We start from the raw sequence: 107,783 nt of genomic DNA on the forward strand, positions 1-107,783 counted from the left end.
GCGCTCGCACGATGATGTCGACGATCTCGGACGGCGCCCCTTCGGGCTTGCCGACGACGTGGTCGGGGAGAAAGGCGGGGCGCTCGCCCTCGACCCAGGCGTACGCCTTCCCCTCCCAGGTCGCGGAGTACCAGGACTCGTTGATGCCGCGCCCGGCGCGCAGGTCCTCGAGCAGCTCCGCGAGCTCCGTGCCGATCAGGGAGGCTCGCGCCATCCAGTAGTGCCGCTCCAGCGCAGGGATCATGCGCGTGAGTCGGTTCACGAGTCCCTGCAGGAAGCTGCGCGGGCCGTCGTGGACACCGCTGATGGCGGCAGGCAGGGAGCGGATGTCGTCGCCATCCTGGTGGAAGCCCTTGGCGGCGTTGGCGGCGCCGATCTGCTTCTGCAGGGCGCGGATGGTGTCGATGGTGCCCAGGGTGAGGGTCATGCGGAGGCCTCGTTTCTGCTGATGGTGAGGACGGAGACGGTGATGGTGCGATGGTCGATGAACTCCCGGTCGGACGCGAAGCTGGTGTGCTCGATCCGGTCCGTGGTGGTCTCGACTTCGAGGGTGTCCCAGATGGCGAGGCGGTCGTGGTCGACCACCTTGTTCTCCAGGGCGGTGACGGCGTCCGCGACCGCCGTGGCGATGGATCCGGCGGTGACCCCCTCGGAGAGGGCGACCGATCGGTCCATACTGATGCGGCGGCTCACCGCTGGGCCTCCCGCGGGAGGTTGCCGCGCTTCGTGCCGCGGTTGGCGATGAAGCGGGCGATCCGGTTCGCCGAACGCGCGCTGGGGAAGCCGTAGACCCGCGCGAAGGGGCCCCGGCTGACGGTGTCCTGCGGGAACAGGTCGCCCTTCGTGCGGACGACGGGCTGCTGCACGAACGCGCGGAGGATGACCGGGGTGGGCTCCTTCGGCTTCTTCTTCGGGGTAAGTTCGCGGGCGAGCTGGGCGTACTTGGGGTTGCCGGTCAGCTCGGTTGCCTGTCGGAGCGCGCGCTGGTTCTTCTTGCGGGCCTTGCGGACGGTGTTGGACATGAGGTTCCTCTCTCAGTCGTCGGTGGGAAGGAGCTCGGCCTGGTAGCGCGAGCCGGGGCGGGTGGGGGCGATGAACGGCTCGCCGTCGACCTCGAACTTGACGGAGGGGGCGCCGCCGAAGCCAGAGATGAGCGCGACGACTTCGACCTCCAGGCCGAGCATCGTGCCGGTCTGGTCGGGGCGGATCATGCTGGCCCAGCCGGAGCCGGTGAGGGCGACGGTGTCGCCGACGGCGATCGGGGTGACGCTCACGGGAGAGCCACCTTGGAGATCGCCGCGAAGGTCCACAGTGCGCCGAGCGTGAGCACGATCGCCAGGGCGAAGCGGGAGGCGATGATGAGGCTGGGGAGGCGGGGGTCGTCGTCGGGGCGGAGGGCGCTCACAGCGTGTTCACCTCGGCCGCGATCGTGTCGACCTTGGCGTAGAGCTGGTCCAGGGTGCTGTCGTTCTCGAGGACGAAGTCGAAGTCCTCGACCGTCACACTGTTCTCGCTGGCGTGCGCGGCGGTGCCGGTCGTCGGGGCCTCGATGCCGGGCCGCTCGACCCAGATCGTGATGGCGCCGAGACCGTAACGCTCGTCGATCACGGCGATCTCGTTCGGGAAGCGGAGCCCGGTCAGCACGACCGGGATGCCCTTCTCCTCGAGCTCGTCGATGCGTCGGCGGACGATGTTCGTCCAGGTGTCCTCGCCGATCATCTTCCGGCCGACCTCGGTGCCGAGCTGCTGGAGCAGGCGGCGGACCTCGGGGATCTTCTTGGCCTCGGTGTAGCCGAGATCCTCGATCGCGTCGGAGTAGCGCACGAGGAGGATGCGGTCGGGGTAGTCGGCCGAGGCGGCGTTGATGATCGGGTCGAGCGCGAGCATCGCTTCGTGGAGCGCGTCGCTCATGCCGATCTTGACGTAGCCGTGCCTCTCGACGAGGCGGTCGGCCACCGCGTCTTTGCCGGCGCGCAGCTTGCCGCCGAGTCCGATGACGGTCATGCGTTGACCTCGCGCTCCACGTTGCCGACGCCGAGGAGGCGTCGGTGCGAGAGCTCCCAGTCGCCGCTTGCCAGGGCTGCGACGATCTCCTCGGACCCCTCCTTCACGCGGCCATCCAGATCCCAGCCTCCGCCGATCGTGTTGACCGTGGTGCGGATGAGTCCCGGCCCAGCGGAGTTGTAGCGGTAGTCGATGGACGCCAGGATGGTGTACTCGACGGTGCCCTTGGCCTTCGGCTCAAAGGGCGCCGGACGAACGGCGACGATGTGATCGTCATCGCGAGCAGTGACGTCCCACCAGACACGCTCACGGCCTCCGGGCTCGATGCGAATGCGATCACCGACCTGGATCTCGCTGAGTATGCGGGTCATGCGAGGTTCTCCTTGAGGGTGTCGAGCGCTCCCCAGCCGGTGAGGATGCGCTTGCCGGTGACGTGGCGGTTGTAGGGCTGGTCGAAGATGATGTGCTCCCACTCGGGGACGACGGCGCCGGTGACTTCCGGCTTGTCGTCGATGAGCACGGCGCCGCGCACGAGGGTCTTGTCGTGGGTGAGGATGAGGTCCTTCACCCACGCGGTTCCGACGTGGTTGGCGACCCAGTCGACCTTGTCCGACGCGCACGTCGGGTTGGTGGCATCCGGGGTGGAACAGAGCTTCACCGTGGCGCCGAGGTCGCGCAGGAGGTACAGCCCTTCGATCGCGCCGTCGATGGGCGCGAGTCCGGCGTAGAAGCCGGGGGTGGCTTGCACCGAACGCTGCAGTTGCCGGACGGCTCCGGTGGTGCCGAGGTCCCAGCGGTTCAGATCGAAGTCGGCGATGTCACCGCCGGCTTCCTGGTAGGCGTCGGCCATGCCGCCGAACCAGTCGGCGAGCACGCCGTCCATGTCGACGAGGACGACCGATCCGGGCGAGACGGTCACAGGTCGCGTCCGCTCGAGTCGATGATCGTCTCGCCGGCGCCCGCCCACTCGTCCTCCGGGGAGGGCGTGGGGTGCGTGATCGCGGCGATGCGCTGTTCGGCGGCCTCGTCGGCTTCTGCCTCGGCGTCCTCGGCGCGCACGCGGAGTGCGATGTTGAGGTCGTCCCAGAAGCGGTCGATGCCGTCGCGCCGCGGGGGGAGTCCGAGCGCCTGCATGAACCACGCACCGCGATCGCGGTACTGGTCGAGTTCGAGGGCCTCGATGACCTTCGCGAGGGTGTCCCGGCGCACGTACTCCGGGGTCGGGGTGGCGACCGTGGCGTCCGAGGCGGAGAGCTCGCTGGCTGCGGCCTCCGCGTTCGCGGCGTTTGCACGCAAAACCGTGAGCTCAGCGTGGAGCGCGTTGAGGTCCGCGAGGCGGAGGAGGCGGAGGCGAGCCCGCGCGAAGGGAACGGAAGTGGGCGCGGCGACGGGCAGCGGGATCTTCGCTTCGTAGCCGAGCGCTTCGGCCGCGTCGATGTGCTTGTGAACGGCGTTGACGAGCTCGAAGAGGGAGCTACGGAGGTTCTCGACCTCGGCCGCGAGGTGCTTCTTGGAGACCATGCTCAGCACCCCCGGCCGTCGTTGCTCGAGCCGTTGAACAGCAGGAACCAGAACCAGGGCGAGCTGGGGTGGAAGCCGCTGTTGCTGCTGCCGTTGTTCGGGGCCGGCTGGACGGGCTTCGGTGCCGCGGGGGCGACCGGCTTCGGCGCCGGCGGCTTCGGGGCAGGCGGGCGCACGACGACCGGCGGGCGGGGCGCGGGCGGGCGGACGACGACGGGGGCGGGGACGATCTTCGCGGCCGCGGCGGTCGAGATCTTCTCGGGGCGGCAGTCGCGGGCGGGGCGGTCGCCGCACGCGGTCAGGCCGAGAGCGGCGGTGGCGACGATGGTGACCGCGGCGATGCCGCGGATGGTCCTTCTCTTCGGGGTGGTCACGCTGGGGTCCTCTCAGTCGGTGGTCGGCGCGGGAACGGTGGTGGCGCCCCAGAACGGTGCGTCGTCTTCGGGGGAGTGGAGCTGGAGGGCCCACTCTTCGCCGGTGGTGTCCTGGATGACGGGGGTGCCGTCGTACCAGAAGCCGGTGATCTCGTGGCGGGAGCCGATCTCGAGGCCGACAACGCCGAAGGCCTTCCAGCCAGCGCCGGTCAGCTTGACCAGCGTGCCGTGTTCGAGCGCGGTCATGCTGCCTGCGCCTCGACGTCGGGGGCGGTCTCCTCGGGCGCGGGCTCGGGGGCGGGTGCGGCGGCCGATTCGAGGGCGGTGAGGGCCGCGGAGTACCGGCCGAGCGTCTCCAGCAGCATGTCGACGTCGGACGCGGCGACGATGGCGGCGTTCTCGTAGCGTTCCTTCTCGGCCTGCTTCTCCTTGAGGCGGGCGAGGGTGGTGTCGCGGAGGTAGGTGAGGACGGCGGTCGGCTGGCTGCCGTCGACGGTCTCGGTGTTGCCGTCGATGCTGAATCTGGTCACAGGGTGTTCTCCTTCGGTGCGGGGGCGTTCTTGAGTAGCCACTTGCGGATGCTGGATGCGGATCGGTCGACGCCGAACTGGCGGAAGACGAGGCGCGCGAGCTCGTACGCGCTGAGGTCGGGGCGTTCGGCGTGCTTCGCGAGCACCCATTCGATCTCGGCAGCCGAGGCCCGCGAGGGCCTTCTCTCGCGGGGGAGCCCCATGGTGAGGCTGCGGCCGACGCCGCGGGACTGGTTCTGCTGGAAGTTGCTCGCGCGGCTCATCGGGCCGGCCGCTTCTTGCGCGCGGCGGGCTTCTTGAGGGCGGCCTCGGCTTTCTGGGCGGCGAGGCGCGCCTGGGCGCGCTCGAGGCGGGTGGGCTTGGTCGAGAGCATGCCGAGCACCTCGGTCATCAGCAGCGCGAGGAACGGCATGAGGGCCGCCAGGGATGCGCCGGTGTATCTCTGCAGCGCGGGGGCGGCGCCGGGGGTGTCCTCCCAGACGTGGAAGAAGTTCGCCGCGGCCGAGATGCACGCGAGTCCCACGGCGGACACGGTGAGAATCCAGGTCGACTCGCCGCGGGCCTTGCGGGGGAACCGGGCGAGGGTGAGGACGATGAGGGCGACGTCGATCGACATCGGGACGAGGAAGCTGAGCAGCGCCGGCAGCAGCAGCCATGCGCCGACGGCGGAGAGGCCCTGCCAGGAGATCGCGATCATCGCCAGGGCGACGACGGCGACCCCGATGTTGACCGCGTGGTAGAGCCACGGGGCGTCGCCGTTGAAGCGCGCGCCGGCGCCGGTCTTCGCGCGGCGGTGGGTCGGGGCCTCCTGTACCGGCGCAGCCGGTTCGCCGACGGTCTTCGTCGGGCGCTTGCGCGGAGCGCGCGGCTTCGCGACCTCGAGGAAGCCACCCTCGGCCGACGCGTTGCTGGGAACGCGGGAGGCGAGCTTCTGCAGGACCGGGCTCGCGGGGTCGTCCGGCGTCGACGTCTCGATGACGGCGGCCTTGGTGTCCGCGGGCTCGCGGTTCTGGACGATGGCCGTCGACGTCTCGACGGATGCCGCGCCGAGGGCTGCGAGGCTGGCGATCTCGTGCCAGCCGCGTTCGCCGTTGCCAACGATCGGCGGGGTGGTGCCGGTGTATCCGGTGGGCGTGGTGTCACGCGGGTCGAGCTGCGGGATGACGGGCAAACTCATGGTTCTCCTCTCGGCGGGCAGCGTGAAGCGCTGCGGGGGAGTGGTTCGGGGGTAGGCCGGCGCCTGGCGGGCCACGAGGGCTAAGTGGAGGCGTCGCGCCTGGCCATCCGACGCGCTCGCCCTCGTTGTTCTGTCGATGTCCACGCCCGCCAGGGCGTTCCGGGCCTCTTCTGACCTCGTGGGTTCTGAGGGACCTTCCGGCGATTTTGTGTGCTACCGGCCTTACACGTCTAACCCTAGCGGTCTTTTGCACGCTAATCGAGAGCGTTTCGACCGATTTCTGCACCAGTTCCGGCGGTTTTTGAGACGCGGGGGAGGGGCCTGACGGCGCTCGAGGTGGCGGGAGGGAGCGAGGCGCTGCTGCATCAGTGAATTGGTCAACCCCCGGCGCACTGAGAGAGGAGGCAGCGCGCCGGGGGCCGTGGGGCGGAGTCTAGGCGGGGTTGGAGTCTTACACGTGTTCATAGACGAGCTCGCGACCTGTCAGCCTACGCCCTGGAGCTCCACCGCGTACGAGTTGCTCGAAGGTGTGAAGGTGACGTGGCAGGAGTAGTTGGAGCGCAGCATCGCTCCAAAGCCGTTCTCGCTGTCGACGGTCCCGATGATCAGCCAGGGCCCGGCGTCGATCGCGGACTCGGTCGCAGCCGAGATGTCGCTGTGGAATTGAGCGGTGGACGGGGCCTTGAGGTAGGAGGAGACTGTCTGCTCGCACTGCTGAGCCGCGGTGTACTTGTTCGCCGACGGGGTGAAGCCGGCGAAGGCGCCGATGACGACTGCCGCGATGATGAGCAAGAGGCCACCGCCGAGGACGACGAGGCATCCTCCGCAGCCGACGCCCATACAGCCCGATCCTTTGGCGGGAGGCGCTGGAATTTCTGCAGTAGCCACGGATGGAAGGTAGGGCCGCTGGGCGGCTGAGAGGTTTCCGGATGGTGAACGATGCGGGATACACTTCGTGGCATGGATGCCGTGGATGAGCTGCGAGCCCTCGCGCGAGAGGTGCAGGGAGCGAACGCTGGCCAGGTCCGCACGCATCGGGTGGGCTGCTGGAAGTGGCACGCGGAGTGCCTGGCGGAGATGATCCTCGAGGTGACGAGCGACGAGGGCAGGGCGGCCCCAACGCAGCGCTGAGCGCCCCGAAATCGGGGGAGGGGTCGGCATCTGTGCGGGTGCAGCCCGGCGGTACCTTGCCCTGTTCTGGTGGGTCAGAATCTGAGTGGTTTCCTGGTCTGATCTGGCTATTTCGGTGTATCAGATGCCGCGTTCTGTGGTACACTTTAGGTACAGAGAGACCCCCGCACCGGGTGCAACCGGCCGGGGGCGTGACCACCTAGTGAATGGACTAGATGATGACTGTCATCGTACCCGATCGCCCGATTCGCCTCAATGTGACCCATTCGGTTGAGCTGTCTCCCGAATGCCCGGTGCTGGTACGTGCACACGCCAGACGTCGCCCTACTCGCATCGCCGCTGAGTTGCGTGCTGAGCGTGAAGCAGAGTTGCGTAAGCGCATCCGCGACGCCCGCGAAGTGCTCACCCTGACGGAAATGACGAGCATGCCGAACGGGTACGCCGTCGCCGCCGTGAGGGCCGCGTGTATGGATTTGGCCTTATTCGTGTACGGTGTGCCCCGTGGCACCACCGAATCCCGTGCGCTCGTCGCGGCGTACGCGCCCGAATGCGCGTACTGACATGACCAACCGCGCCCCCATCATCCCCCGCACCGTCGGGGATTGGCTCGCCTGTCTGAGTGTCACCGTCCTACTGTGCATCGTCCCGCTCGCATGGCTCTATGGTGCCTGAGCACACCGGCCCTTACGACGTCGAAATTTGGTTCGGCGTCGAGTGGGAACTACTCGCACAAGTCGATACCTACCTTGAAGCGAAACGCTGGCAACGCGTATCCGCAGCCTGGCGCACACGCGTCATCGAACGCGCTACCGGCCTCATCGTCTCGACTCACAAGCCCGAATAGCACGCAACCGAACGAAGGAAACCGACCATGACCATGACCACCGCGGCCCCCACCGTCACCGCAGCGCCCGCAATCGTCATCCCCCTCACCGCGGACCTCACCGCCGCATTCCGCGCCGTCCTGCCGTTCACGTCGAAAGACGACGTAACGCCCATCATCGGAGCGGTGAAAGTCACTCACCGCTACCTCATCGCAACCGATCGCTACGCCATCGCGCGATACGAGCACACCACCTACGACGAGAGTGTCGAGCGCCACGGCGAGGAAGGGCCGAGCGAACCGGACTTCGCCGTCCTCATCCCGCGCGACGTCGCCGAATGGATCGGCAAGCACAAGCCCACGAGCGGGCAGACGCTCACCGTCACCGCCGAAACCGTCACCATCGGGTGGACCGACTCAATCGAATCCTCGCGCGTACTCGTCCCCGTCGGCGGCAACTATCCGCCCGTCGAGCGACTGATCACCGACGCATCCGCCGAGGACGTGGAAATCTCCCCGTTCGCCATCGGAACCGACCGACTCGATCAACTCGTCAAGGCCGGTAAAGCCCTCGCCCGTGTCGTCGGCAAAAATGCCGGATGGCGCTTCCAACTTCCCGCGAGCACGGGCACGCGCAAATGCCCGCCGATCCGCGCCACGCTCGGCGAGCGCATGGTGACCATGATTCAGCCCATGCTCAACGTCCGCTGATCCCCACCGGCCTAGCTCGCACAGGCGGCACCGGCTCACGCCCGGACTAGGCCACGGTATCCGCCACCGATAGCACGCAACCCCAGACAGGAGATACCCCGTGAGCACCCCGAACAACTCCCGCGACAACACGCGCACCCGCACGGCCCGACAGGCCACCCTCACCCGTCGCCGTGCGCGTGGCCTCAAGCACTCGCAGCCGGTCACGGCATCCGGTCGGCCCCGGTTCGCCTAGGCCGACGACGCCCCGAACCTAACTAGTTCGGCCCTGCCGTGAACCGGTCCCCGACAGGCTCACCGGTAGACCGTGGATACATGCACTAGACGAATAGTACATATATACATTCATAGTCTTAGTGATTCTCAGATTCTCTCTTGTCCCGCGGAATTCCGCCTGTCCGAATACGTATTTTGCGAGCACGCCTCGAAAACCCCGTTCCGGACGCGAATACGGCTCAAAACCTTGCACCAGTGAGACGCACCAGGGATACGCAATCCCGGGACGAATCACCCCGCGAGACACCGTTTCCGCAGCCCTCGCGCCAAATACGCGCGAACGCACCGCACCACGTCGACGGCCCCCGCCTAACTATCTCCCCACCCCAGCACCACCCCGCGACACCCCCCACACACGCCCGCGTCACCCTCACAGAAAGGTCACCCATGACCACGACGCACACGCCCACACGGGACGAGAATAATGACCCCCAGGCCGTCGCCACTCAACGTGAGTGGTGGGCCGATGGGCACGTCATCTTTGCAGACAGTGCGGAGAACGCCCACGCTGAAGTCAAGCGACTTTACGAACACGACGCCCAGAACGTGCGCCCCGCCCCGGCCCCCGGCGACGCGGTGACGTTCACGCTGCACGGAACCGACGAATACGCCGCCGAGTTCGACGGGCAGACGGTGACGGTCATTCGTCCCCTCGACTCGAACAACCCCGCCGACAACCTCGACGAGGAAGTCGGCCCCATGTACCGGCTCCGAGCACTCGACGGGCGCGAGTTCGACGCGTTCGCGGACGAGCTGACGGCGGTGACCCTGTGACCGCCCCCGACCCGTCGCGCATCGTGTGCGAGTTCCGCGGCAAGATCACCACGATCGACGGCACGCGCTACGTGCGGATCCCGGCGCTTACTGCCCGTCACGCTGTCACCGGCGACCGCTTTTACGTCACCGACGGAGCGGTGAAGGGCCGCGCCGAACTGCTGCACGTGAACGAACGTCTCGCGCCGCTCGACACGCCCCGGCTTACCCACGTAAGCGGCGAGTTCATCGCGACGATCCGCGTTGACCTCGGCACGCACAAGGCCTACCGGGAGGCGCAGGGGCACAAGGGCGCCGAAACCCGCGCGTGGTACGACACCCCGCGGGAAGAGCGCAGCGAAGGCCTGTTGGCGATGGAGGAGCGCGTGCACGCGGACGTGCTGGCCATCTTCGCCGCCCACGACACCGCGGCGGTGACCGCGTGAACGCCCCCACTCTCGCCCCGAGCACCGCCCACCGCTACGCCGTCACTCTCACCGTCGAAATGAGCACAGACGGCCCGCTCACCCTCGACGAGCTCGACGCATGGGCCGACGCCGTACAGGACGCCGCGAACGAACACGGCCACGTCGCGGACATGGGCAAGCCTCGCGCCGTGTTCATCCCCACCCGGTACGGCGTGACCACCGATTACGACTACACCGCCGAGCACAAGCGCCAGCGCCTCGAAGTGTGGTCCGGCCCGTGGTTCCACACCTGGGAGGGCGAGGCCTACTCGATCCCCCGGGGAGGCGGATTCATGGTCACCACGCACAACGGCGACAAGGTGCGCGTCGCTTGCCCATCCCCGCGGGACGAAGTGAACTACCTCGAGGTAGACGCCGCCATTTCCGACGCGCTCAACGCCCACGAAGCCGCGCGCGGTTCGGTTCGCCTGGCATCGGTGGTGACGCGATGACCGACACCCGCACCGTTTTTCATGACGGTTTCTGGCTCGATGAGGCATCGCTCATGCCCGAGCACGTCGGGCAGCTCGTGATGATCGACCACTACGCGAAACGGCTGCACGGCCCGAAGGATGCGACCCGGCTCGACATGAATACCCACGTGGGGACGCTCGCCGGATTCGCTGAGGCGCGCGGGACCGCTGACTACGGCCCGACCGACCTAGGCTCGCAGCGGAACGAGAGCGGGATTTACACGCACACGGAGTACCCGGACATTTCCGTTCACAGCGACAAGTTCGAGGTCACCGTTTTCCTCACGGACGGGCGAACGTTCACGATCAAGGAAGCAGATCCCGCCTACGTCCGCGTTTTCCGCCGCGAGGTGACCGCGTGAGCACGCACGCCCCCGCGCGCCCGGTCGGTTCGGTCAAGGTCCACGCGCTCCCGCCTTTCATGGCCGATCACGGCTACCCCGTGAGCGGTGACCTCATCGCCCGCGCCATTCACGACCCGCACCCGCAGAACGTGAGTGTCACGGGCCGCCCGCTCAACCGCGTGCCGTTCGGGGACATCCTTTGGCCGGCTGTCGCCGCCGCACCCCGCCCTGGACGCCGTTAGCACGCAATTTCGCCGCTCCCACTTGTGCGGCGTATCAACTTCCATCAGACTATATACACGTATACGGCCCCTGCCGAGATTGGACACCACACCGTGACCACGCACTACGCCCCCAGCGCCCGCGACACGTTCGCCCGCCGCCTCGTGGATCAGAACGCCACCATCGCCGCGGTCAAGCTCACCGTTCCCCAGCGCCGGGCGCTCGACATCGTCGCTGCCGACAACCGGCCCGGCGTCCCCATCCACCGGGGGAGCGTCCTCACCGATTCGATGTTCTCGAAGCTCGACGCGCTCGGCCTCGTCGTGGCCGACGCCGACCGGCTCCCGCACCGCGCGCGCCTCTCGCCGCTCGGCATGGCGTACACCCGCCGTGCCCCGAAGGGCGGGAAGCGGTGAACATCGCCGCCGCCACCCCCAACCCCAGCCGCCGCCGCGTTCGCGTCATCCCGCGCCACCTGTTCCGCAGCGTCCCGCGCCGCGCCCGCTCCACGTTTTACGCGCCGGGGGAGCCTGTCCCCGCGCTCCCCGACGCCCCGCGCAACGCGGGCGCGGTCGGCATCCTCGCCGCGCACCGTAGCGGCCTGCTCGAACACTTCGAGGACTTCGCTCTGTCGGGCGAACGTCTGGCCTGAAAGGAACCCCATTAGCATGCAAACTCTGACCTACGGCGATTTCCTCACCCTCCCCAGCGTTCCCGGCGTCCTGTGGCGCGTGACCGACACGCGCAAGGTGGAGAAGGCCGGAAGCCCCTTCGAGGACCGCGCCGAGCTTCGCCCCTACCGCCCCGGCCCGGACGCCGCGAACCCCACCGAGGGCGCGACCGCGTGGGACTACGACGAGCCGGTGAAGATCGGACGCGCCGAGCGCATCGGCGTCGAAATCACGCTGGGGATGCGCCCCGGCCCCTACGACCGCGCAAGCGGCACGCACGGCCCGAGCGCGTTTGGCGCGCACGCCACCACCCGCAACTACGCCGCGCCGCTCACCGACGCGCAGCGCGCCACCCTCGAACGCGAGGCGGGCGACCCGTTCGCGTTCTCGTTCCACCTCCCACCGCTGACCGCCGAGGAGGTGCGCGCACGCGTCGCCGCGCTCATCGTGAGCGAATCCAACGCCCGCGAGGCCGCGCGCCTCACCATCGGCCACGCGCCCAACCTGTACCGGCTCGACAACGACCACAGCGGGCACAACCCCGTGCCGCTGATCCGGGACGCGTTCGACGGCCCCGCGGGCGCGGAAGCCCTCGCCGAAATCCTCGACCGCGCGACCGCGGCCTACCGCGCCGCGCTGGCATCCAACCTCCGCACGTTCGGCGCACTCCCCGAGGGGGTCGCGCTGTGACCGCCTGGGAGAAGTACCGCGAGCACGCCGCCGCGACCGCGTACCGCCGCCCCGGTAGCGATGAACCGTTCTACATGCGGACTCACACCCCGGCATCGTCGGGGGAGTGGGCGGCGCGCATGCGCAAGGTGGAGCCGGGGCGCGCGGTGAAGATCAGCGAGCCGACCGACTCCAACCCCATGCAGTCGGCCCCGTTCGTGCTGTTCGCGGCGTACGACACGCGCAACAAGTACGGGCGCGCGGCACGGCCCGAGATCACGGCGACACACCCCTACGCGCTCACGACGTACGTGGAAGGCGACCTGTCCACCGAGTTCTACGCCACCGCCGACGACCGCGACCGCGCGCTGTATCTCCTGGAGCGTGCGGCGTGACCGGCCCCGGCTTCCCCTCCGTCCTCGACGACTTCGCCACCGTCGAGAAGAACCCGCACAGCGGCGCGAGGTGGGTCTACGACGCCGGGATGAGACTCCCGCAGACGGACCGCGGCGCTGAGGATGTCGCCATGGCGGACGGCATCGTCCGCGCGAAGTTCGCCGCCTCCCAGTGGCGCGACAGCGTGGCCAGCGCAGCCGCACAGCTCCGCGCCCTCCTCGATGCCGCGGACGACGGCGACGCCGCCGCGCGCTACCGCGCACGCAAGGCCGCCCGTGAGCTGCTGCACCTGCTGGGGGAGAGCTGATGCCCGGATTCTGCGAGGACCACGGACGCCGCCACCTCGACCGGTACGAATGCGGAGAAATGTACCGCGCCGAGGCTGCAGCCGCTCGCGACGCCGAGAACCAGGCGCGCGCCGAGCGGATCGCGGACGGCCTCATTCGCCACACGTACCGCGAGAACCTGCCCGAACGTCAGCGCATCGAGTTGCGCACCATCGCCACCGCCGCCGCCCTGCAAGCCCTCACCGAGAAGGAGAACGCACGATGATCACCACGCACACCACCCCCAGCGCTGGGAGCGCGTGCCACGCCTGGGCGCACTCCTATGAGCACATGTGGGACATGGCCGACAGATTCCACGGGGCACTCACTCTCTCCGAGGCCGTCGCCCTCGCCGACGTGCTCGCCGCCGCGGGCCGCGGTGACCTGGCCGCGAGCTTGATTCGCGGGTGGGGCATCGGGGATCCCGAGATGGTCGAGGACCACAACGACAACCAGGACGACCCGCACTACATCGCGCGCCTGATCTACAGCTACGGCGACCCCATCAGCGAATACGCCGACGGCCTCCCGTGGCTCCCGCCGCGCGCGGAGGTGAGCGGACTGTGACCACCGAACGCACAACCGCCGAGAGCATCGCCGGGAGCGTGCTCCTCCTCCACGTTTCCCCGGGCGGCGGGTCGTCTGGCCGGGGCATCGACGAGCCGCGCGCCGACAAGGTGGCCGAGACCATCACCGGCGCGGAACTCCTCCGCCTCCTCACCCGGGCCGCCGAGGAGGGCACCGCCGACCGGTGGAACGAAGCCCACTTCGCGCGCTGGCGCATGGTGGAAGAAGTGCGCCGCCTCGCCACCGCTACCGACAGCCTGAGCCTGTATCGGTTCATCGAGCGCGAGGAGAAGGAGCGCCGCGAGTCCACCGAGGACTACGCCGCCATCCGTGCCGCTGTCGAGGTGTTCCGGGACGCATCCGAGCGCGCCTCGAACCTCCACGCGGACGCCACTGACGCAGACGACATGCTGAACGCCGACGGCATCTACGAGCAGGCCGCGCGCGCGTTCGCTCCCGTCGCGGCCCGCTTCCTCGCTGACCGGCTGGGGGTGAGGTGGTGACCGCGGCATTCGTCACCGTGGGCGCGAACGTGCGCCACTGGATCACGTTCGAGGTCATCGACCCGACCCCCGAGGAGCTGGCAACCCTCGAACAGGAGGACTCGACCGAAGCCCTCACCCTGGCATCCGCCCTGTTCGACGCTCACCGGCTCGAATACCGCAGCAGCGACGACGAGATTAGCGGCGGATGGTCGCCGTTCGAGGAGCACCGCGAGGGCGCGTTGGTCGGCTTCGAGGCGGTGAGCGACGAGTGAGCCTCTTCGACCTCCCCGAGCAGTACGAAGCCCACCCGCCCCACACCTGGACCGTGGAGCGAAGAGCGCAAGGCCGCACGGTGGAATACCGCGTGATGATCGCCCCGGGGCGGTGCGCCGACAGCGAGGGCACGCGCGCCGACGCTCAGCGCGTCATCGACCGGCCAGACTCGTGGCTCCGCCGTCAGTACGACAAGGAGGCCGCCGCCGTGCTGAGCGGCTCCGGGGCGGCGGTGCTCTCGTGATGTTCGCGAGCAAGACGCCGCGCGACCTCAATCGAGACCCGCGCCCCCTCAGCACTATCGGCACGGGTCGCCGCGTGGCGGTTGGCTCCAACTACGCGGGGGAGACCGTGCCGAACCCCCGCCCCGAGTACGACCACCCCCAGCACAACGAGCCGAACTGGTTACTCGTGGCGTTCCGCGACGAGCCGCGCGAGCCCGGCGAAACCGAGGCCGAGCGCATCGCCTGGTGGAAAGGCTTCGGCGCAGACCACCGCACCACGGCAACCGACGAAGAGCGCGAGCACTTCCGCCGCGTCCTTACCCGCCTCGCTCGATTCACAGAACAGGAGACCCCCGCATGAGCGCCCCCGGATTCACCCTCACGATGCCCGCCGCCGAGTCGGGCGACCAGATCGCCGCCGTTTTGCATGCAGTCGCGGACCGTTTCGCGAACGAAGTCGACGGCCTCACCCCGCCGGTGTCGTCCGGCATCCACAAGATCGAGGGCCGCACCGTGGCCGAATGGAGCGTGAACCAGTGAGCTACCCCACCACCATCACCAGCGAGGCATTCCAGGCCGTCCGCGCGGACTTCCTGCGCGCCGAGACCGCGCACCGAAACGCCACCCTGGACGAGATGCAGCGCCTCATCCCCGAGGGCGTCACCGGCCTCATCTTCCGCCTGAACGACACCCCCCGCCTCACCTTCGACGGCTTCTACGTGGAGGGCGAGGACGAGGAGCGCTGGGCCGAGGAGATCGACCAGTACACCGACGAGCTGAACGACACGCTCGACCTCATGGCCGCCGAGCTCGGCATCTGCGACTTCGAGGGCGCTGACGACCTGTTCATGCGCCGCGACCCTGACAGCGACGAAGAGGCGTGGGTCGTCATGCCCGAGGGGTGGGACCGACTGTGAGCCTCCACCACGACGACGCGCTCCGTCTGTTCGACGCGCTCGCTCTGTTCCCGAGCCTTTCCACCGAGGACCGCGCCCGGATCGCCAACGCCGCCGAGGACCAGCACCCCGCCGCGTGGGCGGATGCCAAGGAGGTTCGCCTCGACGGCGGGCTCCTGCTCCGTCCCCACACCCTCAACGAAGCGTGCCGCTGGGCACCCAACCCCACCGCCGGCCAGATCATCGCCGGCCTCTACTACGCCGCCGGCGTCATCGCCGGCCCCCGCACGAAGGAGAACGCATGAGCACCTGGAACAGCATCACCATCGAGCGCCCCGGCGCGCTCACCCTCGACACCCTGCCTGACGCCCTCACGGGCGACGCGGAAATCTGGGAGGACCGTGACGAGGACGACGAGCGCGTCACGATCCCCGAGTACGAGCCGTACGCGTGGAACCCGGGCTACAAGCTCCCCGAGCGTCCCGGCAACCCGGAGGGCAACATCACGATCGAGGGCCGCAGCAAGTACCGCGCCGACGACGCGATCGCCGCCCTGATCGAACTGTCGAAGACGACGGGCCGCATCACCCATTACCAGGAGTGGGATAACGACGGCCCCGGGCAGGAGACCACCGTCTACGAGAACGGCGAGTACATCCATGCCGCGAGCAAGGTGAGCGACATGGTGCCCGCCAACCTGCACGAACTGATCGCCAACGTTCGCCGCTACGTGCGTCGCGATGACCGGGGCGACATCTACACCGAGCTGGGCCCGCAGTCGATGGAAGCCGTCATGGCCCTTCTCGACGCCCTGGACCCGCAGAAGGCGGTGACCGCGTGACCGTCACCGACGCCGAGGGCGATGCCCTCATCGCAGCCCTGGGTGCCGCACAGAGCGCGGTCCGCGCGCACACCTTCCCCGCACTCGTGGAGGAGGAGGTGACCGACGACGGCGAGACCTTCATGGCCCTACGCTGCCCGAGGTGCGACGGCATCGTGAGCGACGGCGACCTGTTCGCGATCAGCCCCGCCGAGCACTGGGCACCGAACGAGTACCCCGACGACGACTCGTTCGACCACCGCCGCATCTACTTCGACTCGGAGGAGCGCCCCTACCTCGAAGAGACCATGTACTACAGCCACGGCGACGCCCCCGGTCACGCCGTGAGCCTGCCCGACGGATGGACGGAGGACTGGACATGAAGACCATCGAGGAGATCGCGCGCGACGTCGCCGAGACCGCCACCCTGTCCGACACCCAGAACCCCGAGACCGGCGCGTACGAGCCGGTCATCGAAGACCTCGACCAACTCGCCGCCTTCATCGAGGACGGCATCCGCGCCGACCGCGCCCAGCGTGACGACACGCTCGACGCGTGGCCGGGTGAGGTCTCCGACCTCATGTTCGACGACAAGAGCAACGACGTGGAGTGGCTGCGCGGGCTTGGAGATCGTGCGATAAGCCACGGCCCGGAGCCGGTCGCCCCCACTCGGAGCAAGACCAACCTCGCCGACTCGTTCGCCCAGGCCCACGGGCGCGGCAAGGTCAACAAGTGGTTGCCCGTCCGGGAGTACCGCGCCACCGGCGAGGAGCGCATCGCGTTCGAGGGGGAGATCTGGCTCGTCGACGAAAGCGGCGAAGCCGTCAACCTCACCCCCTACGAGGGCGCCCTGCCGCACGGCGTCTTCGCCCCCGTGAACAGCGACTACGGCATCGAGCGGGACGACGAGCTGGCGGTGTTCGAGTCCGACTTCGACGCCGCCGCCGCGATCCGCAACTACCTCACCACCATCACCGGCCAGACCTACTCGATCTGGTACGACGCAGAACAGGAGACCACCCCGTGACCCAGAGCTTCACCGTCAAGAACTACAAGGGCGTGCGAGAGATCACGCTCCAACCCGAGGGATCCCTCGTCGTCATCGCAGGAGCCAACGGGGCGGGCAAGTCCAGCTTCATCGACGGGATCTGCGAACTCTTCGATGCCCGCGGCACCAAGCTCACCCCGAAGCCCATCCGCGACGGCGAAGACGAGGCGCGCGCCGAGTTCGTGGACACCAACCTCGGCATCCGCATCACCCGCACCTGGAAGAAGGACGACGGCGGCAAGCTGGAGGTCGTCAGCCTCGACGGCACCCGCTTCCCCAAGCCGTCCGACGTCGTCGCCAAGCTCACCGGCGGCGTCATCTTCGACCCCGTCACCTTCCTCAACCTCGACGCCCGCAAGCAGCGCGACGCCCTCCTCGCCAAGGTCTCCCTCCCGTTCGACCTCGACCAACTCGAACGGGAGAAGGTGAACGCCGAGGACATGCGGCGCGAGGCGGGCCGCGACGTGAAGCGCCTCGAAGGCGCCCTCGCCAGCGCCCCCGACGTGCCCGCCGGCACGCCCACCGAGGAGGTCACCAGCCTCGGACTCCTCGCGGACCTCCAGCAGGCCCGCGACTGGAACACCTCGATCAGCCAGGCCGAGAGCCAGGCCAACGCCATGCAGGCCGCCATCGAACAGTGGAACGCCGAAGAGCAGCGCCTCCTCGCCGCCCTGGAGCAGGCCCGCGCTCAACGGGACAGCATCGTCGCCGGGATCGAGCAGGTTCGTGTGCACGCGGCCCAGACGCCCGTCGACACCAGCGCCATCGAGGCGCAGCTCGCGTCCGTCGATCAGGTCAACGCGCACGTCCGAGCAGCGCGCGACCGACTCAAGCTGGAGGGCGAGCTGAACGTCGCCCGCACCCGCCACGAAGCGCAGCAGGCGATCATCGACCGGATCGAGCAGCAGAAGCGGGACGGTCTCGCCGCCGCGAACTTCCCCGTCCCCGGCCTCGGTGTCGACGAGACCGGCATCACCTTCGACGGCGTGCCCTTCGGGCAGGTCAACACCGCCGCCCGCCTCCAGGTCGCCCTCGCCGTCGCCACCGCGGACAACCCCGAGATCAAGCTCGTCATCATCCGTACCGGCGACATGCTCGACGACATTTCGCTCGAACGCGTCCGCGCGATCGCCGACCAGCGCGGCTACACCGTGCTCATGGAACGCGACCGCGACGGCAGCCGCCAGGTCGGCTTCACCATCAGGGAAGGACAGCTCGATGACTGACACCACCGTCGCCACCTTCGCCCCCGGACGCGAGGGCGCGCGCATCGGAGCGATGCGAGCCAACCTCGCCCGCGACGACTGGTACCCGCGGTTCGAGCGCCAGGGACCCCACTGGCGCGCACTCGGGGTCGTCTTCCCCGACGGCGCGACCGTGCAACTCCGCACCACCCCGGGACCGCGCTTCCAGATCGTCGACCACGAAGACCTCGGCACGTTCCGCACCCGGGATCACGCCGCGCGCGTGGCCCGCGCCGAGGCCCTGCGCGCCTGGGAAGCATGGGAGGCGGGACGATGAGCCGCACCGACTGGGAGAAGGAGCGCGCGGAACTCGAGCAGCGACTCGAGCCGTTCACGCGTGAGAGCGCGACGGGGGAGCGGTACGTCATCCCGCACCCCGCCGTCGCCCGATTCGCGCGCGCCTACGACCGCCTGTTCCGCTACGGCCTGGAACGCGGATGGCTCGGCGGAGAGCCGGTGCCCGCGTGAAGGCCTCGGGTGCGATCGTCGGCGGCGTGGTGATCGTCGCCGCGTTCGCTGCGCTGAACGTCGCCGCGGCGGTGGCACTTCCGACGGCCGTGAAGGTCGAACCGGATCCCCACGCCGAGGCAGGCCCGACGCCACTGCCGCCGGTGATCCTCCCTCCGGTCGCCACGCCCGCGACGCTCGACGCATACGGCATCCTCGCCCAGCGATCCGAGCCGCTCGTCCAGGTCGTCTACTCAGCCGACCCCGCCGTGAACTGTGGCCTCAACGTCGCCCCCGTCGGCGGATGCTTCCACCCCGAGCAGCCCGAGACCATCGTGCTCTCGCCCGGTGTGGAAGGAGCGCAGCTCACCTACCTCGTCCTCCACGAACTCGCCCACGTCCGTCAGAACCGCTACGGCGTGCCCCTCGACGAATGCGCCGCAGATGCGGCCGCAGTCGCCTGGGGCGCCGACGAAGCCCTCACCTTCTACCTCCCCAACTGCTAAGGAGCAGGCATGACCATCGCCGCCATCGTCCCCGTCTACACCCACCGCACCCACGAAACCGTCGAGCGCCTGGCCGAACGCGGTGTCACCGTCGACGTGCTCGACGTCGACCTCGCCATCGCCAGCGCCGTGACCTCCCTCCACGAGCAGAGCGAACGCGGAGGCTGGCCCGACCCCGACGACGATCACACCTGGGACCGCTACATCGAGCCGCGCGTCCTCGACCGCCTCGACATCGACCCCGATGTGTTCGGCGAGGCATCCGTCGCGCACGACGCGCCGGCCCCGATCGGAGCCGCGCTGTGACCACCACCCTCCAGCAGTCGCTCGCGATCCAGGCCGTGAAGAAGGCCGACGAGGACTACCGCGCCCTTCGCAAGGTCGTCGAAGCGACCGTCCGCGCCGAGATCGCCAAGCGCACCCAGGAAGCCTCTGACAACGTCGCTCGCGCTACCTGGGCCGCACGCCAGGCGGGGGTCGGACCGACGCGGCTCGCCCGCGAGGCATTCGGCCACGAGGGCCGCGCCACGGTCTACCGCTACCTCGCTCGAGGCGGTGAGCTCGCCGGGGACACGCCCACCGTGGTCAGCGCCGCGGACGAGGTGGTCTCCGAGTTCGAGTGGGTCCAGCCCGGCGTCGTCCGCGTTCAGCCGGCGGCCGCCACGCTCGCCCCGCTGCTCGCCATGCTCGACATCGACGGCGCGGGCCGCGCATTCTGGGCCGACTTCGAGGTCGTCGACGGGCGCGTGCTCCCGCTCACCGAGGCGTGGACCGCGGAGGAAGGCCGCAACCCGGTCGTCGCGCTCGTCATCGGCGAGGACCCCACCTACCGAGAGCGCGTCGCGTCATGGGCCGCGGGTAAGGTGGCCGCGTGATGAAGACCCCCCAGGAGATCGCTACCGCCATCCTCGGGAAGGAGCCCACCCTCCCGGAGGAGCGTGCAACCTGGCAGGCCATCGTGGACGCCATCGCCGAGGACCGCGAGGACCGCGAGACCTACTTCGCCACCGACGCGGACTGGACCGTCGAGCAGCACGAGGTGAAGGGCGGACTCGTGACGGACCTTCTCGTCTGGCCTGGCGGCGCAGACGCCCTCACCCGCGAGCCCGTCGCGGTCCTCGCCCTCACCGATGCCGGCGTCGACGCGCTCGTCGCCACACTCAAGCCCGGAGCCTGACATGCACAACGACCTCTGCCCCTCGTGCGGCGCATTCCTGTGGAAGCCGCACGACGACTTCCCCGAGATCATGCTGCGCTTCGTGCATCTGCACGAGGGGCGGAAGGTCCGCGAGATCCTCAAGTTCCTGCCCTGCGACCCCTCCCTCGACGAGCGCGAGGCGAAGAAGCACGGCCGCATCACGCCCCGCCAGGAGTGGGCCATCGAGCGGATCCTCGAGGAGCGCCGCACGAGCGGCAACCCCGAAGGCTCCGACGGCGCACTCCTCGCCGACGACATGGGCGTGGGCAAGTCCGGCCAGCTCGCCGAAGTGCTCATCCGCGGCGGCTTCCAGCGCGCGCTCGTCGTCGGACTCCCCGACACCCACCTCCAGCTCCGCGACCGCATCTACGCCCAGTCCGACGGTGCGATCCTTCCCCGCCTAATGAACGGCACCATCGCGGGCCGCTTCAACCTCGCTGCCTTCCTCAAAGGTGAGCCGGGCGTCTTCATCGCCGGCTCCCACTTCCTCGTCGCGCAGGACTTCGAGAGCCGCCCCGAGTATCACGACGGAGAGGACGGCAAGCCCGACCTCTCTCGCCCGAAGTGGAAGATGGACAGCAAGACCGGATGGCCCAAGCTCAAAGAACGCACCACGGGGCCCGACCGCGAGGTCTACCTCGTCGACCGGGCCGAAGGCGAGATCGGCCCAGCCCAGGTCCGCCGCATCGTCGAGGCGGGCACTCCCGACCAGATCGGCCCCGCGCTCCTTCCGATCCAGGCGACCAAGTCCCACCACCTCGCCACCTTCCGCGCCAAGCTCAAGAAGCACCCCGTCGACTTCATCGGCCTCGACGAATGCCAGGTGATCGCCAACAAGCACTCCCAGGCCCGCCGCACCCTCCTGTCGATGGGCAACGCCTTCAAGCTCGCCATGAGCGGCACGTGGTTCCTCAACAACCCCGACAACATGCACTCCGTCACCCGCTGGGTCTGGCCGGGCGACGACCCCATCACGGGCCAGAAGTACGTCGAGAGCAATCACGCGCTCTGGAAGGCGATGTACCTGACGAGCGTCCCCGTGCTCAAAGAGGACGGCAACGTCCTCTACCGCCGAGACCACCTCGGCCAGCTCGCCCCCGTGATGAACACCACGGGGGAGAAGGAGCCCGGCGCGTTCGTCGCCACGCTGCCGTGCTACATCCGCCGCGAGGCCGACGACCCGATCCCGGCGCCGCTCATGCTGTACGTCGACCCGAGCCCCGCCCAAGCCGAGCAGATCGCGGACCTCAAGCGCGACCTGATGACATGGGTCTGGTCCCACGAGGGAACCGAGGAACCGCTCGTGGTCAACATGCCCGCTGAGCTGCACACGCGAATGCGGCAGGTCACGATCGGCGAGCTCGCGCTCACGCGCCCCGACGGCTCCGTGGACTTCGCTCGCGACGGAGCCTTCGCCAAGGGCGCGCCGCTGCGCTACCTCCTCGAGGAGCGCTGGGCTGGGCAGCAGGTCGGGATCTACACCGACTCCAAGATCGGCGCCCACTGGATGGCCGCCCGCCTGCAGCGCGCCGGCGTCGACGTGCGCGTCTGGTCCGGCGACCTGTCCCGCGGCGCCCGCGAGAAGCTCAAGCAGGCGTTCATCCGCGGCGAGTTCCGCGTGCTCATCTCCACCATCCAGTCCTTCGGTGTCGGCATCGACGGGCTGCAGAAGGTGTGCGACAAGGTCGCGTGGATCTCCGACGTCGAAGGCTCGCCCGCACTCAACGACCAGGCCATCCGCCGCTACCTCCGCCCCGGCCGGCTCATGCGGAACGGCCGCGATGAGTTCGAGCACGCCCGCATCCTCATGCGCGACTCCGTCGACGTCGAGAGCTTCCAGAAGCTCATCGGCCAGGCATGGAACATGCGCGCATCCATGACCGCGGCGACCGCCGCATAGCACGCAAACGAAGGGAAACACCGATGGTCGACTTCTCCAAACTCTCGCCCGACGTCCGCGATGTCCCGGCACCTCCGGGCTCCGACAATGCAGCCCTCCTCGCGCTCCCGCAGCAACGCACCTACACGCACGACTTGAAGGGCAAGCTGCTCTACTTCCCGCGCACCGATCAGGTCATGGTTCCGTTCGCGATGACGAGCGATGGCGGCTGGTATGTCGTCGTGGTCTTCAACGGTGAGCGCGCCCCGCGGCACGACGGCACGGATGGGCGTCAAGCGGGAACGCCCGTATACCCGGCCGGCGGCTACAGTCTCTACGTCTCGCCCCTCGAGATGCAGACCGCGATCGAGTTGACCGGCGAGCAGGTCTGGGCAGTCGACGTCGCGATCGGCGGCAATCCCGAGCGCACCGTCGAGATGCCCGCGCTTTCCTTTCGCGCCGCGGAGGGGATCGCGAGCGCGAACGAGTCTCAGGGGCACACCTCGACGATCATCTCTCGGATCTCCTTCCAGTCGAAGGATCCATGGGAGGTGACGGCGTGAGCGCAGAAGACGCGCGCCAGCTCGACGGGCACGACGAGGCCAAGCTGCCCAAGTGGGCGCAGGCCCGACTCCGCAACCTCCGCCGCAAGATCGAACGGCTCACCGTGGAGACGGTGCGCCGCGACGACGTACCCGAAGGCGTACGCGTCATGATCGCGCGAAGCACGCAGAACGAGCGCTACACGACCGAGCCGACAGCGATACCGCTGAACGACAACGACCGCGTGGTGTTCCACGTCACGGGCGGGCGCATGGAGGTCGGGCTCCGCAAGTTCGGACCCCGATACCGCGTCGGCATCACCGGCTTCGGAACATGGGATCCGCTGACGGGCGAGCGGCCAGAGATTGCGATACTCCCCGCGTTGGGCAACGTCGTCGAGGCGGCTTTCGTGCTTCCCGCTCCCGACGCTCTGGTTATGCCGGAGGTGCTGGCGCTGGAGCCCGGACGCGCCGCGGTCACCGGATCGAGCGTTCCGGAGCCCCATGACCCACCCAAGCCTTGACGCGCCGCGGCCGAGGCGGCAACCTTATACGAGTACCGAGGAGGACCGCCCGTGAGGCCGACCGAGCAACCGAAGACGCGTGGAGCGACGCGTCAGTCGGTTCGTGCTGCATGGCGAAGGCACGGCGGCCGCACCTCGGAGGTTGCTCGCCACTTCGGCGTGAGCGAGCGCACCGTCCGTCGATGGGTGGTCGGGTGGGGGATCGCCGACGCGGCTCCCACGCCCCGGCTGCGCGACGGCTTCACGCCCGGCGTGCTCGATTCGCTCCGCCACGGCATGCCGGCGCTCTGGGCCGTGGAGGGCACGCCTCACTCACAGAAGGCCACGTCCGATTGGGCGACCGCTCAGTTCCCCGAGCGCGCCGTCGAGAGCAAGGAGTGGCGGCGGGTGTGGCCCGCGATCCTCCACAACCCCACCCTGCGCGCGCTGCATGAAGAGTTCGCGCCCAAACGGAAGGTCACACTCTGATGGATAGCGTGCAAAAACAGGTGGACGCCGTGCAGGCGTTCCTCGCCTGGCGGCGAGAGCAGGGGCGGGAGAACGCCCTCGACCAGGACCTCATCGCGTGGCGCGACCACCTGACGACCGTCGCGCGGCTCGAGCAGCTCAGCGCCGTAGAGGGCATCCTCGCGGACGAGTTCGAGGCAGCCGGGCCGGGTCTGGTCGAGAAGCTGCGGGCGGTGCTGTCGTGAGCATGCCCGCTAAGCAGCGCCTCCCGGAGTTCGCCGAGGCCCTTGACCTCGCCCGCCACGACGCGAGCGCGCCGCAACCCCGCTGCGCGACGCAGGATCCCGAGAAGTACACCGGCGACGTGCCGCCCACCCGCGCCGAGGCGCGCCGGCTGTGTGAGGGAATGAAGCCGTCGGAGAAGTGCGACCTGTTCGAGCTCTGCCGAAGGAGCGCCCTCCACGAGAAGCCGAAGTGGGGCGTTCACGGCGGCATTGTGTGGGACAACGGGCGCCAGCTTCACCTTCGCCGAAAACTTCCCGCAGAAAGCCTTGACCTCGCCGCTTAGACACGTATATGGTCAAACCATCACCAAATACGGTGCTAATCCCCCAAGGTGAAGGAGTGACAAATGAGCAAGACAGGTGGCCCCTCCAGGAGGAGGAAGGGCGCGAGCAAGCGCCCGACCGGCGTCGCCAACCGCGACACCAAGATCCACGCCCACCCCAAGTACAAGGAGCGCAGATGGACACGCTGACCAGCCCCCCGGCGCGTTCCACGGACAGAGCGCTCACCGATCAGGACGTGCGCTACCTCACCGTCCAGATGATCAACGCCGAGACCGAGCGCGACCGCCAGGTCCAGCTCGGAGCCTCGAACATCTCCAACCCCTGCGACAACTGCCTGGCAGCCGAATTCGCCGGACACGATCGCAGTTCCGAGTTCCGGGAGCGCCCCTACTTCGGGCGCTCCCTCGGAACCCTCGCGCACAAGGGCATGGAGGAGCGCCTCCCCATCGCGCGCCGGCTCTACCCCGGCGCACGTGCCGAGAACGCGGTGGTCTGCGGCATCGCCCCCGGATACGGGCCCATCCCCGGCCACTTCGACCTCGCACCCACGGGTGCCCACGTCCTCGACTGGAAGTTCCTCAAGCGCCAGCAGGCACTCGTCATGATCGACTTCCGCGAGATCCAGGCGGGCCGCGAGCCCATCTACGGCCGCCGCCACAAGGAGATCGAGCGCGCGGGGGAGTGGGTCCACCTCGAGCTGGATCCCAAGAAGGGTCCGCAGTGGGTGAAGGTCACCCGCCGCGCTGCGAGCACCGAGCTGTCCGAGCGCGACTACAGCGAGCTGCTCCTCGAGGTGGAGCACACCTACCAGCACTACTACGGCCAGAACGTGCTCTACCAGCGCGGCATCGGCGCACGCCGAGGATCCGTCGTCGTCATCAGCCGCGACGGAACCGGGTTCTTCGACAACCCCCAGTACGACCGGTACGACGACCCCACCGCCGTCCACGACATCAACGTCTTCTCGTTCGCCTACGACGGCGACTACGCCGACGCCCTCCTGCAGCGCGCCGGCGACATCTTCCAGCTCGTCCAGGCAGGCAAGCCGGTTCACGAGTTCAGCTCGGCGCCGCACTGCAAGTTCTGCAAGGCGGCGACCCAGGATCTCAACCGGATGCCGGACCTCGACTTCGTCGACGTCTTCGGTGCCCCCGTCGACGTCCCCGAGGAGGTCGTCGCACAACTCGTCGCCTGACGCACGCATTTTGCGTGCAAACCGCCCATAGACTTCCCGCCCACGGAGAGAGGAACTCCCACCATGACCGAAAACGTCACCCAGCTTCCGGTGCCCATCTGGGCCGCCGACGTCGCCGCCACCGAGGACTTCGGTGAGCCCGGCTCCATCCTGATCCACGCCGAGCCCGGCCGAGGTAAGTCGCGAGCCGCACTCACGATCGCCAAGGTCCGCGGTTTCGAGCGCGTCGCTGTGCTCGACATCGACAACGGAACCGAGGTGCTGCTCAACGACCCGGAGCTGCGCCAGAAGTACGCGCAGGGCCTCATCACGATCATCAAGATCGACAAGACCAAGCCGGACGCGTTCGTGAAGTTCCACAACTACTTCTGGGACATCATCAACAACGGCAAGGCGTACGGATTCAACGCCTTCATCATCGACACCGCCGATGTCGCCCAAGAGGTCGCCGCCGAGTGGTACCTCGCGAACACCATGAACGACTCCGGCACCGCACTGGACAGCCGCGCCGCGTGGGGCAAGGTCTCCGAGTGGACCTCGAAGATGCTCTGGGCGCTGCAGAACCACCCCACCATGCTCGGCATCACCGTCAACCACACCAAGGTCGACGAGAAGGAGGCCAAGAAGACCGGCGTCTCCACCCTCAAGCCGAAGTACGCCGGATCCGTCAAGGACACCGCCGCAGGCATCCCGTCGATCGTGATCTACATGACGAAGGAGACCACCGAGGACGGGCGCACGAACATCATCGCCGACATGGGAGGCGACGCCGGTGCGATCTCGAAGCAGCGGTACAGCTCCTTCCTCCCGAACCGCCTCGAGAACTTCTCGATGCCCCTGCTGTACGGCCTCATCCGCGGCGAGATCACCCTCGACGCGTCGCCGGCCATCCCGACCATCCAGACCGACATCGCCGCAGCCGCGGCCCAGACCCAGCCGACCGCACTCGCGGCCACGGCCTGAACCCAGAGAGAGGAACCGAGCCATGAGCTTCACCCCCGAGATCGACGACTACGCAGCCCAGGCCGCCGAAAAGGCCGCCGAGGCGCTGCCCTCCGGCGACTTCCCGCCCGTTCCGAAGGGCGCCTACCAGGCGATCATCCTGGAGAACAAGGGCGTCGAGGAGCTGACCAAGGACCCGACCAACCGCAACTACGGCAAGAAGGTCGTCAAGCTGCACGTCCAGGTCGACCAGAACAGCCCCACCGCCGCGGGTCGCCACTACTTCGTGCGCGTCCCGCTGTTCTCGCGCTTCGCGCCCAACCCCAACGCGAAGAACGACGAGTCGAAGACCATCGGCGCGCCCGCCCGCATGTTCTTCAACTTCTTCCAGAACGTCATGGGCGTTCCCCTCGCCGACATCCTCGCGAAGAAGCCGCTCCCCTCGAACGTGGAAGGCCGACGCCTGACGATCATCCTCGGCGCCCCGAAGGCGCCCGACCAGCACAACGCGCTCGGCTCGAACGAGATCGACGGCGTCGACGCGCCGCAGGACGACTTCGCGAACACCCCGACGCTGCTGCCCGGGGCGACCGTCGCGCCCTGGCTCACGCCCGAGGGCGGTCTGAACCCGAGCTGGACGCCCCCCGTGCAGGGCGGCGGCGTCCCCGGCATCGGTGGCGGCGTGCCGCAGCTCCCGGGTGCGGGCGTGCCTGGCATCGGTGGCGGCGTTCCGCAGCTCCCGGGTGCGGGCGTGCCGCAGGTCGCCCCGCTGCAGACCGGCTACGCTCCGCAGCCCGGCGGCGTCCCCGCCTACGCCGGCGTCGCGCCCACCGGACACCAGGCCGCCCCTCCCGCCGGGTACGCCGCCGGCGGATCCTTCCCCGGGCACGTCGTCCCGCAGGACACACCGCAGGCCCCCGGCACGCCCCTCGCCCAGCCCGCACAGGTCCAGGTGCCGAGCACCGTCCCCGCCGCGTGGGCCGGACCGGCCGCCAGCGCCGCCCAGGCCGCCGTCGCCGGAACGGGGTACTGAGCCATGGGCACCCCGATCCTCGAGTTCCTGGCATCCCTCCTCATCGAGGGCGAGCACGACGGCGGCTACGTCGTCGACCGCGCGCCCGAGATCACCGACGAGGGGGAGCTCCTCGTCACCGTGAACGGCGCGGACTACGCGATCAAGGCGGAGGCATTCTGATGGCCACCGGATGCGTCAAGATCACCGGCTACCTCACACCCGACGACGACGAGCTCGACGACAACGGGGACCTGACCTCCGAGGCGTGGGAGAAGTACGCCGAGCACTTCCTCGATCTCGAGGACTTCACCTCCGAACCGGAGGACTGATCCACCCGGGCGGGGAGCTCCCACTCCCCGCCCACCCCGGGCCGGCAACGCGGTTGCCCGAATCGGAGTAGCGCACGGGCGATCCAGCCCACATCATTGGGTGCGCTCTGCTCCTCGGTCTGGAGGTTCGACTCCTCCCTGGTCCACCACCCCATATCCACCCCACCAGCCAGGAGGCGACGAACTACGTGACGGGCTTCAACACGGTCGCCGACCTCTACCTCGAGCGCGGCTTCCTGCCGATGCCAGTGCGCGCGAAGCGACCGGTCCCGGTCGGCGCCACCGGCCGCAACGGCACCGTCACACCGGAGAAGGTCGCCGACTGGGCCGCGAACGGCTTCCGCTTCCAAGAGGACGGAGAGTGGTACACCCAGCCCGCCGAGACCGCGAATACGGCGCTGCGCGCTGGCCCTCTCGAGGTCCGCCTCGACGTCGACGCGTACGGCGACAAGCAGGGCGACCTGCAGCTCACCGAGCTGGAGGCGAAGCTCGGCCCACTGCCGCTCACTCCGTCTTCCACATCGCGCGGTGCCGACTCGCCCGCGCGCCAATACTTCTTCCTCCTGCACGAGCCGATCGAACTGGTCGGCAAGGCCGCGGACGACATCGACATCATCCAGGCACGCCACCGCTACAGCCTGGTCTGGCCCTCCACGAACCCCGACGCCGACGGCGCGCCCTACGCCTGGTACGACGCCGAGGGCGCGCCGATGGATGGGCCGCCCGACATCGACGACCTCGAGTACCTCCCCGAGGCCTGGGTCGACTACTTCCGCCTCCCTGACGCCGAACACTCTCACGGGTCGCGGCAATGGGACGGGGAGATCCCCGCCGTGGCATCCGCCGACGAGGAACGCAAATTGCGTGCAATCGTCTCGATGCTGCAGGAACTACCCGACGTTCACACCCCGGGATCCGGCTGGCATGACACCGTCGTCCGTGCCGCCGGCTGGCTCGCCCGCATCGCCCGCTCCAACGCCTACGCCCTGACGTTCGACGGTGCCCGCGACCTGCTCTTCCAGCACACCCCGCTGGACGAGTCGCAGGGCGGCGCATCCGACCTCGAGGTCCAGTGGCAGTCGATGGTCCGCGCGACGGAGGGGCAGTACGAAGAGCCCCCGACGGTCACGCGTCCGCTGCTCGAGTGGACCGGCTTCCCCATGCAGATGCCCTACCCGGCGATCGACGGGCACCCGTTCGTCGCCGTCTGGGCGCACACCCCCGAGCCGCACCTCGCGCCCAGCCACCGCCGTGCGATGATGGACGCCCTGCTCGCCGCGGGCGTCAACGAGACGGAGGTCGCCACCCTCGTCTGGCACTCCGGCGCCGCCAAGGCCGCGCCCACAACGTTCGGCGGGATGGTCATCGACGACCCCCACGGGAAGGCGCTCACCCTCGACGAGCTGTGGGCCGAGGTTGACGCAGCCAAGGCCGGCCCCGAACCCACCGAGTCCGCTCCGCCCGCCGTCGTCGAGATGCCCGTCGTCGCGGCACCCGCCCCGCGCCGCCTATCATTCCTCACGCCCGAGGAGCGCGAATGGGCCGAGGCGCGCGACTGGTTCGGCTCCCGATTCATCATCTGGGCACAGAAGACGTTCTCCACCGTCAACCTGCCGTACTACCGCATGAATCGGTGGGTCGTGCTCTCCATCGTCTTCGGCTCGAAGGGCGTCCTGCCGAAGAAGGGCGCCATGGACCGCCCCCTCAACCTCTACACATGCACCGTCGGACGCACCACCTCGGGCAAGTCGGAGGCCCTGCGCGCGATCAAGCAGATCATGCGCGCCTACTACCTCGCGGCCGACAGCCCCGACATCGGCGGCAACCACACCAACGACTCCCTCCCCAAGACCCTCATCGAGCTCGACGGCAAATCGACGTGGTTCAACCTCGACGAGGCGCACACCAAGATCCCGATCTGGCGACGCCCCGGCAATTTCAGCGAGCTGCCCGGCATCATCACAGCCGTCTACGACGGCGAGGTCGGCAAGGTGTTCCGCAACACCAACGCCGACATCTCCGGCAAAGACGCCCGCTCGTACCTCACCGTCTCGCTCATGGGCACCCCGCAGGGCATGGCCGATGTGATGGGCCCCGAGGACTGGGAATCGGGCTTCCTCAACCGCTTCGTCTGGGCGATCGGCGATGCACCCGATGACTCGATCGCGACGATGGCCGGCGACTGGGTCGGAGAGGACGACCTCGAGGACGACGAGGCCGTCAACAGCGGCAAGCAGATGTACCAGCAGTGGGCAGCCGAGTTCGGGTCCGCCGTGATGAAGGTCGCCCGGCAGGACAACAAGCCCGTACGGATGAAGATGCCGCGCGAGGTCATCGACAGGCACAAGACGTTCGTCGCCGACCTCGCCCGCATCGGCCACCACGGCCCCTACGCTGACAGGCTCAGGCCCACCTTCCGACGCCTCAATGAGACGATCCTCCGCTGCGCCGCCCTCGTCGCCCTCTCAAGCGGCCGCGCGCGCATCGAGATCGGCGACCTGCTCGTCGCCCTCGAACAGGCGGAGGAGTGGGCGACCAACATCCTCACCATGGTCGAAGCCACGGACGAGAGCTTCCGCACCCGCGAGGTCAACATGATCGAGCGCGCCGTGCTCGACAACGGGGGCGTCATGCTCCTCCAGCAGATCCACGGCCTCCCGCGCTTCCGCAACCGAAGGCGCGACGTACTCGACCTCATCGAGGAACTCATCGCGCAGGGACGCGCGACATGGATGGACGGAACGAAGACGACCCTCATCGCGAAAGGAGTGGTGACCGGTGGCTAATCACTGGAAGGCCGTGAAGCAGGCCGACGAGATCTACCACCGTGCCGACCGGCTGGACCCCGCTCGACGCGCTCGCGCGGTGGAACTGCTGGGCACGCACGGACTCTGGTCCCTCGCCCAGATCTCTGCGATCAGCGGCGCTCGCATGCACGAGGTCCGCCGGGTCGTCGTGAAAAAGGACTCCACCGGTGGCCGATTCAACCCCGGCACTCTCCCGTGGATCCTCGAAGACTTCGCCCTGCGCGACCGCGGCGAGACCAACGACGTTCTCACCGCCCGCATCGTCAACGCCGGCACCAGTGAGCTCATGCTCGCCCGCCTCCTCGACGTCTCCGTCGCATCCATCCGCTCCCAAGTCCGCCGCGGCCGCGCACGCATCGAGGTCGGCAATGTCTGAGGTCCGACCGCTCCCGATCTTTCCCCCGGTGTGGGTCGAGGGGCGCGACGCACTGCTGCGCGAGGCGAAGGCCTCACTCAACCTGCCGTTCAAGATCCTGCCGTCGCCGGCGGCCGCCGCTGGGCCCGCGCGCGTGCTGGCGTTCGGCGCTGTGCCGGACTTCATGTGCGAGTTCGTCTACATCCGTCCCGAGAACGTCGATCGGCTGGAGTCGGTGCGAGGAGCCCTGGAAGCCTGCCTCACCGCGCCGTCGACGCATCCGGGCGTCGTCACCGAGGAGCGGTGGTTGAGCGCTGTGATGGGCGCTGAGGTGCGGCTGGTGGCCATCGAGCCGCTCGTCAAGGAGCCCACTCCGGCTCCGTCGGTGAGGTTCTATTGAACGAGCTGTGGCGCCCCGTTGACGGGTATGTCGGGGCATACGAAGTGTCGAGCGAAGGTCGCGTCCGCTCGCTGGACCGCCGTGCCATTAATGGGCGCCGGCTCGCCGGCAGGATTTTGGCGCAGTCGATCCGCAAGAAGGATGGGTACCACCAAGTCAGCCTCACCGCAGATGGTCATCAACGAAGCCGACTAGTGCACGTCTTGGTCCTTGAGGCGTTCGTTGGTGCGCGTCCCGAGGGGCTCGACGCGTGTCATAACGACGGCAACCCGTCGAAGAACACCCCGGGCAATCTGCGCTGGGACACGCGCAGCGCCAACGTTCTCGATCAGGTCACTCACGGCACCAACGTGAACGCAGCCAAGGTGCGTTGCAAGCATGGCCACGAGTTCACGGAGTCGAATACCTACGTCTGGCGAGGCTGGCGCATGTGTCGGACATGTAGGCGAAACGCTGACGGGAGGCGAAAGTGATGGACGCCATGGCCATACCGGTCGGGCTCGCCGAGGTCGAGGAGTCCGACGTCGAGCTGGACGCGGCCGGCGGGCGATCGAAGCCCCGGTATCCGATGGACCCCGACGAGCTGGAGCGCGTCTACGACAGGGTGCGCGCCTACCGCGCCGAGAAGAAGGCGCAGAAGGAGGCGAAGGAGCGCGACAAGGCCGCCGATGCCACCACCACGATCGAAGTCGTCGAGTTCGCGCACGAGCTGGAGGACCCGGCTGCCGCGTCAGGGGCCGTAGGCACGCTCGCCCGGCGACTCCTCGGTCATCACTGGGAGGTGGAGATCTCGCGATCGGTCGTTCACATCCCGGCCGTGCTGTACGCCGCCGACAGCGACGAAGGCGACGAGGACCCGCACCTCGCCGGGGACATCCGCTACGAGGAGCACGACCTGGAGACCATCGTGATCCAAGCAGCGAAGCGCGCAGGCGGTCAGATGCTCGCCCTGCAGGGGACGTGGGAACGGAAGCACCGGGAGGGGAAGAAGCCGACGTCCGACTTCAAGGGCGCACGCACCTACGATCCGATCCTGGGCCAGGAGTGGCGCACCACGCAGAAGACGCCGCGCAAGCCGCGCGATTGGGAGGCGTCAGAAGGCGTGAGCGGACCGCTTGGCTTAACTCAGTGGCTCGATCTTGTGGCGCCCCCGAGTGGAAAACCGAAGGACGGAGGTGGGGAAAGTGATTGAAAACTGGCGCGATCTCCCTGGCCTCGAGGGGTATTCCGTGAGCGACACGGGTCGAATTCGCAGCGACGCTCGTATGGTCGATGGGCCGAGGGGCGGCACGTGGCCAGTGCGAGAGCGGATCCTCAAGATGCGCTCCGACGCTGGTGGATACCTCGCGCTGACAATTCGTGGCCACAGGGTGTACGCCCATCGCGCCGTACTCACAGCATTCAAGGGGCCATGTCCGCCCGGTCAGGAGGTCCTCCATAGCGATGGCAGCACTGAGAACAACTCTCTGAGCAACCTGCGATGGGGGACCCACTCCGAGAACACCGCGGACTCGGTTGAGCATGGCACTCATCGCAACGCGCGAAAGGTTGCATGTGCCCGAGGTGGACACCCCCTCTCGGGAGACAACCTCTACGTCTGTCCGCGTGGACGGCGCGAGTGTCGCGCGTGCCGTGCGGAAAGCGCTCGAAGGTCAAAAATCCAAACTCACGAACACCCAACAGAAGGAGAATCGCAATGACCATCACGCTCGAAGAAATCCTGACGAACCCGTTCGCGCAACCCGAGCTCGAGGAGTGGGAGCGGCTGCTCGCCCTCGATGACCTCGAATTCCACGATGAGGTCACCGAGGACTTCTACCAGACGACCTCGTACCGGAGCCCGTTCCTGCACCCGCGGGTCATCGAGCGGACCTGGACGACCCTCAACCACGCCCTCATCCGCGTCGACGGAGAGATCAAGGTGCGCGCCGAAGACCCCACCGTCTCGGCCGAGGCGTACAGGCGAACCGTGAACTACCGCGCCATGGTCATCCGCGTTCTGCTCATGCTCGAAGGGCACCCGAACTGGCCCGTCGGTGGCTCACGAAGCAAGCGCTCCGAGGGCCAACACTGGCGCCTGGTCGCCCACCGCCTCGCCGAAGTCATCGAGGGAGGGCCGGACGACGACGCGCTCGACGAGCTCATCGCCGTCGAAGACATGACCGTCCGCGCGTGGCTCGAGCGCCGCCGCATCAAGGACCCGTCCCGTCGTCAGGTGCCCGTCAAGGAGGACTCGCAGTGAGCCTCGACCCCCGAACGATTTCCGACGAGCAGGTCGAAGCGGTCGCCCGTCGGCTGTACCCCTACCTGTGGGATGGCGTCTTCGAGACGGGCCTGGCGCGGGTGTCGATCTTCACCCCCGAGCAGGCCCGAGAATCCACTCTCGCGAAACGCCAGGACAAGATCGCTTTCGTCCGCCGCGTGCTCGAGGCGTGGCTGGAGGAGGCGCCGTGACCCGCCTCCTCGCCTTCGACCCGGGGGAGACGACCGGATGGTCGCTCTGGTACTACGACCCCGTGACCCCGCTGCAGCTCCTCGAGCACGGGCAGATCGGCGGCGGCCTCCGCGGGGTCGGGGTCTTCGCGAAGCGGTGGCTCGACGAGCGCGAGTGGCCCGACGAGATCGTGACCGAGCTGTTCATCGACGACAAGCGCACCGAGCGGCCCAACGTCACGCCGCTGCGCGTGGAGGGAGCGCTCGACGCTCGGTTCGGCGTGGAGGGCATCCCGATCGCCGGCCAGCGGAACACGGCGAAGGCGAACGCGCCGGACGACCTCCTCAAGGCTCACCAGCTCTGGTTCGTCGGCCAGCCGCACGCGACTGACTCGGCACGCCACGCGATCGCGTTCCTCAAGGCTCGGCAGCACCGACCCACGGTGCGGCGCTTCTGGCCACCCCGGACTCGATCTGCCGCCGTTCCGGTCTCGACGTTCGCGCCGGCGGCGTGAAATAGCACGCAAACAAGAAGGCCCCCGAGCTCAACGAGCCGGGGGCCTTCTTGTGCGGGTTACTCGCCCGCGTAGGCCTCGGTCGGGGTGTTCGCCTGGGCCACGAGGAAACCCGAGCCCGCGAGGAAGACGTAGACCGCGTTCGCGACCAGGAGGGGTTCCGGGAGGTCGACGCCGGGGAGGACGCCGTAGCCGACGGCCGCGGCTCCGAGCGCGAGGCCCAGGCCGGCGAAGCCCTGGTAGATGCGCTTGCGGATCTTGCCGTCCGGGACGACCTGCTCGAGGTTGATCTTGGGGATGCTCATGCTCTCTCTTTCGCTGGGGCTGGGCTGACGGCGGCGGAGTCTAGAGGATGCGGAGATCGGACCATCGCCCGCCGGACGTGAAGAACGAGAGCATGCCCGAGGTGGCCTGGTCGCCCTTGAGGTTGGTGAACCACGAGCTGCCGCGGTCGCTGGAGGGGCCGACAAAGATCCAGCGCTCGTCGCCCGCCTGCTGCACCCGGAGGGAGTGCCAGTGGCCGACAAGGAGGATGTCGGCCTCGGAGACCGGCAGCCGCCCGAGAGCCTGGCCCTTCCACCATTCGGCGATCTTGTCGGGGGAGGAGGTCTGGTGTCCGTGGACGGCTCCGATGCGCGTGTCGGCGATGTCGAACGCGAGGGACTCCATGTGCTTCTCGGGCGTCTGGACGATGACGTGGCCGAATGCCTTCGGATTGAGCTTGAGCGCGTTGCCGAGGATCTTTGCCACCGCGAGGCCGTAGTCCGCGTGCGCGTCGCCGCCGGGAGACTTGGGGCCGGTGCGGAGGGCGCCGTGGTTGGAGCTGACCGCGGCGTAGCGAAGCTCGCGCGTGTGCGGCGCGAGCATCTGAATGCCCTGCTGCATCAGGTACATCGCCTCAACGACCTGATGGGGCAGGTCGAGGTCGTTCGTGGCGATCTGAGTGGTCGTGTTGTAGATGTTCTCGATGATGTCGCCGGCGTCCACCATGGCTACCTGCGACGGTCGCTCCTCCCGCACGATCTCGGCGGCGCGGGCGAAGGAAGCGAGCACCTGTTCGGCCGTGTCCGCTGACCCGCCGCCGATGTCGACCTTGCCGGTCTGCAGGTCCGTCGGCATGATCACGAAGCCGGCGTCCTGGTAGGCGCGCGTCGAGGGGATGAAGTGGAAGCCCCGGATGGCCTGCATGACCTCCTCGTGGCTTACGAGTGCCTCACGGACGGCCTGGGGCTTGAGGGTGGCAGAGAACTTGTTGGCGTAGAGGGTCTTCGTCTGCTGCTCGCGCGTGTGCTGCATCCAGACGGAGTGCCCGACCGAGTAGGTGAAGTCGGCGGGATCGAGCCCTTGGTCTCGGAGGTCATCAAGCCACTCCTCGAGCGGGATGATCCGGTCGACGGTCTTCTTCATCACGACGTTGCCGTGGTCGTCGCGCTCGAAGGATGCCGCGACGGTCTCGGGCTGCTCGGCGGTGTCGCGGCCCGGGTACCGGCCCTCGGTGGCGAGCCTCCGATACTTGCTCACGAATCCGGCAGACACGCCCCATTCCGAGGCGATCGAGTTGCGCGTCCTGTCCCGGTCGATCAGGTCGGCGTAGAAGCGTTCGTCTCCGACGATCTCGGGCAGGGCCTTGTAGTGCTCCGTCATGGGCACCTCTCGGTCAGGGAGCGATCCGCTCGATGATTGCGATCTGCTGTTGGTACTGGGCGATCTGGTTCAGCACGAGGAAGCCGGCGGTGATGATCGTGCCGACCGCGGCCACGATGCTCCACCAGGGGGCCTTGCGGGCCTCCTTCTTGGAGGCGCTCTCCTTGAGGATGAGGATGTCCAGGTCGATGCCGGTGAGGCGGGTCTTGATCCCGACGATGTCGGAGTCGTGCCCATCGACGCGGCCGTCCAGCTCCTTCACGTCCTCGCGGACGGCGCCGTTCGTCTGCTCCTGCAGCGCGATGTGACGCTCGATGGCACCCTTGAGGCCCGCGATGGAGTCCTTCATGGTCAGGACCTCCGCATAGACCTGCTGCGGCGGGATGCGGACGCCGCCGCCGCCGTCGCTCGCGTCGCTCACGACCACAGCTTCGAGAGCAGGCCTCCGAGCGCGCTCCAGCTCGCCTTGATCTGGTCGAGCAGCTTCTTGTCGACCAGCACCTTCTCCGGCTCCGGGGTCGGCTCGGGCTCCGCGTCGGGAGTGCGCGTGACGGGGAGCTGTCCGTACTCCCCAGCGACGGCGCGCGTGAAGTCCACGGTGTCACCCCACTGGCCGTTGGACCACTGCTGGAGGTGTGCGCGCGCGTCCCACTGGCCACCCGACCACGCGTAGGTCTGGAAGCCCCACGTGATCTTGCCGGCATCGAACGCGGCCTTGATGATCCGGTAGCCCGCGTAGAGGCCGACGCGCTCTCGGCCGATGACCGAGGCGGCCCCGTCGAGCGCGGCGAGGATCTGGGCGAGGTCTCCGTCCGCGGCGTCGAAGTCGACGTTGAAGTAGATGGGGTAGTTCGACAGGCCGAGCGACGTCAGCAGCGCCTCCGCCTTCCGCGCGACCACCACGCCGGCGTCGCGGCCGCCCAGGAGCTCGCGGCCGTCCTCCTCGTAGATGAACCACACGGCGATGCCTGCCGCGCTGAGCGCGTCGAACTCGGGGCGGGTGATGCCCTTCGAGTTCGGCCACAGGTAGCGGCCTGCGTGCCGGATGCCACGCGAGTAGAGCATGGCCGGGTCGGGGCGCGCGAAGGAGTAGTCGACGCCGTGGACCGACCCCGCGGGCGGGAAGGCGAGGCCGTCCGAGGTGCTGCCCCAGATGCCGTCCTGGTCGATGCTCTTGGACGCCTGGAAGGCGATCACGCCGGCGCGGTCGCGCGAGTAGCCGAGGGAGGCGAGGAAGTCGCCGATCTGCGCAATAGAGCGGCCCGTCCGATTGTCGATGCCCTCCGAACCCGAGGGAGTCGGGGTCGGCGTGGGGGCGGCAGTGAAGCGGCTTCCGTGGTTGAGGAAGTTCTGCAGCGCCTTGATCGTCTGCACGCCCCAGTCGCCGTCGACGTTCACGCTGAGTGCCCGCTGGAGTGCCTCGCGGGTCTTGGGCCCGATCTCGCCGTCGAGGTCGTCGCCGGTGAATCCGAGGGCGGCCTGGAGGGCCTTGATGGTCTTCGGGCCGAGTTCGCCGTCGACGTCCTCGCCGGTGAACCCGAGGCTGATCTGCAGGGCCTTGATCGTCTTGGGGCCGAGGTCGCCGTCGAGCTCGAGCTGCTCGCTGGTCGGGAAGCCGACGGCGTCGGACGCCGGGCCCCAGATGCCGTCGGGCTCGAGGCCGTGGGCGCGCTGCCAGTCAGCGACCTTGGCCGTGGTGTCGGGGCCGTAGATGCCGTCGGGGTTGGCGCCGACGAGCTGCTGGACCTCGGAGGTCGGGCGGCTCGTGATGTTGCGGCCGACCTTCTCGGCGGCCTTGGACTGCAGTGCGGCGCGAGTGGCGGGGCCGCCGATGCCATCGACCTTGAGGCCGTTCTTGCTCTGGAAGTCGCGGACGGCCGCCTGGGTCTGCGATCCGTCGTAGCCGTCGACGGTGATGTCGTAGCCGACTGCACGCAATTCGTTCTGCAGTGCCTCGACGTGCTCGGCACCGTACGCGTCTCGTGCGGGGAAGTCCGAGCCGCCGCTGATGCGCGCTGCGAGGAACGCGAGGGGGTCGACCTGGCCGTAGTTTCCGAAGTGGAGCTGACCGGGGGTGATCTCGAAGTGGAGGTGCTTGCCCTGGGCGCTGCCGCTGGAGCCCATGACGCCGACGGCGTCGCCCTCGTTGACGTAGGTGCCGTCGCTGACGAGGGAGCGGGCTTGGTGCAGGCTCTTGGAGAAGAAGCCGTCGTGCTGGATCCACACCTGATCGCCGCCGTTGGACCAGCCGGCCGGGGCACTGCCGGAGCAGCGCACGATGCCGCTGGCGACGGCGCGAATGATCTCGAACCCGACCATGTCCCCGCCGCGGTGGTAGGTGGACGCGTTGCCGGATGCCTCGCGCGGCCCGAACGGGCTCGTCACCTCAGGGCGGTTGGTGGAGCCATTGGGGTAGCGCATCGCGATTCCTTCTCTCGGCGGGCTTTGCGCCGCGGAGTCTAGGGGTGGGCTTTCGGCAATCCGCCTTCCCTACGCGGTGGTCTCGTACTGGTAGGTGACGGACAGCACGGAGTTCTGTCCCCACGTCGCCGGGAACGTCGGCCCCATCCAGCGGGTGACGCGGGAAGCGTCGCGGAAGATGATCTGGTGGCGGGGGGTATCGACCGCGGGGGACAGGAGCGGTGCGCTCGTCACGGCACCCCGGTAGATGGTGCCGCCGATCTGAGCGATGGCTTCGCCGGCGCCCCAAAGGCTCGTGGTGAGGATTCGGCCCGCGGGGTATCCGGGAACGGTCGGGAGAGTGGGTCCCCATCCCGTGCTGCCGAAGTCGGTGGTGGACCCGAAGATGAGGACGCCCGTGACGGTGATGACCTTGCCATCGACCCAGTAGCACCACGCCTGCTGCCCGTTCCCTGGTCGAAACGTCTGGGCGGAGTTGGTCGCCCAGTCGGGCGTGTATGACTGGGCCGCGATGGTCCGCGTCACGCGCCACCCCGCGGATCCGAGCGTTTCGATGAGCTTGAGGTCGCTGCGGTAGATCTGGTCGCCTGGGGCGAGGCCTTCCGTCGCCTTGACCGCGTCAACGTCGGCGGCGGTGGCGACGAACCGCCGCCGGGCGCGCGCGCTGTCGCTGCGGCCGGCGATCGCGGCATCCGCGGCTGCGCCCATGATGGAGGGGGTGATGTGCCAGTCGATCGGATCTTCCGGTCCCGGGAGCCAGACCGCGTTGGGCAGGATGCTGCCCATCAGCCACGCCTCCATCGGAGGTTGAGGCTGAGGACGTCGGGGGCCGCCCACGCGAACGGCTGGTCGGTCTGTAGGTAGGCAAGCCCGCCGGCGGATGCATCGAAGAGAGTCGCGGCCTGCGTGAAGGGGTTCGTGCCCATGCCGACGACGACACCGGTGTAGTGGCGGTCGGCGGATGCGTCGTAGGCCGAGCACGTTCCGACGGAGGAGACCGATCCGTTAATCCACGTCGGGAACGGCAGGACCAGCCGCGCCCCTGCGCCGCCGCCCGGCATGGTGGTCGAGCTGCCGAGGATGAAGCTGCCGGTGAGTGTGATCATGTCGCCGGCGACGCTGTAGAAGAAGTTCGAGGTGCCGTTGCCGTTGTTGATGCCGGTGTGCGCGAGCGGCCACGCGATCGGCTTCGTCGTGCGGACTACCTTCCACGCGGCGCCGTCGTACATCTCCCACCAGGCAGTGTCCTCGACGAAGACTTCGTCGCCGTTGATCGGTGGCGTGGTCGTAGCCAGGTCAGTCTTCTCGGTCTGGTTGGCGACGGTGTAGCTGCGCGGCTGCCGCTTTCCGACGCCGAGGCCGCCGATCGCGTCGGAGAACGACTTCGCGACGTCTTGCATGAGCTTGGCGGGGTCGACGAGATCCTGCGAGTCGGGGACCTTGACGCCGTTGGGCAGCGTGATCATCGCGTGGCCCCCTGGGCTAGGCGCTCGAGCGCGGTGATGCGGCGCTCGTAGTCCGCGATGCGTTCCTCGAGCTTGCGCTCCCACTCCTTGGATTCGGGTCCGAGGTTGGCCTTGGCTCCGTCGAGGGCCACGGTTCTCCTTGTCGTCAGGCCGCGGGGGCGGCGAGGTCGAGCGGTCGGATTGCGTAATCGTGCAACGTCATTCCCGCGTAGTCCGAGGCGTACTGTGCGAGGGTGCGGTTCTTCCCGGGCATGTCGCTGAGGCGGGAGAGTTTAGAGCAGGTCAACGTGCCCACTCCGTTCGCGTAGGAGACGCCGTCCACCCGGAAGACGTTGCCCTCCCAGGTCACGAGGGAACCGGCCGCGGCGGCCCATCCGCCGAGGAGGCCCATGGGCATCTGAGCGGTGAGTGTGATCGATGGGCCGGAGGTGCGCTGTGCGACCCACGCGGCGGCGTTGTAGACCTCGCCGATGTTGCCGATAGCGACGTTGGTGACGGTGCTGCCAGTCTCCACTCGGGTCTCTCGAGGGCATGCTCCAGAGGGGAGGGTGACCTCCGTCGGTCTGGTGGTCACGCCCGCCCCGAACAGGCGGAGCACGGCGTAGTCGCTGCTGTTGCTCGATTCGCCGATACGGAAGGGGCCTGCCACGCCGGGGATCGCTCGGCTGGGGCCGGTGAGGGTCATCGTGGCGACGCCGTCCGTGACGGAGACCGTGAGGCGGCCGCCATAGTTGGTCCACTGCACGGGGCTGACTGGGTACCCGTCCTGCGCGGTGATGTAGTAGCGGCCGACGGTGCCGGCCTCGAGGTCGGCGTAGCCATCGAGGTACTGCACGGCCGGGACGTAGATCCCTCGGGCGACCTTGGTGTTGTACCAGGGGCGAGGGGAAGCGAGGAAGCGGATGCCCTTGGGGACGGGCAGGTTGACGACGGTCGTCTGCCCGACGTCGACGGAGTAGATCGACGTCGCACGCCAGGCCTCCGAGCCCGTGATATCGAGGGTCTTGGTGCGGTGGTTGGTGACGACGACCGCGCGCGCTACGGACGCGCCAGAGATCGTTCGGCTCGCACTTGCGCGGCCAGTCAAGTCGATGACGCGGACGCCGGGGCGGCGCGCGATGATCCCGGAGGGGGTGGACGCGAGCTCCACGCCCCGGGCAGAGCAGACCTGCTTGACATAGTCCCAGAGCTCGCCGTCGAAGGGAGCGATGGGCGAGCCTGCTGCGAAGGAGGCGCCGGCGTCTGGGGTGATGGCCGGGTTGAGCGCGTAGTCCGTTCCGATGAACGAGGCCCACCGGTCGGACGTCGAGCTGGCCACGACGAGGTCGCGGAATCCCTGACCGGCAGTGCTCTGCTGGATGATCCACTGCTTCGAGTAGAGGGTCGCGAGTTCTCCCACGAGCGGCTGTGATGTCGCCGTGAGGGTGCTGCTCTGCCCGGCGCTGGATGCCGCGACGGCTCGTACCCGGAGCGCGCCGCCGACGGTCGCGATCTCGATGCACACCGTGACCGGGCGCGTGCGGGCGAGAGCCGCGATCTGGCCCGTGGTGGCCGTTGCGGTCTGAGTCGCGGCCGCGGTGTCCTGGCTGAGGACAGTCACCGTCAGGGCGCCCGTCGTCGACACGAGGTTGCTCGTGACGGAGATCGACGTCGTGTTCGCGATGTTCGAGTTGTCGCCGATGCGGCGGAAGCTCGGGCCGAAGCTGACGGAGAAGGTCACCGGGGCGATCGAGGTGTAGGGGTTGATCGTGAACTTGATGTACGTCCGCTCGCGTGTGTGTTGGACCGTGCCGCCGATCACGCGGCGCGGGAACCCAGCGGCGCTCCAGGTGTTGGCGGCGGCGTGCCGGCTGATCTCCTGGTAGAGCACCGTCTCGCCGCCCTCGCTGGCGTAGTTCGGCGACCCGTTCGCCGAGAGGAGGCTGCGGTCGGCGGTCTTGGGGCTGAGGATGTCGCCAGCGGAAGAGACGCCGACCGTGTGACCCTGCAGGGACCAGTAATCGTCGCCCGCATTCGGGCCTGTCTGCCGGAGGAGGCCCGCGGCCTGGCAAGCGACGTCGAGCGCGCTGAGGGGCAGGCCCGTCTCGATTCCGGGGATTTGCATCCGACTCGAAATGAACACGCCGAAGGCGGAGTCGGTGTTGAGTGTCGCCTGCGTAGGGCCGGTCATCCCGACCCGGTTGACGGTTTCGGGAAGGGCGGTGTCGTAGCCGGGCACCGGGTGTGCGAGCCCGAGGCGGTTGCCGTCGACGAGGTCGGTGTCCGGGGTGCGGATGACGCTCAGGGTCGCGTCTCCGATCGACGTGGTGGTGTCGCTGACGACGAACGGCGTAACGGTCTCCGTGACCGACCAGTCCTGGATGTTGCCGAAGCTGCCGCTGCCTGCGTTGGTCGCCTTCATCCCCAGTCCCCGATCTCGACGAGCTTTACCGAGAAGCCCTTGGATCGCAGCGCGGGATCCCGCGGTGCGTACTTGAGCGTCTCCGTGATGCCGCCGGCGAACCGCAGGCCGCCAGCTCCCTCGCCGGAGACGAAGGGCTGGTTGTCCGCGACGATTGTGGCGCCCTCGGGGACGACGATCGCGCGCATGGCCGCGAGGGAGATCGTTGAGCTGGTGGCATCCGTGCGCGCGAGGAAGATGTCGACGAGACGGTGGCCCGCAGAGTACGGGAAGAGGTTCGTGGCTTGGAGGGAGAGTGCCCCGGTGGTGTCGGCGGGGGCGAACGTGGTGGTCGATTGGGTACCGTTGGCCATGGTGGATCGCACCGCGACGACGGCAGATCCCGTGCGCCAGCCGTGGCATCCGAAGGCGAGCTGGTAGCCGGGTGGGATGAGGATGGTGAAGCGGCGCGCGGGCGTGGCGTCCGTGCTGAGGTTGGTGGGTGCGTACGTGACGGTGCGCGTGGGCAGGCCGAGGAGGCCGGGGCTGGCCGTCGGCGCGCCGACGCGGGGCGCCGTGTAGATCTCCGGCCAGTCACCATCGGCGATAATCCCGGGCGTCGCCCAGGCGGGGGAGAGGAGGTTCGTGTCGGCGGCGAACGGGTCGACCCAGTAGAAGGGGCCGGGTCCCCACACGCCATCCAGAAACTCCTTCACGACGCGGAAGCTCGCCGGATTCTGGGTGGACCACTCGGCGACGCCCTCGCGGTGGGAAGCCTTCGAGTCGTCGACGTAGACCCCGCCGCCCTCGAGGGCGATCAGGTTGGACCGCTTGACGTTGGACCAGGCCATCCCGACGTCGGGGGCGGGGATGTAGGTCTGCTTCTGGCGGTTGCCGAAGTAGATGGTGCTGGCCATCAGATTCCTCTCGAGATGCTGGCGTTGCCAGCGGATGCAGTCTTGGCCAGCGCGCGACCGTCGGCCCAGAGCATGGCGGGGCGTTGCGCCACCGCGTCGGCGATACGCTCGACCGACTCCTGGGCGAGCGAGATCGGCGCGCCCAGGCCCCCAGGGCCGGCGCCGAAGAAGTTGCCGGTGCCACCCGTTGTGCCGCCGTTGGCGAAGCCACCGCCCGACCGCCCCGCGGCGTGCCAACGTGCGAGGTTGTTCACTCCGAAGTAGCGGGTGGCCTCCTGCGAGAAGACGAACTCGCCCTTGTGAACGGGGCCGGCGACGTCGTACTTCGCGCCGTCACCGGTGTAGCCGCCGTCTGCGAAGCCGGCGAACGGGTTCCTGATGTCCTCGCCCCAGTTCCAGAAGTTGCTCCAGATCGTGCTGACCATGTACCCCCAGGGGTCGTCTTTGGGGCTGGTGAAGGTGCCACCACCCTCTCGCTCGCGCCCGCTCTTCTTGATGCCATCCGGGATGCCGCGCCCAAGGGCCTCGCCCGCCGCCGTTCCTTGGGCGTAGGCCTCGTTCTGGTCGGCGGTGATGTCGACGTCGATCTTCTTCTCCGCGTTCTTCGCGAGGAACTCGTCGAGGGCGCGCTGAGCGGGGTCGACGTTGGCGTCGAGGGTCACATTGCGCGGGAATCTCTCGATGATGTCGCTGAAACCCTGGAAGGCGGGCGAGAAAATTTCGTTGACCTCGTCGGACGAATAGCCCATCTGCGTGAGCTGATTCTCGAACTCGGTGCGGAGCTCCTGCGCTTTGGTCTTCAGGTCGTCCTGTCCCACTCCGCTGTTCGCCAGGGCGGTGAGGTACTCCTCATACGCCGTCACGAGTTTCAGAACGTTGTCGCGGGCGGCGACCGCGGCGTCCGAGTTGCCGGCCAGGGAGTAGTTGAGCGCGTCCTGCGCGGTGATGAGTTCACCGTTGAGGTTGCTCAGGTCTGCTCGCTTGGCGGCCGCGTCGGAATCGATCTTCGCGATCTGGCTAGCAAGTTCGGACGCGCGAATCGTGTCGCCATACTGGGACGCGATCGCGAGGGAGTATTCGAGGCCCGTGCGGTCGGCGCCGAGGCCGGTCAGCTCTGCTTCGGTGTCGCGAATCTTCCGTCGGAGGTCGTCGACGGACTTGGTCGCATCCGCGGCCTCCTTCCGCATCCGGCTGTACTGCGAGAGCACCTTGTCGTATGCGATGCTGCTGCCGAAGCGGAAGGTGACGGAGTCGGAGAGGATCGAGCCGAGGTCGCGGGCGTAGTCCGAGACTGTGCGGATCTTCTCGCCGAGGTCGTTGACGCCCTTGCCCGCCTTGCGTGCGGAGGCGTCGACGAAGTCCAGCCCGACGGCGAGGGAGTTGGAGGTGATGGTCGCGTCGGTGGCGGCTTTGCCGGTGGCCTCGATTGCGCGCTGAACGGCGTCGATTGCGTCCGCGCTCGCCCCCGTGGCCACGAGCTGCTGCTGTACGCCGAGGAGCAGGTTTGCGAGGAGCTGCGAGTCGCCTCCGGCGGTCTTGGTCGCGGAGCTGATGACGCTCTCCAGCGCCTTCATGTTGTCGCGTCCGCCGGTGCTGTAGATCGAGAAGTCGCGGCCGTGCTTCTGCATCGACTGGCCGAGGGAGAACAGGGCGCCCTCCATGTCGGCCTGCGAGAGCTTGAACTCGTTGGCGGCCGCGACGGCGTCTCGGATGGCGTCCGCATCCTCGAGCATGAGCCCGGCCTGGTCGCCGGTCTTGTCGTTCGTGGTGGCCATCGCATCGGAGAGTTCCTTTTGCGACGATGCCGCATTCAGTCCTTCCGCCGCCATGCTGCCAAGCAGCGTGAGAAGCGGGCCGACACCCGTCGACCCAAGGAGACCGATGATCGCCACCCGTGCTGCCCGAGCCCCGACGGCAGTGGTCTCCAGACCCGCTCCCGCGGCAGCACCGCCCGCGCCGGCGGCAACCAGGGCGGGCGCAGCCTTGCGAGCCTCGACCTGCAGGCCGAACAGGGCGAGGACGAGGTTGACGACCTTCGCGACGGCGGGCGGGAGCTGGCCGTCGAGGCCCGCGACGGCCGTCTTGAGTGCCAGGAGCGACGCGCCGGTGGCCGCGGCACCGCCGACGATCAGCAGCAGCGCGCCGAGGAGTGTGGCGAGCCCCGTGACGATGATGCTGAGGAACTGACCCATCGGCGTCTGGGCCAGGGCGGTGAGCACCTGGAGGACCTTCTGGGCTCCGACGACGAGGCCGAGGAGCGCCTGCAGGGTGGGGCCGCCGGCGGCATCCGCGAAGTTTCCGAGCTCGTTGACGAGGATCTGGATCTGCGCAGCGACGGTGCCCACCGTGACTGCGAATGCCTTGTCCATGAAGCCGTTGTTGACGCCGTCGGCGGCGTCCTGGAACGACTTCTTGACGAGGTCGGCGTTGTTGGATAGCGACAGGAGGACCGGCGCGACGCGCTGGCCGTCGAGGCCGAGCTGGTTGAGTGCCTGGGTGGCGTTGTCGACGCTGGAGAATCCCTCGGTGAAGGCACGGAGCGCGTCGGCCGGCTTGGACTTCCACTCGGCGACGAACTGGTCGACGGTCATCCCCGAGATGGCGGCGTAGTTCCGCAGCTTCGCGCCGCCGGCAGTGACAGCTCCGTCGATGGCGCGGAACATGTCCTGGATCGCCGAGCGCGCCCGCTCCGGCGGCACTTGGAGGGACGCGAGCGCGGTGGCAAGGCCAACGGTCTCCGTCGCGGCGAAGCCCACCTGGCGCGCGTAGGGTGCAATTTCGGCGGCGACGGAGAGGATCTGATCCTCCGTGGCCGCCGATTCGGTACCGGCGAAGCTGATGGAGCGGGCGAGCAGCTCGTAGCCGTCGGCGTTGAGGCCGAGGATGTTGACGAGGCGGCCCAGCCGCAGGCCGGACTGCTCAGCGGCAATGCCGGACAGGGTGGAGAACTTGGTGACCGACTCGGTGTACTTCGCGACGTCCTCGGCCGCGACGCCGAGCTGGCCGCCGACACTCGCTGTCTCTGCGATCTTGCCGAACGTCTCGGGGATCTTCTGGGTCAGTCCGACGAGCTCCTTGCGAAGCTCGGTGAGCTGACCGATTTCGCCAGTGTCGGCATCGAAGCCCGCCGTGCGGCGGACGTCGGCGAATGCTCGCTGGCGCGCGACGGCGACAGCCTCGTACGCGCCGACCAGCGCGAGGAGCCCGGCGCCCGTTACGGTGGCGGTGGTGGATACGTCGTAGAGCGCGTAGCGCTGGCTGATGAGGTTCTCGGTGTGCTTGCCCGTGGCGTCGGAAGCTGCGAGGGCGGCTCGCATCTCTTCGTCGAATGCCTTCGCGGCCGCGCGGTTGTCGGCGGCGATGCGCTGCCGGTTGAGGAGGCGCTCCGCGGCTGCACGCTTCTTGGTCGCGTCCTCCATGCGCGCCTCGGCGTCCGCGGCCTCCTTGACCGCGCGGGCGTTCTCGGCCTCGGTCTTGGCGGTGTCGTTGCTGAGCGACTTGAAGTTCTGATCCCAGGACGACGACGCCGACTTCTCATCCGTCCGACGAGCGGCCCGCGCGCGAGCGCGCTCCGCCTCCGCCGTGCGGTTGATCGCGGCCTCCATGCGCGCCTCGGCGGAGACGGTCTCGGAGGAGAGCTTCTCGCGCTCCGCACGCTCCTGGCGAATCGCGCTGATGATGTTCGCGCTTGCGGCGTCGTCGACGTCGAGGATGTGCTGCTTCTGCTCCTCCGTGAGGGAGCTGAGCGGCTTGGCGCCGTCCTCGAAGGAGCCCGTGACTTTGCCGCGGGCGTTCTTCGCGAACGCGTCCTGGGAGTCCTGGACGGTCTTGAGCGCCTTCTTCCACGCTTCGTCTGCGGTCCTTGCCCCGGCGGCAAGGTCCCCGCCAGCCTTCTTCCCAGCTCCGCCGAGATCGCGGAGCTCGTTCTCCATCTCGACGATCTTGCCGGTGACGCGCTCGAAGTCGCGGCGGAGGTCGGTGTCGAGCTGTTCGCCCAGACCATCGAGGTCGCTGCGGGCTTTCTGGATGCCCTCGAGGACGACCTTGAGCCGAAGCTGCGCGTCCTGACTCAGTCCCTCGATCACGGGCGCGGAGTCTAGAGGTGTCGCTCGTCGGACATCGCTTCGCGGCGCTTGGCTTCCGCCTCGTAGTACGGGCGGCGGAAGGAGCTCAGCGGCTTGCCGGACACGCTGAACGCCTCAGCGCGGATCTCCAGCCCCGGAGTCTTCTTGTCGCCCTGCGCCTCGCGCGCGAGCTCGACGGCGCGCTGGGCCTGACAGGTGACCCGATTGATGCGGAACTGCAGGTCTTGGTCGTCGCTGCGGCAGATGTAGACGGGGTAGCCGCAGGAGCAGCGCTCGTCCTCGAGGATCTGGTAGGCCTCGAGCAGGAGGAAGTCTCGCTCCGTCCAGGGGTCGCCGGGTTGGGTGCGGAAGATCAGCGAGGAGGGCCGGATGCCGGCCGTGATGGCCGCGCGGATGAGATGGAGGTACCTGGCCCCCGGCCCGGAAGCCAGGTACTCACTCAGAAATCCGCGTTGTCGACAGCCCCTTCGGCGATCGAGGTCTGGTACAGCAGCTCGCTGATCTTCGAGGCGATGCGGGCGTACTCCGAGTCGGGGAGCTGGCCGGGCAGCTTCTCGGCGCCATCGACGTCGAGCAGGCGGCCCTTCGCGCCGTTCGGGGCCTCGATCCCGATGACGGCGCGCGAAAGGATCTCCGCCGCGTAGCGCTTCTCGAGCGCCTCTGCCTTGTCGTCGGGGATCTCCGCGCCGACGGCGATACCCAGGTGCTCGCGCGCCTTCCCGCGTGCGTCGTCGCGAATCACGCGCGGGAGACCCTGGAGATGGATGGTACGGCCGGACTTTGCCAGCTTGGCCTGCAGCTCCTCGGCTCGCGCCAGGAGCTCGTCCACGCGAGCGTCGAGCTCCTGCACCGCGGGCTCGTCCTCCAGGCCCGCGGCGACGAGCCGCTTGCGCTTGTCGGCGAGGTCGGCGAGTTCGCCCACGACGCCCCAGCGGCGCTCGCCGTCCGGCAGACGGACGCCGTTCAGCAGGCGGTACTTCGGCTCGACGCCGCCGAGCTCCTTGCCGGTGGGCTCGTCGAGGTAGATCGTCACGGAGGCCTGGAGCTTGGGGCGCTCCTTCGCTTCGATCACAAGGTCGAAGCCTTCCTGGGCCTCCGCGACGATCTCTTCGGGGGTGCGTTCGGTCATTCTGAGTTCCTCTCTCAGGGTTGTCCTGCCAGCGCGATTTGCGTGCTAACTCAGGAGGCGGTGACGGTGATGGCCTTCGAGGTCGAGTCGAGGGCGCCGGGGTAGGAGGCGGTGATGTTCGCCGTGCCGGCGCTCTTGAAGATCACGACACCGTTGGGCAGGACGTCCGCGACCGCGGGGTTCGACGAGGTGTACTTCACGCCGGCGGTGACCGCCTGGCCCTGGTACAGCGCGCTCAGCAGACCGGCACCGCCGATGACGCCGCCCGAGGTGCCCGCGAGGGTCACGGCGACCGCGACGGCGGGCGGGATGATGTAGTTGACCAGCACGTCGTCCTGCGCCACGAGCTCGGTTGTGGTCGAGTAGCCCGTCTGGCGTCGCTCGGTGTTCTCTGCGTCGGTGATGACGCGGAACAGGCTGATCTCCTGCGCCGCCGCGAGGGCGAGACCCTGCGCGATCCCGAAGCGCTGACACACGGCGAGGCGAGTGCGGGGCTTCTTGACTGCGTTGTGGACGATGCGCTCGGGCGAGGTCGTGTCGTCGACCGTCGGGACGAACGTCGACAGGTTGCCGCCGAAGTTCGGGTAGCCGAGCGACTGTGCGCCGGCCTCGTCCGCGAAGGAGCGGTCGTCGGTCTGCTCGGACGCCTGGATGCCGAAGTCGGTCCCGGCGATGCGTACGCCCGCCGAGACGTTCACCAGCGCCGAGAGCTGCGCGAGAGTCGGCGCGGTCCACGACGGGATGGAGGTCTCGGGGCCGACGAACCAGCCGACGTTCTTGTTGGAGAGGATCTTGTCGTTTGCCATGGCTCCGGTTCCTTACGCGCCCAGCGCGGCGGCGATGTTGACGAGGTTCTTCGGGACGAAGTTGAGGGCGATCGTCTGCTCCTCGCCGTCTCCATAGCCGGGCACCGGCTGGCCGGTCTCGGCGTAGTAGAACGACCAGTCCTCGCCGACCACCGAAAGGTCGGTGTTGCGGCGGCCGAGACGGTGGGCGAGGACGTAGGGGAGTCCCTGCACGCGCGTCGAGATGCGGGCGAGGTTGAACACGGACGCGGACGAGAGTGCTCGATCGGCGTCGAGGAACACCGTGAGGTTGGCCTGGAAGTTGAAGAACGTCAGCGCTTCGTTCCGGCCGACCGAGGTGATCGTGCGTGACGTCGAGCGCTCCGAGCCGGTCAGGCCCAGCGCCATGTCGTCGCGGATCGCGCCGGAAAGGTTGCCGCCGAGAGTCGGGTTGGCGGCGGCGGGCGCGGTCTTCGTGATGTAGCTGTCGAGGACGGCCTTGGTCACCCCGTCGAAGGGTACGACCGTGCCGTTCGTGGCGTGGACGAGCTGGGGGACCCCGGCTGCGTTGAGGAACGCGGGGATGGCCAGGACGGTCTCGTTGCCGGGCAGGAGCTTCACTTCTCGGCCTTTCGGGTCGGAGTGGTCGCCGGCACCTCGCCGGACGTGGTGGGGTCCGAGGTATCCTCGGTGGGCTCGCTTCCGACGAGCACGAGGTCGGGGAAGAACCGCGCGAAGTCCTCCGCGTAGTCCCCAACCAGACCGGTCTGGGTGTTGCGGTAAGCCCGCACGTCGTTCGTCATGGGCGCGGAGTCTAAGACCGGGCCCGCACGATCATCCGTTCAGTCCGATGGGAACTTCCGCGTAGATAACGCGCACGAGGCGCACGATGGCGCCCGAGGAGTCCTTCTCGGTGATGCGAGTGCCCCCGAGGGAGCGGATCTCGCCCGATCCAGCGCTGGGCTTCTTTCCGATGAGGCGGCCCCAGACGCTCTTGAACGCTCGCCGGAGGGAGCTGCTGCGGGTGGCGTAGATCATGACGGTGATGGGCATGATGTGCGGCTGTTCGTTCTCGCTGGCCGCGAGCGTGCGGCCGCTTCCGCGCCCGGGTCGCTCGGTGATCGGCGTGCCGAAGTGGACGACGGCGTAAGGGAGAACCTCGTCACCCTCCACCTTGAGGACGGTTCCTTGTGGCACGGCGTCTTCCCAGACGCGGCCGCCCATGAGCGCGCCGAGGCACTGATCGCCGAGGATGAAGTCGGCCTCTTCGATACCGTCGGTGCTCATCGCGTGCTCATTCCGCTCAGGATGCCGCGGAGCTGCGCGATGCCCCACGAGTAGGTGGTGCCGAGGCTGTTGACGGCTTCGATGTGCTCGGTGCCCCACTCCTGGAGGGCGAAGTAGTCGGCCCAGTCGGAGATCCAGCCCCAGCGCAGAGTGATGATGCGCTCCTCCTGGTCGACTTCGATGTCGAAGGAGATGGCGTCGTGCATGCGGCCGCTTTCGTAGCGGCCGGCGTGAGGGCCATGGCCCGCAGCCACGCGCGCGAGACCGGTGCGGGTGACGGCGCGAAGCAGCTCCTCCTGCATGCGGAGGGCAAGGCTCTCACCGAGGACCGCCATTTCGCCAGCGGCCTCGTCGAGTAGAACGTCACCGACGAGCTCGACGCCGGCGAACAGCGCTCCGGGGTCGAAGCCGGTGAAGGAGTACGAGGAGGGCATCAGCCGTACTTCACGGTGATGAAGAGGAACGGAGCGTTGTCGGTGGACGCCGTGACCCACGTGATCGGGAGGCGCTCACCGGTGAGCTTCTGCGAGCGTCCACCGTTGCGAACCACAACAACGGCGCCCTCGTCGGGGATGAGGTGGTCACCCGCCTCCATCTCGATCGTGACTCGGTGCGTGCCGACGCCGCGACTGTCGCTCGAGGACGCGATCTCGCGCGCCGAGAGCTCTCGGATTCGCGCGCGCCGGTCGTAGACCAGGACGGTGTCCGCAGTGCCGCCTTCGACCCGGTCGGTGTCGGGGTTCCAGGACCCAGGCTCGCCGGGAATGACGATGTCGATCGCGCCCCGCAGCTCCTTGCGGATGACCGCGACGGCGGACTCCGGCCACTCGGCCGGGTCGGTCAGGGGGAGGAGTGCGGGCGCCATGCGGCGCAGTCTAGGACCGCGATTGCGTGCTAATCACTCCCTCGGGTCGCGAGGACTTCGCCATCCCGTTGTTCATGAGCCAGTAGCCCTCGCCGCCGATCTTGCGGAACCTGTTCCACCACCTCGCGGTGTGATCGGTGGTCGTGAGCGCGTGCGCGATCTCGTGCAGCAGCGTCTCGCGGATGTTCCGGGCCGCGGTGTCCAGGAGGATCGCGCGGGACACCGTGATGAGCTGCAGGTCGGGGTAGCAGCGCCCGGCGGCTTCGTCCGAGTCGTTCCACTCGAATCGCCAGTCGGTGAGGCCGTGGCGGTCCATGAGGTCGCGCGCATAGAGCGAGGTGACATCTTCGACGGAGGCGGTCATGCGGGATTGAACTCTCGGTGCAGAGCGACCAACGTTGGGTTGCGCCGGATCTGCGCCCAGACCTGTTGCCAGGCGAGGACGTGCTCGGCGCGGTCCGGGACTTGCTTCGCGATCGCGTAGATCGAGGACCGACCCAGGCCGACCTCCTCGCCCACCCAGGTTGCGAGCTGCCCGTCAGCGAGGAGCTCCTCCGCGCGCGCCACGGCGGCGGGGTCCGCCAGCGCCAGCCTCATTGCTCGGACCCCAGAACAGTCGATCTGGGCACACACCGACGACACACCGCTCCCGGCGCGTTGCGCTCCAGGTCAGCGAGGGGTTCGCCCCGGTCCCCCGGTAGCGAGTTGAGCAGGACACGGGACGAACACTTCGCGGTCGAGTCGCCTCGATCCAGGTGGAACTTGCGGTGATCGCTAGGGGCCATGTGCCCGTCCGAGTTGGCGCGGTAGTTACTCCAGGACCGGTCGACGCCGTAGACGACAGGCGCGGCGGTGACTTCGGGACTCGCGCCGCCTGGTGGGTCGTCATGGCGGACAACTACGGGAAGCTTCATCGCAGACCCCCATTCGCGTGGACGGGCGGCCGCAGCCGACCGTCGCGCAGGGCACGCGAGAACTCGTGATGGTAGGCGCGCTGCCACAGCGGCATCGGGGGCGCGTCGCGGTGGCCGAAGGAGACGAGGTCGCGGGGTCGCATCCGGCGGCGGGCGATGACGTCGCGAGCGATCGACAGTCCGCGGCGGATTTCGCGAGCGTCGCGCGCACGGATCACGCCGGGTCCTCCACGTCATCGTCGCGCTTCCATCGTTCGACGTCGTCGGCGCTCATCCCCTGGGCGAGGAGGATGTGGCCGTGCGCGTTCACCGCGGTAATCCAGAGCACGCCGCGATTCTCGCCGGCAGCGAGGACGACCTTGTCTTCGTAGCTGTCGCGGCCGAAGTAGCCGCTGCAGAAGCCGTAGAGCTTGTCGCCGGGGGAGAGGTTCACGCTGCGGCCTCCTCGAGAGCTTGGTCGACCTTGTTGAGGTCGATGCGGATGGTGTTGCCGATCTTGCCGGCGTGGATCTTCTTCGCGGAGATGAGGCGGCGAACGGTGTCGCGAGAGACGCCAAGGTGGGCAGCGGTCTGATTGATGTTCGCCCAACGGGGAACCTGGGCCGGCCTCTCGGCGATGGCGGTTGGCATATACGTTTCCTCTCTGTCAGATTTGCATGCTATCAGCGGGGCGCATCATTTCGATGCTCAGTGCGGCAGGAATGGGCATCCGCGCCGCGAGCTCCGCGCCACGGCCCGTATCGACCTGATAGATCATGGCGGCCGCCGGCGTCCCGTGGCCCATGAACTTCATCGTCTCGCGCAGCGTTGCGCCGGCCTGCGCATAGGAGGTGCCCGCGAACTTGCGGAGGTCGTGCTCGCGTACCTCGCGGGTGATCCCCGCAGCCTGTCGCGCTCGATCCCAGATCGGCCAGAAGGTCCAGTCCGGGAGGTACTCCTGGGTGGTCCCGGATGGGAACAGGAGGGCCTTCTTGGCCTTGCCGACGAACCGCCGCAGATGCTCCTGCACCAGAGGCGTGAGCATGGGATGCAGGAAGACGACGCGCTCGCCCTCCTCACTCTTGGTGGGGGTGCGCTCCCAGCCCTTCTCGGTCGTGTGGATGGCTTGGTCCATGATGCGGACAGCGGCTTGCTCCACCACGCGCCCCTCGTACAGGGCTTCGACGAAGGTGATGCTCTCGCGCTGCAGGGCGCGCCACTCCGAGATGCGAGCGCTGCCGTATGCGGCGATGATGATCGCCAGCTTGAAACGGTCCTCGATGGCCTGACAGATCACGCCGAGTTCGGCAAGGGTCGGCGGCCGGTACTTCTTCCCGGTCGTCGCCTTGCACATCGCCGAGGTCACAGGGTTGGACTCCTTGAGCCCGTCCTCGATCGCGGTGTTGAGGATCGCGCGGAGCAGCCGGGACTCGGCTCCGGCCTGGGTCGGGCCATCGAGCATGCGGGCAGCGTGCCACTCGCGAACGAAGGCCGAGGTGATGTCGTCGAACGCCATCGACCGGAATGGCGCGAGCCCGTTCCCGAGCTGCCGGCGGTACTCCGCCGACGTCTTCGATCGCAACGGCGAGCCCTTCGGCGTGAGGCGCTGGGCGACCCACTTCTCGGCGAACGGACCAAAGAGCGGCGACTCCTTCACGATGCGTGGGTCAACCCACACGCCCCGCTCGATGTCGGCGCGGGTTCCCGTCAGGAAGCTCCGGGCGGCCTGCTTCGTGGTGTAAGTCGTCGGCGCTGTGAAGCGAGTCCCGAGGTGCGTGTAACGCGCCCGATATCGACCCGAGGGGAGGGTGTCGATGATCCCCCAGGACTCGCGCCCAGCCTTCTTCTTCGCTGCCATGTCACTCCTTTGCACGCTAATACACGTATGCGGCGATGCTAGCAGTCGTGGTACTCACGTGGTACTCGCGGTGCTCCCGGCTGCCGCAACGAGCGCCCGTTTGCCGCATCTATCGCCGGACCCGAAGGTAGCCCAACTCCCGCGGAATCGCGCGGCTCCTGCACCATCGAGCCGCGCGTTGCAGCATCATGCCGCGCCGGGAATACCCTCGGCCTAGACGAGCGAAACAGCTATCTCTTAATCAGTGGGTTCTGGGTTCGAGTCCCAGGGGGTGCACCAAACGAAAAGGCCCGGGGAACCGGGCCTTTTCCGCGTCTGGGCTCGTCACTCCGGATGGGGTCGCGGGCACGGACTCTCGCTCCGCGGCCCCCCCATGCCCTGCCGCGTGCGCACTCCTGGGTTCGAAGGCATGCCCGGTCTCTCCCGCGCAACCGGTCGCGGTGGCGGGGTCGCCCTGCGACGATGACTGCATGGGGATAGCGGACAGCGCGCGGTGGTTTCGGTTCGTCTTCTGGGCCGGCGTGGGGGTGCTCGTGCTGGCGACCGCATCGACTGTGGTGCTCCTCGCCGACTGGGCCGGCAGCGGCGAGGCGCCGTCGCTGCGTCACGCGATCGGGCCGCTGCTGTCCGTGAGCACCGCAATCCTGCTCATGATCGGAGCGAGGCTGTCCCTCCGGAGAATCGCCCGGCAGCGAGCGGCGTCGGACGGAGAGGGCTCGTAGCTCTTCGGGGCGCCGACTTCCCGTTCGCGCCCCTGCGGGGCGAGGATGGCGGCATGGCCGACGACGAGATGTGGGACGTCACCGACGTCCAGGGAACCCCCACGGGCACTCTGCACCGGAGGGGCGACGGGCCGGTGCCTGCCGGGTCGTTCCACATCGTGGCATCCGTGTGCGTGGTGGCATCCACGGGTCGTGTCCTCGTGAGTCGGCGGGCGGAGGGCAAGGACTACCCGCTCGCGTGGGAGTTCCCGGCCGGCAGCGCGCTGCGCGGGGAGTCGAGCCGACGCGGCGCGATCCGCGAGCTCGACGAGGAAGTGGGGATCTCCGTCCTTCCGGATGATCTCGTGCTCGTGGGGCGCGTCGTCGAGGACCGTGCGCTGTTCGACCTGTGGTCCGTTCACGTCACCGGCGAGCCCGCGGTCGTCGTCGACCCCGAGGAGGTGCTCGAGGCCGAGTGGGTGAATCTCGACGAGGTGCGTCGGCGGTGGGAGGCGGGCGTGTTCGCCACGCCGTGGAACGCGCGCTTCGAGCAGTTGTGGGAAGAGCTCGAAGTCGCGGTGCGGGGCGAGCGGTGACCGATCGCGCGCACGCCGTCGCGGTCGCGGGCGGCTCGCTCCACGTGGGGGAGTGGCATCCGGATGCCGAGGGCGCCCCGTGGCTGCTCGTGCACGGGGTCACGGCTTCGCATCTCGCGTGGTCGTGGGTGGCGCGCGAGGCGCCGGACGTGCGGCTGCTCGCTCCCGACCTCCGCGGTCGCGGCCGCAGTGCCGACCTGTCGGGCCCGTTCGGGATGGCGGCCCACGCCGACGATCTCGCGGCGGTCCTGGATGCCGCGGGCGTCGAGCGGGCGCTGATCGTGGGGCATTCGATGGGAGCGTTCGTGTCGGCCGTGTTCGCGGACCGGCACCCCGATCGGGCAGCTGCCGTGGTTCTCGTCGATGGCGGGCTTCCGCTCGACCTTCCCCCGGGGATGCCGCCCATCGAGGCGGTGAGGCACGTCTTGGGGCCGACGGCCGCGCGTCTGGAGATGCGATTCCCGGATGCCGCGGCCTACCGCGACTTCTGGCGCGCCCACCCCGCGTTCGTCGGTCGTGAGGATCCGCTGCTCGACGACTACTTCGCCTACGACCTCGCCGGTTCGGAGCCGGAGCTGCGTCCCGCGACGACGCTCGCGACGGTGGAGGCCGACTCGATCGACCAGAACGCCGGCGCGGACATCGGCCGAGCGCTCGACCGGATGCCGCGACCGACCGTGCTCCTGGCCGCGGAGCGCGGGCTGCGCGGAGAGGTGCCCCCGCTGTATCCCGACCTCGCGCGGGTCCGCGGCGAGGTGCCGCGTCTCGCGGACGCTCAGCGAGTCGTGGGCACCGACCACTACTCGATCGTGATGTCCGTGGAAGGGGCGCGGGAGGTCGTCGCATCGGCGCGGGCTCTCGCCGCCGGTGCGACCGGTAGCGTGGGCGATTCGAGTTCGGGGCCGCAGCCGACCCGAGGGTGAATTCGGGCGGCTCTCGCGCCGTTTCGCGGATCGGCCCGGCCCGAGGACCCTAACCTCGCCGGATGCGACGTCTGTTTGCCTCCGGGGCCGCACTGGCCGTTCTCGCCGCCGCGGTATTTGCGGCCGCGGGGTCCGCCGCCTCTGCCGCCGTCCCCGATCTCACCGGCCGTCACTACGTCGCGCTCGGCGATTCCTACGCGGCCGGATGGGGTCTGCCGCTGGCATCCACTCAGCCCGCGCAGGGCTGCGATCAGTCCGACCAGAACTACCCGCACCTCCTCGCCGCGCAGTTCGGATTCGCGCTGACCGACCGCACGTGCGGCGGTGCCGTGATCGCCAACGTCGTCGACACACCACAAGCCGTCAGCGGCACGGCCCCGGTCCAGATCGATTCGCTGGATGCCGCGACCGACCTCGTCACCCTGACCATCGGCGGCAACGACCTCGGCTTCTGGAACATCGGACAGATGTGCGTCGCCCTGGCGCCCACCGGTCCCGTCCTCGGGAGCGTCGACGGGCAGACGCACCAGACGTGTCGCGAGCAGTTCGTCGTGAACACGCCCGCGGGACCCGTGAACACCCTCGAGACGAAGATCGACCAGACTATGGCCCCCGCGCTGACCGCCGCGCTCCAGGCCATTCATGCGAAGGCGCCGAACGCGAAGATCATCGTCCTCGGGTACCCCGCCCTTGCTCCGGATGCCGCGCACACGCCGAGCTCGGGGTGCTACACGTCGTTGTTCCAGGGATTCTTCGGCTTCCGCTCGAACGCCTTCCCCTACCTGGATACGGACGTCGCGCTGCTGCATGACACCCAGGCCTATATGGATGCCGCCATGGCCGCAGCCACGGCTGCTGCGGGAGCGACGTACGTGTCGTTGCTGCCGGGATCCGTAGCCCACAGCCCCTGCAATCCGTCCGACGCGTACGTGAACGGCATCACGCTCACGCTCTCGCCGGACAGCATCCCGGTCAGTGGGCTACCCTTCGGTGGCATCCAGCGGGGGGCGATTCACCCGAACGCCGCGGGTATGGCCTTCGCACGGGACGCGGCGGCCGACGCGGTGCGGACGCTGTTCGCGGTGCCGGATCCGACGCCGACGCCTACGCCTACGCCCACGCCGACGCCGGACCCGACGCCTACGCCCACTCCCACGCCGACGCCGGACCCGACGCCCACCGCCAGCCCGACGCCGACGGTCACGCCGACCCCCACCCCTACGCCGGACCCGACTCCGACTCCCACGGCGACCCCGACTCCCACGCCGACGCCGGACCCGACCCCGACGCCGACGGTCACGCCGACGCCGGACCCGACTCCGACGAACTCGTCCACGCCCGAACCCACTCCGACGCCTGACCCGACGCCGACACCCGACCCGACTCCCACCGCATCACCGACGCCCACGGTGCCGCCGGAGCCGACGCCCGATCCGAGCGCGTCCGCGTCGGCGACCCCCGCGCCGACCGCGTCCGCGACGGGGTCGACGGCATCCGGATCCGGCCTCGCGATAACCGGAGCGCCTCCCGTCGCGCGCGCGATCGCCATCGGCGTCGTCGCGCTCGTCGGGGGTGTCGCAGCCCTGCTGGTCCATCGTCGCCGTCGAGCCCGCGACTGACCGCGACACGCAGGGGACGACGACGGCCGGCCACCGACGAAATGTAGGGGACCGGCCGTCGTCGCGTCGTGGGTTACGCGGCGTCGCCCACCAGGACAGCGGCGCCCTCGTCGGCCGCGGTCGGGTGCGCGGCGTCGATGTGGGCGAGCGCGCGGCGGCCGAACAGCACGAAGCCGGCGGCGATCACGACCGAGACGGTGGCCATGATGTACGGCGTGCCCGCGGTCGCGGCGTGCCACAGGAACGCGGCGAGCGGCGGGGCGACGGCTCCGCCGAGGAACCGGACGGCGGAGTACGCCGACGACGCGACCGAGCGCGGGAGGTCGGTCGCCTCCATCACGGCTTCGGTGAGCGCGGTGTTGATCACGCCGAGCACGAGTCCGCCGGCGATGATGCACGCGACGAGGCCGGCCGGCGAGTCGACGACGAAGGCCGCGACGAGCAGCACGACGGCGAGCAGCGGCAGCGCCAGCAGCAGGACGCTGGTCAGGCGCATCCGTCGCAGCAGGAGCGGAGCGACCCACACGCTCGTGATGGCGAGCGCGACGCCCCAGCCGAAGAACGTCAGCCCGATGCCCATGGCGCCGAAGCCGAGCGGGAACGGCGAGAACGCCAGCAGGGTGAAGAACCCGATGTTGTAGAACAGCGCGGTTCCCGCGAGGATCGCGAGCGCCGGGCGCCCGAGGGCACGGAACGGTGCGCTGAACGGGATCGGCGTACGGGCCGGCGACGGGCCGCGCAGCAGCACCGCGACGGCGACGAACGCGATCGCCATGAGCGCGACGACACCGAAGAACGGCCCGCGCCAGCTCGCCTCGCCGAGGATGCCGCCGAGCAGCGGTCCCACCGCGATGCCGAGGCCGAGCGCGGCTTCGTACAGCACGATCGCGGCCGAGCTGCCCCCGGACGCCGCGCCGACGATCGTCGCGAGCGCGGTGGAGATGAACAGCGCGTTGCCGAGGCCCCAGCCGGCGCGGAAGCCGATGACGGCGTCGACGCTGCCGCTCAGCGCGCAGAAGAGCGCGAACACGACGATGAGGCCGAGGCCGACGAGGAGCGTCGCCTTGGCGCCGATGCGGCTCGAGATCCAGCTCGTCACGAGCATCGCGAGGCCGGTGACCACGAGGTAGCTGGTGAACAGCAGCTCGGTCTCGACGGGGGTCGCTTTCAGTGACTCGGCGATCGCGGGGAGGATGGGGTCGACCAGGCCGATACCCATGAACGCCACCACGCAGGCGAACGCGACGGCCCACACCTGGGCGGGCTGCTTCCAGACGCTCGGGGCGGCGCTCATCGGGCGAGCTCCGGCTCGGGGCGGACGCGGGAGCCGAGGGCGTCGGCCGTCACGCGGACGGCATCCCATTCGGCATCCGTGAGGTGGGCGACATGCGGAGTCAACGCGGCGCTGAGCACCTGGAACCACCGGTCGAGCTCTTGCAGGCCCTCCTCGGTCGCGGACACGACGCTCACGCGCGAGTCGTCCGGGTGGATGCCGCGGGCGACGAGGCCGGCATCCTCCAGCTGGTGCACGAGTCGGGTCATGCCGGGCTGCGAGATGCGGCTGAGCGTCGCGAGGTCGCCGAGGCGCTGCGGGCCGTGGTCGCGCAGCAGGGTGAGCGTGCGCCACTGCGCAGCGGGGGTGTCGTTCTTGGTGTCTATGGCGGCGGTGCGCGTGAGGGCGTGCACCGCGAGGATCAGTCTCTGGAGATCGTCGTCGCGGGTCATTCCCCCGAGTATACCCCTGTTATATAACGTGGGTATGCATCATCGCCCGGCGATGCGCGTCGAGAGCTGATGCGCGTGCGCCAGGAGGATGCGGCCGAGCTCGGCCAGGCGGTCGCCCGCGAAGCGGAATTCGACCCCGGTCAGACTCAGCGCCCACTGCGGTTCGCCGGCGCGTGTGAACACCGCCGCACCGAGGCCCCAGCTGCCCTCCACGATGAGCCCGGGATTGACCGCGTATCCGCGGGCCTTCGTGTCGGCGACCCTCGTCCGCAGCCGGGCGGGGGAGTGTGCCGTTCCCCACCGCTCGGTGAGCTCGTCGTGACGCTCGAGGTAGGCATCCACCTCGTCCGGGGGGAGGAACGCGAGGATCGCCAGACCCGCGGATGCCACGCCCAAGGGGAACCGCACCCCCTCCGACAGCACGAACGACCGGATCGGGAAGCTGCCGTCCTCGCGCACGAGGCAGACCGTCTCGTCGCCGCGTCGCACCGACAGGAACGCGCTCTCCTCGGTCCGCACGGCGAGGGAGCGCACGATGTCGCGCGCGAGGGCCGTGATGTCGAACCGGGACGCCGCGACCGTGCCCATGAGGTACAGCTCCGGCCCGGGCAGCCACCGTCCGGTGGTTTCGTCGCGGTCGACGAGGCCCTCCTGGCGCAGGGCCGACAGCAGGCGGTGCGCCGTGGGGCGCGTGAGATCCGCGCGGACGGCCAGCTCGCCCACCGCCGCGCCGTCAGCGCCCGCGGCCGTGACCAGACGGAGAAGATGTGCGGCCCGGGCGATCGCCTGCGTACCGGGCACGTTCGTGCGGGGGGAGGGGAGCGGGGGCGTGTCCACGATGTGGACGCTACGCGGGCTTGCATCCACATCGCAAGAAGCGGCGCCACGCTCGCGGGGCCGCGAGCGCAGGATGAGAGCACCGATCCAGCACGAAGGAGTCCGCGTGATCGACAAGACCTGGCCGTCGGCGAGTGACGCCGTCGCCGACATCCCCGACGGAGCGTCGCTGGCGGTCGGCGGCTTCGGCCTCTCCGGCAACCCCATCGCCCTCATCGAGGCGCTGCTCGCGCAGGGCACGCGCGACCTCTCCGTCGTGTCGAACAACTGCGGCGTGGACGACTGGGGGCTCGGCATCCTGCTCGGGGCCGGACGCATCCGAAAGATGACGTCGTCGTACGTCGGCGAGAACAAGGAGTTCGAGCGGCAGTTCCTCTCCGGCGAACTCGAGCTCGAACTCACGCCCCAGGGCACGCTCGCCGAGAAGCTGCGCGCCGGCGGCTCGGGCATCGCCGCGTTCTACACGCAGACCGGCGTCGGGACGCAGGTCGCCGAGGGCGGCCTGCCGCAGCGGTACGACGGCTCCGGCGGTGTCGCCGTGGCATCCCCCGCGAAGGACGTCCGCACGTTCGACGTGAACGGGCAGGCTCGGGAGTTCGTGCTCGAGGAGGCGATCACGACCGACTTCTCGCTCGTGCACGCGTGGAAGGGCGACCGCCACGGCAATCTCGTCTTCCGCAAGGCGGCGCGGAGCTTCAACCCGCTCGCCGCGATGGCCGGTCGCGTGTGCATCGTGCAGGTCGAGTACCTCGTCGAGCCCGGCGATATCGACCCGGACGACGTGCACCTCCCCGGTGTCTTCGTCCACCGTCTCGTCGAGGTCGGCCCCGACATCGAGAAGCGCATCGAGAAGCGCACCGTCACCGAAGGAGCCCGCTGACATGGCCCTCACCCGCATCGAGATGGCCGCCCGCGCGGCCCGAGAACTCGCCGACGGCTCGTACGTCAACCTCGGCATCGGTCTGCCCACGCTCGTGCCCAACCACGTGCCGGACGGCGTCACCGTCGTGCTGCAGTCCGAGAACGGCATCCTGGGCGTCGGGCCGTACCCGACGGAGGACGCGGTGGATGCCGACCTCATCAACGCCGGCAAGGAGACCGTGACGACCCTGCCGGGTGCGGCGTTCTTCGATTCCGCCACGAGCTTCGGCATGATCCGGGGCGGAAAGATCGACGCGGCGATCCTCGGCGCGATGCAGGTCTCGGCCACGGGTGACCTGGCGAACTGGATGATCCCCGGGAAGATGGTGAAGGGTCCCGGCGGGGCGATGGACCTCGTCCACGGCGCTGCCCGCGTCATCGTCCTGATGGAGCACGTCGCGCGCGACGGGTCGCCGAAGATCGTCGACGCGTGCTCGCTGCCGCTCACCGGCCGCGGTGTGGTGGACCGCATCATCACCGACCTCGCCGTGATCGACGTCACGCCCGAGGGTCTGGTGCTCGTCGAGGTCGCCCCGGGCGTCTCCGTCGACGACGTGATCGCCGCCACCGAACCCCCGCTCACCGTCCGCATTCCCGAGGAGCAGATCGCATGACCGCCCCCTCCGACGTCGTCATCGTCGCCGCCGCCCGCACGCCCCAGGGTCGTCTCAAGGGACAGCTCGCGCCGCTCACCGCGGTGCAGCTCGGCGCGGCCGCGATCTCCGGTGCGCTCGAGCGCGGGGGCATCCCCGCCGACGCCGTCGATGCCGTGCTCGTCGGACAGGTGCTGCAGGCCGGCGCCGGGCAGAACGCCGCGCGCCAAGCGGCGATCGCCGCGGGGATCGGCTGGGACGTCCACGCCGCGACCGTCAACAAGGTGTGCCTCTCGGGGCTCACGGCGATCATCGACGCGTCCCGCATGCTGCGCCTCGGCGACGCGACCGTGGTCGTGGCCGCCGGCATGGAGTCGATGACCCGCGCGCCGCACCTGCTCATGAACTCGCGCGACGGATACGCGTACGGGTCGGTCGAGGTGCTCGATCACATGGCGTACGACGGCCTCACCGACGCGTACGACCGCGAGAGCATGGGCGCGTCGACCGAACGCGCGAACGCCCGGTACGAGGTGACGCGGGAGGCTCAGGATGCCGTGGCCGCCCGGTCGCACCAGCGCGCCGCCGCGGCGCGAGAGGCGGGGCTGTTCGACGCAGAGATCGTGCCCGTGTCGATTCCGCAGCGCAAGGGCGAGCCGGTCGTCGTCACGGCCGACGAGGGCATCCGTCCGGAGACGACGGTCGAGATCCTCGGGAAGCTGCGCGCGGCCTTCGCCGAGGGCGGGTCGATCACGGCGGGGAACGCCTCGCCGATCTCCGACGGCGCATCGGCGGTCGTCCTCACGACGCGGGCCGTCGCCGAGGAGCGCGGCTGGGAGGTCCTCGCGACGGTCGGCGCGTCCGGCCAGGTCGCCGGCCCCGACAACTCGCTGCATGCCCAGCCCGCCCACGCGATCGCCCGCGCCCTGGAGAAGCAGGGGATCGCGGCATCCGACCTCGATCACGTCGAGATCAACGAGGCGTTCGGGGCCGTCGTGGCGCGGTCGCAGGCCGAACTCGGGCTGTCGGACGACGTCGTCAATCCGCACGGCGGCGGTATCGCGATCGGTCACCCGATCGGGGCGTCCGGTAACCGGCTCGTCGTGCACGCGGTGCACGAGCTCGTCCGCCGGGGGAGCGGCACCGCTGCCGTCGCGCTGTGCGGCGGAGGCGGTCAGGGCGACGCGCTGATCCTCACGCGCTAACCCCTACGCGAGCGACGGATGCCGGGCCTCGGGGCTCGGCATCCGTCGTTCCGGCTCAGCGGGACAGGCGCTTCTTGAGGAGCTTCTGCTGCTTCTTCGCCACGGGGGAGTCGCCGGAGATCGTGTGGCCACGGCGCGCGCGGCGGGTGTCGACGACCGCGCCGACGGCGAGCGCGAGCGTGATGCCCCAGCTCAGCCAGGCGAGGGCGGTGCGCCACGTGAACGGCTCGTGGTTGCGCAGTCCGCGCAGCAGCGTGACGCCGCCGGTGATGGCGCTGAGGAGTCCGGTTCCGAAGATGTACTGGCGCATGCCCCCAACCTAGCGACCCGCGCCTGCGGCGTCGCGCCGCCTTGACACGGCCGGCCTCGATAGCGCATTCCGGCCGCCCCGTGGAACGCCCTCACCCCGCTGTTAGCCTGGGAGCAAGCTACCGAGGAGGACCTGTGTCCCAGGCCGATTTCGTCGTCGTCGCCAATCGTCTACCGGTGGATCGCACCCCCGACGGGGAGGGCTGGCGTCGTTCGCCCGGCGGTCTCGTCACCGCACTCGAACCCGTGATGCGTCGCGCCGAGGGCGCGTGGGTGGGCTGGGCCGGACAGCCCGACGTGAGCCTCGATCCGTTCGACTTCGAGGGCACGCACCTCGTGCCCGTGGAGCTGTCGGCGGCCGACGTCCAGCACTACTACGAGGGTTTCTCGAACGACACGATCTGGCCGCTCTACCACGACGTGATCGCGGAGCCCACGTACAAGCGCGCGTGGTGGGACGCCTACGTCCGGGTGAACCGCCGGTTCGCGGAGGCGGCCGCCGAGGTCGCCGCAGACCAGGCCATCGTGTGGGTGCAGGACTACCAGCTGCAGCTCGTGCCGAAGATGCTGCGGGAGCTGCGCCCCGACCTCACGATCGGCTACTTCCACCACATCCCGTTCCCCGCGTACGGCCTCTACTCGCAGCTCCCGTGGCGCAAGCAGGTGCTCGAGGGGCTCCTCGGCGCCGACGTCATCGGGTTCCAGCGCGTGGCGGATGCCGGCAACTTCGCGCGGGCCGTCCGTCGCCAGGTGCGGTATGAGACGAAGGCGAGCGGCATCGCTGTGCCCGACGGGCAGGGCGGCACGCGCGTGGCCCTCGCGAAGGCGTTCCCGATCTCGATCGACGCCGACTCGTACATCGAGCTCGCGCAGCGCCCCGACATCCAGCAGCGCGCCCGCGAGATCCGCGAGGGCCTCGGCAACCCCCGCAAGATCCTGCTCGGCGTCGACCGCCTCGACTACACCAAGGGGATCCGCCATCGGCTGAAGGCGTGGGGCGAGCTCCTCGAGGACGGTCGGGCGACGGTCGAGGATGCCACCCTGGTGCAGGTCGCGAGCCCGAGTCGCGAGCGCGTCGACGCGTACGTGCAGCTGCGTGACGAGATCGAGATGACGGTGGGGCGCATCAACGGCGACCACGACACCACGACCCATACGGCGATCCGCTACCTGCACCAGTCGTACCCGCGCGAGGAGATGGTGGCGCTCTTCCTCGCCGCCGACGTGATGCTCGTCACGGCCCTCCGCGACGGCATGAACCTCGTCGCGAAGGAGTACGTCGCGAGCCGCATCGACAACCGCGGCGTGCTGGTGCTCAGCGAGTTCGCCGGCGCGGCCGACGAGATGGGCAGCGCGCTGCTCATCAACCCGCACGACATCGACGGCCTCAAGGACACGATCGTCCGGGCGCTCGACATGCCGGCGGCCGAGCAGGGTCGCCGCATGCGCGCGCTCCGCAAGCGCGTGCGCGATCACGACGTCGAGGACTGGTCGCGCGAGTTCCTCGACGCGCTGTCGGCCTTCCACGACCGCGCCTCCAGCGCCGCGGCGGCCGCCGAGGTGGACGCGGCCGTGGACGAGCCGGGGGATGCCGCGTGACCGCCGCCGACGCCGCCGTCGAGGCCGTCTCGACGAGCCCGGTCCTCCTCGTCGCGCTCGATTTCGACGGCACGCTGTCCCCGCTCGTCGACGACCCGATGACGGCCCGGATGACCCCGCGGGCGCGTGCGGTCGTCGATGCCCTCGCCGCGCTGCCGGACACGGTGGTCGCCCTCGTCTCCGGCCGGTCGTTGGGCCACCTGCGCGAGATCGCCGAGCACGACGACGCCTCGCCGGTGTGGCTGGCCGCCTCCCACGGCGCGCAGTTCTGGGTGCCGGGCACGGGGGAGGAGGCCGCTCCCGACGACGCCGACGACCTCGCGCTCCGCGACCGCCTGCACGGCGAGATCACCGACGGTCTCTCCCACCTCGACGGCGTCTGGATCGAACCGAAGGAGTTCGGCGTCGGGGTGCACACCCGGAGAGCGGATGCCGACACCGCCCGCGAGGCGCGGGAGATCGCGGATCGTCTGGTCGCGGAGCACGCTCCGGAATGGCGACGTCGCACGGGGCACGACATCCTCGAGTTCGCCTTCCGGCACGAGGGCAAGGACTCCGCCGTGCACCACCTGCGAGAGCGCACGGGGGCGACGGCCGTGATCTTCGCGGGAGACGACGTCACCGACGAGGACGCTCTCCGCACCCTGGGGGCGGGGGATCTCGGCATCCATGTCGGGACCGGCGACACGGCCGCGGTCCTCAGGGTCGCCGACATCGACGGATTGGTCGACGTGCTGGAGGCCGTGGCGCGTCAGCGCGTCGCCCACGCGCAATAGACTGCGAGAATGCCCGCACCGCAGAATCCGAACACCGGTGAGTTCGATATCAAGCCCCGCAGCCGCGTCGTCACGGATGGCATCGAAGCCACCACGTCCCGAGGAATGCTCCGTGCTGTCGGCATGGGCGATGAGGACTGGGACAAGCCCCAGATCGGCATCGCGTCGAGCTGGAACGAGATCACGCCCTGCAACCTGAGCCTGGACCGCCTCGCGCAGGGCGCGAAGGAGGGCGTGCACGCCGGTGGCGGTTACCCGCTGCAGTTCGGCACCATCTCCGTCTCGGACGGCATCTCGATGGGCCACGAGGGCATGCACTTCTCGCTCGTCTCTCGCGAGGTCATCGCCGACTCGGTCGAGACCGTCATGATGGCCGAGCGCCTCGACGGGTCCGTGCTCCTCGCCGGCTGCGACAAGTCGATCCCGGGCATGCTGATGGCATCCGCTCGTCTCGACCTCTCCAGCGTCTTCCTCTACGCCGGCTCGATCGCGCCGGGCTGGGTCAAGCTCAGCGACGGCACCGAGAAGGACGTCACGATCATCGACTCGTTCGAGGCCGTGGGCGCGTGCCTCGCGGGCAAGATGAGCGAGGCCGACCTCAAGCGCATCGAGTGCGCGATCGCCCCGGGTGAGGGTGCGTGCGGTGGCATGTACACCGCCAACACGATGGCCTCGGTCGCCGAGGCCCTGGGTCTCAGCCTCCCCGGCTCCGCCGCCCCGCCGTCGGCCGACCGCCGCCGTGACTACTTCGCCCACCGCTCGGGCGAGGCCGTGGTGAACCTGCTGCGTCAGGGCATCACGACGCGCGACATCCTCGCCAAGGAGGCGTTCGAGAACGCCATCGCCCTGGCCATGGCGCTGGGCGGCTCGACGAACGTCGTCCTGCACCTTCTCGCGATCGCGAGCGAGGCCGAGGTCGAGCTGTCGCTGCACGACTTCAACCGGATCGGCGACAAAGTTCCTCACGTCGCCGACATGAAGCCCTTCGGCAAGTACGTCATGAACGACGTCGACCGTCACGGCGGCATCCCGGTCATCATGAAGGCAATGCTCGACGAGGGCCTCCTGCACGGCGACGCACTCACCGTCACGGGCAAGACGCTGGCCGAGAACCTCGCCGACCTGAACCCCGACCCGGTGGACGGCAAAGTCATCCACCGTTTCGACGACCCGATCCACGCCACCGGCGGCATCACGATCCTGCACGGCTCGCTCGCCCCCGAGGGCGCGGTCGTCAAGTCGGCCGGCTTCGACGCCGACGTGTTCGAAGGCCCGGCCCGCGTGTTCGAACGCGAGCGCGCGGCCATGGACGCCCTCGAGGCCGGCGACATCAACGCCGGCGACGTCATCGTCATCCGCTACGAGGGCCCCAAGGGCGGCCCGGGCATGCGCGAGATGCTGGCGATCACCGCCGCCATCAAGGGCGCGGGGCTCGGAAAAGATGTACTACTCTTGACGGACGGTCGATTCTCAGGCGGCACAACCGGCCTCTGCATCGGCCACATAGCTCCCGAAGCGGTGGACGCAGGTCCTATCGCCTTCGTGCGCGATGGTGATCTGATACGGGTCGATATCGCCGCTCGCACTCTCGACTTGATCGTCGATGACGCCGAGCTGAGTTCCCGCCGCGAAGGCTGGGAACCGCTTCCCCCGCGCTATACCCGTGGCGTTCTGGCCAAGTACTCGAAGCTCGTGCACTCCGCTGCGGAGGGCGCGGTTACGGGCTGACGGCCGTCCCCCTTTCACCCCCACCTGGTTCCGAGGTACCACCATGTCCGCCGAATCCGCCACGGCCGTTCCCCGGCCCCCCGCTCGCACCGCTCCGGCGCCCGTGCTCACGGGCGCCCAGGCGGTCGTCCGTTCGCTCGACCTGCTCGGCGTCACCGACGTGTTCGGTCTGCCGGGCGGCGCGATCATGCCCGTCTACGACCCGCTCATGGATGACGAGAACGTCCGCCACATCCTCGTGCGCCACGAGCAGGGCGCCGGCCACGCGGCAGAGGGTTACGCTGCGGCGTCGGGTCGTGTCGGGGTCGCGATCGCGACCTCCGGCCCCGGCGCCACGAACCTCGTCACCGCGATCGCCGACGCCTACATGGACTCGGTGCCGCTCGTGTGCATCACCGGTCAGGTCTTCTCGACCCTCATGGGAACGGATGCCTTCCAGGAGGCCGACATCGTCGGCATCACGATGCCGATCACGAAGCACTCCTTCCTGGTGAAGACCGCGGAGGAGATCCCCGGCGCGATCGCCGCCGCGTTCGAGATCGCGTCCACCGGTCGTCCCGGCCCCGTGCTCGTGGACATCACCAAGGACGCGCAGCAGAACTCGGCGCCGTTCGTCTGGCCGCCGAAGATCGACCTGCCCGGCTACCGTCCCGTGACGAAGGCGCACGGCAAGCAGATCCAGGCCGCGGCCCAGCTCATCGCCCACGCGAAGAAGCCGGTGCTGTACGTCGGCGGCGGTGTCATCCGCGCGCAGGCGTCGGCCGAGCTCAAGACGTTCGCCGAGGCAACCGGTGCTCCGCTGGTGACGACGCTCATGGCGCGCGGGGCGTTCCCCGACTCGCATGACCAGCACCTCGGCATGCCCGGCATGCACGGCACGGTGCCCGCCGTCTTGGCCCTCCAGGACAGCGACCTCATCGTGTCGCTGGGTGCGCGCTTCGACGACCGCGTGACGGGAAAGGCGTCGCTGTTCGCCCCGAACGCGCAGGTCGTGCACGTCGACATCGACCCGGCCGAGATCTCCAAGATCCGTACCGCGGACGTTCCGATCGTGGGAGACCTCAAGGAGGTCCTCGTCGACCTGGATGCCGCCTTCCGACAGGCGGCATCCGAGACCGAGGTCGACTACTCGGAGTGGTGGACCTTCCTCAACGGCCTCCGCGAGGAGTTCCCCCTCGGGTACACGCCCACCACCGACGGCCTGCTGTCGCCGCAGCACGTGATCCAGCGCATCGGCGAGATGACCGGACCCGAGGCGATCTACGCCGCGGGCGTCGGCCAGCACCAGATGTGGGCGGCGCAGTTCATCAAGTACGAGCGCCCCAACGCGTGGCTGAACTCCGGCGGCGCCGGCACCATGGGCTACTCGGTTCCCGCCGCGATGGGGGCCAAGGTCGCCGAACCCGACCGCGTGGTGTGGGCGATCGACGGTGACGGCTGCTTCCAGATGACCAACCAAGAGCTCGCCACTTGCGTCATCAACGACATCCCGATCAAGGTCGCGATCATCAACAACTCGTCGCTGGGCATGGTGCGCCAGTGGCAGACGCTGTTCTTCGACGGTCGCCACTCCAACACCGACCTGAACACGGGGCACGGGACGCGTCGCATCCCGGACTTCGTCAAGCTCGCCGAGGCGTACGGGTGCCTCGCGATCCGGGTCGAGAATGAAGACGAGATCGACGCGGCCATCCAGCTCGCGCTCGACACCAACGACCGTCCCGTGGTGATCGACTTCGTCGTGAGCGCGGATGCCATGGTGTGGCCGATGGTCCCGCAGGGCGTCAGCAACAGCTACGTCCAGTACGCCCGCGACCACTCGCCCGCCTTCGCCGAACAGGAGGACTGAGATGTCTCGTCACGTTCTGAGTCTCCTCGTCGAGGACAAGCCCGGTCTGCTCACCCGCGTTGCGGGCCTGTTCGCCCGTCGCGGGTTCAACATCGAATCGCTCGCCGTGGGCGTCACCGAGGTGCCGGGCCTGTCCCGCATCACGGTGGTCGTCGACGTCGAGGGTCTGCCCCTCGAGCAGGTGACGAAGCAGCTGAACAAGCTCATCAACGTCATCAAGATCGTCGAGCTCGACCCGGCCAGCTCGGTGCAGCGCGAGCACGTGCTCGTGAAGGTCCGCGCCGACAACGCCAGCCGTTCGCACGTGCTCGAGGTCGTGAACCTCTTCCGCGCGTCGGTGGTCGACTACGCGCCCGACGCCCTCGTCATCGAGATCACCGGTGACTCGGGCAAGGTCGGCGCCTTCCTCAAGGCCATCGAGCCGTTCGGGGTGAAGGAGCTCGCGCAGTCGGGGCTCCTCGCCGTCGGCCGCGGCGGCAAGAGCATCACCGAGCGCGTCCTGCGCGGCTGAAACTTCCCACCTCTTCCACACACCCCCGGTCCCGTCGCGGGACCTGTATTCAAGGAGAAAGCATCCCCATGGCAGAGATCTTCTACGACGACGACGCCGACCTCTCGATCATCCAGGGCAAGAAGGTCGCGATCGTCGGCTACGGCTCGCAGGGTCACGCGCACGCGCAGAACCTCCGCGACTCGGGCGTCGAGGTCGTCATCGCCCTCAAGGACGGCTCCAAGTCCACGGCCAAGGCGCAGGAGGACGGCTTCGAGGTCAAGAACGTCGCCGACGCGACCGAGTGGGCCGACCTGATCATGATCCTGGCGCCCGACCAGCACCAGCGCTCGATCTACGCCGACTCCATCAAGGACAAGCTCACCGAGGGCAAGACGCTCGCCTTCGCGCACGGCTTCAACATCCGCTTCGGCTACATCGACGCCCCCGAGGGTGTCGACGTGATCCTCGTCGCCCCCAAGGCGCCGGGCCACACCGTCCGTCGCGAGTACGTCGCCGGCCGTGGCATCCCGGACATCATCGCCGTCGAGCGCGACGCCTCGGGCTCGGCCTGGGACACCGCCCTGTCGTACGCGAAGGCCATCGGCGGCACCCGGGCCGGCGTCATCAAGACGACCTTCACCGAAGAGACCGAGACCGACCTGTTCGGTGAGCAGTCCGTGCTGTGCGGTGGCATGAGCCACCTCGTCCAGTACGGCTTCGAGACGCTGACCGAGGCCGGCTACCAGCCCGAGATCGCATACTTCGAGGTGCTGCACGAGCTCAAGCTCATCGTCGACCTCATGTGGGAGGGCGGCATCGCCAAGCAGCGCTGGTCGATCTCCGACACCGCCGAGTACGGCGACTACGTCTCCGGCCCCCGCGTGATCTCGCCCGAGGTCAAGGAGAACATGAAGGCCGTTCTCGCCGACATCCAGTCGGGTGCATTCGCGCAGCGCTTCATCGCCGACCAGGACAACGGCGCCCCCGAGTTCCTCGCGCTCCGCGAGAAGGAGCAGGGTCACCCGATCGAGGCCACCGGCAAGGAGCTCCGCGGTCTGTTCGCCTGGAAGCAGCAGGACAGCGACTACGTCGAGGGCTCTGCCGCGCGCTGATCTCCATCGTGAACGCCCCGGAACCGTCTCGGTCCCGGGGCGTTCGCCGTTCCGGCGGGGCGTCGCCGCGGTGTCGGCGGCCGGCGCTACCGTGGACGCGTGAGCACACCGCGCGACGACGACGCCCTCTCCTGGGGCGGTGACGACGATCCGACGCTCGACGTCGGTGACAAGCGCTCTGTCGAGCGCGAGCCTTCGGAGATGCCTCCCCGCGAGGCCGGTTCGGTTCGTGCACCCGCGCCGAAGGCGGACGCCCCGACGCGCGAGGCGGGTACGTCGCGAACGCCCGCGCCGAAGGTCGAGGCGCGCCCTGTCGCTTCGGATAAGGACGAGGATGCCATCCACTCGGCACCGCTCGGCAACGTCGGACTCGTGGGCATCGGCATGGTGGCGGCGACGTTCGTGCTCTTCGCGGTCGGCTGGTTGATCGCCGGATTCCGCCTGCGCGGGCTCGGCCTTCCCATCCCCGATGTCACGGTGCTCGCGCTCACGATCGGTGCGGCGCTGGCGCCCCTGGTCTGGTTCGTCGCCGTGCTCGCCCTGACCCGCGGCTGGCGTACGTGGCAGAGGTTCCTGCTGCTGATCCTCGGCATCCTGTTGCTCGTCCCGTGGCCGTTCCTGTCGCTGGGGGTCTCCGCATGAGCACCGTCGCGCGCACCCGTTCCCTGCCGACGTGGCTGGTCGTCACGATCGCCGGAATCTTCGGCCTGTTCTACGCCTTCGTCGTGTGGAGCTCGGTCGCGCTGCTGATCCAGCAGGCGAACGGGGCCCTCGGGCTCAACGGTCTCGGCTGGTTCGTGTACATCCTGCCGATCGTGTTCCCGCTCGTGGCGTTCGGGATCGCGTTCGCGATCGGCGCCCGCCGTCGCGCGGGGGAGTTCGCCCTCGCGCTGTTGGCCGGACTCACGCTCTCGGCGGCGTTCTGGCTCGCGATCGTCGGCTACGGCGCGACGTCGTACGGGCTCTACGGCGGCTGAGCGCTCCGCGCGAGCCGCTGCCGCACCGTCACACGGTCCGGCGCGCGCGACGTGCGGCGCTAGGCTGGCAGACGGCCCGCACGGGTCGCGCGCCCGGTTCGCGCCGGCGATGCGCGGTGGTGCGTGCTGCTCCCCAGCACCGTTTCGAAGGACGCATCCGTGACGAAGCCCGTCGTGCTCATCGCCGAAGAACTCTCACCCGCCACCATCGACGCGCTCGGTCCCGACTTCGACGTGCGCCACGTCGACGGAACCGACCGCCCCGCGCTGCTCTCGGCTCTGGCCGACGCGCACGCGGTCCTCGTGCGATCGGCCACCAAGATCGACGCCGAGGCCATCTCGGCGGCGCCGGTCCTGAAGGTCGTGGCGCGTGCGGGTGTCGGCCTCGACAACGTCGACATCAAGTCGGCGACCGCGGCCGGCGTCATGGTCGTCAACGCGCCGACGTCGAACATCATCTCGGCGGCCGAACTCACGGTCGGGCACGTTCTGAGCCTCGCGCGCCACATCCCCGCGGCGCACGCGTCGCTCGCGCAGGGCCTGTGGAAGCGCAGCTCGTTCACGGGCACCGAGCTCTTCGAGAAGACCATTGGCATCATCGGCCTCGGCCGCATCGGCGCGCTGATCGCCGCCCGCCTGCAGGCGTTCGACATGCGCGTCATCGCATACGACCCCTATGTCACGGCCACGCGTGCGCAGCAGCTCGGCGTGCAGCTGGTGTCGCTGGACGAACTGCTCGAGCAGAGCGACTTCGTCACGATCCACATGCCGAAGACGCCCGAGACCACCGGCATGATCGGCACGGAGCAGCTCCGCCGCATGAAGAAGTCCGCGTTCGTGATCAACGTCGCGCGCGGCGGCCTGATCAACGAGGACGCCCTGTACGAGGCGCTCACGTCGGGCGAGATCGCCGGCGCGGGCCTCGACGTCTTCTCGACCGAGCCGCCCGCCGAGGACGGCCCGGCCCGCAAGCTCCTCGACCTCCCGAACGTCGTCGTCACGCCGCACCTTGGTGCGAGCACCGACGAGGCGCAGGAGAAGGCCGGGGTCTCGGTCGCCCGCTCGGTCAAGCTCGCGCTCGAGGGCGACCTCGTCCCGGATGCCGTGAACGTCGCCGGCGGCGCGATCGACCCGTTCGTCCGCCCCGGCATCGCGCTCGTCGAGATGCTCGGCCAGTTCTTCAGCGGTCTCGCCGACAGCGCGCTGTCGAGCCTCGACATCGAGGTCCGCGGCGAGCTCGCCGAGTACGACGTGAGCGTCTACCGCCTCGCCGCGCTCAAGGGCATCTTCAGCCGCATCGTCAGCGAGACGGTGTCGTACGTCAACGCGCCGCTGTTCGCCGAGCAGCGCGGCGTCGAGACGCGCCTCATCGTCGAGTCCGACAGCCCGCTGTACCGGAACATCACGATCCTGCGAGGGACCCTCGCGGACGGTTCGACGCTCGAAGTCGCCGGAACCCTCGCCGGCACCCGCATGGTGCCCAAGGTCGTCGGAATCAACGGCTACGAGATCGAGGTCCCGATCGAGAGCCACCACATCGTCATGCGCTACGCCGACCGCCCCGGCATCGTCGCGATCTACGGTCAGAAGCTCGGCGACGCGGGGATCAACATCGCCGGTCTCCAGGTCGCCCGGCCGGATGCCACGGGCCGCGCGCTCTCGGTCCTCACGGTCGATTCGCCCGTGCCCGATGGAATCCTGGATGCCATGCGTCAGGCCGTGAACGCCGACCTGTTCCGCCAGATCGAGATCGTCGAGAGCTGACGAGTCCGGCTGCGTGCGGGGAGGGGGTCGCGAAAGCGGCCCCCTCCTTCCGTTGGTCCGCGCGCTCGGGTGAAGAACGTGCGGCGAATGGTGGAATCGGGCGCGATACGCCCCGATGGAGGGGGTGGCTTTCCATCATCGACGCATGACCTCATCGCTCATCGCGCGCTTGGCGCTGGTCGCGTCGGGATCCTCCCTGCTCATCGTCGGCGTGGCCGATGCCGCGCGCGGTCAGGGGTGGGCGCTCCCCGAGGTGGTGGGTGCGGGCGTGCTCCTGCTGGGCGTTGCCGCGGAGGCATCCGGAATCGTCCGGATCGGACGTCGTTCCGCGCGCTGATCTCAGGTCGTCGCGGCGACGACCGCCGCGATGAGGGCGTCGAGCTCTGGTCCCTCGAGGGTCGGCCCGGGCAGCGCGTTCAGGTCCAGCACCGCGTTGAAGTACAGGCCGTCGCTCACGAGGAGCACCATCTGCAGGGCCGTCTCGTCGCGCGTGTGGGGGCGGAGGCTGTCCTCCCAGAGCTCGCGCACGCGACGCAGACTCGCCGATGCCGCGTCATTCCCGTTCTGGGCCAATCTCGACACCGCGAGGATCGTGACGTCGAGCGGCGAACCGGTGTTCTGCGAGGACCGCAGGTGCGCGGCCACGACACCTTCGCTCGAGTTCTCGATCTCCTCGACATCCCGTTGCGCTAGAGTCTCGAGCCGAGCGACGAGAGCCTCTTCGAGAGCGCTCTTCGAGTTGAAGTGGTAGAGCAGACCGCCCTTGCTCACCCCCGCGGCGCGAGCCGTGGCATCCATGGTGGCGGCACGCTCGCCGTCGTCCACGAGGATGCGCGTGAAGGCGTCGAGGACGGCTTCGCGGGCGAGGGGTGGTCTGCTCATGGCCTCTCGATCGTACTGGCGGGGGCGTGTCGATTCTGTTACTATACCGGCTGGACGGTTAAGAAACGGAATCGGAAGAATGCTCACCTCGTCGTTGCCCACTCAAGAGATCAACGCTCCTCGCGCCGGTTGGCGCGGGTGGTTCGCGCTGGCCGTGCTCATGCTGCCGGTGCTGCTCGTCTCGGTCGACAACACGGTGCTGAGCTTCGCGCTGCCCGAGATCGCGCTGTCGCTGCAGCCCTCGAGCATCGAGCAGCTCTGGATCATCGACGTCTACCCGCTCGTCCTCGCCGGTCTCCTCGTGACGATGGGCACGCTCGGCGACCGGTTCGGGCGTCGGCGCTTGCTGCTGATCGGCGCCACCGGATTCGCCGCGGTCTCCGCGCTCTCGGCGTTCGCCCCCACCGCCGCGCTGCTCATCGCCGGTCGCGCCCTGATGGGCGTGTTCGGGGCGATGCTCATGCCGTCCACGCTGTCGCTGCTGCGGAGCATCTTCCGCGACCGCGACGAGCGGCGGCTCGCGATCGCCGTGTGGGCGTCGGGCTTCTCGGCCGGTGCGGCCCTCGGCCCGATCGTGGGCGGGTTCCTGCTCGAGCACTTCACGTGGGGCTCGGTGTTCCTCATGGCCGTGCCCGTGCTGGTTCCGCTGCTCATCCTCGCGCCGTTCTTCGTGCCTGAGAGCCGCGACCCCGCGCCGGGGCGTTTCGACCCGCTCAGCGTGCTGCTCTCGCTCGCGACCATGGTGCCGATCGTCTACGGCATCAAGAAGCTCGCGGTCGACGGCCCGACGCTGGTGACGCTCGCGCTGTTCGTGACGGGCGTGGTGTTCGGCTGGTTGTTCGTGCGGCGCCAGCGCGCTCTGCCCACGCCGATGCTCGACATGTCCCTGTTTCGGCGAGGGACGTTCTCCGGGGCGATCCTCGTCAACCTGTTGAGCGTGGTCGGTCTCGTCGGGTTCCTGTACTTCGTCGCGCAGCACCTGCAGCTCGTGGTGGGCCTCACGCCGATGGTCGCGGGCTTCGCGCTGCTGCCCGGTCTCGTGCTGATGATCGTCGCGGGGCTGGCAATCGTTCCCGTCGCGCAGCGGTTCGCGCCGCGCCGCGTGGTTCCCGCCGCGCTGGCGTTCTCCGTCGTGGCGTACGTCCTCGTCGCTTTCTCGACCGCCGACCTCCTGCTGCTCATCGTGGCGTTCGGTCTGCTGGGCATCGGCATCGGCGCCGCCGAGACCGTGTCGAACGAGCTGATCCTCTCCAGTGCGCCACCCGCCAAAGCCGGTGCCGCGAGCGCCGTGTCCGAGACGGCGTACGAGGTGGGCGCGGTGCTCGGCACGGCGGTACTGGGTGGCATCCTGGCCGCGTTCTACCGCGCGCAGCTCGTGCTGCCGGCGGGTCTCCCGGATGCCGCGGCCGACGCGGCCCGTGAGACCCTTGCCGGAGCCGTCGCGGTGTCGCACACCCTCGACGACGCAGCGCTGAGGGAGGCGCTGAGGCTTGCCGCGGCGCAGGCGTTCGACTCGGGCGTCGTGGTCACTGCGCTCATCGGCGCGGGGCTCATCGTCGTGGCGGCGCTCATCGCTGCCACTACCCTGGGAGGATCCCGCGGCGCATCGACGAAGTGATGTGCCCTGAGCGCTGAGGAGTGCGATGTCGCGCGTCGTGAAACTGGCCGTCATCCCCGGTGACGGCATCGGTCCCGAGGTCGTCAGCGAGGCCGTGAAGGTTCTCGACGCCGTCACCGCCGACTCCGGCGTCACGTTCGAGAAGACGCCGTTCTCGCTCGGCGCCGCACGGTACCTCGAGACCGGCGACACCCTCACCGACGCCGACCTCGCCGCGATCGCCGAGCACGACGCGATCCTTCTCGGCGCGGTCGGGGGAGTGCCCGGTGATCCGCGCCTGAAGGACGCGAACATCGAGCGGGGCCTCCTGCTCAAGCTGCGTTTCGAGCTCGACCACTACGTCAACCTGCGGCCGTCGAAGCTCTACCCGGGGGCGACCGGTCCGCTCGCGAACCCCGGCGACATCGACTTCGTCGTGGTCCGCGAGGGCACCGAGGGGCCGTACGTCGGCAACGGCGGGTCGATCCGGCGCGGCACGCCCCACGAGGTCGCCAACGAGACGTCGGTCAACACCGCCTTCGGCATCGAGCGCGTCGTCCGCTACGCGTTCGACCTGGCGGAGCGTCGGCGCCGGAAGCTGACGCTCGTGCACAAGACCAACGTCCTCGTGCACGCCGGCGGCATGTGGAAGCGCATCGTCGACGCGGTGGCGACGGAGCACCCCGAGGTCGACGTAGACTACCTGCACGTCGACGCGGCCACGATCTTCCTGGTCACGAACCCCAGCCGCTTCGATGTGATCGTCACCGACAACCTCTTCGGCGACATCTTGACCGACTTGGCCGGCGCCGTCACCGGTGGCATCGGCCTCGCCGCTTCGGGCAACATCAACCCCGACGGCGCGTTCCCCTCGATGTTCGAGCCCGTCCACGGATCGGCGCCCGACATCGCGGGCACCCTGAAGGCCGATCCCACGGCCGCGATCCTCTCGGTCGCCCTCCTGCTCGACCATCTCGGGCTCGAGAGCGAGTCCGCCCGCGTCACCCGCGCGGTGGAAGACGACATCGCCGCCCGGGACGCCACGCCGCGCAGCACCGCGCAGATCGGCGACGCGATCGCCGACCGCGTCCGGGCGTAACCTGGACCGATCGGCCCGCGCCGCCCGCGCTCCCCGACACCGTGTGAAAGAGACCATGACGACCATCGACACCGACCCCGACACCGGACTCGACCCGCTCGAGTTCGCCGTCACCCGCAACCTCGCCGCGAAGAGCCCCGCTCAGCGCGACGAGATCCTCGCCAACCCGGGCTTCGGGCAGCACTTCACCGACCACATGGTCGACGTCTGCTGGTCGATTCGCGGCGGCTGGCACCGTCCCCGTGTCTCGCCGTACGGCCCGATCTCGCTCGATCCCGCCGCGGCCGTCCTGCACTACGGTCAGGAGATCTTCGAGGGCATCAAGGCGTACCGTCACGCCGACGGGTCGGTCCACACCTTCCGCCCCGACCAGAACGGTCGACGCCTCCAGCGCTCGGCCCGCCGTCTCGCGCTGCCCGAGCTGCCGGTCCCCTACTTCCTGCAGTCGCTGCGCGAGCTCATCGCGGTCGACGGTGCGTGGGTGCCCTCGGGCGACGACCAGAGCCTCTACCTGCGTCCCTTCATGTTCGCGAAGGAGGCGTTCCTCGGCGTCCGCCCCGCGCACAAGGTCGCGTACTACCTCATCGCGAGCCCCGCGGGCGCGTACTTCAAGGGCGGCGTACAGCCGGTGTCGATCTGGCTGAGCGAGGACTACTCGCGCGCCGGCAAGGGCGGCACGGGCGCGGCGAAGACCGGTGGCAACTACGCCGCGAGCCTGCTGCCGCAGTCCGAGGCGTACGAGAACGAGTGCGACCAGGTCGTGTTCCTCGACCAGGACCGCAACATCGAAGAGCTCGGTGGCATGAACATCGTGTTCGTCTACAAGGACGGCGCGATCGTCACTCCGCAGTCCGACTCGATTCTCGAGGGCATCACGCGCGACTCGCTCCTGCAGCTCGCCCGTGACCGCGGCCACCACGTGGTCGGCCGCAACGTCTCTCTCACCGAGTGGCGTGAGGGCGTGGCATCCGGAGACATCGTCGAGGTGTTCGCGTGCGGCACCGCCGCCGTCGTCACCCCGATCGGCACGCTCAAGGGCAAGGACTTCATCGACGAGCAGCCCTCCGGCACGCTCGCCCTCGAGTTGCGGCAGGAGCTCACCGACATCCAGTACGGCCGCGCCGAGGACAAGCACGGCTGGCTGTACCGCCTCGACGCCTGATCCCGTCGCACTCGGAGGGGTCCCCACGCGGGGGCCCCTCCGTCGTCTTCGCGACGGAGCAGAACCCCGGATGCCGTGTCGGAGCCCCCGGATAGGGTGGAACGGTGAAGATCGCTCGGTTCAGCTACCAGGAAACCCTCCGCTACGGCATCGTCGACGACGCCGAACTGGTCGTCCTCGCGGGCGATCCGCTGTTCGCCGGATTCGAGACGACGGGGGAGCGGATCCCGCTGTCCGAGGTGACGCTTCTCGCGCCCGTCATCCCGCGCTCGAAGGTCGTGTGCATCGGCAAGAACTACCACGACCACGCCGCCGAGATGGGCGGCGAGGCGCCCGCCGAACCACTGATGTTCCTCAAGCCGAACACGTCCGTGATCGGCCCCGACGACGTCATCGTTCGTCCGACCGCGCTCAGCTCGCGCACCGACTACGAGGGTGAAGTCGCCGTCGTGATCGGCCGCATCGCGAAGAACGTCCCGGCCGAGCGCGCCGCCGACTACATCTTCGGATACACGGTCGCCAACGACGTGACGGCCCGCGACCTGCAGAGCCGTGACGGTCAGTGGACCCGCGCGAAGGGCTTCGATACGTTCTGCCCCGTCGGCCCGGTCATCGAGACCGAGCTCGACACGGATGCCGCGATCATCACCACTCGCGTCAACGGCGAGGTGCGACAGAACGGCCCGATGTCGGACATGATCCACAAGGTCCCCGACCTCATCGCCTACGCGTCGGCGGTGTTCACGCTGCTTCCCGGCGACCTGATCCTCACCGGCACGCCGGCCGGCATCGGCCCGTTCGAGGCCGGCGACACCGTCGAGGTCGAGGTCAGCGGAATCGGAGTGCTGCGCAACACCGTGCGCGATGCCTGACATCGAGGCGGGCGCGGCGGTCGACGTCGCGCTCGTCCAGCGCCGCACGGTTCGCGTCCTCGCGGCCGGGCAGGTGCTCGCCGGTGTGGCGTTCGGGTCGACGCTCTCGCTCGGCGCGCTCCTCGCCGCCGATCTCTCGGGGCAGGAGGCGCTCTCCGGCTTCGCGACCGCGTCCGTGACCCTCGGCGCCGCCCTCACCGCGATCCCGCTTGCGCGACTGGCGTCCCGGCGCGGTCGTCGCTTCGCGCTCAGCACGGGCAACGTCCTGGCGTTGGCCGGGATCTCCGTCGTCATCGCGGCGGCGGCACTCCGGCTGTTCCCCCTGCTGCTCGTGGGGATCGCCCTCATCGGCGCGGGAAACGCGGGCACGCTGCAGGCGCGTTTCGCCGCGACCGACCTCGCGAGCACGGCTCGGCGCGGGCGCGACCTCGCGACGGTCGTCTGGGCGACCACCGTCGGCGGCGTCGTCGGCCCGCTCCTCCTTGCGCCCGGCGAGGTTCTGGGTGCGAGCATCGGGATGCCACGTCTCACCGGCGCCTACCTGTTCTCGTTCGCGGCCCAAGCGTGCGCCCTCGCGCTGTACGTCCTCGTGCTGCGTCCCGACCCGCTGCTCCTGGCACAGCGGCGCGACCGCGAGAACGCTGCGGCGTCCGTCGCCGACGCGGTCACCGACCGGCCCGCCCTGGCCCGTTACGCCATGTTCGCAGTCGCCGCGTCGCACGTGACCATGGCATCCGTGATGGCGATGACGCCCGTGCATCTGTCGCACATCGTCGCTCCGGATGCCGTGACCCTCGCGGTGGGCGTCACGATCGCGCTGCACGTCTTCGGGATGTACGGTCTGTCGCCGGTGTTCGGCATCCTGGCCGACCGCATCGGGCGCATTCCGGTCGTGTTCCTCGGGCAGGTGCTGCTCGCGGCCGCGTTGGCGGTCGCCGCGACGCTCTCGTGGTCGCAGGCCGGCGTGCTCGTGGCGCTGGTCCTGCTCGGCCTCGGCTGGAGCGCTGCGACCGTCGCGGGGTCGGCGCTGCTCACCGAGGCGACGCCGGTCGAGGCCCGCCCAAGGCGACAGGGTCGCAGCGACACGCTGATGACGGCGTGCGCGGCGGTGGGCTCGGTGCTCGCCGGGCTCATCCTGAACGGCGCGGGATACGGCGGGCTCGCGCTCTGGGCTTTCGTCCCGGTCGCGGCGGTGTGCCTCGGCGCGCTGTGGGTCAGACGGCGAGCGTGACCGGCGCGCTGCGCAGAGCGGAAAGCGCCCGATCGACGTCGTCCTCGTCGTTGAAGACGTGGAAGGCGACGCGCGCGCGACCGGCGCGTCCCGAGGCGATGATCCCGGATGCCGTGAGTCGCGCGAGCGCGCACGCGTCGGCATCCGGCCACGTGACGATCGCCGAAGGGCGTTCGGGCTCGGCCAGGTCCAGGCCGGCGCGGAAGCGTGCCGCGAGTCCGGTCGCGTGCGCGTGGATCTCGGCCCGGTCGGTGGACGCGAAGAGCGCGAGCGCGGGGGCGGCGCCGACGAAGGCCTGCCACGCGGGCGAGACGTCGAACCGCCGGGCATCGGCGGCGAGCGGGGCAGTGGTGCCGTAGCAGGACGCCCATGGGTCCTCTCCGGAGTACCACCCGGCCTGCACCGGCCGCAGCTCGCCGACGAGGGAGGGGGAGAGCGTGAGGAACGCGACCCCGCGCGGCGCGCACAGCCACTTGTACGCGTGGCAGACCGTGGCGTCGAAGAGAGTGGCATCCACGGGCAACCATCCGGCGGCCTGGGTCAGGTCGCACAGCGTGCGGGTGCCGGTCCGCGCCGCGGCGGCGGCGATGGCGGTGGCGTCGGCGACCTCGCCGGTCGCGGACTGCACGAGCGAGAACGCGACGAGCCAGGTGTCAACGGTGATCTCGTCGGCGAGGCGCCCCAGCGGAACGGACCTTAGACGGACGCCCCGTCCCGCGTGCGCGAACGGGGCCACGAGTGACGCGAAGTCGCCCTCAGCGCACAGCACCTCGGCACCATCGGGGACCGCCGCGGCGATGAGCGAGACGGCGACCGAGGTCTGCGCGGCGATCGCGACGCGCGACACGGGAGCGCTGACGAGTCGCGCGTACGAGCGCCGGGCGTCCTCGACCGCGCGTGTGGCGGCCCCGACGTCGGGACGACCGGATGCCGCGGCCTCGAGGTCCGCGGTCACGGCCGCGACCGTGGCGCGCGGCGGAAGTCCGAGCGTGCAGGCGGCGAGGTAGTCGCGGCCGCCGGCGAAGTGTGCGGCGAGGGTCATGCGTCCAGGGTGACGTGGCGACCGACCATTGCACTACGGGAGGTATTGCATGAAAAGCATCCGCAGTGGTTATGTATCCGCATGACTGACGCGCTGCACGACGACGGGCTCGACGCGCACGCCCTTCGCGTCGTGAAGGCGATCGCCGACACGGGCTCCATAACGGCCGCCGCCCGAGCGCTCCGATACAGTCAGCCCGCGGTGAGTCAGCAGCTGCGGCGGCTGGAGCGGCGGTCGGGCCTCCCGATCGTGGAACGCGTGGGGCGCGGGGTGCGGCTGACCGAGGCCGGATGGGTGCTGGCGCGGCACGCGGCCGCGGTGACCACCGCGCTGGACGCGGCCGCCGGTGACCTCGCGGAACTGCGGGGCATGCGCGCCGGCCGGGTGCGGATCGCCGCGTTCCCCTCGGCATCCTCGACGGTCGTCCCGCGCGTGATCGCGGCGCTCACCGCCCGACGGCCGGGCGTCGCGTTGAGCTTCGTCGAGGCGGAGCCGCCCGAGGCGATCGCCGCCGTCCGCGAGGACCGGGCCGACATCGCCCTGATCTACAGCTTCCCGGGCGACCGGCGCGAGCAGCGGGAGTCCGCCGCGACGGGGCTGACCGTGCGCACCGTCGGCGGCGATGACACGGTGGTCGTCGTCCCCGCGGACCATCCTGTCGCGGACAGCGATCCCGTCGACCTGTCACGACTGGCGGGCGAGCGGTGGATCGCGGGCTGTCCGCAGTGCCGCGGCCACCTCCTCGAGGCGTGCGGTCGCGCCGGGTTCACGCCCGACATCGCGTTCGAGACCGACAACTACGTCGCCGTCGAGAACCTCGTCGCCCAGGGCGTCGGCGTCGCCATTCTGCCGGGGATGGCCGTGGCATCCCTCCCGCTCGTCGCGGGAATCGCGGTGCCGCGCCTCCCCGCGGCCGAGGCGCGCACGTTGCACGTCGTCACGGCCCGCGGGGCCGAGCGCGTGCCGGCCGTCGGGGCGGCTCTCCACATCGTCGACGAGGTGCTCGCGGATCATCCCCACCCGACGTCTCCGCGCCCGGGTCGCGTCGGCGCCGCCGAGTAGGATCGGGGGGTGTCTGCCACCCCCGATCCCCGCACCACGACCGCCGCCGCCGCCGACGTCCGCGTCCGCTTCTGCCCCTCACCCACGGGGCTGCCGCACGTCGGTCTCATCCGCACCGTCCTGTTCAACTGGGCGTACGCCCGTCACAACGGCGGCAAGCTCGTCTTCCGCATCGAAGACACGGATGCCGCGCGCGACAGCGAGGAGAGCTACCAGCAGCTTCTCGAAGCCCTGCGGTGGATGAACATCGACTGGGACGAGGGCGTCGAGGTCGGCGGTCCGCACGCGCCGTACCGGCAGTCGCAGCGTCACGAGATCTACCGCGAGGTGCTCGACAAGCTCATCGCCGCCGGCGCCGTGTACGAGAGCTACTCGACGGCCGAGGAGATCGACGCGCGCAACGAGGCCAACGGCCGCGCCAAGCAGCTGGGCTACGACAACTACGACCGCGACCTGACCGACGAGCAGAAGGCGGCGTTCCGCGCCGAGGGGCGTCAGCCCGCCTGGCGCCTGCGCGTTCCCGATCACGACCTGAGCTATGTCGATCTCATCCGCGGTGAGGTCACCTTCCCGGCGGGCTCGTTCCCCGATTTCGTGCTCGTGCGGGCGGGCGGCGTGCCGCTCTACCCCTTCGTGAACCCCGTCGACGACGCCCTCATGGGCATCACCCACGTCATCCGCGGCGAAGACCTCATGCCGTCGACGGCACGGCAGCTGGCGCTGTACTCGGCGCTGGTGGATGCCGGTGTGACGACGTTCATCCCGCGCTTCGGTCACATGCCGCTGGTGCTCGGCGAGACGGGCAACAAGAAGCTCTCGAAGCGCGACCCGCAGGCCGACCTGTTCCTGCAGCGCGAGAAGGGCTTCATCCACGAGGGCCTGCTCAACTACCTGTCGCTCCTCGGCTGGTCGCTCTCGAGCGACCGCGACGTCTTCTCGCTCGACGAGATGATCGCGGCGTTCGACATCGCCGACGTCAACCCGAACCCGGCGCGCTTCGACCAGAAGAAGGCCGAGGCCATCAACGGCGACCACATCCGGATGCTGGATGCCGACGACTTCGCGGCCCGGATCGTGCCCTACCTCGCTGCGGCCGGGTACGTGGCCGAGGAACCGTCCGAGGAGCACCGCGCGATCATCGCTGCGGCCGCACCCCTCGTGCAAGAGCGCGTGCAGCTGCTCGGCGAGGTCCCCGGGATGCTCGGCTTCCTCTTCGTCGACGAGGTGTCGTACGCGGAGGACGCGCTGAAGGGTCTGCCCGCGAACGCTGCCGAGGTGCTCGTCGCGTCGGTCGGCGCGCTCGAGCTCGTTCCCGAGACGGAGTTCACCGCCGCCGCGGTCCAGGAGGCGCTGTCCGCTGCTCTCGTCGACGAACTCGGCCTCAAGCCGCGGGTGGCCTACGGTCCGCCGCGTGTCGCCCTGACGGGCCGTCGCGTGTCGCCGCCGCTGTTCGAGTCGATGGAGCTGCTCGGCAAGGCCGAGACTCTCCGCCGCCTCGACGCCCTGGTGCAGCACCTGGGCTGAGCGGGCGGCGGGCGCACCGGCGGCGTCGCGATGTCGACACGCTCCGGACGGAATCCGGGCTCCGCTTACCCCGTTGAGTGTCCAAGACACGCGGATGCCAAGCTTTGGCATCCGCGTGTTCTGGACACCGAACCTCCGCCTTCCGCCTGCCTGACGGCTCACCGAACGCGGCGCACCTTCGGCAGGCGTGCCGGCCTCTGACCGTGCGCAGAGCCGCAGCACACGTGCGTCGATCCACGCCATCTGAGTGTCCAAGACACGCGGATGCCATGCCTCGGCATCCGCGTGTTCTGGACACCGAAGCATGCGGGAAGGGGCATACGAGTCGTCGCGACGCGCGCGGGCGGGCGCCGGTTTGGCGCTCGGCCCGGTGTCACGTAAGCTTGATCCTCGGCACGAACTTCGGTTCAGCGCCTTGGGGTATGGTGTAATTGGCAACACGGCGGTTTCTGGTTCCGTTGTTCTTGGTTCGAGTCCAGGTACCCCAGCCACATAGTTCTTATTCGAACCAGGCGGACGAGCGAACCGCTCGGAAGCCGTTCTACCTCCTTCGGCGGCTACGCCGGAGGAGGTTTTGGTTTGCGTGACTTCTCGCTGGGGGAGTGCGTGCCGAACGGCCAGGTTGGCCTCGTTGCGCTCAGGCTGAATGTCGACATCTTCGTCAACGTCGACCCATAGCCGAGTGAAGAAGGCCGTGATGAGATCGCGACGTGCGCTGTTCGGCGCCTGCCGATACAGTTGGCCGGGCGCCGAAGTCCCGGGAGTGGGACTCGTCGTCGTCACTCTCGAAGAGCACCGGTTCGAGGCGGTGCGACGTAGAGGGGATGAACACGGGCTTAACCTTCCACCTCGGCACTATCGGTCGGGAACTCATAGCAGATTCAATGGCGGCGCATCACTTCCGAGTCCCTGCGACGAAAGCAGACTCCCATGCGTGCGCCCGTATTCAAGCCCTTCGCCGTCCTGATGTTGTCCGCAGCGCTCCTTGCGACGGGGGTCGTGTCCGCTCACGCTGAGGATGACGCGCCAGCCGAGGCGCCGCTGTGTTCCGCGCCCGATCCGTCGACCGTGATCGTCAATCCTGACGCTGTCGACGGTATTGACCTGGACACGTGCGATGTCGTGGGCGTGACCGTCGAAGCTGACGGTGTCGGGGTGGTGGTACCCGAGGCAGGAATGACCGTGACGGCCGTCGGCGAAGTTGCAGACGGCGATGCGTCCTACCTCGAGGTCGATGTCAACGAAGCCGGTGAGGTGGCGGTCTCAACGACAGAGCCCGAGACGGAATACGGCATGATCCTGCCGGACGGCTCGTTCGAGGAACTCAGCGAGCAGGCTGCAACATCGGCCACCGCCGCTGCTGCCGCGTACTCCCGGTGTAACGACTACTCGTACCGCTTGTCCTCCGGCACCTGGCGACCGGGCACCCTCTACCTCAACAGCAACGAGCGACTGCCTGGAAACGTGTCGAAGGCAACGTTCGAATCGATGATGGTCGCCTCGTTGAACGTATGGAAGAAGGGCACCAACTCCTGTGGACTGACCCGAAGCCTCAACGTCCCAGGATCGATCAGCTACGGCAACTGGACGTACGATGCCAACATCAACGGCGACAGCACGTGCGCTGTCGCGGACAGCCGCAGCGTGATCGACTTCGGTTCGCTCTCGGGAAACGTGCTCGGGCTCGCCTGCACCTGGTCCTCTGGAGGAGTTCCCGTGCAATCGGATGTTCGCTTCGACACCTCCGACCGGAGTTGGGTGACCTCGACCACCGGCTGCACCGGCCAGAAGTTCGATCTGCGATCGGTTGTCACGCACGAACTCGGTCATGTGCTCGGCCTCAACCACGCCACGGAGTACGGAGGAAGTGACCTCACGATGAGCCCCAGTGTCGACCCGTGCAACGCCGCCTCCCGCAGCCTCGGCGCCGGCGATCTGGCAGCTATCTATGTCAAGCACGGCAAGTAAGGTCCTAGGCGGTGGCATCGCCATCCTCCTGCTCCTGACGGGATGCTCAAGCACCACAGACAACGCGCCCGAGCCAGGAACGAGCGCTGAGCAGGCCTGCGCTCAACCGCAGATCACCCTCTCACGCACAACAGCTGAACCCGGCAGTACGGTGACCATCGAGGGCACCGATTGGGCAACCTGCGCCGATACCCCGAACGACCCCACGCCCTCTCCCTGGACAAGCGTCGACCTGAGTTTCTCCCAAGGGGGAGACCAACAGCCTGTCGGCACCGCACCGATCCAGGGCGGATTGTTCGCCGCAACGGTAGCCCTGCCCGCGGATGCGCTTCCGGGCGAGGCCAGCATCCATGTAACGAGCAGCGGATACTCGACCACCCTCACGATCCAGATCAGCAACCGATAGGCCGCGCGATTCGAGCCGCGTCGTCGCGCCGAGAAACAGCGCCTCTCTCCGTTGACTGGCCTGCAGAGCGGCAGACGTCGTCGCCGGGGGTTGCGCCGAGGAGCTGGAGCCGTCTGCCGCGGTAGCTGGGGGAGAACCGCGGCCGACGGCGAGCGGGAGCTCTCTCACCGCCCACCGCAACCGTAGCGACGGTGCGTTACCGACGTGTGACTCTCCGCACCGTCCATCTCGCTGTCGTGGTTCAGATCAGGTCGTACGGGCTCTGTTCCGGAGCTTTTCTCTGCCGCCGCGCCCGCCTCTGGCGAAGGGTGGGCAAGCGGGAAATCCATCGAGGTAGGTATCCCAAATGAGCCTCTCGCTGCATGCCACGAGGGGGGCTCACGGATCGAGATGGCTCGGCCGCTGCACCGTTCGGGTCTACCCCTTCTCGCCCTTCTTCGTTTCCGCGCTCTGGTCTTCTTCGTTCGGCGTCTCATCGGCGTTCGCTTCAGCACGACCTCCGGCTGCGGACGTGTCCTTCATGCTATCTGCGGCCCCAGGTTTATTCGTCGTCGACGTCGCCCCGGCGCGGGTCGGGTCCCGGACCGTTCTCGAGCCACCGACGCCGGACGGCCGGGCGCGTGACCCGCGACGGGTGGTGCTGCCCTTCGGCCACCCCGGCGATCGCCGGCGCGGCATCCGGGTCGTCGGCGTACGGTCGGGTCTCCACGACCGTGCGGCCGTCTTCCGACACCTTGACCTGGAAGGTTCCCCAGTGGGCGCTGCTCTCCTGCGTTCGCGTCACCCTGCCATCCTCGCGCGCGCCGGTCGTTCGACCTTCTCTCGCGCGCAACGCAAGGACATCGGCATCCGGATGCCGGCTCCCGCACGAACCTCCGTAGCGCCTCCGAATCGGCGAGGGAGGGGGTGCGGGAAAGCAGGGCCGGTGCTAGGCAGGAGCTATGACCTCCACCGTTCCCCCGCTCCGTCGCCCGTCACCGGCCGCGCGCGCAGCGCGCAAGGACCGTGTGCTCACGTGGGTCACGCTGTCCATCGCCGCGGTCATCTGCCTCGTGCTCGGCTTCGGTGCCGTCGCGATGGCGAACTCGTGGTGGACGGAGGAGGCGCCCGTCGCCTCGGCCGACCAGCAGCTGCCCGACGGCCAGTCCCGGTTCGATCAGGCGGGTCTCGACTTTCTGAACCGCCAGGGCCACGCGACGGTCGACGTGACCGCGTCCGCCTCCGCCAGCGAACTCGGGCTTCCGACCGCGGGGCAGACCCCGATCGACACGCTCGTGCCGATTTCGCTGGAGGTCCGTGGCGATGCGTCTTCCCTCGAGTTCAACGGAGTGTCGCGCTTCGAGCTCACCACGTCGGACGACATCGTGACGCGTGTGCAGGTGATTCCTGCGGCGAGCGGGTCCTGGACGAGCATCTCGTCGGAGCTCGGTTCGCGCGCGGCGCAGTGGGGATGGTCGCAGGCCCAGCTCGACGCTCTGCGCGAGCAAGTGGGAGACGCCGCTCGGAGCGAGGGGACGGCATCCACGCTGTCCCTCCCGACGGTGACGTACGGCGGCATGAGCATCACCGCGCAGGTCACCGCGAGCGACGGGACGCTCAGTCTGGCGTACAACATCGGGCAGTGATCCGCCTCCACCGCCCGGCCGCGGCGTTCAGGGAACACGGGATGCCATCGCGGTAGCATCCGGTGCGTCAGCCGTTGCGAAGGGTGTTCCGTGGTCCGTTGGTCTTCCGCCGTGGTCGCCCTCGTCGCGGTCGCACTCGTCACCGCCGGCTGCTCGACCGCGGACGAGACGCCGCCGCCGGTGGTCGCTCCCTCAAGCGTTGCGAACCCGTCGGCGAGCCCGCAGGCGCTGCCGCCGACCATGATGTCCCCGGGCGATCTGAGCGGCAAGAACGTTGCCGTCGTCATCGGGACGGCGCTCTCGGTCACCGTTCCGGACGGTACCGAGGACCAGTGGCGGGGAACCACCGACGACCCCACGATCGCCGAGTTCTCGGCCGGCGGCTCCGACGAGGGGGCGACCTTCCGCCCCGGCTTCATCGCGCGCAAACTCGGCACGACGAAGGCGACGTTGACCGGACCGGACGGCACGACGAGCGCCTTCACGATCTCGGTCGTCGCGCCCTGACGCTGGTCGCGGAAGCACCCTGACACCGCCGTCGGCGGTGTGCGGTCGCTCGACGCTGTCGCGACACCGGCTGGTCCTCGAGACCGCTGTTTCTGCGCTCCTCCCGGACGGTCGGCGGCGTGGCATCCGTCCGTCTGCGACTGTGTTGATTCATGTGGGTGTGTGTTGTATTGTGTGGGAATCTTCGAAGGGGATTCCGTGTACGCAATGGAGCGCCAGCAGCTCATCGAGCGCGAACTGCGCGAGATCGGACGCGTCAGCGTCGTCGACCTCGCCCGTCGTTTCGACGTCACCACCGAGACCGTTCGTCGTGACCTCGACCGCCTCGAGCAGACGGGCGCGCTGCGTCGGGTCCACGGCGGCGCCGTCGGAATCGACCGTGCGAGCACCACGGAGGTCTCGCTCTCGGAACGTCGACTGCGTCAGGGAGACGCCAAGCGCGCGATCGGTGCGGAGGCTGCCCGGCTGCTGAGCCCCGGGTTCCGCGGCTCGATCTTCATCGACGCCGGCACCACTCCCGCGGCCGTCGCTGCCGAACTCCCGCAGGTATTGGGGGAGGGGAGCGACGTCGAGATCGTCACGCACTCGCTCGAGGCCGCACACCTGCTCGCGGGTGACGAGCGCGTCTCGCTCACGGTGATCGGCGGCAAGGTCCGCGGGGTCACCGCCGCCGCGGTCGGCGCGCACACCGTGCGCTCGATCGGCGAGCTGCGTCCCGACATCGCCTTCGTGGGCACGAACGGACTGAGCGCCGGGTTCGGCCTCAGCACCCCCGACCCGGAGGAAGCGGCGGTCAAGACCGCGATCATCCGGGCGGCGCGCCGCGTCGTCGTGGTCGCCGACACCGCCAAGTTCGGCGAGGAACTGCTCGTGCGGTTCGCACGTCTCGACGAGATCGACGTGCTCGTCACGGACGGCACGCCGCCCGACGCGCTCGCCCAGGCCCTGGCTGATGCCGATGCCGAGGTGCGTGTCGCATGATCGTCACCCTCACCGCCAACCCCTCGGCCGACCGTGCCGTGCAGCTCACGGGTCCGCTCGTGCCCGGCGAGGTGCAGCGCGCCGAGTCCTCGCGAGAGGATGCCGGGGGCAAGGGCGTCAACGTCGCCCGGGTCGTGTCCGCCGCCGGCGCCCCCGCGCGCGCCGTCGTTCCCGTGAACGACCACGACCCGTACCGTCTGCTCCTGGACGACGCCGGGGTCGACCTCGAGATCGTGCCCGTCGAGGGGCGTGTGCGCGCCAACCTCACGATCACCGATCCGCGGGGCGAGACGACCAAGCTCAATCTCCCGGGCGCCGAGCTCTCCGCCGCCGAGGCTGCGGCGCTCACGGCCGGTGTGGTAGCGGCCGCCGAGAACGCGACGTGGCTCGTGCTCGCCGGGTCGCTGCCTCCGGGGGTTCCCGTGACGTTCTACGCCGATCTCATCGCCGCGGTCCGCGGCCGGTGGGGGGCGAGTGCGCCGCTCATCGCGGTCGACGCCTCGGGCGCGGCGCTGGCCGCCGTCGTCGAAACGGCCCGCCCCGACCTCATCAAGCCCAACCACGAAGAGCTCGCCGAGCTCGTCGGCGAGGATGCCACGGCCGACGCCGACGTCATCGCGGAGGCCGCGCGACGCGCGGCGGCGCTCGTGCCCGAGCGGGTGGCATCCGCTCTCGTGACCCTCGGGGCGGACGGCGCGCTCCTCTTCACCGCCGACGGCGCGTGGCGCGGACACGCCCCGAGGATCCAGGTCGCGAGCACGGTCGGCGCGGGCGACAGCTCCCTCGCCGGTTACCTCCTCGCCGACCTCGAGGGAGCATCCGCCCCCGACCGACTCGCCCGCAGCATCGCGTACGGCGCGGCTGCGGCGACCCTGCCGGGGACCCAGGCCCCGACACCGGCCGATCTGCCCGCGGGGCCGATCGCCGTGACCGTTTTCTCCACCCCCACCGCAGAACACTGACCACGAAAGGTCACCGAACCATGTCCGACATCATCACACCGGAGCTCGTCAGCCTCGACGCGCCCCTGGGGGCCGACAAGCAGTCGGTCATCCGTGCTCTGGCCGAGCGCGTCGTCGCGCAGGGCCGCGCGACGAGCGCCCAGGAACTCTTCGACGACGCGTGGGCCCGCGAGCAGAAGGACGAGACCGGCCTCCCCGGCGGCATCGGCATCCCGCACGCGCGCAGCGCCTCGGTCACCGAGCCGACCCTCGCCTTTGCGCGTCTGACCCCCGGCGTCGACTTCGGTGCTCCCGACGGACCCGCCGACATCGTCTTCCTCATCGCCGCTCCCGCCGGCGCCGACGAGGCGCACCTCGCGGTGCTGTCGCAGCTCGCCCGCAGCCTCATGAAGCCGGAGTTCACCGGCGGTCTCCGTGCCGCGGCGACCCCGACCGACGCGGTCGGGATCATCACGGATGCCATCACCCCGGCATCCGCCCCCGCCGAGGCCCCGGCTGCCGCGGCGCCGGCGGCGACCCGTGCCGAGGCCCGCACGGCGACGGCCACGAAGACGACGAAGATCGTCGCCGTGACGGCCTGCGCCACGGGCATCGCGCACACGTTCATGGCCGCGGACGCACTCACCGCCGCGGGCCTCGAGGCTGACGGCGTCGAGCTCGTCGTCGAGCCCCAGGGGTCCAGCGGCTACAAGGCCCTCCCGCAGAGCGTCATCGACGACGCCGACGCCGTGATCTTCGCCGTTGACGTCGACGTCCGCGAACCGCAGCGCTTCGCGGGCAAGCCCGTCGTCCGCGCGGGTGTCAAGCGTGGCATCGAGCAGCCGAAGCAGCTCATCGCCGAGGCCGTCGCCGCCGTCTCCAACCCGAACGCTCCGCGCGTCCAGGGCGGCGCGGCCGCGGCATCTGCGTCCGACGCCCCCGCCGCACAGCAGTCGGTGGGTCGTCGCATCCAGCGCTGGCTGCTGACCGGTGTCAGCTACATGATCCCGTTCGTCGCCGGCGGCGGCCTGCTCATCGCGCTGGGCTTCCTGCTCGGCGGTTACCAGGTCACCAAGGACGCCGCGAACGTCATCATCCAGAACTCGCTGTGGGACCTCCCCACCGAGAACTTGACCTCGCCGCTCGGCCCGCTCGGCCAGTACCTCGGCTCGGTCGCCTTCATGATCGGTGCGACGTCGATGGGCTTCATCGTCGCGGTGCTCGCGGGATTCATCGCCTACGCGATCGCCGACCGCCCGGGTATCGCCCCCGGTTTCGTCGCGGGCGCCGTCGCGGTGCTCATGAACGCCGGCTTCATCGGCGGCATCATCGGCGGTCTGCTCGCCGGTTTCATCGCCTGGTGGCTCGGCCGTTTCGACGCCCCGCGCTGGCTTCGCGGCCTCATGCCGGTCGTGATCGTGCCGTTCCTCGGCTCGATCTTCGCCTCGGGTCTGATGATCCTGTTCCTCGGTCGCCCGATCGCCGCTCTGATGGCCGCACTCACCGAGGGGCTCACCTCGCTCGCCTCCTCGGGCGCCGGGGCGATCCTGCTCGGCGTGATCCTGGGCCTCATGATGTGCTTCGACCTCGGTGGACCGGTCAACAAGGTGGCCTATGTCTTCGCGACGACGGGCCTGGCCGCGGCCAGCCAGACGAACACCGCGCCGTACCTCATCATGGCCGCGGTCATGGCCGCCGGCATGGTGCCGCCGCTCGCGATGGCGCTGGCTTCCACGGTCCTCGCCCGCCCGAAGTTCACGCCCGTCGAGCGTGAGAACGGCGCCGCCGCGTGGCTGCTGGGCGCCTCGTTCATCTCCGAGGGTGCGATCCCGTTCGCCGCGGCCGATCCCCTGCGTGTCATCCCCGCCTCAATGGTGGGCGGTGCCGTCACCGGCGGCCTCAGCATGTGGCTGAGCGTTCAGTCCTTCGCCCCGCACGGCGGCATCTTCGTCCTGTTCGCGATCAGCCCGTGGTGGGGTTTCCTCCTGGCGATCGTCGCGGGTACCGTCGTGACGGCGCTGATCGTCGTCGCCCTCAAGGGCATCGGCCGCAGCAACAAGGACGCCGCCGTCGAAGAGGCTGCTCCCGCAGTTCCCGTCGCCGCCTAACACCTCGTCGAATCGGAAGGATTCACCATGGCAGAACGTCAGGCCACCATCGCCAGCAGCTCGGGTCTCCACGCCCGCCCCGCGAAGCTCTTCGTGCAGGCCGTGCAGGAGAAGAAGGTGCCCGTCACCATCTCGGCCGCGGGCGGGCCGGACCTCAACGCCGGCAGCATCCTCTCGCTCATGGGCCTCGGCGCCGGTCACGGCACCGTCGTGACGCTCAAGGCTGAGGGCGAGGGCGCCGAGCAGGCGCTCGACGAGCTCGTCGCGCTTCTCGAGACCGACCTCGACGCGCAGTAAGCGCTTTCGTCACAGAACATCGGATGCCACGAGCCCTGGGGGCCGTGGCATCCGGTGTTCTGTGGGGCGCGCTGTACCCGGGCCGCTGTCGGCGTCCGTCCGGCAGCGCCGGACACAACTCCGGCGGATCGGACACCGCGCGTCGCGGGCTGCGTCGCGAGCCCCCGTTTCGCAGGAGTTGTGCCCGCGACGTGGGGCCGCGCGGGGCTCCCGGGTTCTCCGCCGGCGGTGGCAAGCGATGCTCACCGTGTCGGCACAACTCCTGCCGGATGTCGCGAAAGACGAGAACGGATGCCGGGGCCGTCGGCTCTGCAGGAGTTGTGCGGGTCGACGACGACGTGCCGCTTGCGCAGTCGGGTGTCGCGCGACCGACCCCGCCGGGGTGCGCGCGGCGGGAGTCAGACCTCGGTCGAGTCTCCGGGGCCGAGGTCGACGAACGAGCCGCCGTTCTGCTCGACGGCCCAGGTGAGGCGGGCGTCGCCCATCTGCTTCCCCGCGACCGAGAGCGTCATGTCGTGGGTCGCGAACACGCGCGCGGGCTTGACGGCCAGCACGTAATCGATCGCCTCGGAGATCTTCAGCCACGGCGCACCCACGGGGGCGGCGAGGAGAGCGACGTGCGCGCCCTTCGGGACCGTGTACGAATCGCCGGGGTAGAAGAACGCGTCGTTCACCAGCACGCCGACGTTGTCGACGATCGGGATCGACGAGTGAATCTCGGCGTGCTTGCCGCCGAGGAACTCCAGGTGGAACGGTCCGAGATCGAGCGTGTCACCGGGATGCACGGCGATCACGTCGAAGCCGGCTGCCGCGTGCTGCACTCCCTCGGGGCCGTAGATCGGTACACCCGGGTGCGCCTTCTGGAGTCGCGTGAGGTGCTCGGGGGTCCAGTGGTCGGCGTGCTCGTGCGTGATGACGACACCGACGAGTCCGGTGAGCTCCTCGAGCGGCGAGGTGAAGACGCCGGGGTCGATGACGAGGGTGTGCCCGGCCTCGGTCAGAACGAGGGCGGCGTGTTCGTGTTTGGTGACCTGCATGCGGTCGAGTCAACTCCGCCCCCGGGGAGGCTGCAACCGCTGGACGGCGAGTCATCGGGATGCCACAGGTGAACGTCGCGGGTCGAGTGACGCCTTCCTCTTCCCTCTGAGCGGCGCGCGCGATACGGTGGGCCGGACACGCCCGGGCTGCGAGTCATTCGCGGCCCGATTTGTCGTGCGCGGCGTCCGTAGTGCATACTTGAACGGTTGCGACGCGGCCCCATCGTATAGCGGCCTAGTACGCCGCCCTCTCACGGCGGTAACGCGGGTTCGAATCCCGCTGGGGTCACCAACGAAAAGAAAGCCTCGACCGAATGGTCGGGGCTTTCTTTTCGTTTCGGCGCCGTGGCTGGGGCTTATAGGGGCTTATAGGCCAGAAATAGTGGATGGGTTCGGGCGTGCCATTGGCGTCCTGCCCATACTGTTCTGAGCCAGAGGCCTTCGGTGGCGTCGAGACCGTTGTCGTAGAGGGCGGGTGTGGGGTCGTCGAGGTCGACGGTGGCGTGTTCGTGGGTGGTGCGTGCTGCGGGGGTGTGGGCGTGTCTATGGGCGTGGTCGATGGGGACTTCGTGCAGCAGGAGGAACCATTCGACGGCGCGGCTGTGATGCGTGATCGGCATGCCCCGGTGGTGGCGGAGCAGGTGTCGGATCTGGGAGTTGAGTCCTTCGAGGCGTGAGGTGGTGCGGGGTGCGTCGTGGCGGACGAAGGTGAACGCGTGTTCGTTCTCGGCGACGCGGTGCAAGATAGCCCAGGCCCGGCGGAGGGGTCTGTGGGTGTAGCCGAAGTGGCCTTTTCGTAGAGCGTGCGTTCGCGCAGGAGGTGGCCGTGGGTTTTCCACCAGGCTTCCAGCGTGAGCCGCCAGGTGATGGCGTCGTCGATGGTGTGGACGTTGCTGAGGGTCAGGGCGATCTGGCGGAGGTCTTTGCGGCTCGTAGGCGCGGGTTCCGCGTCGATTCGCGGGTGACGTTCAGTTGCAGGTGGAAGATGCAGCGTTGGATGGCGGTGTGGGGCCAGTGCAGGGCGAGGGCGGATCGGATCCCGGAACACCCGTCGGTGATGACCACCGTCGGGGCCGGGATGGTCTCGAAGAGCCCGCCCCAGGCAGCGGCCGATTCGCGGGCGGCCCATTACCATCCCACGACGGTGTTGGTCGTGGTGAGGGCGATGAGCAGGCACCACGTTTCGATCCAGATCCCATCGACCAGGATCACCTCGTGTACCTCTCCGGTAACGGGCAGGCGCGGTTCGAGGTCCCAGCACCAGGCGATGTCGCGACGAAACGCGCGGGCGCTGCGCGAGCCGGCGAGCTCGGCTTGGAGGCTTTGCCCATCAGCCAGGTCAGGAACCGGTGCAGCTGATCGCGGCGGGTGACGTCGGGGCGCCGACGGATGCTGGAGAACCGCACGACCGGCACCGCCACCGCTGGGTCCCTGAGGGATGCCGACCGTTCTTCACCAGCTTCGACCCGCATACCACGCACGAGCCCGGATTCGAGGGAAGGTCCACGGCTAAGGGTCGCCGACCATACCGATCCCCGTTTTACTCCGTGATCCCGCGCCTAGATCGAGGTTCCATCCACTCTTTTTGGCCTATGACCCACGAGAAGCCGTCAGAGCGGGTTGGGCCCCACCGCCCGGAGGCTCCGCGCGCCGCGAAGCGGCGGGTGGAGGGGGCGGAGGGAGAATCCCGCTGGGGTCACCAACATGAGAAGGGCCTCGACCGGATGGTCGGGGCTTTTCTCATGTTTCGGCATTTAGGCCTGACCGCGTCGCCCTCGCCACTCCCCAGGAGCCGCGCTTCGCACGTGTCCGTCAGGTGCATCCCCAAAAGGTTCGCCTGAGTGAGGATCCGTACTTGGCCCCGTGATTCGAGCCGCGCCGCAGGGAGGGCGAACCGGAGGGTGAAGTCTAACGACGGGAGGGCGGGCGGGCAGCCCGCCCTCCCTACGCTCGGTTCCACCCGTTCTGGGTTTACGAAAGGGGGCTTTCGAAGTGGAAAGTCGGAATCGAATCCGCGCCTCTCATGGGGCGCTTATTGTTTGCGTGTGCAGCGCGCTGATGATGACGCTCGGCGTTACGCCGGCGAACGCCATTCAGGACTCAGCAGCCGAGCGAATCTCGGATCTGGTAGATAGCGTCGCGCCCGCGCAGGGGGAAGTCCAGCAAACGGATCGGGTTTCGACGGGATTCGTGAGCGACATCGCTCAACTCCCGGCAACGGAATCTGCTCCCGTCGTTGTCGCGGGTGGCAGTGGGGAGATGCCGTTGCAGGTGAGCCTGCCATCGGAGACGAACACTCGGCGCGGCGTGTCAACGTCCGACGGTACCGTCGTCTATCTTGCTGCCGATGGGGGCGCTGACGTCGCCGCTCAAGTCCTGGAGTCGGATCGTGTCCGTATCCAGACCGTGATCCACGATAGCGGCGATAGTCACGAATTCAGCTATCACCTGGGTAACGGCTATGTTCCGGTCCAGGCCGCGGACGGGACGTACTGGGCCTATCGGTTCGACGACGATGGGCAAATCAACTTGTACGGAATTGGAGCCGCTTGGGCGCGTGACGCCACGGGGGCGAACGTGGAAACGCGCTACGAGATTCGCGGTAATGAACTCGTCCAGGTCGTGAGTCCGAATGCCAGCGCCGCTTATCCGATTGTCGCGGATCCGACGTGGGAGTGGTACAACGCTGCATATGGCGCTGGATTCAGCAAGCGTGAAACGCGCGACCTCGCGAACCTCGGTGGAATCGCGGGACTCTGTAGCTCCCTCTGGAAATGGCCAGCTCTTGGCGCAGCGTGTGGCATTGCGGGCTTCCAGTGGTGGACGCAGGCGGGATTGGCTGTCAACGCCAACGGTTGCGTCTTCATTGCAGCGGTACCAGCCCCCCTCGCCGTGCGTTGGTTGAGCGGCAACTGCAGGTGAGTGCTGACCACTTAATCTGAATTCGAAAGGCTTCACGTGATCGTGATCGTCGTCGTCATCGCAACCCTCGCGGGCGCAAGCCTGGGCGTGTTGCTCGCAGGGGCGACAGTACCCACAACCCGCAGGCTGCCCTTAGTGAGCGCGTACACCGCGGTTCTCCTCGCAGCGCTGTCATTGCTCATGGTGGATGCGTCCAACTTTCTCGCTGCGATCCTGTTTCTCGCTGCTCTGTCATTGGGAAGTGCGGGATACTCGGCGGTCTTGTGGAGGTCGCTGATGCCGTCGGTGCCTCGCAACGTTTGGTGGTTCTTCGGCGTCGCCGTGACGCGCCCCGGCTACCTTCGCGGCCTCTACTCGACCGGTCAGGCTGACATGCAGGACCCGCTCGCCACGAGATAGTCGTGCCGGCACCGGGAATGCCTCGGCCGCGCGGACGGGGCATTCCCGGGCTGCGCCCGGGGCCGCCGTCGCCCTACGCTTCGTGCGACCCCCGACGCTTCCGCACGATGCGACGGACACCCCAGACGATCAGCACGACCACCGCGGCCACGGCGATCCAGGGGAGCAGGAACCCGAGGCCGATCACGACGCCGTTGAGCGTCGCGATGAGGCCGTTCCAGCCGGCGACCAGGCCGTCACCGAACCCGGCCGGGTCGGCGACCACGGTCTGCGAACGCACGTTCAGCTGCACGTTCAGCGACGACATCGCCACCTGCGACTCGATCGAGGTCAGCACCGAACGGTCGGAGTCCAGCTGCGCCTGGCGGTCCGCGAGCGCGGATTCGGCGGCGATGAGGTCGGACACCGACGATGCCTGCGACATGAGCTGGGTCAGACGAGCGACGGATGCCTCGCCCGCGGCGACCCGTGCCCGGAGATCGACCGTCTGCTCGGTGACGTCCGAGCGGTTCACGCTCGTCGCGGTGACATCGCCGACGGCGGACAGGCCGTCCATCACGCTCTGAAGGGAGGTCGCCGGCACCCGCACGGTGATCCACCCGGATGAGACCGCCTCCGGCTGAACGACCTTGCCGTCGAGCGGGACCACGCCGTATCCGCCGCCGACCTGCGACGACTCCACGTAGCCGCCGGCGGAGGTCGCGGCATCCGTGATCTGCGTGATGGCCGCGCGCACGTCGTCGACCTCCACGGTGCTCGACCCGGTGGCGACGATGTCGCGCGTGCCGTTCGTCGCGGACGAAGCGGAACCCGACGCGGCCGAGGAATCCGCCACGCCGCCGGCCGATCCGCCCGCGACACCCTGGGGGGCGAGCGGCGCGCTCATGTCGCGCGTGCCGGCCTCGGTGCCCATACCGGGGTCCACGGCACCTCCGACGGCCGACACGGACGATCCGGACGTGCCGCTTGAGGTGGTCAGTGCCGGCCCGACGACGGCCGCGACGACGAGCACCGCGGCTGCGGCACCGACGCCCGTCCAGGCGGTGCGGCGGCGCCGACGCCGGGTTGCGCGCTCGTCCGCGATCCGGGCGAACACGACCGACTCCATGGCATCCACGCGATCGGCGCGGACCGGGGGAAGGCTGGGGGTGGTCATGGGGTCTCCGTCTCCATCGCGGTGGCGCGCACCCGGGAACGGATGCGGGAGAGGCGGTTGCGTACGGTGCCGTGGGAGACGCCGAGCGACTCGGCCGCGGCCTGATAGCCGTAGCCCTCCGCCGCGCAGAGTCGGAAGATCTCCCGGTCGAGGTCGCCGAGCCCCTCGACGGCGGCGAGGATCGCCGCCACCGTCTCGGCTTCGACGACCTGCTTCTCGACGTCGACCAGCGCGGGGATCCGCTCGTCGAGTTCGGCGGTCTCGCCGTGCCGGCGACGCGACCGTAAGCGGTTCTGCGCCTGCAGGCGGCAGACCGTCGCGAGCCAGGGGAGCAGGGACACCCCCTCGAGCCGTAGCTTCGGGATCTTCCGCCAAGCGACGACGAACGTGTCCTGCACGACGTCCTCCGCGTCCGTCTCGTCGTGGACGAGTCCGAACGCGATCCAGTACACCGGCCGCACGTACGCGCGGTACAGCGATCGGAACGCGGCCTCCGACCCGCCGGCGGCGCGCGCGACGAGCGCCCTGTCGTCGATGACGTCGTCGGTCATGGCATCCGTTCCCTCGTCCGCACCCGTGCGAGCACTCTCTCATTGAGAGGTGTCCGCTCGCGCGGGATCGTCTCATACCCGATTCCGGACCGGATGCCGAGCCGCCCGGGCCCGTCGATAGACTTCAGCGTCCCCCCGAACGAAAGGCCCGCCATGGAGCTGCAGCTGGACCCGGTGTTCCAGACGGTCACCCTCGTGGTGCTCGTGCTGGTCCTCGCCGCGGATCTGCTGATCATCCTCGCGCGCCCGCACATTCCCTCGCCCAAGGAATCGGCGCTGTGGGTCGTGTTCTACGTCGTGCTGGCTCTGGCGTTCGCCGGGATCCTGCTGATCGTGGGCGGGGGAGAGGTGGCCGGGCAGTTCGTGGCCGGCTGGCTCACCGAGTACAGCCTTTCGATCGACAACCTGTTCGTCTTCGTGCTGATCATGAGTCAGTTCTCGGTGCCCAGGCGCTACCAGCAGCAGGTGCTGATGGTCGGCATCATCATCTCGCTCGTCCTCCGCGCGGTGTTCATCCTCGTGGGTGCGACGATCATCGAGAACTTCAGCCCGATCTTCTATCTGTTCGGGGCGTTCCTGATTTACACCGCGATCCGCCAGGCCTTCCCGGGCGGCGATCACGAGGACGACACGCAGCGCGAGAACCTCATCGTCCGCATGCTGCGCCGGGTGCTGCCGATCGCCGACTCGTACGACGGCCGGAAGGTCCTCACGCGGGTCGAGGGCAAGCGCGTGTTCACGCCCATGATCATCGTGTTCGCGGCGATCGGGGTGACCGATCTGCTGTTCGCGATCGACTCGATCCCGGCGATCTTCGGGATCACCGAGAGCCCGTTCATCGTGTTCACGGCGAACCTCTTCGCGCTCATGGGGCTGCGCCAGCTGTACTTCCTGCTCGGTGACCTGCTCGAGCGCCTCCGCTTCCTGCACTACGGCATCGCGTTCATCCTCGCGTTCATCGGCGTGAAGCTCATCCTGCACGCGCTGCACGTGAACGAGCTGCCGTTCCTCAACGGCGGCGAGCCGATCGAGTGGGCGCCGGAGATCTCGACGTGGATCTCGCTCGCCGTCATCGTGCTGTCGATGGCCGTCGCGACGATCGCCAGCCTGACGATCCCGAAGAAGGCCGACGCGAAGGACTGACCGCCGCGTCGCTACGGGGGCATGTCCCACTATGTGCGAGTTTCGGCAGCGGCTTCTGCACGAAGTGGGACATCATCGCGCGCTGCCCGTCGCGGCCAAAGGCGTGTCCCACTATGTGCAAGTTTCGGCGGCGGTTTCTGCACGAAGTGGGACACGACGCGACGCGCGCGCGGCGCGGGTCAGAACGCGCGGAGGTTCGCCCCGAGTCCGCCCTCGACGTACTCCGCGCGCAGGATGCCACGGCGACGGAGGATCGGCACGAGGTCGTCCAGCAGCCGGTGCACGGTGACCGGGTGCAGGTCGCCCCACAGGAGGACGCCGTCGTTGCCCCAATCGCCGAGCTCCTCGATGCGGTCGGCGAACTCCTCCGCCGTGCCGACGAAGCCCGAGCCGTCGTTCAGGCGCCCGAGACGCGCGTGCGCGGCGAGGATCGCGCGCAGGGGAGCGTCGGGCTCGTGCTTCCCGACCAAGCGGCGAATGCTGCCCTCCGACACGTGCTCGCCGAAGATCCCGCGGTCGAGCGGCGCGTCCAGGTCGAGACCGGTGAGGTCGGTCTCGAGGTCGCTCGACTGCTTGCGAGCGATAGTGAGCAGGGCCGCGTCGTCCGGATCCGTGGATGCCGCGACCAGGCGGTCGGCCTCCTCCGGCGACGACACGAGCACCGGCTGGATGGCGAACAGGATCTTCACGTCGCTCGGCGCACGGCCGGCGGCTTCGGCGGCGGCGTGAATGCGTGACCGGTAAGCGCGGATGCTCTGCTCGTCGAGCGGCGCGAGGGCCAGCTGCACGTCCGAGTTGCGCCCTGCGAACGCGAGGCCACGGCCTGAGCCGCCGGGGGAGACGATCGCGGGCTCGCCGTCGGTGAAGGGCACGGCGTTGAGCGGACCGTCGAAGCCGAAGTACTCGCCGCGGTGCGGCGTCGCCGCGAGGCGCGTGCCGTCCGCGTAGACGCCGGTCTCCTCGTCCTCGACGAGCGCGCCGTCGCCCCAGCTCCGCCAAAGCTCGCGCAGTCCGTCGACCCACTCCTCGGCGCGGTCGTAGGCGGCGTCGTGACCGAGTTGCGGAGCGGTCGAGAAGTGCCGCGCGCTGCCGGTGTCGGTCACGATGTTGAGTCCGAGTCGGTGGCCGCTGAGGTGCTGGAGCGTCGCGAACTGGCGAGCGGCCGTGTACGGCAGGTACGCGGCGGGGTTCACCGTGGGCACGACGCCGAGGTGCTGCGTCGCGGCGAACAGGTACGGAGCCAGCAGGAGCGGATCGTGCTTGGGGCCGCCGAACGCGTGCCGGACGCGCAGGTCGATCGTCTCGGCGCTGCCGAGCGAGGGCGCGTCCTCGATGATGAGGAGGTCGAAGCCCGCCTGCTCGAGCGTGCGCGCGGAGTCCTGGTACAGCCCCGGTTCCGTCCAGGGGTGGTTCCAGCGGAGGTACGGGTGCCCCCACCCGTGCGGGCCGAAGCCGCGGGCGAGGAACCAGCCGAAGTGCTGCAGCCGGCTCACGCGTTGACGACCTCGCGCGCGCCGTCGGCATCCACGAACTCGTCGAGGGGAATGGATGCCGTGCCCTCGAGGGCCTGAGCGAGGTCCCCGATGATGTCGTCGACGTCCTCGATACCGATGGACAGGCGGATCGTGCCGGGGAACACCCCGGCGCGCTCGCGTTCGGCCACGGCCCGAGCGGAGTGGCTGGTGCTCTGCGGGTGCAGCACGAGCGTGCGGACGTCGCCGAGGTGCGTCATGTGCGTGATGAGGCGTACCGACTGCACGAGGTGACGCGCGGCCTCGAGCCCGCCGCGAAGGGTCACCGTGAACACCGAGCCGCTGCCGCGCGTCAGGTACCGGCGACCGAGCTCGTGGTGCGGGTGCGAGGGGAGACCGACGTAGTCGACGCGCTCGACCTCGGGCCGCGTCTCGAGCCACTGCGCGACCGCGAGCGCGTTCGCGGACTGCCGCTCGACCCGCAGGCTCAGCGTCTCCACGCCCTGGCCGATGAGGAAGGCGTTGAGCGGCGACGGCGACGGGCCGAAGCGCGGCGCGACGCTCTCGCGCAGGTACTGCCCGCGGGCGCGTCGGCCGTACTTCTCGGCGTAGCTCGCACCGCCGAGTCGGTCGGTCTGCACGAGGTGGGGGAAGAGATGACCGGATGCCGCCGCGTCGAAGCGTCCGTCGTCGACGATGACGCCGCCGAGCACGGCACCCTGCCCGGCGAGGAACTTGCTCGCCGAGTGCACGACGATCGCGGCGCCGTGCTCGATCGGCCGTAGGAGGTACGGGGTGGTGAACGTGCTGTCGACGACGAGCGGAACGCCGCGCTCGGCACCGATCGCCGCGACGGCGGCGACGTCGATCACGTCGTTGCGTGCGTTCGAGAGGGTCTCCGCGAAGAGGGCCTTGGTCCGCGGCGTGATCGCGGCGCGCCACGCGGCGAGGTCCGAGGTGTCGACGAAGGTCGCCTGGATGCCGAGCCGCGCGAAGTTGTCGAGGAGGAGACCGCGCGTGCCCTCGTAGATGTGCTCGGACACGACGATGTGGTCGCCGGCATCCAGGAGTCCGAGGAGGGCGACGGTGACCGCCGCCTGACCGCTCGAGACGAGGATCGCCTGGTCGCCGCCCTCGAGCGACGCGATGCGCTCCTCGACGGCCTGCACCGTCGGGTTGCCGGTGCGGGTGTAGCCGAAGCCGCTGCCGGTGGCGAAGTGCGCCGCCGACTCGTCGAGGTCGGAGAACGTGAAGCCGGCCGTGAGGTAGATCGGCGTCGCGCGCGGCGAGGCGGGCGCGACGGACGTCCCCACGTGCACCTGACGGGTCGAGAACCCGGTGTCATTCTGCGCGCTCATGCGGCACTCTCCTTCCAACGGCGTCGCCACAGGCTCGCACGTGCGCCCCGCCGCCGACGAAATGTGCGGCGCCGTGTTACGCGGGGAGGGGCCTGCGGCCCGGTGGTATCGTGGCGAGGTGCGGATCGCCGGCCTCCTCCTTAGCGGCCGCGACGAGACCTTGTTCTAGGCCTTTCTCGTCGCGGAGTTCGTCGCGGGCCTCACATCCCATCCGAGGAGAAACGCAAGTCTCATGAGCACGACATCGATCGACGGCATCCACATTCCCGATCGCCCCCGGACCCTGGCGGAGAAGGTGTGGGACGACCACCTGGTCGTCAAGGGCGAGGACGGTCAGCCCGATCTCATCTACATCGACCTCCACCTGGTGCACGAGGTCACGAGCCCGCAGGCGTTCGACGGTCTGCGCGCCGAGGGTCGTCCGGTCCGCCGCCTCGACCTGACCATCGCAACCGAGGATCACAACACTCCGACGCTCGACATCGACAAGCCGATCGCCGACCTGACGAGCCGCACCCAGATCGAGACGCTGCGCCGCAACGCCGACGAGTTCGGCGTCCGCATCCACTCGCTGGGCGACAAGGAGCAGGGCATCGTCCACGTCGTCGGCCCGCAGCTGGGCCTCACGATGCCGGGCATCACGGTCGTGTGCGGCGACAGCCACACCTCGACCCACGGCGCCTTCGGGGCGATGGCGTTCGGGATCGGTACGAGCGAGGTGGAGCACGTCCTCGCGACGCAGACGCTGCCGCTCAAGCCGTTCAAGACCATGGCGATCACGGTCGAAGGGGAGCTGAAGCCCGGCGTCACCGCGAAGGACATCATCCTCGCGATCATCGCCAAGATCGGTGCGAACGGCGGCCAGGGCTACGTGCTCGAGTTCCGCGGCAGTGCGATCCGCTCCCTCTCGATGGAGGGACGCATGACGATGTGCAACATGTCGATCGAGGCCGGCGCCCGCGCGGGCATGATCGCGCCCGACGAGACGACCTTCGCGTACGTGAAGGAAAAGCCGCACGCGCCGCAGGGTCAGGACTGGGACGACGCCGTCGCCTACTGGCGTACGCTCCCGAGCGATGAGGGCGCTGTCTACGACGCCGAGGTGTTCCTCGACGCGAACGAGCTCGAGCCCTTCGTCACCTGGGGAACCAACCCCGGTCAGGGCGTCTCGCTGTCGGACGTCGTCCCCACGCCGGCCGAGATCGCGGACGCGAACGAGCGCGCCGCCGCCGAGCGCGCGCTGGAGTACATGGCTCTCGAGCCGGGCACGCCGATGAAGGACATCCCCGTGGATGCCGTCTTCATGGGGTCGTGCACCAACAGCCGCATCGAGGACCTCCGCGCGTTCGCCTCCGTCATCCGGGGCCGCACGAAGGCCGAGAACGTCCGCGTCATGGTGGTCCCCGGATCCGCACGGGTGCGGCTGGAGGCCGAGGCCGAGGGCCTCGACAAGGTCTTCACCGAGTTCGGCGCCGAGTGGCGCTTCGCCGGCTGCTCGATGTGCCTGGGCATGAACCCCGACCAGCTCGCCCCGGGCGAGCGCTGCGCGTCCACGTCCAACCGCAACTTCGAGGGCCGCCAGGGCAAGGGCGGACGCACGCACCTGGTTTCGCCGCTGGTCGCGGCGGCGACCGCCGTGCGCGGGACGCTCTCGAGCCCGTCGGACCTCGAGCCGCTGCCCGCTGCAATCGCCACGACCGGGGCGGAGGCCTGACATGGAGAAGTTCACCACGCACACCGGAATCGTGGCGCCGCTGAAGCGCTCGGCCGTCGACACCGACCAGATCATCCCTGCCGTGTACCTCAAGCGCGTCACCAAGACGGGCTTCGAGGACGCGCTGTTCGCGAACTGGCGACAGGACCCCGAGTTCGTCCTCAATCAGGATGCCTACCGCTCGGCATCCATTCTCGTGGCGGGCCCCGACTTCGGCACCGGATCCAGCCGCGAGCACGCAGTGTGGGCGCTCCGCGACTACGGCTTCCGCGTCGTCCTGAGCCCCAAGTTCGCCGACATCTTCCGCGGCAACTCGGGCAAGCAGGGCCTGGTCACGGGGGTGATCGGCGAGGACGACGTGGAGCGCATCTGGGCCGCAGCCGAGGCGCAGCCGGGCGTGGAGATGACGGTCGACCTCGAGGCGCGAACCGCCACACTCGGCGACCTCCGAGTCTCGTTCGACATCGACGATTACACTAGGTGGCGGCTTCTCGAAGGGCTCGACGACATCGGGCTCACCCTGCGCAACGAAGACAAGATTTCGCAGTTCGAGGCGCGCCGCGAGGCATGGCGGCCGCGGACCCTTCCGGTCCGCTAAGCCCGGTCGGCCCGATCGGGCCGTTCCGCCGCCCCTCGTCCACGAAGTGAGGTCTACCCCCCTATGAGCACACTCGTCACTAACTCCGGAGAGCACTCGATCGTGAAGCCGGACTGGGAAGCGGCCGAGACCCTGGTGATCCGCGGCGGACGACCTCTCCGCGGAACGGTCGAGGTCAAGGGGGCGAAGAACCTCGTCACGAAGGCGATGGTGGCGGCGCTTCTGGGCGACACCACGAGCACGCTGCGCGACGTCCCGAACATCAGCGACGTCAAGGTCGTCCGTTCGCTCCTCGAGGTGCACGGCGTCACCGTGACCGAGGGCGACGAGGAGGGGACTCTCCACCTCGACCCCTCGGGCGCGGTCGCCGCGCACTTCGAGGAGATCGACGCGCACGCGGGCGCGTCCCGCATCCCGATCCTGTTCTGCGGCCCGCTGCTGCACCTGCTCGGCGAGGCGCTGATCCCCGACCTGGGTGGATGCCGCATCGGCGACCGTCCGATCAACTTCCACATGGACGCGCTCCGTGCGTTCGGTGCGGTGGTCGACAAGAGCTACGAGGGCATCCGCATCACGGCCCCGAACGGCCTGCACGGAGCGAACATCACGCTGCCGTACCCGAGCGTCGGGGCGACCGAGCAGGTGCTCCTCACCGCCGTCCGCGCGAAGGGCGTCACGGAGCTGCGGAACGCCGCGATCGAGCCCGAGATCATGGACCTCATCGCCGTCCTGCAGAAGATGGGCGCGATCATCTCGTACGAGCCCAACCGGGTGATCTTCATCGAGGGCGTCGACCGTCTCGTGGGCTACGACCACCGCGCGATCTTCGACCGGAACGAGGCGGCGTCGTGGGCGTGCGCCGCTCTGGCCACCGACGGCGAGATCTTCGCCCAGGGCGCCCGTCAGCAGGACATGCTCACGTTCCTCAACGTCTTCCGCAAGGCCGGCGGCTGGTTCGACGTCCGCGAGGACGGCATCCTGTTCCGCCGTGGCGGCGATCTCAAGCCCGTGATGGTCGAGACGGACGTCCACCCCGGCTTCATGACCGACTGGCAGCAGCCGCTCATCGTGGCGCTGACCCAGGCGCACGGCACGTCGACCGTGCACGAGACGGTGTACGAGAACCGTCTCGGATTCACGCAGGCGCTCAACAAGATGGGTGCCGACATCGTCGTGCACCCCAAGGGCATCGCGAGCCCCGACCGCCGCGTCCCGCGCCGCGACCTCGAGCAGGCTGCCGTCATCAACGGCCCGACGCCCCTGCACGGTGCCGATGTCGAGGTGCCCGACCTGCGCGGCGGCTACAGCTACGTCATCGCCGCGTTGGCGGCCGAGGGCGAGTCGACGGTGCGCAACATCGGCATCATCCGCCGCGGGTACGAGAAGTTCCTCGAGAAGCTGACCGCTCTCGACGCCGACTTCGACGTCGTGGGCTGAGCCGTGGCGGCCACCCCGGAGAAGAGCCGGCCGAGCGCCTTCTGGCCCCTCGCCGTGGTCGTCGTCCCGCTCGTGGGGCTGTTCGCCCGCATCGAGTTGCGGGGCGTGGAGAACCTCCCGCGCGAGGGCGCCTACGTGCTTGCGCCGAACCACAACTCCGAGTTCGACCCGCTCATCGTCGCCGTCGCGGTGTGGCGCGTCGGCCGCGCCCCGCGGTTCATGGCGAAGGAGAGCCTGTTCAAGGTCCCGGTCCTCGGAGCGGCGCTCCGCGCGACCGGAATGGTGCCCGTGCCGCGGACGTCCGCGAGCGCCAACCAGTCCATCACCGCCGCGCAGGACATCGCGCGCGACGGGCGCGGTGTCATCGTGTACCCCGAGGGCACGCTGACTCGCGATCCCGACCTGTGGCCGATGCGCGGCAAGACCGGTGCCGTGCGGCTCGCGCTCGGCGGCGGCCTGCCGCTCATCCCCATGGCGCAGTGGGGTGTTCAGCAGATCCTGCCCCGGTACGGCAAGCTGCGCTTCCCCCGTCGCTCGCACGTCATCGTCGAGTTCGGGCCGGCGCTGGACCTGTCCGAATTCCGCGCCACGGCGACGCAACCGGCCACGCTGACGCGCGCGACCGACGCCCTCATGGCGCGGATCGCCGAGATGCTGTCGGGCCTGCGCGGTGCGCCGGCGCCCGCGGAGCGGTGGAACCCGTCGCA

At 69.1% G+C, this 107,783-nt stretch carries 144 protein-coding genes, 2 tRNA genes and 1 pseudogene (2 of these 147 only partly in view); 94 read left to right on the plus strand and 53 right to left on the minus strand.

What is annotated here, in order from left to right; genetic code table 11:
• The 15 genes from AVW09_RS07150 to AVW09_RS07215 form a co-directional block, all read right to left on the minus strand.
• Positions 1-427, minus strand: partial view of a hypothetical protein gene (locus AVW09_RS07150; RefSeq protein WP_063257396.1) — the 5' portion only. Its footprint begins 101 nt before the window's first position; only the first 427 of its 528 coding nucleotides appear in the window; it begins with the start codon at positions 425-427; its stop codon lies beyond the left edge, outside the window.
• Positions 424-693 (minus strand): hypothetical protein, encoded by a 270-nt coding sequence (locus AVW09_RS07155; RefSeq protein ID WP_156495993.1) that lies wholly within the window; start codon positions 691-693, stop codon positions 424-426. The genes AVW09_RS07150 and AVW09_RS07155 overlap by 4 nt, the downstream gene beginning before the upstream one ends.
• A complete protein-coding gene (locus AVW09_RS07160) occupies positions 690-1,022 on the minus strand; it encodes a hypothetical protein (protein WP_063257398.1) in 333 nt (110 codons plus the stop codon). The genes AVW09_RS07155 and AVW09_RS07160 overlap by 4 nt, the downstream gene beginning before the upstream one ends.
• A 12-nt stretch (positions 1,023-1,034) precedes the next feature.
• On the minus strand, positions 1,035-1,274 hold the full coding sequence (locus AVW09_RS07165) for a hypothetical protein (RefSeq protein ID WP_063257399.1): 240 nt from the start codon (positions 1,272-1,274) through the stop codon (positions 1,035-1,037).
• Positions 1,271-1,405, minus strand: coding sequence for a hypothetical protein (locus tag AVW09_RS18335; RefSeq protein WP_269454553.1), 135 nt, complete (start codon positions 1,403-1,405; stop codon positions 1,271-1,273). Before AVW09_RS18335 ends, AVW09_RS07165 begins: the two co-directional genes overlap by 4 nt.
• Positions 1,402-2,004 carry a deoxynucleotide monophosphate kinase family protein gene (locus AVW09_RS07170; RefSeq protein WP_063257400.1) on the minus strand — a complete coding sequence of 201 codons (603 nt, stop codon included), beginning with the start codon at positions 2,002-2,004 and terminating at the stop codon, positions 1,402-1,404. The genes AVW09_RS18335 and AVW09_RS07170 overlap by 4 nt, the downstream gene beginning before the upstream one ends.
• On the minus strand, positions 2,001-2,375 hold the full coding sequence (locus AVW09_RS07175; RefSeq protein ID WP_063257401.1) for a hypothetical protein: 375 nt from the start codon (positions 2,373-2,375) through the stop codon (positions 2,001-2,003). The genes AVW09_RS07170 and AVW09_RS07175 overlap by 4 nt, the downstream gene beginning before the upstream one ends.
• Entirely contained in the window at positions 2,372-2,923 is a 552-nt protein-coding gene (locus tag AVW09_RS07180) for a 5' nucleotidase, NT5C type (RefSeq protein ID WP_063257402.1), read from the minus strand. Before AVW09_RS07180 ends, AVW09_RS07175 begins: the two co-directional genes overlap by 4 nt.
• Positions 2,920-3,525, minus strand: a complete 606-nt coding sequence (locus tag AVW09_RS07185) for a hypothetical protein (RefSeq protein ID WP_063257403.1) — start codon at positions 3,523-3,525, stop codon at positions 2,920-2,922. Before AVW09_RS07185 ends, AVW09_RS07180 begins: the two co-directional genes overlap by 4 nt.
• Positions 3,526-3,527: 2 nt before the next feature.
• Positions 3,528-3,899: a hypothetical protein gene (locus AVW09_RS07190; protein ID WP_063257404.1), complete on the minus strand. Its 372-nt coding sequence runs from the start codon at positions 3,897-3,899 to the stop codon at positions 3,528-3,530.
• A gap of 12 nt (positions 3,900-3,911) precedes the next feature.
• Positions 3,912-4,145, minus strand: a complete 234-nt coding sequence (locus AVW09_RS07195) for a hypothetical protein (RefSeq protein WP_063257405.1) — start codon at positions 4,143-4,145, stop codon at positions 3,912-3,914.
• Positions 4,142-4,429: a hypothetical protein gene (locus AVW09_RS07200; protein ID WP_063257406.1), complete on the minus strand. Its 288-nt coding sequence runs from the start codon at positions 4,427-4,429 to the stop codon at positions 4,142-4,144. Before AVW09_RS07200 ends, AVW09_RS07195 begins: the two co-directional genes overlap by 4 nt.
• Positions 4,426-4,692 (minus strand): helix-turn-helix domain-containing protein, encoded by a 267-nt coding sequence (locus AVW09_RS07205; protein WP_063257407.1) that lies wholly within the window; start codon positions 4,690-4,692, stop codon positions 4,426-4,428. Before AVW09_RS07205 ends, AVW09_RS07200 begins: the two co-directional genes overlap by 4 nt.
• A complete protein-coding gene (locus AVW09_RS07210) occupies positions 4,689-5,606 on the minus strand; it encodes a DUF2637 domain-containing protein (protein WP_063257408.1) in 918 nt (305 codons plus the stop codon). The genes AVW09_RS07205 and AVW09_RS07210 overlap by 4 nt, the downstream gene beginning before the upstream one ends.
• Positions 5,607-6,089: 483 nt before the next feature.
• Positions 6,090-6,446, minus strand: a complete 357-nt coding sequence (locus tag AVW09_RS07215) for a hypothetical protein (RefSeq protein WP_063257409.1) — start codon at positions 6,444-6,446, stop codon at positions 6,090-6,092.
• A gap of 120 nt (positions 6,447-6,566) precedes the next feature.
• Between AVW09_RS07215 and AVW09_RS17610 the strand changes: the two genes are divergently transcribed.
• From AVW09_RS17610 to AVW09_RS07445, 54 genes are all read left to right on the plus strand, one after another.
• On the plus strand, positions 6,567-6,737 hold the full coding sequence (locus tag AVW09_RS17610; RefSeq protein ID WP_156495994.1) for a hypothetical protein: 171 nt from the start codon (positions 6,567-6,569) through the stop codon (positions 6,735-6,737).
• Positions 6,738-6,952: 215 nt separating this feature from the next.
• Complete coding sequence (locus tag AVW09_RS17615) at positions 6,953-7,297, plus strand: hypothetical protein (RefSeq protein WP_156495995.1); 345 nt, start codon at positions 6,953-6,955, stop codon at positions 7,295-7,297.
• Positions 7,298-7,608: 311 nt separating this feature from the next.
• A complete protein-coding gene (locus AVW09_RS07220) occupies positions 7,609-8,271 on the plus strand; it encodes a hypothetical protein (protein WP_063257410.1) in 663 nt (220 codons plus the stop codon).
• A gap of 100 nt (positions 8,272-8,371) precedes the next feature.
• Entirely contained in the window at positions 8,372-8,506 is a 135-nt protein-coding gene (locus tag AVW09_RS18340) for a hypothetical protein (RefSeq protein ID WP_269454554.1), read from the plus strand.
• A 428-nt stretch (positions 8,507-8,934) separates the two neighbouring features.
• Positions 8,935-9,321: a hypothetical protein gene (locus tag AVW09_RS17620; protein WP_156495996.1), complete on the plus strand. Its 387-nt coding sequence runs from the start codon at positions 8,935-8,937 to the stop codon at positions 9,319-9,321.
• Positions 9,318-9,746, plus strand: coding sequence for a hypothetical protein (locus tag AVW09_RS07230; RefSeq protein ID WP_063257412.1), 429 nt, complete (start codon positions 9,318-9,320; stop codon positions 9,744-9,746). Before AVW09_RS17620 ends, AVW09_RS07230 begins: the two co-directional genes overlap by 4 nt.
• The gene (locus AVW09_RS07235) at positions 9,743-10,219 is read left to right on the plus strand and encodes a hypothetical protein (protein ID WP_063257413.1); all 477 of its coding nucleotides are present in this window, start codon (positions 9,743-9,745) and stop codon (positions 10,217-10,219) included. Before AVW09_RS07230 ends, AVW09_RS07235 begins: the two co-directional genes overlap by 4 nt.
• Entirely contained in the window at positions 10,216-10,602 is a 387-nt protein-coding gene (locus AVW09_RS07240) for a hypothetical protein (protein WP_063257414.1), read from the plus strand. Before AVW09_RS07235 ends, AVW09_RS07240 begins: the two co-directional genes overlap by 4 nt.
• Positions 10,599-10,826, plus strand: a complete 228-nt coding sequence (locus AVW09_RS07245) for a hypothetical protein (RefSeq protein WP_063257415.1) — start codon at positions 10,599-10,601, stop codon at positions 10,824-10,826. Before AVW09_RS07240 ends, AVW09_RS07245 begins: the two co-directional genes overlap by 4 nt.
• A 93-nt stretch (positions 10,827-10,919) precedes the next feature.
• Complete coding sequence (locus AVW09_RS07250) at positions 10,920-11,222, plus strand: hypothetical protein (protein ID WP_063257416.1); 303 nt, start codon at positions 10,920-10,922, stop codon at positions 11,220-11,222.
• Positions 11,219-11,458, plus strand: a complete 240-nt coding sequence (locus tag AVW09_RS07255) for a hypothetical protein (RefSeq protein ID WP_063257417.1) — start codon at positions 11,219-11,221, stop codon at positions 11,456-11,458. The genes AVW09_RS07250 and AVW09_RS07255 overlap by 4 nt, the downstream gene beginning before the upstream one ends.
• A gap of 16 nt (positions 11,459-11,474) precedes the next feature.
• Positions 11,475-12,167: a hypothetical protein gene (locus tag AVW09_RS07260; protein WP_063257418.1), complete on the plus strand. Its 693-nt coding sequence runs from the start codon at positions 11,475-11,477 to the stop codon at positions 12,165-12,167.
• The gene (locus AVW09_RS07265) at positions 12,164-12,541 is read left to right on the plus strand and encodes a hypothetical protein (RefSeq protein ID WP_063257419.1); all 378 of its coding nucleotides are present in this window, start codon (positions 12,164-12,166) and stop codon (positions 12,539-12,541) included. Before AVW09_RS07260 ends, AVW09_RS07265 begins: the two co-directional genes overlap by 4 nt.
• A complete protein-coding gene (locus AVW09_RS07270) occupies positions 12,538-12,849 on the plus strand; it encodes a hypothetical protein (RefSeq protein WP_063257420.1) in 312 nt (103 codons plus the stop codon). Before AVW09_RS07265 ends, AVW09_RS07270 begins: the two co-directional genes overlap by 4 nt.
• Entirely contained in the window at positions 12,849-13,094 is a 246-nt protein-coding gene (locus AVW09_RS07275; RefSeq protein WP_156495997.1) for a hypothetical protein, read from the plus strand. Before AVW09_RS07270 ends, AVW09_RS07275 begins: the two co-directional genes overlap by 1 nt.
• Positions 13,091-13,435, plus strand: a complete 345-nt coding sequence (locus AVW09_RS07280) for a hypothetical protein (protein WP_063257422.1) — start codon at positions 13,091-13,093, stop codon at positions 13,433-13,435. The genes AVW09_RS07275 and AVW09_RS07280 overlap by 4 nt, the downstream gene beginning before the upstream one ends.
• Positions 13,432-13,938 carry a hypothetical protein gene (locus tag AVW09_RS07285; protein WP_063257423.1) on the plus strand — a complete coding sequence of 169 codons (507 nt, stop codon included), beginning with the start codon at positions 13,432-13,434 and terminating at the stop codon, positions 13,936-13,938. Before AVW09_RS07280 ends, AVW09_RS07285 begins: the two co-directional genes overlap by 4 nt.
• On the plus strand, positions 13,935-14,192 hold the full coding sequence (locus tag AVW09_RS07290) for a hypothetical protein (RefSeq protein WP_156495998.1): 258 nt from the start codon (positions 13,935-13,937) through the stop codon (positions 14,190-14,192). The genes AVW09_RS07285 and AVW09_RS07290 overlap by 4 nt, the downstream gene beginning before the upstream one ends.
• On the plus strand, positions 14,189-14,437 hold the full coding sequence (locus AVW09_RS07295) for a hypothetical protein (RefSeq protein ID WP_063257425.1): 249 nt from the start codon (positions 14,189-14,191) through the stop codon (positions 14,435-14,437). The genes AVW09_RS07290 and AVW09_RS07295 overlap by 4 nt, the downstream gene beginning before the upstream one ends.
• 74 nt (positions 14,438-14,511) lie before the next feature.
• Positions 14,512-14,778 carry a hypothetical protein gene (locus AVW09_RS07300; protein WP_156495999.1) on the plus strand — a complete coding sequence of 89 codons (267 nt, stop codon included), beginning with the start codon at positions 14,512-14,514 and terminating at the stop codon, positions 14,776-14,778.
• Positions 14,775-14,957, plus strand: a complete 183-nt coding sequence (locus tag AVW09_RS07305) for a hypothetical protein (protein ID WP_063257427.1) — start codon at positions 14,775-14,777, stop codon at positions 14,955-14,957. The genes AVW09_RS07300 and AVW09_RS07305 overlap by 4 nt, the downstream gene beginning before the upstream one ends.
• Positions 14,954-15,334 carry a hypothetical protein gene (locus AVW09_RS07310; protein WP_063257428.1) on the plus strand — a complete coding sequence of 127 codons (381 nt, stop codon included), beginning with the start codon at positions 14,954-14,956 and terminating at the stop codon, positions 15,332-15,334. The genes AVW09_RS07305 and AVW09_RS07310 overlap by 4 nt, the downstream gene beginning before the upstream one ends.
• The gene (locus tag AVW09_RS07315; RefSeq protein WP_063257429.1) at positions 15,331-15,618 is read left to right on the plus strand and encodes a hypothetical protein; all 288 of its coding nucleotides are present in this window, start codon (positions 15,331-15,333) and stop codon (positions 15,616-15,618) included. Before AVW09_RS07310 ends, AVW09_RS07315 begins: the two co-directional genes overlap by 4 nt.
• Positions 15,615-16,154: a hypothetical protein gene (locus AVW09_RS07320; RefSeq protein WP_063257430.1), complete on the plus strand. Its 540-nt coding sequence runs from the start codon at positions 15,615-15,617 to the stop codon at positions 16,152-16,154. Before AVW09_RS07315 ends, AVW09_RS07320 begins: the two co-directional genes overlap by 4 nt.
• On the plus strand, positions 16,151-16,516 hold the full coding sequence (locus AVW09_RS07325; protein WP_063257431.1) for a hypothetical protein: 366 nt from the start codon (positions 16,151-16,153) through the stop codon (positions 16,514-16,516). The genes AVW09_RS07320 and AVW09_RS07325 overlap by 4 nt, the downstream gene beginning before the upstream one ends.
• Positions 16,513-17,160: a hypothetical protein gene (locus tag AVW09_RS17900; RefSeq protein WP_063257432.1), complete on the plus strand. Its 648-nt coding sequence runs from the start codon at positions 16,513-16,515 to the stop codon at positions 17,158-17,160. The genes AVW09_RS07325 and AVW09_RS17900 overlap by 4 nt, the downstream gene beginning before the upstream one ends.
• Entirely contained in the window at positions 17,157-18,407 is a 1,251-nt protein-coding gene (locus tag AVW09_RS07335) for an AAA family ATPase (RefSeq protein WP_063257433.1), read from the plus strand. The genes AVW09_RS17900 and AVW09_RS07335 overlap by 4 nt, the downstream gene beginning before the upstream one ends.
• Complete coding sequence (locus AVW09_RS07340; RefSeq protein WP_063257434.1) at positions 18,400-18,702, plus strand: hypothetical protein; 303 nt, start codon at positions 18,400-18,402, stop codon at positions 18,700-18,702. Before AVW09_RS07335 ends, AVW09_RS07340 begins: the two co-directional genes overlap by 8 nt.
• Entirely contained in the window at positions 18,699-18,893 is a 195-nt protein-coding gene (locus tag AVW09_RS07345; RefSeq protein WP_063257435.1) for a hypothetical protein, read from the plus strand. The genes AVW09_RS07340 and AVW09_RS07345 overlap by 4 nt, the downstream gene beginning before the upstream one ends.
• Positions 18,890-19,378, plus strand: coding sequence for a hypothetical protein (locus AVW09_RS07350; RefSeq protein ID WP_063257436.1), 489 nt, complete (start codon positions 18,890-18,892; stop codon positions 19,376-19,378). The genes AVW09_RS07345 and AVW09_RS07350 overlap by 4 nt, the downstream gene beginning before the upstream one ends.
• Positions 19,379-19,387: 9 nt before the next feature.
• Complete coding sequence (locus tag AVW09_RS07355; protein WP_063257437.1) at positions 19,388-19,684, plus strand: hypothetical protein; 297 nt, start codon at positions 19,388-19,390, stop codon at positions 19,682-19,684.
• The gene (locus tag AVW09_RS07360) at positions 19,681-20,253 is read left to right on the plus strand and encodes a hypothetical protein (protein ID WP_063257438.1); all 573 of its coding nucleotides are present in this window, start codon (positions 19,681-19,683) and stop codon (positions 20,251-20,253) included. Before AVW09_RS07355 ends, AVW09_RS07360 begins: the two co-directional genes overlap by 4 nt.
• Positions 20,250-20,555: a hypothetical protein gene (locus AVW09_RS07365; RefSeq protein WP_156496000.1), complete on the plus strand. Its 306-nt coding sequence runs from the start codon at positions 20,250-20,252 to the stop codon at positions 20,553-20,555. The genes AVW09_RS07360 and AVW09_RS07365 overlap by 4 nt, the downstream gene beginning before the upstream one ends.
• A gap of 1 nt (position 20,556) precedes the next feature.
• On the plus strand, positions 20,557-22,476 hold the full coding sequence (locus AVW09_RS07370) for a hypothetical protein (protein ID WP_063257440.1): 1,920 nt from the start codon (positions 20,557-20,559) through the stop codon (positions 22,474-22,476).
• Between the two features lie 23 nt (positions 22,477-22,499).
• Positions 22,500-23,018 carry a hypothetical protein gene (locus AVW09_RS07375; RefSeq protein WP_063257441.1) on the plus strand — a complete coding sequence of 173 codons (519 nt, stop codon included), beginning with the start codon at positions 22,500-22,502 and terminating at the stop codon, positions 23,016-23,018.
• Positions 23,015-23,521 (plus strand): DUF7239 family protein, encoded by a 507-nt coding sequence (locus tag AVW09_RS07380; RefSeq protein WP_156496002.1) that lies wholly within the window; start codon positions 23,015-23,017, stop codon positions 23,519-23,521. The genes AVW09_RS07375 and AVW09_RS07380 overlap by 4 nt, the downstream gene beginning before the upstream one ends.
• A gap of 51 nt (positions 23,522-23,572) precedes the next feature.
• Positions 23,573-23,989 carry a helix-turn-helix domain-containing protein gene (locus tag AVW09_RS07385; RefSeq protein WP_156496003.1) on the plus strand — a complete coding sequence of 139 codons (417 nt, stop codon included), beginning with the start codon at positions 23,573-23,575 and terminating at the stop codon, positions 23,987-23,989.
• 8 nt (positions 23,990-23,997) lie between these two features.
• Complete coding sequence (locus AVW09_RS07390) at positions 23,998-24,213, plus strand: hypothetical protein (RefSeq protein WP_156496004.1); 216 nt, start codon at positions 23,998-24,000, stop codon at positions 24,211-24,213.
• Between the two features lie 2 nt (positions 24,214-24,215).
• Positions 24,216-24,536: a WhiB family transcriptional regulator gene (locus tag AVW09_RS07395; protein WP_063257445.1), complete on the plus strand. Its 321-nt coding sequence runs from the start codon at positions 24,216-24,218 to the stop codon at positions 24,534-24,536.
• Positions 24,537-24,599: 63 nt separating this feature from the next.
• Positions 24,600-24,725, plus strand: a complete 126-nt coding sequence (locus AVW09_RS18345) for a hypothetical protein (RefSeq protein WP_269454555.1) — start codon at positions 24,600-24,602, stop codon at positions 24,723-24,725.
• Complete coding sequence (locus AVW09_RS07400) at positions 24,713-25,732, plus strand: hypothetical protein (RefSeq protein WP_063257446.1); 1,020 nt, start codon at positions 24,713-24,715, stop codon at positions 25,730-25,732. Before AVW09_RS18345 ends, AVW09_RS07400 begins: the two co-directional genes overlap by 13 nt.
• A gap of 63 nt (positions 25,733-25,795) precedes the next feature.
• Positions 25,796-26,695 (plus strand): AAA family ATPase, encoded by a 900-nt coding sequence (locus AVW09_RS07405; protein WP_063257447.1) that lies wholly within the window; start codon positions 25,796-25,798, stop codon positions 26,693-26,695.
• Between the two features lie 22 nt (positions 26,696-26,717).
• Entirely contained in the window at positions 26,718-27,707 is a 990-nt protein-coding gene (locus tag AVW09_RS07410; protein WP_063257448.1) for a hypothetical protein, read from the plus strand.
• A gap of 3 nt (positions 27,708-27,710) precedes the next feature.
• Positions 27,711-27,869, plus strand: a complete 159-nt coding sequence (locus AVW09_RS17625; protein WP_156496006.1) for a hypothetical protein — start codon at positions 27,711-27,713, stop codon at positions 27,867-27,869.
• On the plus strand, positions 27,869-28,018 hold the full coding sequence (locus AVW09_RS17630) for a hypothetical protein (RefSeq protein WP_156496007.1): 150 nt from the start codon (positions 27,869-27,871) through the stop codon (positions 28,016-28,018). Before AVW09_RS17625 ends, AVW09_RS17630 begins: the two co-directional genes overlap by 1 nt.
• A 188-nt stretch (positions 28,019-28,206) precedes the next feature.
• A complete protein-coding gene (locus tag AVW09_RS07415) occupies positions 28,207-30,804 on the plus strand; it encodes a bifunctional DNA primase/polymerase (protein WP_063257449.1) in 2,598 nt (865 codons plus the stop codon).
• Positions 30,797-31,201, plus strand: a complete 405-nt coding sequence (locus AVW09_RS07420; RefSeq protein WP_156496008.1) for a hypothetical protein — start codon at positions 30,797-30,799, stop codon at positions 31,199-31,201. The genes AVW09_RS07415 and AVW09_RS07420 overlap by 8 nt, the downstream gene beginning before the upstream one ends.
• On the plus strand, positions 31,194-31,580 hold the full coding sequence (locus tag AVW09_RS07425) for a hypothetical protein (RefSeq protein ID WP_156496009.1): 387 nt from the start codon (positions 31,194-31,196) through the stop codon (positions 31,578-31,580). The genes AVW09_RS07420 and AVW09_RS07425 overlap by 8 nt, the downstream gene beginning before the upstream one ends.
• On the plus strand, positions 31,577-32,053 hold the full coding sequence (locus tag AVW09_RS18445) for an NUMOD4 motif-containing HNH endonuclease (protein ID WP_082822861.1): 477 nt from the start codon (positions 31,577-31,579) through the stop codon (positions 32,051-32,053). Before AVW09_RS07425 ends, AVW09_RS18445 begins: the two co-directional genes overlap by 4 nt.
• Positions 32,054-32,061: 8 nt before the next feature.
• Positions 32,062-32,772: a hypothetical protein gene (locus AVW09_RS17635; RefSeq protein ID WP_156496010.1), complete on the plus strand. Its 711-nt coding sequence runs from the start codon at positions 32,062-32,064 to the stop codon at positions 32,770-32,772.
• On the plus strand, positions 32,765-33,280 hold the full coding sequence (locus AVW09_RS18450) for an NUMOD4 motif-containing HNH endonuclease (RefSeq protein WP_442922739.1): 516 nt from the start codon (positions 32,765-32,767) through the stop codon (positions 33,278-33,280). Before AVW09_RS17635 ends, AVW09_RS18450 begins: the two co-directional genes overlap by 8 nt.
• Positions 33,277-33,822 (plus strand): hypothetical protein, encoded by a 546-nt coding sequence (locus AVW09_RS07435; RefSeq protein WP_063257453.1) that lies wholly within the window; start codon positions 33,277-33,279, stop codon positions 33,820-33,822. The genes AVW09_RS18450 and AVW09_RS07435 overlap by 4 nt, the downstream gene beginning before the upstream one ends.
• Positions 33,819-34,034 (plus strand): hypothetical protein, encoded by a 216-nt coding sequence (locus tag AVW09_RS07440; protein WP_063257454.1) that lies wholly within the window; start codon positions 33,819-33,821, stop codon positions 34,032-34,034. Before AVW09_RS07435 ends, AVW09_RS07440 begins: the two co-directional genes overlap by 4 nt.
• Positions 34,031-34,528, plus strand: a complete 498-nt coding sequence (locus tag AVW09_RS07445; protein WP_063257455.1) for a hypothetical protein — start codon at positions 34,031-34,033, stop codon at positions 34,526-34,528. Before AVW09_RS07440 ends, AVW09_RS07445 begins: the two co-directional genes overlap by 4 nt.
• A 59-nt stretch (positions 34,529-34,587) precedes the next feature.
• Here AVW09_RS07445 and AVW09_RS07450 read toward each other — a convergent pair whose 3' ends face one another.
• The 23 genes from AVW09_RS07450 to AVW09_RS07555 all read right to left on the minus strand — a co-directional run bounded on the left by AVW09_RS07450 (position 34,588) and on the right by AVW09_RS07555 (position 54,057).
• Positions 34,588-34,833: a hypothetical protein gene (locus AVW09_RS07450; RefSeq protein WP_063257456.1), complete on the minus strand. Its 246-nt coding sequence runs from the start codon at positions 34,831-34,833 to the stop codon at positions 34,588-34,590.
• A 40-nt stretch (positions 34,834-34,873) separates the two neighbouring features.
• A complete protein-coding gene (locus tag AVW09_RS07455; protein WP_063257457.1) occupies positions 34,874-36,172 on the minus strand; it encodes a hypothetical protein in 1,299 nt (432 codons plus the stop codon).
• Positions 36,173-36,185: 13 nt separating this feature from the next.
• Positions 36,186-36,593: a hypothetical protein gene (locus AVW09_RS07460; RefSeq protein WP_156496012.1), complete on the minus strand. Its 408-nt coding sequence runs from the start codon at positions 36,591-36,593 to the stop codon at positions 36,186-36,188.
• Positions 36,590-38,593, minus strand: coding sequence for a peptidoglycan-binding protein (locus tag AVW09_RS07465; protein WP_063257459.1), 2,004 nt, complete (start codon positions 38,591-38,593; stop codon positions 36,590-36,592). Before AVW09_RS07465 ends, AVW09_RS07460 begins: the two co-directional genes overlap by 4 nt.
• 69 nt (positions 38,594-38,662) lie before the next feature.
• On the minus strand, positions 38,663-39,379 hold the full coding sequence (locus AVW09_RS07470) for a hypothetical protein (protein ID WP_063257460.1): 717 nt from the start codon (positions 39,377-39,379) through the stop codon (positions 38,663-38,665).
• Positions 39,379-40,059, minus strand: coding sequence for a hypothetical protein (locus AVW09_RS07475; protein ID WP_063257461.1), 681 nt, complete (start codon positions 40,057-40,059; stop codon positions 39,379-39,381). Before AVW09_RS07475 ends, AVW09_RS07470 begins: the two co-directional genes overlap by 1 nt.
• On the minus strand, positions 40,056-40,190 hold the full coding sequence (locus AVW09_RS18350) for a hypothetical protein (protein ID WP_269454556.1): 135 nt from the start codon (positions 40,188-40,190) through the stop codon (positions 40,056-40,058). Before AVW09_RS18350 ends, AVW09_RS07475 begins: the two co-directional genes overlap by 4 nt.
• Positions 40,191-40,204: 14 nt before the next feature.
• Complete coding sequence (locus AVW09_RS07480) at positions 40,205-42,460, minus strand: hypothetical protein (RefSeq protein WP_063257462.1); 2,256 nt, start codon at positions 42,458-42,460, stop codon at positions 40,205-40,207.
• Complete coding sequence (locus AVW09_RS17640) at positions 42,457-43,356, minus strand: hypothetical protein (RefSeq protein WP_063257463.1); 900 nt, start codon at positions 43,354-43,356, stop codon at positions 42,457-42,459. The genes AVW09_RS07480 and AVW09_RS17640 overlap by 4 nt, the downstream gene beginning before the upstream one ends.
• Complete coding sequence (locus AVW09_RS07490) at positions 43,356-47,441, minus strand: phage tail tape measure protein (RefSeq protein WP_063257464.1); 4,086 nt, start codon at positions 47,439-47,441, stop codon at positions 43,356-43,358. Before AVW09_RS07490 ends, AVW09_RS17640 begins: the two co-directional genes overlap by 1 nt.
• A 439-nt stretch (positions 47,442-47,880) precedes the next feature.
• The gene (locus AVW09_RS07495; RefSeq protein WP_063257465.1) at positions 47,881-48,570 is read right to left on the minus strand and encodes a hypothetical protein; all 690 of its coding nucleotides are present in this window, start codon (positions 48,568-48,570) and stop codon (positions 47,881-47,883) included.
• Between the two features lie 50 nt (positions 48,571-48,620).
• Positions 48,621-49,376, minus strand: a complete 756-nt coding sequence (locus AVW09_RS07500; protein ID WP_063257466.1) for a phage tail tube protein — start codon at positions 49,374-49,376, stop codon at positions 48,621-48,623.
• A gap of 12 nt (positions 49,377-49,388) precedes the next feature.
• Positions 49,389-49,976 (minus strand): phage tail tube protein, encoded by a 588-nt coding sequence (locus AVW09_RS07505; RefSeq protein WP_063257467.1) that lies wholly within the window; start codon positions 49,974-49,976, stop codon positions 49,389-49,391.
• Positions 49,973-50,158 (minus strand): hypothetical protein, encoded by a 186-nt coding sequence (locus AVW09_RS07510; RefSeq protein WP_063257468.1) that lies wholly within the window; start codon positions 50,156-50,158, stop codon positions 49,973-49,975. The genes AVW09_RS07505 and AVW09_RS07510 overlap by 4 nt, the downstream gene beginning before the upstream one ends.
• Positions 50,159-50,189: 31 nt before the next feature.
• On the minus strand, positions 50,190-50,642 hold the full coding sequence (locus AVW09_RS07515; protein WP_063257469.1) for a hypothetical protein: 453 nt from the start codon (positions 50,640-50,642) through the stop codon (positions 50,190-50,192).
• The gene (locus AVW09_RS07520) at positions 50,639-51,076 is read right to left on the minus strand and encodes a hypothetical protein (protein ID WP_063257470.1); all 438 of its coding nucleotides are present in this window, start codon (positions 51,074-51,076) and stop codon (positions 50,639-50,641) included. The genes AVW09_RS07515 and AVW09_RS07520 overlap by 4 nt, the downstream gene beginning before the upstream one ends.
• A complete protein-coding gene (locus tag AVW09_RS07525) occupies positions 51,076-51,507 on the minus strand; it encodes a hypothetical protein (RefSeq protein ID WP_063257471.1) in 432 nt (143 codons plus the stop codon). The genes AVW09_RS07520 and AVW09_RS07525 overlap by 1 nt, the downstream gene beginning before the upstream one ends.
• Before the next feature lie 10 nt (positions 51,508-51,517).
• Positions 51,518-51,871, minus strand: coding sequence for a SprT-like domain-containing protein (locus AVW09_RS07530; RefSeq protein ID WP_063257472.1), 354 nt, complete (start codon positions 51,869-51,871; stop codon positions 51,518-51,520).
• Positions 51,868-52,104, minus strand: a complete 237-nt coding sequence (locus AVW09_RS07535) for a hypothetical protein (protein WP_063257473.1) — start codon at positions 52,102-52,104, stop codon at positions 51,868-51,870. The genes AVW09_RS07530 and AVW09_RS07535 overlap by 4 nt, the downstream gene beginning before the upstream one ends.
• A 313-nt stretch (positions 52,105-52,417) precedes the next feature.
• Positions 52,418-52,639: a hypothetical protein gene (locus tag AVW09_RS07540; protein WP_063257474.1), complete on the minus strand. Its 222-nt coding sequence runs from the start codon at positions 52,637-52,639 to the stop codon at positions 52,418-52,420.
• The gene (locus AVW09_RS07545) at positions 52,636-52,854 is read right to left on the minus strand and encodes a hypothetical protein (protein WP_063257475.1); all 219 of its coding nucleotides are present in this window, start codon (positions 52,852-52,854) and stop codon (positions 52,636-52,638) included. The genes AVW09_RS07540 and AVW09_RS07545 overlap by 4 nt, the downstream gene beginning before the upstream one ends.
• Positions 52,851-53,051, minus strand: coding sequence for a helix-turn-helix domain-containing protein (locus AVW09_RS07550; protein WP_063257476.1), 201 nt, complete (start codon positions 53,049-53,051; stop codon positions 52,851-52,853). The genes AVW09_RS07545 and AVW09_RS07550 overlap by 4 nt, the downstream gene beginning before the upstream one ends.
• A 16-nt stretch (positions 53,052-53,067) precedes the next feature.
• Positions 53,068-54,057, minus strand: a complete 990-nt coding sequence (locus AVW09_RS07555; RefSeq protein WP_197462580.1) for a tyrosine-type recombinase/integrase — start codon at positions 54,055-54,057, stop codon at positions 53,068-53,070.
• Positions 54,058-54,728: 671 nt separating this feature from the next.
• Here AVW09_RS07555 and AVW09_RS07560 point away from each other — a divergent pair.
• The 4 genes from AVW09_RS07560 (at position 54,729) to AVW09_RS07575 (ending at position 58,097) form a co-directional block, all read left to right on the plus strand.
• Positions 54,729-54,980, plus strand: a complete 252-nt coding sequence (locus AVW09_RS07560) for a hypothetical protein (RefSeq protein ID WP_063257478.1) — start codon at positions 54,729-54,731, stop codon at positions 54,978-54,980.
• Positions 54,981-55,033: 53 nt separating this feature from the next.
• Complete coding sequence (locus AVW09_RS07565) at positions 55,034-55,555, plus strand: NUDIX hydrolase (protein WP_063257479.1); 522 nt, start codon at positions 55,034-55,036, stop codon at positions 55,553-55,555.
• Entirely contained in the window at positions 55,552-56,478 is a 927-nt protein-coding gene (locus AVW09_RS07570) for an alpha/beta hydrolase (RefSeq protein WP_063257480.1), read from the plus strand. Before AVW09_RS07565 ends, AVW09_RS07570 begins: the two co-directional genes overlap by 4 nt.
• A gap of 62 nt (positions 56,479-56,540) precedes the next feature.
• Positions 56,541-58,097: a GDSL-type esterase/lipase family protein gene (locus AVW09_RS07575; RefSeq protein WP_063257481.1), complete on the plus strand. Its 1,557-nt coding sequence runs from the start codon at positions 56,541-56,543 to the stop codon at positions 58,095-58,097.
• Between the two features lie 73 nt (positions 58,098-58,170).
• Here AVW09_RS07575 and AVW09_RS07580 read toward each other — a convergent pair whose 3' ends face one another.
• Genes AVW09_RS07580 through AVW09_RS07590 form a run of 3 tightly spaced genes read right to left on the minus strand, consistent with a single transcriptional unit; the run spans position 58,171 to position 60,659 of the window.
• On the minus strand, positions 58,171-59,391 hold the full coding sequence (locus AVW09_RS07580; RefSeq protein ID WP_063257482.1) for an MFS transporter: 1,221 nt from the start codon (positions 59,389-59,391) through the stop codon (positions 58,171-58,173).
• Positions 59,388-59,822, minus strand: a complete 435-nt coding sequence (locus AVW09_RS07585) for a MarR family winged helix-turn-helix transcriptional regulator (RefSeq protein ID WP_063257483.1) — start codon at positions 59,820-59,822, stop codon at positions 59,388-59,390. Before AVW09_RS07585 ends, AVW09_RS07580 begins: the two co-directional genes overlap by 4 nt.
• Before the next feature lie 39 nt (positions 59,823-59,861).
• Positions 59,862-60,659 (minus strand): IclR family transcriptional regulator, encoded by a 798-nt coding sequence (locus AVW09_RS07590; RefSeq protein WP_063257484.1) that lies wholly within the window; start codon positions 60,657-60,659, stop codon positions 59,862-59,864.
• A 106-nt stretch (positions 60,660-60,765) separates the two neighbouring features.
• Between AVW09_RS07590 and AVW09_RS07595 the strand changes: the two genes are divergently transcribed.
• Genes AVW09_RS07595 through AVW09_RS07605 form a run of 3 tightly spaced genes read left to right on the plus strand, consistent with a single transcriptional unit; the run spans position 60,766 to position 63,378 of the window.
• The gene (locus tag AVW09_RS07595) at positions 60,766-61,539 is read left to right on the plus strand and encodes a CoA transferase subunit A (protein ID WP_063257485.1); all 774 of its coding nucleotides are present in this window, start codon (positions 60,766-60,768) and stop codon (positions 61,537-61,539) included.
• Between the two features lies 1 nt (position 61,540).
• Positions 61,541-62,194 (plus strand): 3-oxoacid CoA-transferase subunit B, encoded by a 654-nt coding sequence (locus AVW09_RS07600; RefSeq protein ID WP_197462582.1) that lies wholly within the window; start codon positions 61,541-61,543, stop codon positions 62,192-62,194.
• Positions 62,191-63,378, plus strand: coding sequence for an acetyl-CoA C-acetyltransferase (locus AVW09_RS07605; RefSeq protein WP_063257486.1), 1,188 nt, complete (start codon positions 62,191-62,193; stop codon positions 63,376-63,378). Before AVW09_RS07600 ends, AVW09_RS07605 begins: the two co-directional genes overlap by 4 nt.
• Before the next feature lie 55 nt (positions 63,379-63,433).
• On the opposite strand, the gene AVW09_RS07610 is transcribed toward AVW09_RS07605, so the two are convergent.
• Entirely contained in the window at positions 63,434-63,688 is a 255-nt protein-coding gene (locus AVW09_RS07610) for a hypothetical protein (RefSeq protein ID WP_063257487.1), read from the minus strand.
• A 134-nt stretch (positions 63,689-63,822) separates the two neighbouring features.
• Here AVW09_RS07610 and otsA point away from each other — a divergent pair, with 134 nt between their 5' ends.
• The 10 genes from otsA to AVW09_RS07660 all read left to right on the plus strand — a co-directional run bounded on the left by otsA (position 63,823) and on the right by AVW09_RS07660 (position 74,322).
• Positions 63,823-65,286 (plus strand): alpha,alpha-trehalose-phosphate synthase (UDP-forming), encoded by a 1,464-nt coding sequence (otsA, locus tag AVW09_RS07615; protein WP_063257488.1) that lies wholly within the window; start codon positions 63,823-63,825, stop codon positions 65,284-65,286.
• Entirely contained in the window at positions 65,283-66,062 is a 780-nt protein-coding gene (gene otsB, locus AVW09_RS07620; protein ID WP_063257489.1) for a trehalose-phosphatase, read from the plus strand. Before otsA ends, otsB begins: the two co-directional genes overlap by 4 nt.
• Positions 66,063-66,071: 9 nt before the next feature.
• Positions 66,072-67,790, plus strand: a complete 1,719-nt coding sequence (gene ilvD / locus AVW09_RS07625; RefSeq protein ID WP_063257490.1) for a dihydroxy-acid dehydratase — start codon at positions 66,072-66,074, stop codon at positions 67,788-67,790.
• 43 nt (positions 67,791-67,833) lie between these two features.
• Complete coding sequence (locus AVW09_RS07630) at positions 67,834-69,639, plus strand: acetolactate synthase large subunit (RefSeq protein ID WP_063257491.1); 1,806 nt, start codon at positions 67,834-67,836, stop codon at positions 69,637-69,639.
• Position 69,640: 1 nt separating this feature from the next.
• Positions 69,641-70,150 carry an acetolactate synthase small subunit gene (ilvN, locus tag AVW09_RS07635; RefSeq protein ID WP_022879503.1) on the plus strand — a complete coding sequence of 170 codons (510 nt, stop codon included), beginning with the start codon at positions 69,641-69,643 and terminating at the stop codon, positions 70,148-70,150.
• 68 nt (positions 70,151-70,218) lie between these two features.
• Positions 70,219-71,244 (plus strand): ketol-acid reductoisomerase, encoded by a 1,026-nt coding sequence (gene ilvC / locus AVW09_RS07640; protein WP_063257492.1) that lies wholly within the window; start codon positions 70,219-70,221, stop codon positions 71,242-71,244.
• Positions 71,245-71,343: 99 nt separating this feature from the next.
• Positions 71,344-71,886, plus strand: coding sequence for a hypothetical protein (locus AVW09_RS07645; RefSeq protein ID WP_063257493.1), 543 nt, complete (start codon positions 71,344-71,346; stop codon positions 71,884-71,886).
• A complete protein-coding gene (locus AVW09_RS07650; protein ID WP_063257494.1) occupies positions 71,883-72,221 on the plus strand; it encodes a hypothetical protein in 339 nt (112 codons plus the stop codon). Before AVW09_RS07645 ends, AVW09_RS07650 begins: the two co-directional genes overlap by 4 nt.
• Positions 72,222-72,380: 159 nt before the next feature.
• On the plus strand, positions 72,381-73,985 hold the full coding sequence (serA, locus tag AVW09_RS07655; RefSeq protein WP_063257732.1) for a phosphoglycerate dehydrogenase: 1,605 nt from the start codon (positions 72,381-72,383) through the stop codon (positions 73,983-73,985).
• A gap of 145 nt (positions 73,986-74,130) precedes the next feature.
• Positions 74,131-74,322, plus strand: coding sequence for a hypothetical protein (locus AVW09_RS07660; RefSeq protein ID WP_063257495.1), 192 nt, complete (start codon positions 74,131-74,133; stop codon positions 74,320-74,322).
• A 2-nt stretch (positions 74,323-74,324) separates the two neighbouring features.
• Here the strand turns inward: AVW09_RS07660 and AVW09_RS07665 are convergent, their stop codons facing one another.
• Positions 74,325-74,867 carry a TetR/AcrR family transcriptional regulator gene (locus tag AVW09_RS07665; RefSeq protein ID WP_063257496.1) on the minus strand — a complete coding sequence of 181 codons (543 nt, stop codon included), beginning with the start codon at positions 74,865-74,867 and terminating at the stop codon, positions 74,325-74,327.
• A 79-nt stretch (positions 74,868-74,946) separates the two neighbouring features.
• Here AVW09_RS07665 and AVW09_RS07670 point away from each other — a divergent pair, with 79 nt between their 5' ends.
• The 5 genes from AVW09_RS07670 (at position 74,947) to AVW09_RS07690 (ending at position 80,828) form a co-directional block, all read left to right on the plus strand.
• On the plus strand, positions 74,947-76,485 hold the full coding sequence (locus AVW09_RS07670) for an MFS transporter (protein WP_063257497.1): 1,539 nt from the start codon (positions 74,947-74,949) through the stop codon (positions 76,483-76,485).
• Between the two features lie 25 nt (positions 76,486-76,510).
• Positions 76,511-77,563: a 3-isopropylmalate dehydrogenase gene (locus AVW09_RS07675; RefSeq protein WP_063257498.1), complete on the plus strand. Its 1,053-nt coding sequence runs from the start codon at positions 76,511-76,513 to the stop codon at positions 77,561-77,563.
• A gap of 55 nt (positions 77,564-77,618) precedes the next feature.
• Positions 77,619-78,725, plus strand: a complete 1,107-nt coding sequence (locus tag AVW09_RS07680) for a branched-chain amino acid aminotransferase (protein ID WP_063257499.1) — start codon at positions 77,619-77,621, stop codon at positions 78,723-78,725.
• 104 nt (positions 78,726-78,829) lie between these two features.
• On the plus strand, positions 78,830-79,597 hold the full coding sequence (locus AVW09_RS07685; RefSeq protein ID WP_063257500.1) for a fumarylacetoacetate hydrolase family protein: 768 nt from the start codon (positions 78,830-78,832) through the stop codon (positions 79,595-79,597).
• Entirely contained in the window at positions 79,590-80,828 is a 1,239-nt protein-coding gene (locus AVW09_RS07690) for an MFS transporter (protein ID WP_063257501.1), read from the plus strand. The genes AVW09_RS07685 and AVW09_RS07690 overlap by 8 nt, the downstream gene beginning before the upstream one ends.
• Here the strand turns inward: AVW09_RS07690 and AVW09_RS07695 are convergent.
• The gene (locus AVW09_RS07695; protein ID WP_063257502.1) at positions 80,812-81,870 is read right to left on the minus strand and encodes an aminotransferase class V-fold PLP-dependent enzyme; all 1,059 of its coding nucleotides are present in this window, start codon (positions 81,868-81,870) and stop codon (positions 80,812-80,814) included. The genes AVW09_RS07690 and AVW09_RS07695 overlap by 17 nt on opposite strands.
• An 81-nt stretch (positions 81,871-81,951) precedes the next feature.
• Here AVW09_RS07695 and AVW09_RS07700 point away from each other — a divergent pair, with 81 nt between their 5' ends.
• The 4 genes from AVW09_RS07700 (at position 81,952) to AVW09_RS07715 (ending at position 86,424) form a co-directional block, all read left to right on the plus strand.
• Complete coding sequence (locus tag AVW09_RS07700) at positions 81,952-82,932, plus strand: LysR family transcriptional regulator (protein WP_063257503.1); 981 nt, start codon at positions 81,952-81,954, stop codon at positions 82,930-82,932.
• Positions 82,933-82,941: 9 nt separating this feature from the next.
• Entirely contained in the window at positions 82,942-84,456 is a 1,515-nt protein-coding gene (gltX, locus tag AVW09_RS07705; protein WP_063257504.1) for a glutamate--tRNA ligase, read from the plus strand.
• 416 nt (positions 84,457-84,872) lie between these two features.
• Positions 84,873-84,947, plus strand: a tRNA-Gln gene (locus AVW09_RS07710).
• Positions 84,948-85,386: 439 nt separating this feature from the next.
• Positions 85,387-86,424 (plus strand): matrixin family metalloprotease, encoded by a 1,038-nt coding sequence (locus AVW09_RS07715; protein WP_063257505.1) that lies wholly within the window; start codon positions 85,387-85,389, stop codon positions 86,422-86,424.
• Positions 86,425-87,371: 947 nt separating this feature from the next.
• Here the strand turns inward: AVW09_RS07715 and AVW09_RS07720 are convergent.
• Complete coding sequence (locus tag AVW09_RS07720) at positions 87,372-87,614, minus strand: hypothetical protein (RefSeq protein WP_063257506.1); 243 nt, start codon at positions 87,612-87,614, stop codon at positions 87,372-87,374.
• 157 nt (positions 87,615-87,771) lie between these two features.
• Here AVW09_RS07720 and AVW09_RS07725 point away from each other — a divergent pair, with 157 nt between their 5' ends.
• From AVW09_RS07725 to AVW09_RS07750, 6 genes are all read left to right on the plus strand, one after another.
• Positions 87,772-88,455 carry a hypothetical protein gene (locus AVW09_RS07725; protein WP_063257507.1) on the plus strand — a complete coding sequence of 228 codons (684 nt, stop codon included), beginning with the start codon at positions 87,772-87,774 and terminating at the stop codon, positions 88,453-88,455.
• Positions 88,456-88,545: 90 nt separating this feature from the next.
• Positions 88,546-88,962, plus strand: coding sequence for a hypothetical protein (locus tag AVW09_RS07730; protein WP_156496013.1), 417 nt, complete (start codon positions 88,546-88,548; stop codon positions 88,960-88,962).
• 198 nt (positions 88,963-89,160) lie between these two features.
• Positions 89,161-89,943, plus strand: coding sequence for a DeoR/GlpR family DNA-binding transcription regulator (locus AVW09_RS07735; protein ID WP_063257509.1), 783 nt, complete (start codon positions 89,161-89,163; stop codon positions 89,941-89,943).
• On the plus strand, positions 89,940-90,905 hold the full coding sequence (locus tag AVW09_RS07740) for a 1-phosphofructokinase family hexose kinase (protein WP_063257510.1): 966 nt from the start codon (positions 89,940-89,942) through the stop codon (positions 90,903-90,905). Before AVW09_RS07735 ends, AVW09_RS07740 begins: the two co-directional genes overlap by 4 nt.
• 20 nt (positions 90,906-90,925) lie before the next feature.
• The gene (locus AVW09_RS07745) at positions 90,926-92,992 is read left to right on the plus strand and encodes a PTS fructose transporter subunit IIABC (RefSeq protein ID WP_063257511.1); all 2,067 of its coding nucleotides are present in this window, start codon (positions 90,926-90,928) and stop codon (positions 92,990-92,992) included.
• 27 nt (positions 92,993-93,019) lie between these two features.
• Entirely contained in the window at positions 93,020-93,289 is a 270-nt protein-coding gene (locus tag AVW09_RS07750) for an HPr family phosphocarrier protein (protein ID WP_063257512.1), read from the plus strand.
• A gap of 398 nt (positions 93,290-93,687) precedes the next feature.
• Here the strand turns inward: AVW09_RS07750 and AVW09_RS07755 are convergent, their stop codons facing one another.
• Complete coding sequence (locus tag AVW09_RS07755; RefSeq protein ID WP_063257513.1) at positions 93,688-94,326, minus strand: MBL fold metallo-hydrolase; 639 nt, start codon at positions 94,324-94,326, stop codon at positions 93,688-93,690.
• Positions 94,327-94,542: 216 nt separating this feature from the next.
• On the opposite strand from AVW09_RS07755, the gene AVW09_RS07760 reads away from it, so the two are divergent.
• A tRNA-Glu gene (locus tag AVW09_RS07760) sits at positions 94,543-94,618 on the plus strand.
• Between the two features lie 64 nt (positions 94,619-94,682).
• On the opposite strand, the gene AVW09_RS17645 is transcribed toward AVW09_RS07760, so the two are convergent.
• From AVW09_RS17645 to AVW09_RS18460, 3 genes and pseudogenes are all read right to left on the minus strand, one after another.
• Positions 94,683-95,069 (minus strand): hypothetical protein, encoded by a 387-nt coding sequence (locus AVW09_RS17645; protein WP_156496014.1) that lies wholly within the window; start codon positions 95,067-95,069, stop codon positions 94,683-94,685.
• A gap of 157 nt (positions 95,070-95,226) precedes the next feature.
• A pseudogene (locus AVW09_RS18455) lies at positions 95,227-95,433 on the minus strand (transposase); the annotation flags it as partial.
• Positions 95,434-95,665: 232 nt separating this feature from the next.
• Positions 95,666-95,833, minus strand: coding sequence for an IS1/IS1595 family N-terminal zinc-binding domain-containing protein (locus AVW09_RS18460; RefSeq protein ID WP_442922740.1), 168 nt, complete (start codon positions 95,831-95,833; stop codon positions 95,666-95,668).
• Between the two features lie 536 nt (positions 95,834-96,369).
• On the opposite strand from AVW09_RS18460, the gene AVW09_RS17655 reads away from it, so the two are divergent.
• The gene (locus AVW09_RS17655) at positions 96,370-97,248 is read left to right on the plus strand and encodes a hypothetical protein (protein ID WP_156496015.1); all 879 of its coding nucleotides are present in this window, start codon (positions 96,370-96,372) and stop codon (positions 97,246-97,248) included.
• A 36-nt stretch (positions 97,249-97,284) separates the two neighbouring features.
• The gene (locus AVW09_RS07770) at positions 97,285-97,647 is read left to right on the plus strand and encodes a hypothetical protein (protein WP_063257515.1); all 363 of its coding nucleotides are present in this window, start codon (positions 97,285-97,287) and stop codon (positions 97,645-97,647) included.
• Positions 97,648-97,720: 73 nt separating this feature from the next.
• Here AVW09_RS07770 and AVW09_RS07775 read toward each other — a convergent pair whose 3' ends face one another.
• Both AVW09_RS07775 and AVW09_RS07780 read right to left on the minus strand, forming a co-directional pair.
• Entirely contained in the window at positions 97,721-98,803 is a 1,083-nt protein-coding gene (locus tag AVW09_RS07775; protein WP_063257516.1) for a DUF4349 domain-containing protein, read from the minus strand.
• Positions 98,800-99,354 (minus strand): RNA polymerase sigma factor, encoded by a 555-nt coding sequence (locus AVW09_RS07780; RefSeq protein WP_063257517.1) that lies wholly within the window; start codon positions 99,352-99,354, stop codon positions 98,800-98,802. Before AVW09_RS07780 ends, AVW09_RS07775 begins: the two co-directional genes overlap by 4 nt.
• Before the next feature lie 153 nt (positions 99,355-99,507).
• Here AVW09_RS07780 and AVW09_RS07785 point away from each other — a divergent pair, with 153 nt between their 5' ends.
• A complete protein-coding gene (locus AVW09_RS07785; RefSeq protein WP_063257518.1) occupies positions 99,508-100,497 on the plus strand; it encodes a TerC family protein in 990 nt (329 codons plus the stop codon).
• A 179-nt stretch (positions 100,498-100,676) separates the two neighbouring features.
• On the opposite strand, the gene AVW09_RS07790 is transcribed toward AVW09_RS07785, so the two are convergent.
• Complete coding sequence (locus tag AVW09_RS07790) at positions 100,677-101,990, minus strand: LLM class flavin-dependent oxidoreductase (protein WP_063257519.1); 1,314 nt, start codon at positions 101,988-101,990, stop codon at positions 100,677-100,679.
• Complete coding sequence (locus tag AVW09_RS07795; RefSeq protein ID WP_063257520.1) at positions 101,987-103,327, minus strand: O-acetylhomoserine aminocarboxypropyltransferase/cysteine synthase family protein; 1,341 nt, start codon at positions 103,325-103,327, stop codon at positions 101,987-101,989. Before AVW09_RS07795 ends, AVW09_RS07790 begins: the two co-directional genes overlap by 4 nt.
• Before the next feature lie 232 nt (positions 103,328-103,559).
• Between AVW09_RS07795 and leuC the strand changes: the two genes are divergently transcribed.
• From leuC to AVW09_RS07815, 4 genes are all read left to right on the plus strand, one after another.
• On the plus strand, positions 103,560-105,041 hold the full coding sequence (gene leuC / locus AVW09_RS07800) for a 3-isopropylmalate dehydratase large subunit (RefSeq protein WP_063257521.1): 1,482 nt from the start codon (positions 103,560-103,562) through the stop codon (positions 105,039-105,041).
• A 1-nt stretch (position 105,042) separates the two neighbouring features.
• Positions 105,043-105,639, plus strand: coding sequence for a 3-isopropylmalate dehydratase small subunit (gene leuD / locus AVW09_RS07805; RefSeq protein ID WP_063257522.1), 597 nt, complete (start codon positions 105,043-105,045; stop codon positions 105,637-105,639).
• 63 nt (positions 105,640-105,702) lie between these two features.
• The gene (gene murA / locus AVW09_RS07810) at positions 105,703-107,076 is read left to right on the plus strand and encodes a UDP-N-acetylglucosamine 1-carboxyvinyltransferase (protein ID WP_063257523.1); all 1,374 of its coding nucleotides are present in this window, start codon (positions 105,703-105,705) and stop codon (positions 107,074-107,076) included.
• A gap of 3 nt (positions 107,077-107,079) precedes the next feature.
• A protein-coding gene (locus AVW09_RS07815) for a lysophospholipid acyltransferase family protein (RefSeq protein ID WP_063257524.1) crosses the window boundary here: on the plus strand, positions 107,080-107,783 show its 5' portion. Its footprint extends 37 nt past the window's final position; 704 of the gene's 741 nt are visible here — the first part of the coding sequence; the start codon lies at positions 107,080-107,082; the stop codon falls past the right edge of the window.

The organism is Microbacterium sp. T32 (assembly GCF_001619615.1).
GTDB lineage: Bacteria > Actinomycetota > Actinomycetes > Actinomycetales > Microbacteriaceae > Microbacterium.

Excerpts from the sequence above, each read along its gene's own strand:
- AVW09_RS07160 (WP_063257398.1), bottom strand. The coding sequence starts at position 1,022 with ATGTCCAACACCGTCCGCAAGGCCCGCAAGAAGAACCAGCGCGCGCTC.
- AVW09_RS07170 (WP_063257400.1), bottom strand. The coding sequence starts at position 2,004 with ATGACCGTCATCGGACTCGGCGGCAAGCTGCGCGCCGGCAAAGACGCG.
- AVW09_RS07175 (WP_063257401.1), bottom strand. The coding sequence starts at position 2,375 with ATGACCCGCATACTCAGCGAGATCCAGGTCGGTGATCGCATTCGCATC.
- AVW09_RS07185 (WP_063257403.1), bottom strand. The coding sequence starts at position 3,525 with ATGGTCTCCAAGAAGCACCTCGCGGCCGAGGTCGAGAACCTCCGTAGC.
- AVW09_RS07195 (WP_063257405.1), bottom strand. The coding sequence starts at position 4,145 with ATGACCGCGCTCGAACACGGCACGCTGGTCAAGCTGACCGGCGCTGGC.
- AVW09_RS07205 (WP_063257407.1), bottom strand. The coding sequence starts at position 4,692 with ATGAGCCGCGCGAGCAACTTCCAGCAGAACCAGTCCCGCGGCGTCGGC.
- AVW09_RS07210 (WP_063257408.1), bottom strand. The coding sequence starts at position 5,606 with ATGAGTTTGCCCGTCATCCCGCAGCTCGACCCGCGTGACACCACGCCC.
- AVW09_RS07215 (WP_063257409.1), bottom strand. The coding sequence starts at position 6,446 with ATGGGCGTCGGCTGCGGAGGATGCCTCGTCGTCCTCGGCGGTGGCCTC.
- AVW09_RS17610 (WP_156495994.1), top strand. The coding sequence starts at position 6,567 with ATGGATGCCGTGGATGAGCTGCGAGCCCTCGCGCGAGAGGTGCAGGGA.
- AVW09_RS17615 (WP_156495995.1), top strand. The coding sequence starts at position 6,953 with ATGATGACTGTCATCGTACCCGATCGCCCGATTCGCCTCAATGTGACC.
- AVW09_RS07220 (WP_063257410.1), top strand. The coding sequence starts at position 7,609 with ATGACCATGACCACCGCGGCCCCCACCGTCACCGCAGCGCCCGCAATC.
- AVW09_RS17620 (WP_156495996.1), top strand. The coding sequence starts at position 8,935 with ATGACCACGACGCACACGCCCACACGGGACGAGAATAATGACCCCCAG.
- AVW09_RS07240 (WP_063257414.1), top strand. The coding sequence starts at position 10,216 with ATGACCGACACCCGCACCGTTTTTCATGACGGTTTCTGGCTCGATGAG.
- AVW09_RS07260 (WP_063257418.1), top strand. The coding sequence starts at position 11,475 with ATGCAAACTCTGACCTACGGCGATTTCCTCACCCTCCCCAGCGTTCCC.
- AVW09_RS07275 (WP_156495997.1), top strand. The coding sequence starts at position 12,849 with ATGCCCGGATTCTGCGAGGACCACGGACGCCGCCACCTCGACCGGTAC.
- AVW09_RS07280 (WP_063257422.1), top strand. The coding sequence starts at position 13,091 with ATGATCACCACGCACACCACCCCCAGCGCTGGGAGCGCGTGCCACGCC.
- AVW09_RS07305 (WP_063257427.1), top strand. The coding sequence starts at position 14,775 with ATGAGCGCCCCCGGATTCACCCTCACGATGCCCGCCGCCGAGTCGGGC.
- AVW09_RS07320 (WP_063257430.1), top strand. The coding sequence starts at position 15,615 with ATGAGCACCTGGAACAGCATCACCATCGAGCGCCCCGGCGCGCTCACC.
- AVW09_RS17900 (WP_063257432.1), top strand. The coding sequence starts at position 16,513 with ATGAAGACCATCGAGGAGATCGCGCGCGACGTCGCCGAGACCGCCACC.
- AVW09_RS07340 (WP_063257434.1), top strand. The coding sequence starts at position 18,400 with ATGACTGACACCACCGTCGCCACCTTCGCCCCCGGACGCGAGGGCGCG.
- AVW09_RS07345 (WP_063257435.1), top strand. The coding sequence starts at position 18,699 with ATGAGCCGCACCGACTGGGAGAAGGAGCGCGCGGAACTCGAGCAGCGA.
- AVW09_RS07355 (WP_063257437.1), top strand. The coding sequence starts at position 19,388 with ATGACCATCGCCGCCATCGTCCCCGTCTACACCCACCGCACCCACGAA.
- AVW09_RS07370 (WP_063257440.1), top strand. The coding sequence starts at position 20,557 with ATGCACAACGACCTCTGCCCCTCGTGCGGCGCATTCCTGTGGAAGCCG.
- AVW09_RS07375 (WP_063257441.1), top strand. The coding sequence starts at position 22,500 with ATGGTCGACTTCTCCAAACTCTCGCCCGACGTCCGCGATGTCCCGGCA.
- AVW09_RS07395 (WP_063257445.1), top strand. The coding sequence starts at position 24,216 with ATGCCCGCTAAGCAGCGCCTCCCGGAGTTCGCCGAGGCCCTTGACCTC.
- AVW09_RS18345 (WP_269454555.1), top strand. The coding sequence starts at position 24,600 with ATGAGCAAGACAGGTGGCCCCTCCAGGAGGAGGAAGGGCGCGAGCAAG.
- AVW09_RS07400 (WP_063257446.1), top strand. The coding sequence starts at position 24,713 with ATGGACACGCTGACCAGCCCCCCGGCGCGTTCCACGGACAGAGCGCTC.
- AVW09_RS07405 (WP_063257447.1), top strand. The coding sequence starts at position 25,796 with ATGACCGAAAACGTCACCCAGCTTCCGGTGCCCATCTGGGCCGCCGAC.
- AVW09_RS07410 (WP_063257448.1), top strand. The coding sequence starts at position 26,718 with ATGAGCTTCACCCCCGAGATCGACGACTACGCAGCCCAGGCCGCCGAA.
- AVW09_RS17625 (WP_156496006.1), top strand. The coding sequence starts at position 27,711 with ATGGGCACCCCGATCCTCGAGTTCCTGGCATCCCTCCTCATCGAGGGC.
- AVW09_RS17630 (WP_156496007.1), top strand. The coding sequence starts at position 27,869 with ATGGCCACCGGATGCGTCAAGATCACCGGCTACCTCACACCCGACGAC.
- AVW09_RS07425 (WP_156496009.1), top strand. The coding sequence starts at position 31,194 with ATGTCTGAGGTCCGACCGCTCCCGATCTTTCCCCCGGTGTGGGTCGAG.
- AVW09_RS17635 (WP_156496010.1), top strand. The coding sequence starts at position 32,062 with ATGGCCATACCGGTCGGGCTCGCCGAGGTCGAGGAGTCCGACGTCGAG.
- AVW09_RS07435 (WP_063257453.1), top strand. The coding sequence starts at position 33,277 with ATGACCATCACGCTCGAAGAAATCCTGACGAACCCGTTCGCGCAACCC.
- AVW09_RS07450 (WP_063257456.1), bottom strand. The coding sequence starts at position 34,833 with ATGAGCATCCCCAAGATCAACCTCGAGCAGGTCGTCCCGGACGGCAAG.
- AVW09_RS07455 (WP_063257457.1), bottom strand. The coding sequence starts at position 36,172 with ATGACGGAGCACTACAAGGCCCTGCCCGAGATCGTCGGAGACGAACGC.
- AVW09_RS07465 (WP_063257459.1), bottom strand. The coding sequence starts at position 38,593 with ATGCGCTACCCCAATGGCTCCACCAACCGCCCTGAGGTGACGAGCCCG.
- AVW09_RS07470 (WP_063257460.1), bottom strand. The coding sequence starts at position 39,379 with ATGGGCAGCATCCTGCCCAACGCGGTCTGGCTCCCGGGACCGGAAGAT.
- AVW09_RS07475 (WP_063257461.1), bottom strand. The coding sequence starts at position 40,059 with ATGATCACGCTGCCCAACGGCGTCAAGGTCCCCGACTCGCAGGATCTC.
- AVW09_RS07480 (WP_063257462.1), bottom strand. The coding sequence starts at position 42,460 with ATGAAGGCGACCAACGCAGGCAGCGGCAGCTTCGGCAACATCCAGGAC.
- AVW09_RS17640 (WP_063257463.1), bottom strand. The coding sequence starts at position 43,356 with ATGGCCAGCACCATCTACTTCGGCAACCGCCAGAAGCAGACCTACATC.
- AVW09_RS07495 (WP_063257465.1), bottom strand. The coding sequence starts at position 48,570 with ATGACCGAACGCACCCCCGAAGAGATCGTCGCGGAGGCCCAGGAAGGC.
- AVW09_RS07500 (WP_063257466.1), bottom strand. The coding sequence starts at position 49,376 with ATGGCAAACGACAAGATCCTCTCCAACAAGAACGTCGGCTGGTTCGTC.
- AVW09_RS07510 (WP_063257468.1), bottom strand. The coding sequence starts at position 50,158 with ATGACGAACGACGTGCGGGCTTACCGCAACACCCAGACCGGTCTGGTT.
- AVW09_RS07515 (WP_063257469.1), bottom strand. The coding sequence starts at position 50,642 with ATGAGCACCGACGGTATCGAAGAGGCCGACTTCATCCTCGGCGATCAG.
- AVW09_RS07520 (WP_063257470.1), bottom strand. The coding sequence starts at position 51,076 with ATGCCCTCCTCGTACTCCTTCACCGGCTTCGACCCCGGAGCGCTGTTC.
- AVW09_RS07525 (WP_063257471.1), bottom strand. The coding sequence starts at position 51,507 with ATGGCGCCCGCACTCCTCCCCCTGACCGACCCGGCCGAGTGGCCGGAG.
- AVW09_RS07530 (WP_063257472.1), bottom strand. The coding sequence starts at position 51,871 with ATGACCGCCTCCGTCGAAGATGTCACCTCGCTCTATGCGCGCGACCTC.
- AVW09_RS07535 (WP_063257473.1), bottom strand. The coding sequence starts at position 52,104 with ATGAGGCTGGCGCTGGCGGACCCCGCCGCCGTGGCGCGCGCGGAGGAG.
- AVW09_RS07550 (WP_063257476.1), bottom strand. The coding sequence starts at position 53,051 with ATGCCAACCGCCATCGCCGAGAGGCCGGCCCAGGTTCCCCGTTGGGCG.
- AVW09_RS07560 (WP_063257478.1), top strand. The coding sequence starts at position 54,729 with ATGGGGATAGCGGACAGCGCGCGGTGGTTTCGGTTCGTCTTCTGGGCC.
- AVW09_RS07565 (WP_063257479.1), top strand. The coding sequence starts at position 55,034 with ATGGCCGACGACGAGATGTGGGACGTCACCGACGTCCAGGGAACCCCC.
- AVW09_RS07575 (WP_063257481.1), top strand. The coding sequence starts at position 56,541 with ATGCGACGTCTGTTTGCCTCCGGGGCCGCACTGGCCGTTCTCGCCGCC.
- AVW09_RS07580 (WP_063257482.1), bottom strand. The coding sequence starts at position 59,391 with ATGAGCGCCGCCCCGAGCGTCTGGAAGCAGCCCGCCCAGGTGTGGGCC.
- AVW09_RS07585 (WP_063257483.1), bottom strand. The coding sequence starts at position 59,822 with ATGACCCGCGACGACGATCTCCAGAGACTGATCCTCGCGGTGCACGCC.
- AVW09_RS07600 (WP_197462582.1), top strand. The coding sequence starts at position 61,541 with ATGGCCCTCACCCGCATCGAGATGGCCGCCCGCGCGGCCCGAGAACTC.
- AVW09_RS07605 (WP_063257486.1), top strand. The coding sequence starts at position 62,191 with ATGACCGCCCCCTCCGACGTCGTCATCGTCGCCGCCGCCCGCACGCCC.
- AVW09_RS07610 (WP_063257487.1), bottom strand. The coding sequence starts at position 63,688 with ATGCGCCAGTACATCTTCGGAACCGGACTCCTCAGCGCCATCACCGGC.
- ilvD (WP_063257490.1), top strand. The coding sequence starts at position 66,072 with ATGCCCGCACCGCAGAATCCGAACACCGGTGAGTTCGATATCAAGCCC.
- AVW09_RS07630 (WP_063257491.1), top strand. The coding sequence starts at position 67,834 with ATGTCCGCCGAATCCGCCACGGCCGTTCCCCGGCCCCCCGCTCGCACC.
- ilvN (WP_022879503.1), top strand. The coding sequence starts at position 69,641 with ATGTCTCGTCACGTTCTGAGTCTCCTCGTCGAGGACAAGCCCGGTCTG.
- ilvC (WP_063257492.1), top strand. The coding sequence starts at position 70,219 with ATGGCAGAGATCTTCTACGACGACGACGCCGACCTCTCGATCATCCAG.
- AVW09_RS07650 (WP_063257494.1), top strand. The coding sequence starts at position 71,883 with ATGAGCACCGTCGCGCGCACCCGTTCCCTGCCGACGTGGCTGGTCGTC.
- AVW09_RS07660 (WP_063257495.1), top strand. The coding sequence starts at position 74,131 with ATGACCTCATCGCTCATCGCGCGCTTGGCGCTGGTCGCGTCGGGATCC.
- AVW09_RS07665 (WP_063257496.1), bottom strand. The coding sequence starts at position 74,867 with ATGAGCAGACCACCCCTCGCCCGCGAAGCCGTCCTCGACGCCTTCACG.
- AVW09_RS07670 (WP_063257497.1), top strand. The coding sequence starts at position 74,947 with ATGCTCACCTCGTCGTTGCCCACTCAAGAGATCAACGCTCCTCGCGCC.
- AVW09_RS07675 (WP_063257498.1), top strand. The coding sequence starts at position 76,511 with ATGTCGCGCGTCGTGAAACTGGCCGTCATCCCCGGTGACGGCATCGGT.
- AVW09_RS07680 (WP_063257499.1), top strand. The coding sequence starts at position 77,619 with ATGACGACCATCGACACCGACCCCGACACCGGACTCGACCCGCTCGAG.
- AVW09_RS07690 (WP_063257501.1), top strand. The coding sequence starts at position 79,590 with ATGCCTGACATCGAGGCGGGCGCGGCGGTCGACGTCGCGCTCGTCCAG.
- AVW09_RS07695 (WP_063257502.1), bottom strand. The coding sequence starts at position 81,870 with ATGACCCTCGCCGCACACTTCGCCGGCGGCCGCGACTACCTCGCCGCC.
- AVW09_RS07700 (WP_063257503.1), top strand. The coding sequence starts at position 81,952 with ATGACTGACGCGCTGCACGACGACGGGCTCGACGCGCACGCCCTTCGC.
- AVW09_RS07715 (WP_063257505.1), top strand. The coding sequence starts at position 85,387 with ATGCGTGCGCCCGTATTCAAGCCCTTCGCCGTCCTGATGTTGTCCGCA.
- AVW09_RS07725 (WP_063257507.1), top strand. The coding sequence starts at position 87,772 with ATGACCTCCACCGTTCCCCCGCTCCGTCGCCCGTCACCGGCCGCGCGC.
- AVW09_RS07740 (WP_063257510.1), top strand. The coding sequence starts at position 89,940 with ATGATCGTCACCCTCACCGCCAACCCCTCGGCCGACCGTGCCGTGCAG.
- AVW09_RS07745 (WP_063257511.1), top strand. The coding sequence starts at position 90,926 with ATGTCCGACATCATCACACCGGAGCTCGTCAGCCTCGACGCGCCCCTG.
- AVW09_RS07750 (WP_063257512.1), top strand. The coding sequence starts at position 93,020 with ATGGCAGAACGTCAGGCCACCATCGCCAGCAGCTCGGGTCTCCACGCC.
- AVW09_RS07755 (WP_063257513.1), bottom strand. The coding sequence starts at position 94,326 with ATGCAGGTCACCAAACACGAACACGCCGCCCTCGTTCTGACCGAGGCC.
- AVW09_RS07775 (WP_063257516.1), bottom strand. The coding sequence starts at position 98,803 with ATGACCACCCCCAGCCTTCCCCCGGTCCGCGCCGATCGCGTGGATGCC.
- AVW09_RS07780 (WP_063257517.1), bottom strand. The coding sequence starts at position 99,354 with ATGACCGACGACGTCATCGACGACAGGGCGCTCGTCGCGCGCGCCGCC.
- AVW09_RS07785 (WP_063257518.1), top strand. The coding sequence starts at position 99,508 with ATGGAGCTGCAGCTGGACCCGGTGTTCCAGACGGTCACCCTCGTGGTG.
- AVW09_RS07795 (WP_063257520.1), bottom strand. The coding sequence starts at position 103,327 with ATGAGCGCGCAGAATGACACCGGGTTCTCGACCCGTCAGGTGCACGTG.
- leuC (WP_063257521.1), top strand. The coding sequence starts at position 103,560 with ATGAGCACGACATCGATCGACGGCATCCACATTCCCGATCGCCCCCGG.
- leuD (WP_063257522.1), top strand. The coding sequence starts at position 105,043 with ATGGAGAAGTTCACCACGCACACCGGAATCGTGGCGCCGCTGAAGCGC.
- murA (WP_063257523.1), top strand. The coding sequence starts at position 105,703 with ATGAGCACACTCGTCACTAACTCCGGAGAGCACTCGATCGTGAAGCCG.